Below are 115,343 nucleotides of genomic sequence, written 5' to 3'. Positions count from 1 at the left end.
CTGTTACCCCTATTTACGAAACTATGCCGGGTTGGACTGAGTCTACCGTAGGTGCCCAGACAGAAGCACAATTACCTGCTGCTGCGCTGGCCTACATTGCCCGTATTGAAGTCTTGATTGAGGCGCCAGTGGATATTATTTCCACCGGCCCAGATCGAATTGAAACAATTGTTAAACGCCATCCTTTTGGCTCCTAGGAAAAAATGACACAAATAGACGATCCACACGCTCAGCGTGAGGCGCAAAAGTACGACAACCCAATTCCCAGCCGTGAATTTATTATGGATCACTTGCGTGACCGTAGTGGCCCAGCAACGCTGAAACAGGTTAGTTTTGAACTGGCCTTGTTTGAGGCAGAAGATGTAGAAGCACTGCGTCGCCGATTACGTGCTATGGAACGTGACGGCCAGCTGATAAGTGATCGCAAAGGTGCTTATGGCGCAATCCATAAGATGGACCTTATCCATGGCCGAATTATAGGCCACCGAGATGGCTTTGGTTTTTTAAAGCCTGATGAGGGTGGTGATGATTTATTTCTTAGCCATCGTCAAATGCGTGCAGTTTTAGATGGCGACAAGGCCTTAGCTCGCATTATTGGAGTAGACCGCAAAGGCCGCAGCGAAGGTGCTATTGTTGAAGTGACTGAGCACAATACTCAGCAAGTTGTGGGGCGGTTAACAAAAGAAAATGGCATTTGTTTTGTGCGTCCAGATAATCAGCGTATTAGCCAAGATGTTCTTATTTCAAGCGACAACGTACTTCAAGCTCAGCACGGGCAGTACGTTACTGTGCGTATTACTCACCAGCCAAACAAGCGCAATCAGGCCGTTGGTGAAATTGCTGAAATTTTGGGTGAGCACATGGCTCCAGGAATGGAGATTGATGTGGCTATTAGAACCCACGAAATACCCCATGAATGGCCATTAGAGGCCAGCCTTGAAGCTGCTCAACTTGCTCCACAAGTCACAGAAGCTGACAAGCATGATCGCATTGATCTTCGTGAAATGCCTTTTGTAACTATCGATGGTGAGGATGCCCGGGACTTTGATGATGCAGTTTATTGCCGTAAGCGAACTTTAGGTGGCTGGCGGTTATACGTTGCTATTGCTGACGTAAGCCATTATGTTCGCATTGGCACAGCTTTAGATACAGAAGCCCATAGGCGTGCAACCTCAGTGTATTTTCCTGAGCGAGTCATCCCTATGTTGCCAGAAGCTATCTCCAACGGTTTATGCTCTCTTAACCCCCATGTTGATCGGTTGGTCATGGTGTGTGAAATGACCATTAGCAGTAAGGGTAAGTTGAGTGGCTATGAGTTTTATGAGGGTCTCATTCACTCTCACGCCCGTTTAACTTACACCAAAGTGGGTGCAATGTTGGATTCAGGTGATGAGCAATGCCTGCCGTTGCGCCAAGAATATAGCCATGTAGTGAAACCTGTAGACCAATTGCATAAGCTTTATGCTGCCTTACGCTCTGCCCGTGACGCACGCGGTGCCATTGATTTTGAAACCCAAGAAACACGTATTATTTTTGGTGAAGACCGCAAAATAACTGACATAGTGCCAGTGCATCGCAACGATGCTCATAAGCTGATTGAAGAGTGCATGTTAGCGGCTAACGTAAGCACGGCTAAGTTTCTAGCAAAGCATAAATTAGATGGTTTGTTCCGCGTGCATAAAGGGCCTAAGCCTAGCAAGTTAGAAAACTTGCGTGGATTTTTAGGTGAAATGAGCCTGTCATTACCAGGTGGCGAAGAGCCAAAACCAAAACATTATCAGGCGCTATTGAGCTCTATTAAGGGCCGTCCTGACGCTCACTTAGTGCAAACGGTGATGTTACGATCGTTAAGTCAGGCTGTTTATACGCCAGAAAACGAAGGCCATTTTGGTTTGGGTTATGACGCATACGCGCATTTTACATCGCCCATTCGTCGCTATCCAGACTTGCTAGTTCACAGAGCCATACGCAGTGTCATTCAAAGTAAGCAGTTGAGCCGGTATGTAAAGCGAATTAAAGCCACGGAAAAGCAACCAGATTCGCCTTGGTATCCTTATTCCACTGCAGACGTAGTGGTCTTAGGTGAACATTGCTCAATGGCTGAGCGTCGTGCAGATGCTGCGGTGTGGGATGTAGAAGGTTGGCTTAAGTGTGAATATATGCAAGGCCACATTGGTGACTACTTCCACGGTACCATTAATGCGGTGACTAGTTTTGGTTTGTTTGTAGAGTTAGCTGACGTTTATGTTGAAGGGCTCGTACACATTAGTGCGTTACCAGGTGATTATTATCACTTTGATGCGGCTAAGCATCGTCTCGATGGAGAGCGCAGTGGTAAAAGTTTCCGCTTAGGTGACAGCATTGAAGTGCAAGTGGTTCGGGTAGACCTAGACGAAAAGAAAATTGATTTTGAGTTGGCTGATGCACCACCAAAAACTAAGCCAAAGTCTAAGTCTAAGCCAAAGCCTAAGCCTAAGCCTAAGCCAAAAAATTCTGATGCAAAAATAGAGACCCCTTTGTTCGATCAAAAGGGTAAGCCCTCCGGCGTTGCAAGAAAGCCTCGCCGTAAAAAGACTACGCCGTAAAAAAGATATCTGAGACTCGTTAATTATGGCCAACATTGAATACGTCTTTGGCATTCACGCTGTGCAAACTAAATTGCAACGCAACCCGGAGCGAGTGCAAGAAATTTGGTTTCAAGAAGGTCGTGAGGACCAGCGCTTAAACCAAGTTAAAGCGCTGGCAGACGAGCAGGGTATTGAGTGTCAAATTATGCCTCGCCGTGAGTTAGATAATAAGGTGAAGGGTCGGCATCAGGGCGTGGTTGCTGGGTGTACTCCAAACCCTGCTAAAGATGAGCACTTTCTTACGCAGTTATTAGGAGAGCTTAACGAACCAGCATTTTTGCTGATCTTAGATGGCGTAACAGATCCTCACAATTTAGGTGCTTGCTTGCGTACCGCGGATGCCGCTGGCGTGCATGCAGTCATTGCGCCCAAAGATAAGTCAGCATCGCTTAATAGCACCGTAAGCAAAGTGGCCTGTGGTGCAGCAGAGAGCATACCTTTTGTTCAAGTAACCAACTTAGCGCGCTGCCTCAAAAGTTTGCAGGATGCTGGTGTCTGGATTACAGGGACTGCTGGCGAAGCTACCCAACACATTTATCAGACCGACCTTACGGGTAATATGGCTTTAGTGATGGGGGCGGAAGGTGAAGGTATGCGTCGCCTTACCCGCGAAGGATGTGACCAGTTGGTTAAAATTCCCATGGCAGGTGAAGTGAGTAGCCTTAATGTTTCTGTGGCTGCTGGTGTATGTTTATTTGAAGCAGTACGCCAGCGCAGTTAGGCTATTCACTTACTTAGTGTCTTGCTGGATGTGAGACTAATCCTTAAGTAACACGTCTTTAGCTTGGTTGATTTGGCTAGCTAGATAGGTGCTCCCCCCTTTGTCAGGATGGTTCTTGGCCATTAAACGTTTGTGGGCAGATATTATGTCTTCATGGCTGGCACCTGCTTCAACATCTAAAACTTGCCTAGCTTGTTGCTTATCCATAATGGTTGCACTGGGTGGGTTGCTCTTAGCGCTGGTTTGGTTAAAACGTTTTATTGTCTGCCACAGACCAAACGCCTGAAGAACGGGCCGTCCATAGACGGCCAGGCCACCTATAAGGCTTATCGCTACAGGCCATAAACCGCTCAAAGCTAACCCAATAGCCACTATTGCAATAATGACCACTGCGGTACGTAATAGAAATGGTTTGCCATTGGTTGGTGCTCTATTGAGTAATAAACGGATCAGCAAAGCAACAATCACAATACCTAAAACCCATAATATTAAAATCATTTTAATCTCCAAATTTTCTAGGTTAGGTTAGTTCGGTGGTCTTAGACGTTAGGATAAGACGTTTTAGGTTGCCGCGTTCACGCAAAGCAAAATAAATAACGACAGCAAAAGCAATCACATCTGCAATAGGGAATGAATACCAAATACCATTGATGCCATATATCTTGGGTAGTATCAGCAGAGCAGGGATAAGGATAAGATATATTCTTAAGGACGACAAGAAAATAGCTTGGCGTGCCTTCCCAAGAGCCTGAAACAAAGAGCTGATTACGCTGTGGGCATTAGACAATGGGAACAACAAGAACGACCAAAAAGCGATGCCTGCTGTGGTGGTTAACAACGCTTGATCTTGGGTAAAAATGCCAATAATTTGGTTAGGTACCAAAAGCATTAAGCCACTTACACCTAAGCCATAACATAGGCTTGCTGTAACGCCTACTTTGATCGTAGACAATACTCGATCATAGTTTTTGGCGCCATAGTTGTAGCCTGCAATAGTTTGAAAAGAAATAGTCATTGCAATGGCTGGCAATATAAAAAAGATCATTAGGCGGCCAATAAGCCCATATGAGCTCACATACAGATCGCTGTCAACTTCAGTAAACTGGGTTACTGTGTAGTTAGTTAGAGCGATAAACACAGATACCCCTGCATGGGAAATTAGAATGGGTATGCCCAGTAAAGTAACACCCTTAAGAATCCCCCAGTTCATCTGATAAGCAAACGGGCGTAATTTTAAGTGGGTTTTACCGCCTAAAATGAAATAAAGCATTAAGGCTGCAGCAAATATTTGAGACAAGATAGTAGCGTAAGCTACACCTTCCACGCCCATGTCCAAGACGAAGATAAACACGGCATCTAGCACAATATTTAGTAGCGCAGATGAAACCATGCTAGCCATCATCAGCATGGCTTTGCCCTCGGCTCTGAGTAAATCACTCGGAATACTGCTCATAAACACAATAGGGAAGCTTAGTAATACCAAAGGCACAAGATAACCATACGCGTATGGCCACAGTGCTTCTGACACCCCAAGAAATGTGAGCAGGCTATCTATATTCCAATAGGTAGCCAGGGTGATGACTAGAGCCATGGTTAAGGCTAAACGGAAGGCAATGTCGATTGTGGTATTCGCTTCAGTTACCTGTTTTGCGCCGAGTTGTCGAGCTACAATTGAAGCCATGCCACTGCCCACTAAAGTAGCCAAAGCAAAGATAAACATTTGAATTGGAAATACAATGGAAATGCCGCCCATGGCATTCACACCAATTGCGCGGGTAACAAAAATTGCATCAACAACATTGTAAAGGCCGTTCACCATCATGCCCACAGCGATTGGAGCAGCCATACCAAAGAATAACCCCATAATAGGTTTAGTGCCGAGGTGGCTGGTGTGCTGGCTCATTGGTGATTCCTTTTTCCAAGGTGAGTTCTTTTAGTACCAAGGCTTGTGGCCAATGGCAATTAATGGGTTGAGAAATAAGCCCGATTCACCGTGTTGGTATTAGCTAAACAGAGTGCTCGCAGTTATTGGGTGACGTGTTGGAGGGTAGCGATGACTTGGTCGACATCTGCAGCCCAAGCCATAGCAGCGGCGTCGACCTCTTTTAACGGATGAACAATGTCTTCACTATGCAAGGTAATGTAGGGTGTGCCCATAGCAGCGCAGTATCCAGCATCAAAAGCGGCATTCCATTGTTTGTATTTATCACCAAATCTAATAATAGCGATGTCGGCTTGGGCTATAAGGTTTTTAGTGCGAATGGCATTGACCTTCGCCGATTGGTTGTCACGCCAAAAGCTAGTGGCCGTATCTGCCAAGTGATCACCTGCTGCATCGCTAGCTTCGTGATCAGTGCATGCAGAAGAGAAATTCACAGGAAGTTTAAGTTCTGTGCAACGGTTGATTATTTGTTCGCGCCAGTCGGTATGTATCTCGCCAGATAAATAGATGTTCCACATAGAGTTGTCTCAATTAAGTGTTGGTTTAGTTGGCAAAGGTGCGAGGCACTTATGCTGTCGATTACATCGTAAATACCGTGTCCAGTTAACGTAATAGGCCCCTAGTTTTGCTGGTCTGCTTATTGCAAAGGTGAGCCAGACCAAAGCCAATGTAATATAGCAGCCGCTACGGTTCTAGTCTCGAAAAATACCTGACTAATGATGAATGTTTTTCATTTTAATGGCACAGGTACGCACTGTGTTAATGCTAAGTTAAATAGAACAACCTAGTCTGCCTTCTACAATGGCTCTAGCGTGTGCCTTGCTAAAATTTTACGTCTAATATGCCATCACAGTTTTAGGTGTAATTTATCGCCTAAAAAAATGTTACTTTCCATTTCTTCACTAATGACGCTGTGGGTGACATATATTATTCTAGGTAATGAACCAGAGTTTTCTAAATTGTGGGGGCATTCATTTTTGTTAGCGCGGCTTGCTGCAGGGGTTATTTTATTTATTAACTCACCTTTAGTACAATGCATTGCACTCAGAGTTTTAGGATAGAGCTAGAAAAGATGAGGCTCTAGCGATTTGATAGTTCTGTTATGGATAACACAATATACAAAGGCTAACGGAGTCTTCAGGATCGGGGCTCAGTGACCGTTGAATTTTTGCCATCTCACATTAGCCTTGATATCAAAAAATTACATCAACTATATGTGTTTGAGCTTTTGATCTAATTCACTTTGGGGCATGTTTGGTCTTCACGTATAGTGGTTGAGGACCGAACTCAATTTAACGGTCTGTTTCCTCAGATAACGTCAGGGCATCTTCAATCTCTATGCCTAAGTATCGAATTGTGTTGTCTACTTTTTTCTAGCCTAAAAGTAGTAGCACGGCACTTAGATGTTTAGTGAGTGTTTATATCAACTGAGCTTTGGTTCGTCTCATTGAATGCGTGCCATATAAGTTATCATCCAGCCCTAAGCTTAACGACCACGATTTGATAATCTTTGAGTAGTAAGAATAACTAATCGGTTGGCCTATTTAGTCTTTAAACGATGCATTCTTTTTTTGAGCTCTTTTTGAAGAATATTTACGCTATAAGGTGTCATTGCCTTCCACTGTTGGCATTCTTTTCTCGTTCTACCGCACCCCAAACACCAACCCTTGGCGCTTGAGAAATCACACGCATCGATACAAGGGCTTTTTTTACTTTTCATTTATTCCATCTCACCTTAATCACTCATGTTCAAACGAACACATTATCAAAGTTTAAGTAGTACTTGTTCAACGCTGGATTCCAGTACTCGAAGACGGTTAAACTCTTCGAATATGCGTTGCTCTAAGTTTTTAAAATTCAGCGGCAGTGTACGCTGACAAATACCATAGCTATTTCCCAGTGTTTTATAGCCCTTCCAGCTCTTTATGCGCTCTCCCTCTAGCTCCATAAATTGACGAATAAATTTAGACTGAGAAGGACAGTCCTCTTCAACATGCATACACACAGGGAACAACTTTTGCTTAATCTGCGGCGCTTCAATAAAGGTCTCAAAGTGAATTCCACCTTGATTTTGATTGAACCAATTCAGTTTGTAGAGCTGAAGATAGTTCCCACGATTATAAATTCCCCAACCCTCATCAAACCAATTTGCCTGTTGAAGCATTTGCTCAAGATTGCGAAACACGCATTTAATGTCTTTCATAAACTCTAATCTCATCAATTGCGTCAAAAATTTACACGAAACCCTATAGTTAAAAATCCAGACACAGAATACTGCTTTGGATAGAAATTTTCAGCTAACGGGTTTATACGTTTAAATTTAACGCTTGTTATTTAAGGTTATTTACGCCGTACATGGTACAAAACAACCAGGCCACCGAGTGCTGCAGTAACAATTCCCACGAGCAATTCTTGTGGCGCCAAAATGGTTCGGCTTACTAGGTCAACAAACAGCAGAATTACCGCTCCCCCAAGTGCTATTAAAGGGAGCGCTCGCTTATGGATTACACCAAAAAACGGACGCACAAGGTGCGGCACCATCAGTCCAATAAAACCAACAACACCTTTGCGGGGCCATCAGCGCATAGACTTTGCACCGACAATACGGGTTCATTTAACTTTTTCATTGGGGGAGTCATACATCCTACTAAGTGTTATGTTATAACATTATACTTTTGTATATGTGTTGTCAATTACAAAACTAGGTAGAAAAGACAGGATTCCTTTCAGGCCGATCCTATATGACTTGCACCGCCTAAAGTGGCAGACTGAACTAACCCCTCCTGATATAAATGTATCTTCTGACTTTACTTCGTAAATGTAATGGCTAAGTAATGCTGGCAACATTTTCGATTAATTCCTAAAAACTATCTGATATGAGAAACGGCTCCCATTTCTCACATGAAGAAATGTACAAAAAACTGATATGAACACGTTCTTAGAGAGTCGCATCTCTAAATTGATTTGGGGCAGAAATGAGTTAGCGGTAGTACTATTGTTCAGAAATAATGCGAGCATGTAAGCCACGGTTTGAAGTATAACTAAGCGCTGTCGTTCATGGTGGCAATTCGAGCGGAGCTCGTTACTGATGCGAAGTAATTTGCAACTGCAGCCAGCTGCTAAAGATCTCTTTATGATGTTAAGCGGCAACGAGATGGTTGTTTAGCAAAGCGTGGAAGATGACCATTTTTATCGAAGCAGTATTTGAGGTGGGATTTTTGGGATAGGTTTATTGTATAACATCTAAAAATTTTGGTGGTCTGCTGTTAGTAAGGCGAGCGCTTTAAAAGCCAAAGTAATATAGTAGTGGCTAAGGCTCTAGTCTCGAAAAAGACCTGACTAATGATGAATGTTTTTCATTTTAATGGCACGGGTGCGCACTGTATTAATGCTAAGTTAAATAGAACAACCTAATCTGCCTTCTACAATGTCTCTAGCTTGTACCTTGCTACAAGTTTACGTATAATACGCAATCACATTTTTAGGTGTGATTTTTTCTCCTTGCTTTAAGGTTGTCGTTCAATAACGAATGGCTAAACACTTAAGGCTATCTAACCCATAAGGAGCAGCAATGCGTCATTATGAAATTATCTTTTTGGTCCATCCAGACCAAAGCGAACAAGTACCCTCTATGATTGAGCGCTACACCGCGACTATAGAAGCCGATGGTGGTGCAATTCATCGTCTTGAAGATTGGGGCCGTCGTCACTTGGCATACCCAATTAGCAAAATCCACAAAGCTCACTATGTACTAATGAATGTTGAATGTTCAAATGTTGCATTAAACGAGCTTGACAGTAACTTCCGTTATAACGATGCGGTTATCCGTAGCATGGTTGTGCGTATGAAAGCTGCTGAAACTGGCGACTCTCCTGTTAAAGCTGCTGAAAGCCGTGAAGACCGTCGTCGTCAAGAACGCGCCCCTCGTGCCGAAGCTCCTGAAGTAGAAGCTCAAGCTGAAGAAGCACCAGCCGCCGAAGCCGCAGCTGAATAATTAACTGGAGATATTGACCATGGCACGTTTTTTCCGTCGTCGTAAGTACTGTCGTTTCACCGCCGAAGGTGTGACTCAAATTGACTATAAAGATATTGAAGTTTTAAAAGGCTACGTATCTGAAACTGGTAAGATTGTACCTAGCCGTATTACTGGTACTAAAGCACGCTACCAGCGCCAGCTTTCTACTGCTATTAAGCGCGCTCGTTACGTTGCATTGTTGCCATACACTGACGCTCATCAGTAAGACGTATTAATACATGCGCAGACTAGCTCAATACGCCATGACTGGTAACAAACAAGCAACTATGGTTGCTGTATTGTTTGCCATTATTCCAGTGTTGTTTTGGATAAGTGCGGCACTTGTGGCTTTGGTAATCTTAAGAAAAGGCTACCAAGCCGGTGCCAGTGTTTTTATGTGGAGCCTATTACCTGCCATTGCTTGGTGGAGTAATGGTGATCCCACACCTGCTTTAACCTTAATAGGTGTGGCAGGTTTGGCCAGCGTTTTACGCTACAGTGCTAACTGGGCTTATGTATTGGTTGCCAGCCTATTGGCTGCAACTGCATCGATGCCTATTTTGGCCAGCTACTTGCAAGATGTAATGGTGGCGTTTGCCGAAGCTGGGATCCAGCTGGAAGCACAACAGGAATTGCCAGAAAATGTTGATAAAGTATTACTGCAAACCCTCATGGAGGGTGTGTTAGGTGCTGTACATATGGCTATATTATTAGCCTGTGTAGTTTTGGCACGTTGGTGGCAGGCGGCATTGTATAACCCAGGTGGGTTTCAAACCGAATTTCACCAGTTGTGTTTGCCATTATGGCTTACGGGCACTTTAGCTTTAGCCGTCTTTGGCTTGAGTAGTATTACCGACATGACGCAGTGGTTGTTTGTGTTATCAATACCATTATTATTTGCAGGATTAGCGCTAGTGCATGGGCTGGTTGAGCAATTGAAATTAGGCCGTGTTTGGCTGACTGCAATCTATATAGGGTTGTTATTGTCAAGCGCAGTGGTCTTTACGCTTCTGGCAATACTTGCCACCTTGGACAGTGTGTTCAAGTTGCGGCAACGTTTGCCTGTTAGGGTAAAAAAATAGAATTAGACTCTTCGTGTATACATGTTGAGCAAACTAAGGAATTAAACATGAATGTAATTCTTCTTGAAAAAGTTGGTAAGTTAGGCGCACTGGGCGACACTGTTTCAGTTAAAGCTGGATACGGACGTAACTTCCTAATCCCAAAAGGCAAAGCCGTACCTGCTAACAAAGCTAACGTTGAAGCCTTTGAAGCGCGTCGCTCAGAACTTGAAGCTGCTGCCGCTGAAAAGCTAGCTGCTGCTCAAGCACGTGCAGATGCGATCGGCGAGCTAACTATCTCTATTGCGGCTAACGCTGGCGAGGAAGGTAAGTTGTTTGGTTCTATCGGAACTAACGAAATTGCTGCTGCCTTACTAGAAGCTGGTCACACCGTTGACAAGACTGAAATACGTCTACCTGAAGGCACTTTGCGTGCACTAGGCGAGACAGCGGTTGCTATCCAACTTCACAGTGACGTCACTATAGAAATAACTGTAGCACTTGTTGCTGAGTAAGGCTGCGATCTGGTTATTGCTATAGGCCTTTGGCCTCATCAATAACGCTGGCAAAGCACTGTAGCGAAGCAATGTTAAAAAAGCCCCGGTAAAGGGGCTTTTTTGTGCCTGTGGTAAAGGTTATCATGGGCCAGTACTCATCTTATTAAATAGAAATTTCCATGCTACCAGCTTCACATTTATTAAAGTCTGACCCTCAACTTGATGCGCTTAAAGTGCCGCCTCAGTCGTTAGAGGCCGAGCAGTCTGTACTAGGCGGTTTGATGTTGGATGAAATGGCATGGGACCGAGTGTCTGAAGCTGTGGCAGAAGTAGATTTTTACCGACAAGATCACCGGCTTATTTTCCGCGTAATGACTAAGTTGGTGGGTGATTCTCGGCCCATAGACGTGATCACCCTCTCTGAAGAATTGAGCCGCATAGATGAGCTATCCAATGCGGGAGGTTTGAGTTATTTAGGTGACCTAGCAAAAAATACACCTAGTGCGTCAAACATCACTGCTTACGCTAATATTGTTCGTGAAAGAGCTATATTGCGCCAACTCATTGGTGTAGCTAATGATATCGCCGAGTCTGCTTTTCATACAGAAGGCCGGTCCTCTGATGATGTATTAGACGAAGCAGAGCGTAAAGTGTTTGAAATTGCAGAGGCGCGCCCAAAAGAAGGTGGGCCACAATATGTTAACCCTATCCTTAAAGGTGCAGTAGAACGCATTGATCAACTGTTCCGTTCAGATAGCGCAATTACTGGCATAAGCACAGGTTTTACAGACCTAGATAATCGTACTGCGGGCATGCAAAAATCTGACTTAATTATCGTTGCAGGTCGTCCGTCAATGGGTAAGACCACTTTTGCTATGAATATTGTCGAAAATGCTGCAGTGATTGGCGATGCGCCCATACTCGTATTTAGTATGGAGATGCCTGCTGAGCAGCTGATGATGAGAATGTTGTCGTCCCTTGGCCGTATTGATGCCACCCGGATGCGAACAGGTAAATTGGAACAAGATGATTGGCCTAAGCTGACAGGCGCAGTAAACTTACTTAAAGACAAGCCGCTCTACATTGATGACAGTGCTGGCTTAAGCCCAACCGAAATGCGCACTAGGGCCAGACGAATTGCCCGTGAACATGGCAGTGTGGGCATGATCATGATTGATTATCTCCAACTGATGCAAATTAAAGGTCATACTGAAGGCCGTACGGCAGAGATTTCTGAAATATCACGCTCCCTAAAAGCGCTAGCCAAGGAGCTTAAGTGTCCAGTTATAGCGCTGTCACAGCTTAATCGTAGCTTGGAAAACCGTCCTAATAAACGCCCAGTAAACTCAGATCTACGTGAATCTGGCGCTATTGAGCAAGACGCTGACCTGATCATGTTTATTTACCGTGACGAAGTTTATAACGAAGACAGTGAAGATAAAGGTAAAGCTGAAATCATTATTGGCAAGCAGCGTAACGGCCCGATTGGCACTTCTCGTTTAGCTTTTATTGGTAAATACACCCGTTTTGAAGACCTCGTACATAGCTATGATGGCTATGACGACATAGAGTAATCGAAGTCTAGGCATAGGCTGTGTAGGTAAGACGATGAGTGACTGGTTTGATGATCAAGAAAAAAAAGTAGATACAGGCATTAGTGCCTCTTTGCTTAATCACTTACCTATTGGCTACGAATTAATCACTACGGCGAATGATTTACGGTTGTATGGTGATCACAATATCGACTTAATGGAGTCCTTGCACTTAGCGGGTGGGCATTGGGACCCAGACCTGCTCGCCTATAGCATACCCCTAGGGCGCCATACACAGCTTGAACGTGCCCTTAAACACTATGCTCAGCAACAACAAGGTATGGCTGATACCATGAGTATTTTAGCGCGGCACATGGCGCCTGATCAGAATCAGGTGGAAGTGCATCGGCGTATGAGAGCCATAGACCAGCGTATTAAAATTATTGTTGGTCGATACCATACGGGAGACTTGCTCAAAGGCCATGAGATTCTCAGTTTAGGCAAGCATTGGCAGGAATTTCCTGGGTTAAAATGGCAAGGAGTGGATAAGGCCAAGTGTGCTACGTGTGATAAGTTTGTTCGAGTATCCAATGCCAAAAAATGTCAGCAGTGCACTGCTAATGAAACAGGCCTTAAGCCAATTACCTACTGCTACGCCTACTTTGATTAACCAACTTTTTGAGCAACTAAACTAACACGCAAAGGTTACAGCACTGCTCTTTTAGTTTGGCAAAGCTGGCACAACCTGGTGTGGGGTGGCATGAAGTAAAGCAATAAAACTTGCAGGGGCCCGCACAGGCTTTTGATGCTGATAGTCGAAAAACCCCATGTAAGTTTCCCCAACGGCAATAGTGAGGCCCGTTTTGTCATCTGTGAGTTTATAAACTAAGGTGAATCTAGCTTTGCCTAATTCCCGTGCACCTAATGTTAAGGTAATCACTTGATGCAAGCGTGCTTGTTGAAGATACTGAATATTAGCGCCTGTCATTATGAGGCCACAACCACCCACATTCTGCTCGCTGAGATTATGATGACTCAACCATAGCACTCTACCTTCATGAAAATAGCTAAGAATGCGATCATTGCCTAGGTGATTGCCATAATTCAAATCGGCTACTCTTACGTTTAAAGTGCAGCTGAACAAAACGTCAAAGCTAAGTTGAATTTTATTCTGTGGCACAGTCTTGGCCATGCGCTTCGCCAAAGTAACGTGCCAATACCCGCAACATGCCATTGCAAAGGAGCGTTAGGTCCTCTGGGCTCATTACGTAAGGAGGCATCACGTAAACCAACTTACCAAATGGCCGCACCCATATACCTTCCGCTACAAACATTTTTTGAATAATACCAAGATCTACCGCTTGGGTAACCTGTATTACTCCAATGGCTCCTAAGACCCGCACGTCTTCGACATAAACTAGCAACTTTGCGGGTTGTAGCAGGCGATTGAGGCCCTCATTTAAACCTCTGACCTGGCCCTTCCAATCACTGTGCTCCAGTAAATCCAAACTTGCGTTAGCCACAGCGCAGGCTAAAGGGTTAGCCATAAATGTGGGTCCATGCATAAAGCAGCTGGCTTCACCCCGTGAGATGCTGGTGGCAATTTCTTCGGTTGTTAAGGTGGCAGCAAAGCTCATAGTACCGCCAGTAATGGCTTTGCCCAGGCACATTATATCGGGTTGAACTTGAGCATGGTCGCAGGCAAATAGAGCACCGCTGCGACCAAACCCCGTGGCAATTTCATCGGCGATTAATAAAATATTGTATTGCTTACACAGATCTGCTGCACCTTTTAGCCATTGGGGGCTATAAAAGCGCATGCCACCAGCTCCCTGAACGATAGGCTCTAAGATTAAAGCAGCAATTTCGTTTTGGTGGTCGCGCATTTTGTCTTCAAGTTCTGTTAAATCGCCATCTTGTAATGCACGATCAAAACCCATTGGCGGTGCGTTAACAAAATAATGCTGGGGCAATACGCTGGCAAAGAGTGAGTGCATGCCGTTTATTGGGTCACACACAGCCATAGCACCGAAGGTATCACCATGGTATCCATTACGTATGGTCAGCATACGATTTTTGTTAGCCTGTGCCTTAGAATGCCAGTATTGCAACGCCATTTTTATAGCGACTTCTACCGCTACTGAACCAGAATCTGCAAAAAAAACCTTATCTAACCCTGGTGGTGTTAGGTCTACAAGGCGCTTAGCTAGGGATACTGCAGGTTGGTGAGTAATGCCACCAAACATCACATGGGACATGTCATCAATTTGTAATTTCATTGCTTGGTTGAGATAAGGATGATTATAGCCATGCACTGCACACCACCAAGAAGCCATGCCGTCAATTAACTCTTGTCCATCAGCTAAAGTGAGCCTCACACCTTGAGCGCCAATCACCGGGTAAGCTGGAGGAGGGTTGTCCATGGAGGCATAGGGATGCCAGACATACTGTTGGTCTAAGGCGATCAGTTGTTCAGGAGTCATAAGTATTAAATGTTGTTTTCTGTTGATTATATATTAGCATAGCTAAGCCATGTTATTGGCTGATTTCAACGACATCTATGTGATCTAAACCTACTTGCCAGCGTAGGTTAATATCGGCAATATGGCAGCCATAAATACGGTCAGGATTCTGTTGATATGCGGGCCTAGGGTCATGTAGTAATACTTGCTCAATCAGTTCTATAAGGTCGGGTCTGCTTGATAAAACACGCTGCGCTTGATGACTATAATAAATGGGGAGTTGCAGAATTTGGTCATCACTGGCAAAACCACTTTTGGCACTGGGTACCGATTCTACCCAAGGCAGGTAAGGTTTGATATCTAGAATTGGGGTCTGGTCTATTAAGTCTGCACCACTCACATGGAGGGTAACACCATTGCTGATGTCAATGGATTCCAGCTTTACTAATGACAAACCTAAGGGGTTGGGCCTAAAGGTAGATCGGGTGGCAAATACACCGAGCTTTTTGTTACCGCCTAGTCTTGGAGGACGTACTTTTGGCTTCCAGCCTTGTTGCGCTGTTTGATGAAACATAAAAGTTAGCCAAATATGAGAGAACGTCTCGAGCCCGGCAACGGTATCAGCCTGATTGTAAGGTGAGTGAAGTTTAATTTGTGCTAAAGCAGCTGGCACGAGGCCAGGTTGGCGAGGCGTCGCAAATTTTTCCTTAAAGCAGGAATAGATTATACCGATAGGTGTCACTTCAAACGGCTGTGAGTTTTTGGGTGTCGACATGATTAGATGATTTATTCGCAGTATTTTGGCTGACGCCAAGGATTAAGCTAGTTACAATAGCGTTAGTTTAATCGTCTCGTTTAGGAAAATATATGGCTCGCAAGCCCTACGTTAAAGCTAAAGCCATGCAAGGCCGTGGCCACCTTCAATCTGTCGCCACCGATGGACCCCATGTTGAATGGCTAGGGATGCCTGAATACTACATCCACACCTTAGTTATTGCAGAGCAAGAGTATGACTATTTCTCTGCAACTAAAGCCCTTGAATTCGAGGTGGGTGCCTATGTTTGTTTCCGCTTCCGTGAATCGAAAAAAGGCTTCTACATTGAAAAACGTTCGTTAGGTATCGCTATCGACCCAGCAGAGTATATGCGTCAACTTGAGTCTGGTAACGAATGAGTAGTAAAGTATTCTCACCACTGCCTATAAATGATCAAACCTGTGGCTGGACGCAAGCGCTGCCCTCACGCCAACCTAATGCCACCCTCCAGGGTGAGCACACAGCAGATTTTGTTATTGTGGGCGCTGGTTATACAGGTTTGTCGGCAGCTAGAAAATTTGCCCAACTTAACCCTAATGCTAAAGTCATCATTATTGATGCTCAGCGAGCTGGGGAAGGAGCAAGTGCTCGAAACTCTGGCTATCTGGTTGATTCAACCCTTAATGACGGTCATATGTCGGATACCGGTTTGCAGCAATACCGCGAAAAGTATGCCCTTAACAAAGCGGGTGTAGATTGTGTTGGCCAGTTAGTTATCGACCATAAAATTGATTGTGATTGGGATGCCTCTGGTAAATTTCATGCTACAGCAGTGCCTGCGCACGAATCAAAGTTGCAGCGTTTTAGTGAGTTATTAAAGGAGCTTGAGCTAACTCATCGCGTCATCTCAGGTACTGAGCTAAATCATCGCTTAGGGACTAGCTACTACACTCAAGCCCTTTGGACAGCTGGTGGCGTTATGCTGCAGCCTGCTAAACTTGCTCGTGCCTATATAGAGCTGTTGCCAGACAATGTGGCTCTTTATGAAAACAGCCCAGTGCTAACGTGGCGTAAACAGGGAATGGATTTTTTAGTATCAACACCAATGGGTCAAGTTAAAGCTCCCCAGTTGTTGATGGCAGTTAATGGTTTTATGGCCAGCGCTGGGCTGAAGCGTAAACGCGCATTCCCGCTCACCTTAACTGCCAGTATGACCCGTTCGCTCAATGATGCTGAGTATGCGTCTATAGGCAGCCCCAAAGCATGGGGTTTACTGTCTGCTCAGGCGATGGGGGCGACTGTTCGCTTAACTGAAGATCGGCGCATTATGGTGCGTAATACTGCTGAAGTATGGCCTTCGATGAATATGTCTACGCGTCATCTAGAGCAACGCAAGCTCATTCATTTACGAGGCCTCAAGCGCAGGTTTCCCCAATTAAGTGATGATATTTTTGATAGCTGTTGGTCTGGCATTACGTGTATTAGTGGGAATAACGGTCAAGTGTTCGATCAACTCGAGTCAAAGGTACTAATTGCTGGCTGTTACAATGGCGGTGGCATTGGCTTGGCTACGTTGTTTGGTGAACAAATGGCATACCTTGCTAGTGGCCAAACGACCGATGCGATCGCCATGATACAGGCAAGGCCCAAGCCAAATACACTGCCACCTCAGCCGCTATTAAGCTTGGGAGTGAGGTTGCGCTTGATACGTGATGGCATTATTGCTCGTAAAGAAAATTGATCTAGATAGCGCTTAACTTAGCCAGCTAATCGGCTACCGACCAGGCAAAGCGTTGGCTAACCACCTTGAGCTTACCGGCATCACTTTTTGGGGTTTGGGTGAATCTAGGATAGTTTTAATCAGCTTAGATAAGCTGGAGATGCACATGTCGTTGGGCGACACTACTGTGGCCAACTTAGAGCGCTCTAAATCTGCACCATTAGCAAATTGATCAGTAGAAAAAGGTAATATAATTTGGTGCACGCCCATACCCAGAGCCTCCTGCACGCTATTATTACCACCGTGATGAATAATCAGGTCACAGCCACGTAACAGACCCACTTGGGGTAATGTAGGTTCAATGAGCCATCCTTTGGGTATCGGCTCAAATGCAGATAATGTATTGGCACCAATGGCCATAGCTACGCGCACATCAGCCTGTTTAAGGGCGAGTGCTAGAAGGCCTAAAACATCATCTCGATATGACAAAAATGTTCCTAACGCAACATACACTTTAGGCCTGCCATCATCGGTGTTAAGCCATTTTTGGTAGGCTTGTGTCAGCACTTCTTCGCGTATCAGTGGCCCTACAAATTCATGTTTTGGCGGTAAATGCTTTAAGCGGTCTATGTCATGGTAATGTTTTGGGCTATTGTAAAGTACTTGATTACCGTGTATTCGAAAAGCGTCTTTAACGGGTGCCATAGTGGGTGAAATTTCTTGCAAAGCTGTGTTCCAGCGTTCAGTAAATTTAACAGTCACTCGGTCTGTAACGTCTTCTTGGCGCGCTAGGTCGGCAGCTTTTGGCTGCATGCATTTTGGCCAAACGGCAGGGATGCCATAGCGCTCATTGCTCACAGGTAGCTGACTTGGGTGGCCTGGAATTAGGGTCGTAAAGGATCGACCGGTGGCATATACCCCAAGGGTAGAGCCAAAAGAAATGTGATCAACCAAGATGTCATCAGGATCTAGTTGCTTACATAGCTTGGCAATATTCTTTGCCACTTCAACAGGTTGCCAAAGTAAGTCTTTCTCCCTATCTAGCGCTTGGCAGCGAATGGTAGCTATAGGGCCTTCTCGTGTAGCATTTAAAAAACGCAGTATGGCTGGATTTTGCGCTGCTATGCCACTATTAGCGCTTTGGCTTAGCTGCAGCATTTGCCATTCAAAACCTTCAGCCTTTACGTGGGGTGCCATATTAATTCCGGTGGCAACCACCACGCGTCGGCCAGCTTTTTTTGCTGCCCTAGCGACAACTGCCAAAGGGCTGTAATGAGAAATAAAATCAGGACTTATTACTAAAAGTGTCATGTTTGGTCTTTAACTGTTAAGTAAAGTGAGGTGAGTTTGTCCGCCATGGTGTCTATGGCGTAGTGCTGTTCAACCATTGAGCGGGCTCTGAGGATCCTACCTTCAAGGCTCACAAGCCCAAACCCTTGTTTAATAGAATGACCCAGATCATGATCTGGGTCCACAAGAATGCCTGTGTCACCATGGTCTACAAAGGTGGAGGGACCGCCAGTGCTTGGAGCCACAACAACTAGTCCTGTGGCCAGAGCCTCTATCAACGCTAGGCCAAACTCCTCTTTAGGAGCGCCGTCGACATAAATGCCGCCATTAGCCCAATAACCAGGTTGTCCCATCATAGCGGCCACCATTAATTGCGCAGTATCAGCTCTTGGGCGACCACCGAGCATAATTAAGCCAGCACGCAGCGGATCATTAATAGGTACTGCCGCATCGATAGCCTGTATCACAGACGTTTCTATCAATGACGGGTTGCTTAAATTACCTCCAACCAACACTAAGTTGCAGGTATTGTGTAGAGATGGATCTGCAGCCCATGCAGCGACAATGCGGGCCATGCCTTTAATGGGATGGAAGCGCCCAACGCTGAGTAATAAGGGTAAATGCCGCCTAGTCGCACAAATTTTCTTTGCGAGCTCAGAAATCACGCTATGGCCAGTAATCTGCTCTATGGGTAAATAATTTAACCTTGCTTCACTGATTAGCTTGATATCAATGCCTTCTGCAATGGTCACTGATTTTTGCGTCTGGGGACTTAAATCTTTGCGAATATCTTGTAGTAATAGAGCACATTTTGGTTGTGGAAATAGGGCAACATGGCTCGATGTGCGACCCATTTTCTCTAGCATACGAGCTCGGAACCAAAGGTTGCTTTGAGCATCAGCATCTAGAAATGCCTGTTGGGATAATTGCTGCCCAGCCTGCAGTGCCTGAACTGTATTTTGTGGGTCTGGTGCAAAGCTGAAGCACACGGGAATACCTAACTCATTGGCAACGTCAGATGCTGCGAAGGTGCCAGCATCTAGCATGCGTAAGTGAATCAGATCAACACCGCCAAAATGTCCTAAGCAGCGCTTAATGCTGCGTTTAAGTTGGGGCAGGTGTTCCCAGGCATTAGCGCTATTCATCGGGCGCAGTGAGCTTCCAGCTGTAATAATACGAAACGGCTGCGAAGTGGCGTCAGAAAGGCTAAGGTTTTTAATAGCGTCCTCAATACTGCCAAGCCCTATAGTGAGCACTTGGCTAACAGCAGGTTGGCGCGCTAGGGCATCACCAAGGGATACGAGCAGGCTAGCTACCCCTCCCGTGTCACCGCAGCCGCCATTGCTTAACCTCTTATCCACTTGGGCAAGCACCAACTGGCAAACACGTAGGCCTCCATTAGGGTGGGTACTTGGCGTATGCTGCTGCACTTGTTGATCATGAACTGCCAAAGTGGCATAAGCTCCAATCTCATTATCTTGCTTTGCCAACTGGTTTAACAACCCATTAAAAGTGCCGGCACGGCAACCCAGCGCGCTAATAGCTGCTAGGCGCACAGGCACAGATTCTGTATTATCTGCTGCTATCGTGCAAAGGGAAGCAATAATAGATCCCCCACTTAAAACTCCTAACAGGTCAACCAGCCTCGCCCGTATTAGCGGATCCTCCTGAGATAACAACGCATTAATGACACACTGGGCAATCAGCTCTGGGTGCGAATCTGACCATTTTTCCAAGGTGTGGTGGGCGTGCATCGTATCAATGCCACCAAAACTGAGTTGGTGTAATAATGGCGTTAGTGCAGATGCTACTGGGTGCCTATTAGCTAGCCTCCAGGTGGCTTGGCGGCGGACACTAGCGTAATCATGCGTCAGGCAATTAATCAGGAGCTTGGTTGCATCTTGATGATGCAATTGAGCTGCTGATTCAATTGCTACCAGATTGGCCAGAGGTCCAGCTTCAGCCATGGCTTTAAAATCTTGGAGTAGAAGATGGCTATTTGGGTTATTTTTAGCGAATCTTGCAAGGTGAGAAGAGTGGCTTAGCATCCCTTCAAAATTAACTAATTCAGTCGCTTGGTTAAGCTCTTCAATTAAAATAGTCCCCATGCTAGCCTGAGTTGGCTGCACTATCTTTAAGGCCTGATAGTCAATATTTTGTTGCTGCATAGTCTTTTTACCGCATGGGCAATGGTGTGAGCACTGCCAAGAATAGTTATACAAAAAATGATACTGTACAGCTAAATACTTGTACACCGATAATTTTTGTATAGCATTGATTTTTTGTATAGTTGTGTAAAAGTATGTATGGATTTCAATATGCTGCTTTAAATGAGCTAATAAGTAAGCTAAAAATATAAATCACCTTCGGTATAAGGTCATCTATTTAGCTGGGATATGAGCGCCATGGGTATTAGCCAGAAGTTACTAAACTATTTTAATCGTAAGAACTCGAAATCGACCCAAAAAAACCGCACACGGTTTAGAAATGATATTTGTAATCATTGGGATCTCGATTACATGTCTTCAGCCGAGCTAGAAGAGCGTCTGTTGGAAGATGTTGTTGAAACTACCATAGTTCACAAAAAAGAAGATCCGTCTTAACCTTGCCATTGGGCGGGCAATGCTTAGTGTGATGGGGTTTAACTTAGATTAAACATTGGTTCTGGTTTCATTGTCTTGCCTTAATAAATACCGTACAATATCTGCCCTGATTTAAGCATGTTTGACATGTGGTTAAATTAGCTGGGGTAATGCCCATTTCCGTGATGTCGCCACTTATGGCGCGTTGCATTGATGAATAGTAAGTGATTTCAAAACTTACACGACGTAAAGGGATCCTAACGCATGGTAACCATTCGTTTAGCTCGTGGGGGCTCTAAAAAGCGCCCTTTCTATCATTTAACTGTAGCTGATCAGCGCAATCCGCGTGACGGTCGCTTTATTGAGCGTGTGGGTTTTCATAACCCAGTTGCTCGTGGCCAAGAAGAAGTAACTCGGATTAACATGCAGCGTGTTGATTTTTGGATGGAGCAAGGTGCTCAGCCAACTGAACGTGTTGCAGGACTGATTAAAATAGCCCGCAAAGTAGCTGTATAATAGCCAACTAAGCATGTGCTTTTAACCCATTGTTGTAAGGATTGTTGAACATGGCTCAAGACCAACGCGTAAAGCTGGGTCGTATCACTACCGTTTACGGTGTGAAGGGCTGGGTAAAGGTGTTTTCTAGCACTGAACCAATGAAAAACATCTTTGACTATCAACCTTGGCAAACCTGTATTGATGGTGTTTGGCAAGAATTGAAACTCATTCAGGGTAAGACCCACGGCAAAGGATTAATAGCATTACTAGAAGGTTGTGAAGACCGTGATCAAGCCCGTAAAGTTTGCGGATTGGATATCTCGGTAGATCGAGCCATATTACCAAACCTAGAGGATGGTGATTATTATTGGCAACAACTGACTGGGTTAAATGTAGAGACTGATGCAGGGGTAAAACTCGGCAAGGTCGACCACCTGATCGCTACCGGCTCTAATGATGTGCTAGTAGTAAAAGGCAATGAAGAAAGTATTGATCGTAACGAGCGTCTGATACCTTATTTGCCAGATCAAGTGATTACAAAGATTGACCTCCTCGGAGGTGTTATTCGGGTCGATTGGGATCCGGAGTTTTAGGTGAAGATAGGTGTAGTAACGCTGTTCCCAGAAATGCTTAAATCGTTAACAGATTTTGGTGTGGTAGGAAGAGCAACGCAGCAAGGTTTGTTGCAAGTTACGGGGTATAACCCACGCGACTTTACTCAGGACAAACACCGCACAGTGGATGACCGGCCATACGGTGGCGGGCCTGGCATGTTGATGAAGGTGCAGCCTTTACGAGATGCCATCGGCCAAGCAAAGACCGAACTAGGCCAGCCTAAAGTGATTTATTTATCACCCCAAGGGCGTAGGTTAGACCAAGCAGGTGTAGTAGAACTGGCTAAGCAGGATAGCTTAGTATTGGTAGCAGGGCGTTACGAAGGAATTGATGAACGCTTAATTGGTGCCGACATAGATGAAGAGTGGTCTCTTGGAGACTTTGTTTTAAGTGGCGGTGAGCTTGCAGCCATGACTTTTATCGATGCAGTTTCACGTTTGTTACCTGGTGTATTAGGGCATGCAGAATCGGCGCAAGAAGATTCGTTTGCTCAGGGCTTGTTGGATTGCCCTCACTATACCCGCCCAGAAATGGTTGCTGGTATACCAGTGCCAAAGGTGCTGTTAAGTGGGGACCATGCCGCTATTGCCCGTTGGCGTATGCAGCAGCAGCTAGGTAGAACCTGGCAGCGGCGACCAGATTTACTAGAACAGATGACACTGACTCAGGAGCAAGAGCAGTCTTTAGCAGAATTTATTCGCTTAACGGATCAGTCTGAAAAGTGAAGAACAGGAGCGTGCCATGAGCAGCAAAAACTTGATTATTCAGCGCATTGAAGCTGAACAAATGAATAAAGAAATGCCAGAGTTTGGCCCCGGCGATACCGTTGTGGTTCAAGTTAAGGTTACAGAAGGTACCCGTGAGCGCCTACAAGCTTACGAGGGTGTGGTTATCGGTATACGTAACCGTGGCCTAAACTCTGCCTTTACAGTACGTAAAATATCCCACGGTGTGGGCGTCGAACGTACTTTCCAAACCTATAGCCACCAGGTTGACAGTATAGCTGTTAAGCGTCGTGGTGACGTGCGTCAAGCTAAGTTGTACTACTTGCGAGACTTGTCTGGTAAGGCAGCACGTATCAAAGAAAAATTGGCTAAGCGTTAAGCTTAAGCTAATAAAAAAACCCGCATTTTACTTGTTAGTGAGATGCGGGTTTTTTTTTGGGCAGCACAAAACCACTCTTGAGACTAAAATTCAATTTAGCTCTATTTTACAACTCACGTTATGTGCAACATAGTCTCATCAGCTGCGGATACAAGTTCTTCACACAACATACTATACTGTAAACTATTAAGTGCTGTTGGCACATAAGCCTAGGGGTTTTGTTTATCAATGAGTAATGGCGTCAAATTCATCGAAAAGTACACTGATTCTCTGTGGTTAGAAAAAGGGCTGAGTGACAACACGATCGTAAGTTATGCTAGAGACCTAGGTCAGCTAACTGAGTATTTATTACCACGTAACCTATCTATTACCTCTGCTCAGTCTGGCGACCTAATGAGTTTTTTGGCTGATCGATCACAGTCTGGTGTTAAAGCAAGTTCTTTAGCTCGGAGCTTATCCAGTATTAAAGGCTTTTATCAATACATGGTGCGGGAAAACTACATTGAGGTTAATCCTGCAGCCTTGATAGAATCACCTAAACAAGGGCGGCCTATCCCAAAATCTCTCACCGAAGCCGACGTAGAAGCTTTATTGGCAGCGCCCAATGTAGGCACAGACTTAGGTTTGCGAGACAGGGCCATGTTAGAGCTTTTATATGCCTGTGGGTTGCGGGTCAGCGAGCTTATTGAACTCGATATGAGTCAGCTGAACTTATCTGCTGGTGTGGTCAAAGTGTTTGGCAAAGGCTCAAAAGAACGCTTGGTACCTGTAGGAGAAGTGGCTCAAAATTGGCTACAAAAATACATCAAACAAGCGCGCCCACAGTTATTAAAAGTAGCCTCCAGTGGCGTATTGTTCCCTAGTAATAGAGGCCAGCACATGACCCGGCAAACCTTTTGGCACCGCATTAAACAGCACGGTATAACAGCTGGAATTCAAAAGCCGCTATCGCCGCATGTTATACGACATGCTTTTGCAACCCATCTACTTAACCATGGCGCGGACCTGCGTGTGATACAAATGCTCTTAGGGCATAGTGATTTATCGACCACACAGATATATACTCACGTGGCTACGCAGCGGTTACAAAATCTACATTCACAACATCACCCTAGGGGTTAACCTATATTATGCATTTAATCATCACAAGATTCGCCTCCATGTTGGCTTTGCTGCTGGTATTCTTGGCGCCCAATGTGTGGGCAGACAGATATACCCAACTAGAGTCTAGTTTGGCCAGAATTAATCCAGATATGAAGGCCTCCAGTATTGCGCCAACACCGATGGTTGGTATTTACGATGTTTTATTAAACACAGGCGACCGCCTTTACATGAGTGCAGACGGGGAGTTTTTTTTCGCTGGAACCATGTATCAAAATACCTCCGGTGCTAGCCTGGTAAATTTAACCGAACAAAGCGCCTTAGGGGCCAGGTTGTTGGCCATGCAAGGCCCAGCTGCGCAACAGTCGTGGGTGTTTCCTGCTCAGGGGGAGAAAAAAGCTACGATTACAGTATTTACTGACGTAGATTGTTTTTATTGCCAAAAGCTACATGCAGAAATGGCTGCTATGAATGCCCTTGGTATTGAAGTGAAATATTTGGCTTTTCCGCGGGCTGGCCTAGGCTCACCGAGTTACCAGGTGCTGGTAGATTCCTGGTGTGCTGAAAATGCGAATGAATTTTTAACTGAGGCTAAGTTGCGTGCGCACAATAAGCAAGCCCCTCAGACCTCACCACAACTGTGCGAAAATCCGGTAATAGCTCATTACACCTTGGGCCAAGAAATAGGTGTTAACGGCACTCCAGCTATTGTGTTAGATTCTGGTGAGCTTTGGCCTGGCTATTTGCCCGCTAATGAATTGGCTAAGCGTTTAGGCATTCTCTAACTAAGGGTCAGGTTATGGACTCGGTGTTTTTTTATGTTGCCAAATTAGCCTGGTTGTTGGTGGCTGTGGATAGTGTGCTACTCATGGGGTTGGGTCTTGGTGTTGTGTGCCTCTATGTGGGGTGGCATAAGGCCGCCCGAAGGATTTTGGTTGCCTTGGCGTTAGTGTGCCTAACCATTGCTTTGTTTCCCATTGGTGAATGGCTATTTTACCCCCTAGAGCAACAAAATCCTCCAGTTTTGCTCCCCGCCCATGTTGATGGCATTGTGGTGCTTGGCGGTGGCGAAGCGGTTAGCTTAAGTCATGCTTGGCAACAAGTTGCCCTGGGTGATGGTGCTGAGCGTTTAACCACCATGGTCATGCTGGCTAATGCTTACCCTCAAGCTCAATTAGTTTTTACTGGTGGCTCTGGCAGTATGGTTCAACAGGGCACCACAGGTGCAGAAGTTGCAAGGCAGTTTGGGCAATCTATGGGGCTGCCCCAAGGTCGCTTAATGCTAGAGTCGAAATCACGTAATACGGTGGAAAATGCTGTACTAACGAAGGCCATGATGCAACCAAAACCTGGCCAACGCTGGTTGCTGGTGACCAGTGCTTTTCATATGCCAAGATCCCTTGCAGTGTTTTGCAAAGCAGGCTGGGCAATGCAGCCCTACGCAGTAGATTATCGTGCAGAAAAGGGTAATTTATTGCGTTTTGACTGGGGCTTTGCAGAGCATTTACGCAACCTCAATCAGGCCTTTAAAGAATGGCTGGGACTGGCTGCTTATAAGCTGACAGGCAAGGCCTGTTAGGCTACAATATGCGGCTTGTTTTTATACATTAATTAGATACGCGCATTTGGCGCAATGGGGATTACCTTGAAACCGGTAAGAGTTGGTATTTGTGGATTTGGCACCGTCGGTGGTGGAACGTTTAATGTATTACAGCGCAACTGTGAAGAGATAACGCGCCGCACTGGCCGCGCTATTGTGGTTGAACACATTGCTCAACGTCGTCCTAATGTTAATTGTGATACCGGTAACACAGCCATTACCGATGATATATTTGCTGTCGCTAATAACCCTGATATTGATGTGCTCGTAGAGCTTATTGGTGGGCATGAGCCAGCAAAAGAGCTCGTCCTCACAGCCATTCGTAATGGTAAACATGTAGTGACGGCCAACAAGGCCTTAATAGCTGAACATGGTAACGAAATTTTTGAAGCAGCCCGCAAATACAACGTTGTCGTGGCCTATGAAGCCGCCATTGCTGGTGGTATTCCTATTGTTAAGGCGTTGCGTGAGGGGTTGGCGGCTAACAGTATTAATTGGCTGGCTGGTATTATTAATGGTACTGGCAATTTCATCCTTACGGAAATGCGTGATAAGGGCCGTGCCTTTGCCGACGTGTTAAAGGAGGCACAGGAGCTAGGTTATGCAGAAGCAGACCCCACCTTTGATGTAGAAGGCATCGATGCGGCGCACAAGCTAACTATCTTATCGTCAGTAGCCTTTGGTATTCCTTTACAGTTTGACCAGTGTTACACCGAAGGAATTAGTAAAGTATCAGCTGAAGACGTAGCTAATGCAGAATCCTTAGGTTACCGCATTAAGCACCTAGGCCTAACTCGCCGGACTGAAGCGGGTATAGAGTTGCGTGTGCACCCCACCTTGATTCCAGAAAAACGTTTGATTGCTAACGTTCACGGCGTAATGAACGCTGTCTTAGTTGATGGCAATGCTGTTGGTCCAACTATGTACTATGGTGCTGGAGCCGGCGCAGAACCCACAGCGTCCTCAATAGTGGCAGATCTGGTAGACGTTGTTCGTGATATGGCTGTGGATCAAAACGTGCGTATGCCATCTTTAGCCTTCCAGCAAGACGCTATGTCTGATAGCCCTATCTTGTCGATGGATAACGTAGTTACTGCATTTTACATGCGCATGGCGGTGTCTGAAAAACCAGGTGTCCTAGCCCAAATCACTCAGATCCTGGGTAATGCAGGTATAAGCATTGAAGCTATTCGTCAACAAACTCATGTGTCCTCGCAGGTGCCGGTGATTATATTGACTCGCCCTGTGCTGGAAGGCCATATGAACGATGCTATTAAGGCCATTGAAGCCTTGGCAGACGTTAGTGGTGAAGTGACGCGAATTCGTGTCGAAAACTTAGACGGTTAGGAAGAAATATGCGTTATATCAGTACTCGTGGCCAAGCCCCAAGTCTTAGTTTTGAAGATGTATTGCTTACAGGCCTGGCAAGCGATGGTGGCCTTTATGTGCCAGAAACGTTACCACAATTTAGTCATCAAGAAATAGCCTCTTGGTCTACGCTTAACTACGCTGACTTGGCACACAAAATTTTGTTGCCGTTTGTTGAGGAAGACATCAGCAGCAGTGAACTTAAAACTATGGTGGATGAGACTTATGCTAGTTTTAATCACAAGGCTGTGGCGCCATTAATTCAGTTAGGCCATAACGAATGGGTATTGGAGCTGTTCCACGGGCCTACCTTAGCGTTTAAAGATTTTGCTCTGCAGTTGCTAGGCCGTTTAATGGACAACGCACTCATTAAACGTGATAAACATTTAGTCATTATGGGGGCTACCTCTGGTGACACTGGCTCTGCTGCCATTGAAGGCTGTAAACACAGCAACCGTGTACAGATGTTCATTTTGCATCCCCATGAACGGGTATCAGAGGTACAGCGTCGTCAGATGACTACCTTGTTGGGGGACAATGTTCACAACATCGCTGTGCGTGGCAATTTTGATGATTGTCAGCAAATGGTTAAGCAAAGTTTTTCAGATCAATCCTTTCTAAAAGGTGGTCAGTTAGGTGCAGTTAATTCGATTAATTGGGCCCGGATCATGGCTCAGGTGGTTTACTATTTTTATGCAGCTGTTGCATTAGGAGTCCCCCACCGCCCAGTGTCGTTTAGTGTACCTACGGGTAACTTTGGTGATATTTATGCGGGTTATCTAGCTAAAAAAATGGGCTTGCCCATCCAGCAGCTCGTTGTTGCAACTAACCAAAATGATATTTTGCACCGCTGCATCAGTGCTAACCAATACCAAAAACACGGCTTAGTTCAAACCTTGTCTCCAAGTATGGATATTATGGTGTCGAGTAATTTTGAGCGCCTTTTGTTTGACCTATATGATCGTGATGGAGCGGCACTCAGTGAATTGTTAACAGGCCTTAATAACGGCACTGTAAGTAGTCTAGAACCAAAGCGATGGGAAAAAGCACGTGAGTTGTTTAGTAGTCATTGTGTTGATGATGAAACAACGTGTAGAGTGATTAGCCAAATTGCTCAACAACATAATTACTTGCTTGATCCTCATAGTGCCATAGGCGTTGAAGCTGGGCGGGTATGTAACCAACACCCAGAAGTGCCAATGGTCACCTTGGCCACGGCTCACCCTGTTAAATTCTCAGAAGCCATTGTTAAGGCCGGTCAAGTGGTGCCGCCACTTCCGAGCCACTTAACAGACTTGTTAGATCGTCCGGAACGTTGTGAAGTGTTAGATAACAACCTTTCTAAGGTGCAAGATTATATGATGAGCCAGCTCTAAGAGCGCCGCGCATATATGTCAGTTCGCTTGCGTGTAGGCAGCTCCAATGCTGCCCTAGATGTTGCTTTTGATCCTCTCGTGGCCCGTGTATTTGCCCACCGTGGTATCAGTGACCCTGTGCAAGTGGATTATCAACTCAAGAACCTCCTGCCCTACCATCAGCTTAAAGGCATAGAGTCAGCGGTGGCCCTGCTAGTGCATGCGCTTGAAGCTCAACAACATATTGTTATTGTTGGTGATTTCGACTGTGATGGTGCAACCAGTACCAGCCTTGCTATGTTGGCATTGGGCGCCATGGGAGCCAAAAATGTAAGCTACTTAGTGCCTAACCGGTTTGATTTTGGCTATGGTTTAAGTACTGCTCTGGTTGATTACGCACAAACCATTCAGCCAGATTTAATTGTCACTGTAGACAACGGTATTGCCAGCCATGAGGGCGTTAAGCGGGCCCATGAGTTGGGAATAAAAGTAGTGGTGACAGATCATCACCTAGCAGCTGACACCTTGCCCGAAGCCGATGCTATTGTTAACCCCAACCAACCTGGGTGTGAGTTCCCATTTAAGTCTACGGCTGGAGTTGGTGTCATTTTCTACGTTATGTCAGCCTTACGCCGCCAGTTACAAACGCAGGGATGGTTTGCTCAGCAACAGATTGCGCCGCCTAACATGGCCCAATACCTAGACTTAGTTGCCCTAGGCACCGTAGCAGACCTCGTGCCGATGGAGCATAACAACCGTATTCTTGTAGCCCAGGGGTTAGCGCGCATCCGTGCAGGTAAAGTGAGGCCTGGTTTATTAGCCTTGTTAAACGTAGCAAAACGCCAGCATCATAATCTACAAGCTTCTGATTTAGGCTTTAGTGTGGGCCCACGGCTTAATGCTGCGGGTAGGCTAGATGACATGAGCTTGGGCATTGAGTGTTTGTTGAGTGACAACGAACAGATTGCCAACCAGCTGGCTCAAGAGTTAGATGATCTCAATGCTCAAAGGCGCAATATAGAAGCGGATATGCAGCAGCAGGCTAGCAATATTTTAACGCGCCTAGAAGCTAGCCAAGATAAAGTAATGCCCAAATGTGTGTGCTTGTACCACCCTGATTGGCACCAAGGAGTGGTAGGCATCGTCGCTTCTCGAATCAAAGAGAAGTGGCATCGGCCAGCGTTAGTATTTGCTCAAGGGGATGCAGACACACTTAAGGGATCATGTCGCAGTATTGCAGGGTTCCATTTACGCGATGCCTTGGCAGCAGTAGATGCTCGTAACCCTGGGCTAATCATCAAGTTTGGTGGCCATGCCATGGCAGCTGGCTTGAGCATTAAGGCTGATCACTTTGGTGACTTTGAAGACGCATTAAATACCTACGCCCAAGAACACCTAGCAGACAGCTTATTGGCTCAAGAGTGGCGTTCTGATGGTGAATTAAGTACTCAGGAGTTACAGCTTAACCAAGCTTTTCTTTTGCAACAAGCAGGACCCTGGGGGCAGGGCTTTGAAGAGCCAACGTTCCATGGCCGCTTTATGGTGGTGCAACAACGTATTGTGGGAGAAAAGCATCTCAAGTTAGTATTGGCAGATCTTCAAACAGGAGAGCTAGTGGATGCTATCTATTTCAATATAGATTTAGCCGTTTGGCCCAACACTTGTGAACAGGCAGATCTTGTCTATCGTTTGGATATTAATGAGTTTCGTGGGCGCCAAAGTTTACAATTGATGGTTCAGTACATGAGCCCTGTGGTTTAAGCAGTATCAAGGTTTCAGCTACAGTAAATCTGTCTGAGGGGACAGGGGTTCAGTAAAATTGAGCTCTAGATTAACGTCACCTTTACCCTTAGCGCGCCGGCGCTCCATCATTCGCTGATAACGGCGAGCACACAACTTCATTACTTGAAGCTGCTCACCAGTGCTCATATCATGCCACCCAAAACGCTCATCCCGCGAGCGCATACAACCTTTGCAAAAACCCTTAGGGCTATTTTCGCATACGCCGATACAGGGGCTAGGGGCTTCAAATAATTCAGACTGTTCCATGGCGCGCAATATACCAGTTTATGCCGATAAAGTCCCTTTTCCCACCCCCAACACTGGGTATAAGCGTAGTTAACTAACTTATGGCAATTTAATGGTGGCAATCATGGGCAAGTGATCTGATATATGCCAGGTGTCTTGCTGCAGTACTTCAGCCTTGTTAACCCGCATGTTGTTGCTATACACAAAGTAATCTAAGGTGCGATCTGGTGCAGTCACTTCTGAGCGGTTAGGGAAATAAGTAAACCATTCTTTGGCATCAGCTCCATTAGCCTGATCGATACTGGGGATAACATTAAACTGATTATAAATTCGGGTAAATTCACTATCAGGTTGGTAAAAGCTGCGGCCAGTGGCATCCATGTTTTCATATTGGCCTGGGGGCAGTAAATTAAAGTCGCCAGCAATTATCCAAGACTCATTATTGTCATTTTTATCAGTCAATAACCGCTGTAAGTAAGACACTTGCTGCTGCATAGTATCTGAACCTTGAGCAAAAGCGTCAAAGTGAGTATTCATAACAGTTAGCTTCTCACCTCCAAAGATAGGTAGGCTGACTTCTTGGATCGCCCGGCGGAAGTTAAATTGATCAGTCAATAGGTCATTTTTTATAGTGGCTAACTGGTGGCTAACTGGTGGCGCAATGCATCACCCAACTTATATTTCGAGATCACTGCTAGTTTCATCCCTACCGAGCCCATAATTTGTGGTAGAGGTACAAAGTTTGCTTGCCAATAAAATGCTTCACTATAGTTGCCGTATTTAGCGGGAAGCATAGTGAGAAGGCGCTGGAGCTGGTCTTCATAATCGGTGCGTTTGGCATTATCATGCAGTTCTTGTAGCAAGATAACGTCTGGGTTTTGCTCAATAATAAGCTGTGCAACGTGCTTAAAGGTTTGGTCAATGTCAGCTTTGCTGGCCCTAATGTCTGGTCCATCGCCATCCAAACGGTCATACCAAAATTCGTAATTCTTGCCAGACATATACTGTAAATTCCAGCTGAGTATCTTTACCTCTTGGCCGGGTTCTAATATGGGTGCCTCGGTTTGGTTGATCACCACTTCTGGCTGCAAGGCGGGTGGGTGAAAAGTAATGCTCCAAATCAATAAAGCGAGAGCAATCATTAAAGCCACCAAACTGATGGTTATCCATTTAATACTTTTCATTAAAACGATGAACATTTGTTATTCTCGAATAGTGATATTACTCTTCAGTAAGTAGCAGTGTACCCGCGAGTAGGACTGCTCGTCCAGCTTGCTTCCGTTGACATTGCAAGACATTCAGGTAGACTCTTTATCGAACAACCATTCAATAAAAAATCCATTAACCCTTTTTGAATTAATCTTATGCAACACACGCAGCTCTATATTAACGGTGCTCATACGAGCGCAACGTCTAATGAAACATTTACTAGTATTAATCCGGCCACTGGCCAGCCCCTAGGTACCATAGACCAAGCTAGTCAGGGAGACGTGGATGCTGCTGTTGTGTCGGCCCAAGCTGGGTTTGCCATTTGGTCTGCAATGATGCCTGTTGAGCGTGCACGTATCCTGCAAAAAGCAGCAAGAATATTACGTGAACGCAACGATGAGTTGGCGCAGCTAGAAGTATTAGACACAGGTAAACCTCTGCAAGAAGCTAATTGTGTGGATATAGTCTCCGGTGCTGACGTGATCGAGTACTATGCTGGGCTCATTTGTGGCATGCAAGGCACGCAGCAAGACTTAGGTAAAGATGCTTTTTTCATGTCACGTCGTGAACCTTTAGGGGTGTGTGCTGGTATTGGAGCCTGGAATTATCCCATTCAAATTGCCTGTTGGAAGTCTGGGCCTTGCTTGGCTGCAGGTAATACTATGGTGTTTAAGCCTTCTGAAGAAACCCCATTAAGCGTCATGAAGTTGGCAGAAATTTATACTGAAGCGGGCGTGCCGGACGGCGTATTTAACGTAGTGCAAGGTGATTTTCGTGTGGGTCAAATGCTTACTGCCCATAAAGATGTCGCTAAAGTCTCCTTTACTGGGGAATCTGGTACTGGCAAAAAAATCATGTCTGACTCTGCTTCCAACCTTAAACAAGTGACCATGGAGTTGGGTGGCAAGTCACCTATGCTAGTGTTTGATGATGCCAAGTTGGATAATGCTGTGGCAGGGGCAATGTTGGCTAATTTTTACACCCAAGGTGAAGTGTGCACTAATGGCACTCGGGTGTTTGTGCAGGCTGGAGTATATGATGAATTTGTGGCCAAAGCGGTTGAATGTGCCAATAGAATTAAACTTGGTGATCCGCTTGATTTAGACACTCAAATGGGTGCCTTGATTAGTATAGAACATTTAGAAAAAGTAATGGGCTTTATTGAAGGGGCCAAACTCACCAGTGCGCGCTTAGTGTGTGGTGGACACCGGCATCAGTCTGAGGCGACCCAGCACGGGTACTTTGTTGAACCCACCATATTTGCTGATTGCACGGACGACATGGTGCACGTAAAAGAAGAAATATTTGGCCCAGTGATGTCTATTTTAAAGTTTACTGATGAAGATGAGGTAATTGCTCGTGCAAATGATACAGACTATGGTTTGGCGGCGGGTGTATTTAGCCAAGATATTAGCAGGGCCCACCGGGTGATTAATCAGATCCAAGCTGGCATATGTTGGATCAATAGCTGGGGTGATTCACCTGCAGAGATGCCAGTAGGTGGCTACAAACAATCTGGTGTTGGCAGGGAGAATGGCCCAGAAACCTTGCACCACTACACGCAGGTGAAAAGCGTCTTTGTTCGCTTAGACGATTTAGAATCCCCCTATTAAGGAATACTTCAGCATGACTAAGACATATGATTACATTATTGTTGGAGCAGGTTCTGCTGGCTGCGTATTGGCGAACAGACTTAGCCAAAGTGGCGAGCATCGAGTGCTCTTATTAGAAACTGGAGGCACTGATAAAAGTATTTTCATTCAAATGCCCACGGCTCTGTCTTACCCCATGAATACAGAAAAATACGCCTGGCAATTCCACAGCCAAGCCGAAGCAGGGCTCGATGGCCGTGAAATGCATTGTCCCCGCGGTAAAGTTTTGGGGGGCTCATCTTCTATTAATGGCATGGTTTATGTACGTGGCCATGCAATGGATTATGAACAGTGGCAAGAGCAAGGTGCAATGGGTTGGAATTATGCAGACTGCTTGCCGTATTTTAAACAGGCCGAAACATGGCAAGGTGGTGAAGACGAATATCGCGGTGGTAGTGGCCCAGTAGGCACCTGCGGTGGCAATAACATGCGCCTCAACCCTCTCTATCAAGCCTTCATTGATGCTGGCCAAGAAGCTGGGTATCCATACACTAAAGACTTTAATGGAGAGCAACAAGAAGGTTTTGGTGCGATGCACATGACCGTTAAAAGCGGTGTGCGTTCCAGCACCAGTAATGCACATTTACGCAGAGCCCTTAAGCGTCCTAACCTTACCTTAATAAAAAAGGTGACGGCTCAAAAGGTGTTGTTTGATGGCCTACAAGCTACGGGGGTGGAATACCTTCAAGGTAGCCAGCTGAAGCAGGTCTATGCTAGTAAAGAAGTGATATTAAGTGCAGGTTCTGTGGGCTCTCCACAATTACTGCAGCTGTCTGGCGTAGGGCCTGCCCAAGTGTTAGCTGACGCCCATGTACCCTTGGTGCATGATTTACCGGGTGTTGGTGAAAACCTGCAAGATCATCTTGAAGTATACTTTCAATACCGGTGTAACCAACCTATCAGCCTTAATAGCAAGCTTGATTACTTTAATATGGGTTTAATAGGTGCTCGTTGGCTGCTTACAAAAACTGGATTAGGTGCAACTAACCATTTTGAATCTTGTGGTTTTATTCGCTCACGTGCGGGCCTTAAATGGCCAAACATCCAATACCATTTTTTACCAGCAGCCATGCGCTACGATGGTAATGCAGCCTTTGATGGGCACGGGTATCAGGTTCATGTAGGCCCTAATAAGCCAAGTAGTCGTGGGCATATTCGTATTGTGTCTAACAAAGCAAGTGATGCGCCAGAAATAGTGTTTAACTACATTGGCACAGAACAAGATAAGCAAGACTGGCGCGACTGTATTCGCCTTACCCGAGAACTGCTTAATCAACCCGCTCTAGACCCATTTAAAGGTGAAGAAATTCAGCCTGGACAAAACGTACAAACTGATGATGAAATTGATGCCTGGGTGAAAGAGAATGTTGAAAGTGCCTACCATCCGTCCTGTACTTGCAAGATGGGAGCAGATGAAGATGTTATGGCAGTGCTTGATAGCCAATGCAAAGTGCGTGGTTTAAAAGGGTTAAGAGTAGTCGATTCCTCTATCTTTCCAGTAATTACGAATGGCAACTTAAACGCGCCAACTATCATGGTAGCAGAGAAAGCAGCGGACTTAATCCTAGGTAAAAAGCCGTTGTCACCTGCAGATGCTAATGTGTGGATCGCAGACCAATGGCAACATTTACAGCGCACGGGTACCCCGGTGCGCACTTTTGAATTAATGGGTGATTAACGCACTTAAGGTGCTGTGATGCGCTTTAAAATTCACGACAGCGTGCAGTGGTTGTATTACAATAATTCTTTGAGTTTGTTCTAAGAGACAGCTGCCAATCTATGGTTAATCGAGATTTATCCATTATTATTCCCGCCAAAGCCAGTGGTGGGTTTATTCTGCACAAGGTAGAAGTGTTGCTAGACTATTTGCAGCAGCACTGGAACGCTAAGTTTGAAGTAGTGGTGTGTGTTAATGGTGAACTAACTGAGGTTCAAAAATCCCACGCTACGTTAACAGCGCAGTTTGCTGATGACCCCCGCGTTGTATTACATCAACACTTGTCGCCAGCAGGCAAGGGGGCAGCTCTCCAATCAGCTTTTCTAAAAACGCAGTACAACTTGATTAGCTTTATTGATGCAGATCTTCCGTTTGATTTAGCTTTTTTAAAACAAGCTGAAGAAGCTATTAAAAGTGGCTCTAGCTTAGCAGTAGGAAACCGCCGCTTGGTGAAAAGTAGGGTCCACTTGCCCACTGCATTGTTACCCTCGTTATTTAAACGGCATATGTTTGGCTTACTCTATAACAGAGCAGTGAGGCTGCTATTTGGTATTCAACAGTCTGACACACAGTGTGGCATAAAACTCATGACGAGAGATTTTGCCACCACTCTTTTTTGTCACCTAACCTGCCATGGCTTCTCGTACGATGTGGAAATGTTTTTATTGGCACAAGGCCATGGTGACAAGGTGACTTCTATTCCAGTCACGTTGATTCACGACCATGGCCAATCTACCCTGAGCCTGGGTAGTGAACTGATTCGCTCCACTAGGTCCTTAATACATCTCAAATACAAAAAAATTCGTGGTGAATACCTACCACGATTAGCGCTGAGTAAAACCCAGAATGAATTGCTACAAATCACCTCTGACGACTGGGGTATTTCTCCTGCGGTTAACGAAGGTATGCTTAAGCTGGCGCAGTTAGGGGTTATTAAACGTGTTTCAATTATGGCCAATAGCTTGCATAAAAAATATTTGCTTGATGAGTTAAAAGCCGTTCCTGGCATTCAGCTAGGCTTGCACTTTAACTTGACTAATGGCGTACTTTTAGGTCAAAAATCTGGATGTCATCAGGGTGATGGCCTTGCAAAAACGCCACCCTTGATGCATTTAATTAAACAAAGTTGGTTTGGCTGCCGTACTTTATCAGGAGCATTGCTGAAAGATATAGAGCAAGAGTTCACTCTGCAAGTAAAGGGGTTGCAAGAACACGGTGTGGTATTAAGTTATTTCGATTCACACCACCATGTCCATTTGTTGCCGGGGGTTATTGAGTGTATTGCGCCTCACGCAAAAATGTTAGGTCTAGGCCACACTAGGCTGGTACTGGACTGGGGTTTATTCGGTAAACCCCAATTTTTACTGTGTTGGTTTTCTCTTACCGCAAAGCGTGCTGCAGATCGCACCGGTTTATCTTACCTGCCGTTTAAATACCCTGGCCGTAAGCAGTTTGTCTTACGCAATCAGTGGCAAGGTCAGTTAGATAAGGTCACTGAGCCTACAGAAATCATTTGTCACCCAGCAACCCACGGCGACTTGCAGCTATTGCCAGAAGAATACTCTGACCATTATGATGGTGCACGGGTTGATGAATTTTGGGCCTTGTATAATTTAAGTCGCTAACTGGAACATTGACCTTTAGCAACATTTTGGATGAATGCTAATGTATGAGGTGCTTATTGTCGGTGCTGGAATAAGTGGTATGCGCTTGGCCCAGCTGCTGCAACAGCGAGGCACTCACTATTGCTTAATTGATGCACGGTTCAGGCTGGGAGGCCGTATTGTGTCCCAATCAATGGCCGAAGGGGTTCAGCCCGAATCTGGTCATCATCGCTATGATCTAGGGCCTTCATGGGTGTGGCCAAACCAACCGAGAATAAACCAGCTTGCTAGGCAGCTTGGTATCAAGCTTTACCCCCAGTATGACCAAGGCACTCTAGTGTACCAGGATCAATTTGGATCCATCGATACAACCATTAATGCTGCACCGATGTCTGGGTCCTTGAGAGTTCAGGGAGGCCAACAAAGCATTATAGATCGCCTGTCCACTAAGTTAGAGGCTGAACGAGTTTGGTTAAACCATACAGTGCGCAGCATTACTCAAGCTGAGGCAGGGGTGAGTGTCAAGTGCGCAACCTCTTGTGGTACTAAAACCATACTCGCTCAGCGAATTGTGCTGGCAGTGCCACCTCGGTTAGTCGCCAAGTCTATTAGCTTCTTCCCAAAGTTGAAGCCTGAACAAACTCAAGTGATGGGTGATATCCCTACATGGATGGCAGGTCAAAGTAAGTTTACAGCAGTCTACTCCAAGCCGTTTTGGCGTGACCATGGGTTGTCTGGAGACGGTGTGAGTCGTATTGGCCCATTATCAGAAATTCACGACGCCTCCCCTGAAAATGAATCTAGAGGAGCCCTTTTTGGTTTTTTTGGCTGGCCGGTGCAACAAAGACAAGTACCTGAAAAGAAGTTAATAGAACAAGCGATCACCCAGTTAAGGCAAATGTTTGGTCCCGAAGCTGCTCACCCCCTGCAGGTTTCATTGCAAGACTGGGCTGCTGACCCACTGACAGCGACAGCGGCTGATGTTGAGCAAAAAGTGCAGCCCCAGTGTGGTTCGTTAACAGAGCTGGACCACTTATGGCAAGGCCGCATTATGTTCTCATCTGCTGAAACAGCAAAGGGATTTAGTGGCTTAGTTGAAGGGGCGTTAGAAGCAGCAGAAAAAGTGTTTAATGACCTGATAGTATATGGTGTTAATCATTAAGACTCTGTCTTTAGGTACAACGACAAATAGTCTGTAATGACTTGGCGGGCTAAACTTGAGTCAATGCCTTGGGGATTAAGAGCACCTCGTAACCAAATCCCATCAATAAGTGCAGCTATGCTTGTTGCCACCATTTGCGCCTGCTGATGAGGCATGCAGCGCTTTAACTCAAACCTTAAGTAAGACAGTAGGCGTTTTTCATTCACTCGCTGTAAGCGGTTTAACGCAGGGTCATGCATAGCTTGAGCCCAAAAAGCGAGCCAAGTTTTTACCACCGCTTCATCTTGTTGGTGGGTGCTAAAATTTTCTCCTACAATGGCTTCTATACGCCCCACCATATCGTCTTTAGGTACGTTAGCTAGGCGCATGTTAATGCCGGTGGCAAGGTCTTTTAAAATACTTCGCATAGTGGCCTCTACAAGGCCGCTTTTGCCATCAAAATAATGATTAATAATGCTTGGGGAAATACTAGCTTGTTGACCAATTTTAGCCACCGAAGCATTAAGAAACCCTACTTGCTTAATAACTTCCATAGTGGCGCGTATCAGTTGAGGGCGCCTAATTTCTGGCATGCCTATTTTGGGCATAAGGAAGTCCTATTACGGGTTAATTTAGTGAGCAACGGCCCTAGAAAAAATTTGCATAATAATGACACCAGAAAGAATAAAACTGATGCCGATGATCGCTGGGGTATCAAGTCGCTCATTAAAGAACCAATGACCAATGACTGAAATAAGCACAATACCCATGCCTGACCACACCGCATAGACCACGCCAATAGGGAGAACTTTTAGGGAAAAAGTTAATAGGTAAAACGACACCACAAAACAGACAGCAACCGCTAAAGAAGGAAAGAACTTGGTAAACCCAGCAGACTGTTTGATGGCTGAAGTGCCTACCACCTCAAACACTACAGCTAAAAATAGTAAAAACCAACTTTTCATTTAAGTTCCTTAATTAGATCAACCGCCTAAGCGTAAACAATACCTTAATAACAGGAGTGTGGCGAGAAAATAAATGGGTCTTAAACGCTGCAGGTTAGCTTATGTGAGTGACTATATGGGTAGATTAATTTTCTGGTATACAGACCCATTGGATACTTAAAAAAAGGAGGGAGGTACTATGCCTAAAAAGTGTTAACGAGTGTGCAACTCCATGCACAAGAATAGGGTTTAAATTACAACCCACATGGTTAGGCTTAAAATTGGATGCTTTAGGTCATTCCCGATGGCTATAATAAAGCTGACCAGAGTTTCCGTGTTATCTGGCCAAAGAGTAGTTTTATAATTCTGCCTTACTTCGATTAGTAATCTCTAGTGTGTTGAGGCCCATTCATTAGACCTTTATTGGTGACCGCATCCGGAATATATGCTTTTGCACACTAGCATGACGTACCTTATCGATCACTTCTTTAGTCCCAAGCTGCTCCCGATCAATTGATATAAAGCCATCTGCGCGGAAAAGTTGAACACCCACAGAAAAACCTGAATTTATAAAGGCTTGAGCGATCTGGGAGAGTGTGTGATTGTGCATTGGCATTGGGCTATAGGCATTGATTCTAGCTTGCATCGATTCCAGTTCATCTCCAAGTTGGTATTCAGAATGAGTGACATAATAGACGCCACCAGGTTTTAACATAGTTTTGATAATCTTAGCGTGATTATTGAGGTCCTCAATCAAATAAATTACGGCATTACTAAATGCCACATCAAACTTATTTGTGTGATGTTCTGGTGTAGTTGTGACTTCATAGGAGAGGGGTAAATTACCTTTTCGAGATTCACCTACGGCAACTGACTGTTCGACTATATCTACACCCACGCCTGCTAAGAATGGCTTTCGAGCATAAAGAGCCCTTAGAAATCCACCCTGATTACAACCAAAATCCAACACAGTGAGACCGTTCAGAATAGGTTCCTCAATAAGATCGATCAAATGTTGCCAATGCCTTTGATGACGAACTTCCATATCCTGGTCATCTTCAGACCACGTTTTAAAAATACTGTTGCTCATTACTAAATTTACTCCAAAACTATTATTGTTTAGCCAATTCGGTGTGTGACTTCCTTGTCTGATTTAGCTAAACCTACCTGTATTATTATGCGCTAACATAGTTACAACTTAATGCCACGCTAGATGTCAAATGTGCATCTACATACAAGGCGCCACGGGTGGTTCGCTCAACTCCAGCAGAAACCCCGTAGGTTTCTCCAAGTTCTGGCATTTTTAGGATTAGCTCTGGCGTTCCATCAGCGATAATGCGCCCATCATTTAATAAGATTAAACGATCGCAGAACTTAGCTGCCAAATTAAGATCATGAAGTGCTGCCATGACAATCGGTTTACGCCGCTTCGTCTCTATGTGAATCGCATTCATTATTGATAACTGATGATGCAAATCTAGGGCGCTAGTTGGCTCGTCTAACAAAATAACGGCAGGCGCACGAACTAGGGTTTGTGCTACCGCCACCATTTGCGCTTGCCCACCACTGAGGTCTGCGATCCCTCGGTTTGCTAAATGCGCTAGCTCCAGCGTATCTAGTACTTGAGACACTTGGTGCAAGTCTGCTTTACCTACTCGCCAACCTGTGGTTTGTTTTAATGCTAAAAGTACACTTTCAAACACAGTAAGTATGGCATTACAACCGACAGCCTGAGGCATATAGGCTACTAGCCGCGCCTGATTCCGCCTATGCAACTGAGTTAATTCGACACTGCCTAGGTCAATGCTTCCTGACAAGGGTTTGATTAGACCTGCAATAGACTTGAAAAGCGTTGATTTACCCGATGCGTTCGGGCCGATCAACCCCACTAGCTCACCACCCTCCAAGTTTGAAATTGATATATCCTTAAGCACTTTCTTACCAGGATATCCGGCATAGATATGGTTTATAGATAACATTATGATAATTTCTCCCGACGCGTACTTAAAATAATGGAGACAAACACGGGCACACCAATTAGAGAGGTTATTATGCCAATGGGATAAATAATCCCCGGTGTAATTGATTTAGATATCAGTGAGGTGAGGGACAGCACAAGCGCGCCAATAATGGCAGCCAGAGGCACGAAGAAACGTTGATCTTCACCTACTAGTAAGCGGGCAATATGTGGCCCGACTAGCCCAACAAACCCGACCGTGCCCACAAATGATACAGCTGTTGCAGCTAACAACGAAATGCAAATTAGCATCTCGACTCTTAGTCGAGGCACGTCAACACCCATACTGTTTGCAGTCACTTCCCCCATTCTTAGGGCGGTCATGGGCCAGGTTCTCAGCAAACTAAACGGAATAGCTATGGCCAGAAGAATTCCGCCCAAAGCGATTTTATCCCAGCTTGCGCGACTCAAAGAGCCCATCATCCAAAACACAATACGGGCAATCTGATCTTCAGATGCCATGTACTGCATTAGGGCAAGTAGGGCTGAAAAAGTGAAAAATATAGCTATACCAAAAAGAATCATGGTTTCAGAGCCCACACCTTTTAGGCGAGTTGCAAACAAAATAAACCCACAAGTCATAAGTGAAAATACAAACGCATTTGCAGTAACAAGCAATCCCCCCACACCAGGGACAACGCTAAACCCAAGTACAATGGCCAAGGATGCACCAAAACTGGCAGCAGCAGAGACGCCAAGAGTAAATGGCTCTGCCAACGGGTTATTGAGGATGGTTTGCATCTGGGCCCCTGCTAATCCTAAAAGAGCACCCACTAATACAGCAGTGACAGCAATAGGAAGACGATAATCCCACATGATAACTTGTAGCCTAATACCATGGGATTCAGGTTCAGAAAACACCCCCAACACAGTGGAAAGTGGATAGTTGCCGGGACCAGTAGATACGTCGATAAAAAAACTTATTATTAAAAGGCTAATAATGATCGCCATAATCCAGTATTTCCGCCCGATCTGAGCAGCATAAGCATGTTGCATTTCAACTTTTTGTGTATTGGTGTTCATAACCCCTTCTAACCTCCTAAAGTTGGTCCCTTAACTCAAGGGACCTTTTTACTTAATAATTAGTTATTGATTAGAACTTGCTGCCAAGCTACCCCAGAATACGCCAGAGTAGTCAATAGGAAGAAATCTGTCATGAAGTTCTTCCATCGTTGACGTTGGATCAATATCGTCAAATAATTCTGGGTGTAGCCACTTAGCAAAAGCCTGCATAGCAACAAAGTGGTAAGGGCTGTTGTAGAATTGGTGATAGATGGAGTGGAAGCGACCATTTTTCACTGCTGACAATTCAGGCCAACCAGACCTGTTTGCCAAAGCTCCTAAGCGTTCCTGTACCATCTTCTCATCGGCTTCATACCCAAACAGCACTGCCACAGTGGCTGGATTGGCTTCAGCCCAGTTAGCGCCTGTACCTATGATGATTTCTGGATCATCAGCAAATATGGCTTCCAAGCTAACTTTTGCAGAAAACCCAGGTGTTTTAGAAGAACCCCAGTTGCGACCACCAGCTAAATCAACTAAACGGCCTAAATTGGTCGCGCCAAAGGTGCTGCAGCACTTATCTGGGTTATATCCAGCTGCACGCTCGATAAACACTACTGGCCTTTCATCCAAAGGAATGCGGTCTACACGCGAATAAATAGATTTCATTTGTGCAACATAAAAATCAGAAAACGAATCAGCTTCATCACGCTTGTCAAAAATACGCCCTAATAACTGTATACTTGGAAGAGTGTTTTGCGTTGGGTCCTGGCGGAAGTCAACAAATATAGTGGCAACACCAGCTTTCTCAAGCTTTTCTATAATGCCACTCTCTTGAGCTTTCAATAAGTTTCCAAGATTCATCAAGACTACTTCTGTACCCAAAGCGATGACCGCTTCAATGTTCCACTCGTCAGAGTATGGGCTGCCAAAACTAGGAATTTTTTTGGCATGAGGGAATACATCTAAATATTTACGATAAGCATCTGGGTCAAACTTGACCATATCGTCTTTCCATCCAGCAATACGCTTAAATGGATCATCTTTGTCAAGCAGTGCAATTGAGTAAATCATTCGGCCTTCACCGATAACTACCTTTTGTGGGTCTTTTTTGACCATAACTGTGCGACCAGCCATATCGGTCACTTCAATAGTTTCAGCCTGAGCTGCAGGGGCTATAGCAACCATTAGAGTCAGCACTGTTAAAGTAGAGAAAAATTTCCTCAACTGTGTACTAATTTGCATTGTAATCTCCGTTAATGTGTAAACTTAAAGTCATGCAGATACTACATAACGATGAGAATAATAACACGAACGATTCTCATTTACAAAATAATTTGGCCTGTCGAGGTCGGTACACTTCGTTCTCTCAATATTTTTTAATTCGTCAAACATAACATGGCAGCGTTTACTACCTAACTTCAAACGAGTGGTATTTTGGGTTAGTAGTAGCCAATTAGCCGACATAAAGTCGCATGAAGCACACCAATGAATAGCAAAAAATTACAGGCGATATGCTAATGCTGGACAGTGTTCAGGTGCATATCATATTAGATAAGTGCATCCGCGTGTGGGGCATGGAAGTGAGCGAAACCACATTATCTAAGGTAGGTGAATAGCATTTGCTTAACGCAACTTCCTTATCAAATGAATGAGTTTGTTTAATAATGGCCACAGGCAAAAGTTAGCTATTGTCAGATGATTTTTCTAACGCTAAATAGTTATTTATACCCACAATGCGGTCTTGTGCATGATGATTAACGTAAATAACAGAAGTTTCCCTTGCTGCACAAATTTTCTCAATCAAGGCTAACACTAGCTGACGATTGATATCGTCTAGGCCCAAGCAAGGTTCGTCTAGAATTAGAAGTGGAGGGTGCTTAACCATAGCTCTAGCGATGAGTAGTAAGCGCTGGTCACCATAAGATAGCTTATTAAATGGCTGGTCGCCTCGGTTGCCCATGCCCAATAAAGCTAACCATTCATCTGCAATTTCCTTTTGTCGGTCACTGCTTCGGCTATACAAGCCAATTGAATCATAAAAGCCAGAAATGATAACATTTCGTAAGCTGGTGCCTACGCGGTATTCCCATTGCAAAGCCGTGGAGACGTAACCGATGTATTGTTTAATCTGCCAAATGCTTTCGCCATTTCCTCTTTGGTAACCAAACACATAAATATCGTTGGTGTAACACTGGGGATGATCACCAGTAATAAGCGACAAAAGCGCTGTTTTACCACTGCCATTAGGGCCACTAAGTTGCCAATTTTCATTGGGCTGTATGCACCAATCAAGGTCCTTAATCAACACCATGTCGGTGTGCTTAATAGAAATATTATTGAGTTTTACCAGGGGTTTTTTTGGGTCTAGGGCGGGTATTGAATTCTCAGTATCTGCAGTAGGAACCTGTAAGTCTGTAGTTTTAAGGTGCAACAACTGATAGAGCTCATCGTAAGCCTTGGTGTCTTGGCGTTTCACCTGATGGCGAAGTTCACCGTGCTCAACATAAGCGATGTGACTAATAAAACCTGGTATTTCATCAAAACGATTGAGCACCATAACCACAGGAGTGTGCTTTACCACGTCGATAAGGTGGCCTTGAAGCATGGTGTGAGCTGCGCTATCTAGGCCATCAAAGGGCTCATCTAAAATGAGTAGATCTGCGTGACAAGACAAGGCTCGTATCAGCATAACTTTGCGGGATTCACCTGTTGATAACTTTCGAAAAGCGCGTTCAAGAAGGTAATTTAACTCAAACTTGTGAATTAAATCTTGGGCTATTACTGGGTCCACTTCATTGGTAAAGATGATTTCACGCACAGGAGTGCCGAGGCTTATGACGTCTAAAATGTCAGCATCATCTTTTTTGAGTTCGGCTTGAATGAGTTCGGCTTGGGCCTCAAAAGATACCCAGCCAATATTAGAAGGAATGCCACTAGTGCTGCCAGCTAGAATTTCTCCATAGCCAGCCAGCACTGCGGCGAGGGCAGATTTACCAGCACCATTTGCGCCAGTAATTAACCAGTGTTGATGCTGCTCGACTTGCCAATTAATGTGTTTAAGCTGAAAACCCTCATCAAACTCTACGGACAAATCGTGCAGCTGCATCATTAACAACTTACCTTAAACAATCTTCTTCATGTCTGCCATATGGCCACGCAACGTAGCGCCAATAGCTTCCACTGGGTGGCTACGTAAGGCCTCATTTACTTCGATTAAGCGGGCGTTATCTACGCCGTTGTCGTCTGAAGAAAGGCCACGCCCGATGACGTCTGTATCGATGTCTTTCATAAAGTCACCCAACAAAGGTAAGCAGGCATGGTTGTACAAGTAACAGCCATATTCTGCGGTATCAGAGATAGTCGCGTTCATTTCGTATAACTTTTTACGAGCAATAGTGTTAGCAATCAATGGTGTTTCATGCAACGATTCATAGTAAGCAGAATCTGCAATAATGCCTGCTGCAGTCATAGTTTCAAAAGCGAGCTCTACACCAGCTTTAACCATCGCTACCATTAAAATGCCGTGGTCAAAGTACTCTTGCTCAGAGATCTCCATGTCACCCGCGGTGGTCTTTTCAAAAGCAGTTTCGCCTGTTTCGGCACGCCAGCCTAAAAGGTTAACGTCATCGTTAGCCCAGTCTGCCATCATGGTGCGAGAGAAGGTGCCATTAATAATGTCATCTTGATGCTTATTGTACAAAGGACGCATGATCACTTTCAATTCTTCAGAAAGGTCAAAAGCCTTAATTTTAGCGGGGTTAGAAAGGCGATCTAACATGTTAGTTACACCCCCATACTTCAGTGCTTCAGTAACAGTTTCCCAACCGTACTGGATTAGCTTAGAGGCATAACCTGCATCAACACCCTTATCGATCATCTTGTCAAAGCACAACAAAGAACCCGTTTGTAGCATGCCACAAAGGATTGTTTGCTCACCCATAAGGTCAGACTTTACTTCAGCAATAAAAGATGACATCAACACACCAGCCTTGTGGCCGCCGGTTCCTACGGCGTAAGCTTTAGCTAGTGCTAGGCCGTGGCCTTGTGGGTCGTTATCTTCGTGCACTGCGATAAGCGTAGGTACGCCAAATCCACGTACATATTCTGCTCGTACTTCAGAACCTGGGCATTTAGGAGCAACCATGATTACCGTTAGGTCATCACGAATCTTCATGCCTTCTTCAACAATGTTAAAACCATGAGAGTAGGACAAGCATGCCCCTTGCTTCATTAATGGCATAACAGCTTCTACTACTGGCGAGTGCTGCTTGTCTGGAGTTAGGTTAAGCACGATGTCCGCAGTAGGGATGAGTTCTTCGTAGGTGCCTACGGTAAAACCATTCTCAGATGCATTTTTGAACGATTGACGTTTTTCGTCAATTGCAGACTGGCGTAAGGTATAGGAAACGTCTAGGCCGCTGTCACGTAGATTTAAGCCTTGGTTGAGGCCTTGAGCGCCACATCCAATAATGACCATCTTCTTACCTTTAAGGGCATCTACACCTTCGGTAAATTCATCCATGTGCATAAAACGGCACTTGGCTAGTTGTTCAAGCTGCTCTCGCAAAGGCAAGGTATTAAAATAGTTATTAGACATAGGAAGGCCCTGTGGTTTAAGAAATAGCATATAGCTGTTCACGTATGGTAATGATACGCTCTGTTAATGTTTTCGTAAATTGATATATATGCCACATAGTGAGCCATATAATGCAACACTAATCTAAAATTGTGCTAAAATTTGTGTTGTGGACATAAAACATCTCAAACATTTTTTAACCTTAGCCGAGAGCTTACATTTTGGCAAAGCGAGTGCTGCGTGCCACATTAGTTTGTCTGCACTGTCTCGCAACATAAGGCAATTAGAAGAAGAACTAGGTGCACCATTGTTCAATCGCGACAACCGCAGCGTGCAACTTACATCTGAAGGTCAAGCTTTTGTGAGCTACGCTCGTTCTGCATTAGGTGAATGGATTGCTATCCGCAATCAAGTGCAAAATGCCCATGATCAATTGCAAGGTGAGGTGAGTTTATATTGCTCTGTCACAGCTGTTTATAGTTTATTATTTGACTTGTTTCAGCGCTTCCGTCAGGATCATCCAAATATAGAAATTAAACTTCACACGGGTGATCCAGACCAAGGTATTGCGCATGTAATTTCTGGGGAAGAAGACCTTGCCATTGCTGCGAGGCCAAAAAATTTGCCGAGGGAACTTGCCTTTAAACCGATTACTATATCCCCATTGGTCTTTATAGCAGCCAAAGACCAAACCAGCCTAGAACAGCCATTAATTACCCCAACTAGCCCTAAAGAATGGGCTAAAGTACCTATGATCTTGGCAGAAGATGGCTTATCTCGTCAGCGAACAGATGCGTGGTTTAGGGCGATGGACGTAACGCCAAAAGTGTATGCACAGGTGGCTGGTAATGAGGCTATCGTCATTATGGTTAGCCTTGGTTTAGGCATCGGTGTAGTACCAAAGATTGTGTTGGATAACAGCCCGACTATTGACCGCATTCAAATATTAGATGTAAAACCACAACTTGAGGCTTATGATGTGGGTTTATTTGCCCTTAAAAAGAACCTTAAAAAACCCTTAGTGAGTGCCTTATGGCAGTTAGTGTCACAAGGATAAAATTGATGGAGATGAACAATGTCTGCCCATGAAGATCGGGGAATGATTAATAAAGTATTTTCTAGTGATAATACTGCAGGTGCAGCACATAGTGTATTGCAGGCTATTATGGATGCGGGCATGGCTATCCAGCAGCCCTATGGTAACGACGAACATAGTCAGCAGGTAGAACAGCTCCTAGCAGAAATTTTTGAGTGTCCAGTAAGTGTGTTTTTAGTAGCCACAGGCACCGCGGCTAATGCCTTGGCTTTAAGTGTGCTGACACCACCGTGGGGGTCTGTACTTTGCCACCCGCAAAGCCATATTAATATTGATGAGTGCGGTGCCCCAGAATTCTTTACGCATGGCGCCAAACTGGCTTTTGTGGATGGTGAGCACAGTAAGCTTTGCCCCAAAGAATTAGCCGCTAAGGCTGTGCCAAATACGGGTGACGTGCACACAGTGCAAACTGCTGTAGTCAGTGTGAGTCAAATCACTGAGACGGGCAGCGTGTATAGTTTACAAGAGTTGTCTGAAATTGGCCGAATATGCAAACAAAATAAGCTAAAGTTCCATATGGATGGTGCTCGATTTACTAATGCATTAGTGTCTTTGGGCTGCTCTCCTGCAGCTATGACATGGCAAGCTGGTGTTGATGTATTGTCATTTGGGGCAACCAAGAACGGCACTTTAGCGGTAGAAGCCATCGTGTTATTTGACCCAACCTTGGCAAAAGAAATGGCATGGAGACGCAAGAGGTCTGGCCATTTAATGTCTAAAATGAGCTTAATGTCTGCACAGTTAGTAGCGTATTTAAAGCAAGACCTGTGGCTTAATAATGCCCGCCAAGCTAATGCTATGGCTCTGCGGTTAGACCAAGGGTTACGCTCGATTAATGGGATCGACATGCAAGGGGAAACGGTTTCAAACATGTTCTTTTGTAAGATGCCAAAAGCCATGATTGATAGTTTACTTAACCAAGGCTTTTATTTTTACAGTAATCGATGGGGTGAGAATGTTGTTCGCTTGGTCACTAATTTCACGACTAAGGAAGCTGATGTAGATGGCTTCATAAAGGCCGCTAAGCAGTGGGACTTGGACCAATAGGGCCACTTATAGGGGTGCTAAAAGGTGTAAAAGGCTTGTTTAAGGGCAAGCACCAAATGGCAAATAAAGGTGTGTTGACAGATTTCATGCCATGCATCAAATCACTAGAATTATACACTAGGCTACCCAAGCCCGGTGTATGCCAATCACCATTGCCTTGGCGCCACCTACCATCACTGAGCACAAGGTATAGCTCTTCTGGCTCGTGATGGTGGTCTGGATAGTCTATATTGGGGCGCATTAAAGTAACGCCGACAATTAAATCTTGCCGCACTTCCAACCCCTCGGGGCCAATAATTTGGGCATTCACATGACTCGCCATAAAGCTTTGGTTATTAACTACAGGCCTTTGATACCAGGGCAGGTCATCAGCAAGGTCTATGACCTTATTGACCATGTTTTGGCACATCAACGGCAAGGTTGCATTAGCTTTTTTTATTTGTGGTAACAAATCAGCCAAAGGATTAGCCTGGTAGTCTTGAAGCTTAACGTCTCCAGGTGTGCTAAGCCGTTTAATCACTGACTGCAAGGTCGTTGAGCCACGCGAATTTAAAGCGTTAGTTTGCTGCAGCAGTAATACTAAATGTTGGCGCAGGTTAGCGAGCTTTTGCTGGATATGTTTTTGCTGGGGCATATTGGTCTGCAGTATATTCACTTTTAAGCCATCATAACCTTTTTAAAGCCTGATATAAAAGTGGCTTTATTAGCCCAATAAAATGCTGAGAAACATTAATTAGTAATGTACCTTTTATAGCTTAACTCTTGGCAGCTAACCAAGCTGAAGAAATTGCCATACACCCACCTACCACCCAAAACGCTGTGCTTAAGTCTTGTGTCCAAAACGCGGCAAGGCCTAATATTAAGGCACCAATTGCATACCCTAAGTCACGCCAAAATCGATAAACCCCAATGGCGGTAGCACGCCACTGGGGTTGAGAATAGTCCGCTACGGCGGCGGCTAAGTTTGGGTATAGTAAGGCCATTCCTAAACCTGTGAGGGCAGCGCTGCAGCTCCACCATAAGACTGTTTCGTTGAGGGGCATGATGAGCACACCCATAGTCGTTATCGCCATGCCAGTGACATTTAACCTCTTGCGTCCATACTTATCAGACCAGTGTCCAGTGAGTAACTGGCTAGCACCCCAAACTAAACCATATATTGAAATGATCCAGCCCGTTAATGGCAAATCTTGTGTCTTTTGGTACAGGTAAATGGGATAGACAATCCACACTAACGCGTCAACAAATTTTTCTACACAGCCTGCTTGGGTGATAGCGAGTAGCTGTGAATTGCTCCAACTCATGCGTTTAAACACTGACCAGGTAGAAATAGTGTCTGGGGAGCCTGTGAATGAGGGCTTTTGCGTTTGATACAAAGCCCATGGACGAGTCTCAACAATGTTAATCAATGTGAGGATGAAAGCAAGGCTAATAATAACCAGGCCAATGACTAACAACCCAGTTTTGAGCCCAAGCCACTGGCTAATGTAAGCACTTGCTAAACCGCCCAAAGCAACACCTGTGTATCCTGCAAACTCATTTAAACCGATAGTCAACCCGCGCTCATGGGCTGCGGTAATGTCTAATTTAGCAGTTTGACTCATAGACCAGGTGAGGCCTTGGTTGATACCCAAAAGAATAGTTGCAAAGACTACCCAGGCCCACGATTGGGCAAAATAAAATAATACTGGAATAGGTAAAGCAATAAGCCAGCCCAAAAGGTGAACAGGTTTTCGGCCTATTTTTTCGGCCCAGTACCCCGCGACAAAATTCATACACCCTTTAACCACTCCAAAGGCTATAACAAAGGTGCTCAGTAGTAATAGAGAGTCTTTAGCCAAGCCAAATTCCTGTTCCGCTAGCGGCGTAATAACTATACGAGTTGTCCCTAGCATTAGCCCTACAAAAAACACTTGTAATAGCCATTGGAAAAGCTGATGAGAATTATTTTTTAGCCCATAGGCTAGAGGCTCATTATGGTGAGTGGCCATGGTGTGCTACCTCCTGCACAAGCGCTCGATGTATCGGCAATTTATGATGCATTAGACTATTCTAAATAAAACAGTAAGCCAATACTAGGCTAGCATGGTGTTGATCTTGATTACCCTATAAAGTCACTTGTGTGTCACATATCAAACTGCTAGGGTTACTGCCCTTTTCACTGTTGCCTCAAACTTGTATGAACCCTAAAAACGACGCGCTAGATTCCACCACGCCAGCAACAATGAAGGGTGTACACTTGGTTGGCCATGGAGGCCTAGACCAATTGGTGTATTGTGAAGACATTCCCACACCCAAGCCTAAAAAGGGTGAAGTATTACTTAAAGTATTGGCGGCAGGCGTGAATAATACTGACATTAACACCCGCATAGGCTGGTACTCTAAACAAGTCACAGGTGACACCAGCACTGGTGCCAACCAAGGTTATGATGAGCTGGATGCGGCGACTGCCACATGGTCAGGAAGTGCATTACAATTGCCTCGTATCCAAGGGGCAGACGTGTGTGGTGAAGTGGTTTCTGTAGGTGCAGGTGTGAGCAGTAAACGTATAGGTGAACGCGTTATTGTACGTACTATGCAGCAAGATCCATATACTAAAAAGCGCTTTGATTGTGTCACTTTTGGGTCTGAATATGATGGTGGTTTCGCGCAATATACTTGTGCCCTGAGTGATGAGGCATATGTGGTAAATACTCCTTGGAGTGATGTTGAACTGGCCTCTATTCCTTGTGCATATTCCACAGCGGAAAACATGCTTCATAGGGCTGATTTAAAGTCTGGCGAGCGGGTATTAATTATGGGTGCGTCTGGCGGCGTGGGCTCTGCTGCAGTGCAGTTAGCAAAACGCCGTGGCGCTTATGTGATTGCTGTTGCAGGCATTACCAAGCACGATGATGTTAGAGCGTTAGGCGCCGATCAGCTGGTAGCTCGGGGTGATAATCTTATCACTGCCATTGGCGCTGATAACGTAGATTTAGTTATCGATTTGGTGGCTGGGCCAGACTGGCCGCAGCTGCTGGACGTACTGTGCAGAGGTGGCCGCTACGCAGTTTCTGGCGCCATTGCTGGGCCTATGGTAGAGCTGGATATTCGCACGCTATATTTAAAAGACCTGACTTTCTTTGGCTGTACGTTTCAAGACCCTATTGTATTTAGCAACCTAGTGAGCTACATCGAAGCAGAAGACATTCGCCCAGTGGTGGCTCGCAGCTACCCACTCACACAAATACACAAAGCCCAGACAGATTTCTTGAATAAAGGTTTTACAGGAAAGTTAGTACTCGTTCCTGAAATTTAAATTAGTTTGCAGAGCGACTGCACCATAAAAAGCTAAGCCCATAAAAACAAACCCAGTTGATATACCTAAAGGAATAATTCTTTCAGCTGGCCTGAGGCAGTGCGATGTGATGCTGTAAAGTATCTTCTCTTTAACGCGGTAAGCTGTGGGCGCTTAGGCAAAGTTAACATTGAAAAATAGTTTAAAAAGCTGAATCTTAGATAAAAAAAGACTGCCAGTATTGAACGAGCAGCCTTTAGGGGGGAGTGACGTTAATTTGTTACCTAACTCTTTGGTAGCAACACAGTATCAATCACATGTATCACACCATTTTTCTGTGGTACGTCTGCAATCGTTACAGTCGCTACATTGCCATTCTCATCTGTAAAAGTAACTTGTTCGTTACTATACTTTGCAGTTAGCATGCACCCACCTACAGTACCTACTTTAGCCATACCACCATTATCAGTGGCCATTTTAATGACATCTGCAGCCATCGCTTTTGCTGCAACTACGTGGCAAGTGAGTATGGTTCTAAGCGTCCCGATATTCTCAGGTTTTAGCAACGTATCCACTGTGCCGGCAGGCAACTTAGCAAAGGCTGCATTAGTGGGTGCTAAAACGGTAAACGGGCCATCACCCTGTAAAGTGTCTACCAAACCAGCAGCTGTTACTGCAGCCACCAAAACAGCAAGTTCGTCTGACGCAGATGCGTTCTCAACGATGGTTTTAGATGCCACCATTTCTGCACTGCCAACCATTACCCCATGAGCGCCAGCAAAAGCAGGCACTGCTGCTAACGTAATTAAGGACATGAGCGCAACATTAACAATCGATTTTTTTAAATTCATTAGTTTTCTCTTTGTTTAACTGCAGCACAACTATAGTTGCCTATTAACGCTATAACAGGTCAATCATTATGCCGCATTTGTTATCTACGTTGATGCTCTTCTTCCCTATAGAGCTTCCCCTAAATGAGGTATTTTAAGTATAGGCATTCAAGTGTAAGGGTGGGTGGAGATACTGCAAAGGAGTGCAAAGATAATGCGGGTTTGTGAAAAGATCACCAACCCAGGCTATCTATTAAAGGTTGCGGTGACTCGCATTACAATAGTGAGAGCCTAACCAAAGGCAATGCAAAAGCCGGCGTTTGGTATAGAGTTGTCCAGTACCTAGGTGTCAATGACTCACATGGTTGACAGAGGCTTCAGGGTTTGGCGTCAAGTCGCCATACGAGAGTTAGCTGAGCCAGTAATAACTTATTTTTTATCAGCTAAAACCTACTTTTTCTGAGCCTTATTGCCCCTGCGACTCAATACAATACCGCCTAGGATAAGCAACAATCCACCCACCATCGCTGTGGTTAAAGTTTCACCTAACAACACTACACCGAACAAGACGCTAAATATGGGGACTAGATACCCCACTTGGGCAACAAAGGTGTAACCGTACATGCGGATCAAGTAAAAGCGTACAAAAAAAGCAGCGCCTGTAGGTATTAGCCCTAAATACACTAGCGCAATAATTGCTGAGTTAGGCATGCTTTCAGAATGGGCTAGGGGGTTTTCAAAAAACAGGCTAGCAGGCAAGGTGATAAGACAGCCCCCCAAAAGAACGCCTGCCGACAGCATCGCACTGCTCACGCCTTTAACTTGTTTAACCATGGCGCCTGAAATAACGTAGGATGCTGCGGCAACAATAATTGCTAACTGAGGTAATACGTCGCCCATACCTGTGCTAAATGTGTCTAACCCAATAACATACAACACGCCAATAAACCCAAGTATAAAGCCTGCCGCTTTATACCCAGTGATGTGTTCGTTGGCACTGGTAAAGTGGGCCAAAAGGATGGCTATTAAGGGGCCTGTAGCCATAAAAATTGCTGCTCTACCAGAATCCAATGATTGCTCACCCCAAGGAATTAGAAAAAATGGTAGGGCACAGTTGAAGAAACCAATGAGCAAAAAACTCATCCAAATAGACGCAGAGCGAGGTAGGCGGTCCCCTTGCATTAAGGCATACACTAGCAGCACGAATGCAGCAATAAATATGCGCCCAGCAGCAATGCTAATGGGCCCAAACCCTTCTAAGGCATATTTAATAGCCTGAAAAGATGAACCCCATACAGCCCCTTGCACAGCAAGTAATGTATAGGCTTGAAGACCAGGGGTTTTGATCATCGATATGACTCAGTTGTAGTGATGCTTGGCATCACCAATAATAGATTCCACTGTGCAGCTCCAGTGCATAAGCTGTTGGTCTTGTCCGTGCCCCATCATTATTTGTAAGCCTAATGGCATATCATAATCGTCCAATCCGCAGGGCAGTGTGGCGGCACAAAGATGTTGTAAATTGGCCACTTGGGTATTGCGCAAAGCTTGGATATTACGCTCTTTATAATGCTCCATACTCGCTTCAACATAGGCCAGAGTTGGCGCGCTGATAGGGCAGGTTGGGCAAACAGCAAAATCAACGCGCTTTAGAAGTGTTTCTGCAGCTTGGTTGAACGTGTTTATAAGTGCACTTTTTTCGGCAACTCGTGCTGGCGCGTCGGCTATGTCAGCATCTGTAAGGTGGGCAAAACGCATTTTAGTGCTTGGGGCCAATTGTTCAAACCAAGGCGTTCTCGCTTCAGTTTTGATAAATGCTGGGAACTCTAGTGCTGAAAAGCCACCTTCTAAAAACAGTTGATAAGTCTCTTCAAGATAAGGCCAATCTAACTCTACTAAAACTGCTCCCGCAGCTTCTAGTTTTGCTAACGCGTTTAATACTTGTTTATCTATGCCGCCCTCACAACCTTCAAATAGTGCCGTAATGACCCCTATACGAGCGCCTTGAATAGATTTTTTTGTCAGTGTGCTTTGATCAATAAACGCCTTTGGGTTATTGCTGGTGGCTGGGTCTAGCACGGCAAAACCCCACAGAGCATCAGCAGCACTTAAGGCTAAAAGGCCCGCGGTATCAACACTGGGGGCTAGGGGTACAATACCATCTTTCTCCCACCGTCCAACGCTTGTTTTAAGGCCAAATGTGCCACAAAATGCCGCTGGAACACGCACTGAGCCGGCAGTGTCTGAGCCTAAAGCCAATTGGCAAGCCCCCATCCACAAGGACACAGGTGCCCCAGAACTAGAGCCGCCAGGAACCCGATGTTGTTGAGTATCGAATGGGTTAACTGGCACTGGCCAATGCGGGTTAGTGCCCAGGCCACCGAACGCAAATTCAACAGTATGAGTTTTACCACACACATGCGCGCCTGCACTTGTTAGGCGTTTCACCAAGGTGCCAGAGCTGTTAAATTCCAGCAAGGCTAAAGGTGAGCCGGCATAGGTATCAAACCCAGTTACAGCGTACAGGTCTTTAACCGATACAGTGACGCCTGCCAATAACCCTTTAGGGGAGGCGGATGGTACTTCTCCAATAGATCTAAATGCTTGAAGTTGTGGTTGATGTTGGTTCAGCTTGCTGTATGCGTCACCAATTAAAGTGAGGGGGGGTATTTTCTTATCAGACACTAAGCGATGAATTTGCTTGATATTCAAAGTTGGTTTAAGGATCATGAATAAGCAACCTGCATCTGCTCAAATACCCGCTCTCGATGTTCTAAAGTTTTAATTGCATGAGGGCCTAAACGGCGCGCGTAGGCAGTAAGAATAGCTTCGATGAGTACCACCCATGCGGCTGTACTATTGCTAAAAAAACTACCATTGGTGGGTATGGTAAACAGGCAGTTAGCGTCGCTACTCATGGGTGCTCCATGAGTATCTGTAAATACAATAGTGGGTATTTCCATGGCTGTTGCTTGGCGGCAACAATCAACAGCAATGCGGCTATATGGGTGACTTCCAAAGACAATGAGTAAATCTTGATGGTTCAATTGCGCCAGGCCATGGGGAACACCATGGCCTGAATCACCTAATACGCCAACACCATCACGCAACAGCCCTAAGCAATATGAGAAAAACGTTGCAGTGGAATAAAACTGACGTTGTGCAAAAGTGCGCACGTGGCGTGCATTTTGCAAAAGTTCTAAGGCCTGCTGCCACTGATCTGTAGAAACCTGTGACATCATTTGTTGAATATTAGCTATTTCTTCTTGCGCAACCTGAACCAGTAGGTCTGATTCCTGATCCTGAGATTGATGGGCTCGTTCGCTGTAGAAGTGAGGTTCTGCTAAATGTTGGCGGAAAATGTTTTGTAGGGCGTTAAAGCCACTATAACCAAGGCGTGTGGCGAGGCGGGTTAGGGTGGATGCACTCACTCCAAATTTTTTGGCTAGTTGATTAATAGAACTGTGGGCGGCGGTATCAGGGCTGTTGGCTAGATCTATTAATACACCATAGGAACGCTGCCCCAACTTAATGGAACTTCGTTTAGTGGCAATGGCAGCAATCACTCTTCTAAGTTCTGGAAGATCTGCTGCTGGCAGTACGGGTATTTGATTCATGCCTTAAAACCCTCCTAGTAAAACGCTGACATGATTATCGCTCAATCTAGCCTAATAAAAAAGCAAATATAATTCCTTTTTTGTTGATTAATGCAAAAAAAGTTGCATAATAGTGGTTCGCAACACCTATTGGCATAAGCTTGTGGGTGCGAGTGAATTATTTGCACAAGGAAAATATAATGAAAACAATAAAAAAAGTCACTATGGGTGCCGTACTTGGCACAGCCCTTTCCGTAATCAGTTTAACCTCCCCCTTATCTCAAGCAGCTAATACCTTTATTTCTATCGGCACAGGCGGCCCCACAGGCGTTTATTTTGTGGTAGGCAACTCAATTTGCCGCATGGTCCATAAAGAAGCGGCAGAAGGGCGCAAGAGTGGCCGCAAACATGGTATTCGCTGTGCCGCCCCATCTACCGGTGGTTCAAACTATAATATTGGCCAAATTGGTGAAGGTGAATTAGACTTTGGTGTTGCTCAATCAGATTGGCAGTTCCACGCATCAAATGGCAGCAGTAAGTGGGAAGGTAAAAAGCAAACGGACTTAAGGGCAGTGTTTTCAGTTCACCCTGAGCCATTCCATATTATTGTGGGTAAGGACTCAGGCATTAATAGCTGGGGAGATTTAGCTGGAAAACGCGTTAATATCGGTAATCCAGGCTCAGGCCAACGAGGCACTATGGAAGTATTGATGGCTGCTCATGGCGTGACTAGCAGCGATTTCAAAATTGCTACAGAATTAACTTCTTCAGAGCAGTCGTCAGCGCTATGTGATGGCAAAATTGATGCATACGGCTATACCGTTGGTGTACCTAATGCAGGTGTTTCTATTGCAACTGATGGTTGTGATGCGCGGATTATCAACTTGAATAGTGATGTTGAAAAAGGATTAGTTAATAATAATCCTTATTATGCATTTGCCACTATTCCAGCGGGTACCTATAAAACAAGTAGCCAAGACATCACTACCTTTGGTGTAAAAGCGACTTTTGTTAGTTCTGCTAAAGTGTCTGCTGATACAGTGTATGAGTTAGTGCGAGCGGTGTTCGAGAATATAGAAGACTTCCGTAAACTGCATCCTGCATTTGCTAACCTTAGCCACGAGCAGATGATCAGTGATGGCCTAAGTGCACCTTTGCACGAAGGTGCAGTGCGTTATTACAAAGAACAGGGTTGGATGTAACTAACCCACTCCTAGGCTGTGGGCTAAGGCCTTCAGCCTAAGGTTTTAATTATTACACTTGAGCCCTCATCATGACTCCAGATCCTCAGTTATTGGCTGAAGAGATTGAGTTTAAGTCCAAACCCCTGCAAGGGTCATGGGCCATACTTGTCTCTATAGTTGCTTTGTCTTGGTGCTTATTCCAATTATGGATAGCGTCGCCTTTACCCTTTAGTTTAGGTTGGGGCATTTTAATTGATGTGCCGAAGCGCGCCATTCATCTAGCCTTTGCTATGTCTTTGTGTTTTTTGCTTTATGGCGCTAGAGAAAGTCATCGCAGGCGCCACTATGTTGGCAAATGGGACTTGCTATTGGCGCTTCTAGCCGTAGTGGTAACTTTGTATGTGCCCTTAGCTTACACAGATATTGTGGAACGCCATGGCATGTTGCTCAACATAAACGGGTTTGGCATTAACTGGCCGCTGGAAATGATCATTGGTTTGTTGGGGGTGGCCTTGTTACTTGAAGCAACTCGAAGAGCCTTGGGTTTGCCCTTAGTCATTGTAAGTTTAGTGTTTTTAATTTATTCAGTTTTCGGTCAATCCATGCCCGAATTGATCTCTCACAAAGGTGTTTCCTTAGAACGGCTTGTGGGTTACCACTGGTTGGGCGGCGAGGCTATTTTTGGCATCCCCCTTGATGTGTCAGTTAGCTTTGTATTCTTATTCGTGCTGTTTGGGGCTCTACTAGAAAAAGCTGGTGCAGGTAAGTATTTTTTAGATTTAGCTTTCGCTATGGTGGGTCGCTATCGCGGTGGGCCCGCTAAAGCAGCAATACTAGCCTCGGGTATGACGGGCACTATTTCTGGCTCATCGATCGCTAATGTAGTGACTACGGGTACTTTTACTATTCCAGTAATGCGCAAAATGGGTATGCCTGCTATCAAAGCGGGCGCCATTGAAGTCGCTGCCTCTACTAATGGTCAACTAATGCCGCCTATTATGGGTGCCGCAGCCTTTATTATGGCAGAGTATATTGGTATCAGTTATATGGAAGTAGTGAAAGCCGCCATTATTCCTGCACTGATTAGCTACATGGCACTACTCTACATTTCTCACCTGGAAGCTTTAAAACTTAATTTAAAAGGCATGCCTAAGGCAGATATTCCACACCTGTGGAATACCTTTGTGAGTGGTTTACATTATTTATTACCCATCATAGTGTTGGTTTACCTGCTGATGATAAAACGCTGGACTCCAGGCAGTGCGGTGTTTTATTCCATTTTGTTGCTGATGGCTATCATCCTATTGCAACATTTTTGGCGACCCAACAAGGCTGATGATTCTGTTTTTGTGCGCTTTAGATCAGGTGTTATCGATGTGATACAGGGCATGATATCTGGCACACGTAATATGATCACTATAGGTGTTGCTGTAGCAACGGCAGGCATTATCGTTGGTGCTGTGTCATCTACAGGCCTAAATAATGCGATGGTAGGTTTGGTAGAAGCGATCGCTGGAAATAACATATATCTGCTGCTAGGGCTCACCGCAGTCTTGTGTTTGGTGCTTGGTATTGGTTTGCCAACTACTGCCAATTATTTAGTGGTGGCTTCATTAATGGCCGGGGTTCTAGTGGAGCTTGGCAGTGCTGCAGGCCTAACCTTACCCATTATTGCTGTGCATTTATTTGTATTTTATTTTGGTCTACTTGCCGATGATACTCCCCCCGTTTGTTTAGCCGCCTATGCGGCCTCTGCTATTTCTAGAGCTGACCCCATTAAAACTGGGATACAGGCGTTTGCCTACGATATTCGTACCGCAATTTTACCCTTTGTATTTATCTTTAATCCACAGTTACTGCTAATAGGGGTGACTAGCTGGTGGCATGGTATCAGTGTGTTTTTGGTGGCCTTGGTTGCTATTTTAAGTTTTAGCTCGGCCACTCAAGGCTGGTTACTCATTCGCAATCGCTGGTATGAAAGTGCTGCCTTACTCTTTGCCACCTGGGTGCTATTTTTACCTAACGCTGCTATGAGCCATATTTGGCCTGAATATGCAGCTGTTAAGTTTGACACCTTTACTCGAGGCCAGCTGATGTTGGATCAAGGGCAAAAAGTGCGCCTGCATGTGACACGCCATACTAACTATGGTGATCGATTTAAGTTATTTGCATTTCCAGCCAATTCTGCTGGCGCTTTTTCTGCTGAAAGCTTGGGTATGACCCTAGCTTATGAAGAGCAAGAAGGTTGGGTTGTGCAAAATCTAAGCTATTTGAGCCCCGCTGAGGCAGTAGGCATAGATTACTACGACGAAGTAACCGCGGTCGATGTGCAGACCTCAAACCGGCCACCGCGGGAATGGGCCTTTGTGCCTGCCTTTTTGCTAATTGCCTTGGTGTGGTTAAACCAGCGCCGCAGGCGTACCAATTTAAGTAGAGGTGATTTACGTGCTTAAATCAACATCAAGTCAGGTTTTTCATCGGCACTGCCATGCGCACAACCCCACAGCTGTGAGCGGTCAAGGCTGTTACATTACAGACCATCAGGGCAAACAGTATTTAGATGGTTCGGGTGGCGCTGCAGTATCGTGTTTGGGTCATGGCGACTTGGACGTTAACCATGCAATGAAAGCCCAAATAGATCAGATGGCTTTTGCCCACACTGGTTTTTTTACCTCAGAACCTGCGGAGCAACTGGCGCAACTATTAATACAGCATGCTCCAGCTGGTTTGGAACGAGTGTATCTTGTCTCGGGCGGGTCAGAGGCGGTGGAATCTGCTTTAAAACTTGCTCGGCAATACTTTTTAGAGGTTGGCCAGCCTAAGCGTAGCCGAGTGATTGCTAGGCGACAGAGTTACCATGGTAATACCTTGGGTGCTCTGGCCGTGGGTGGTAATCAATGGCGCAGGCAACCCTTTATCCCTTTGTTAGTGGAAGTAAGCCACATTGCTCCCTGCTATGCTTATCGTGATCAGCAGCAGGGTGAAACAGAGCTTGAATATGGCTTGCGAGTTGCCAACGAGTTAGAGCAAGAAATTTTAACCATTGGGGCCGGGAACGTCATGGCCTTTGTAGCAGAGCCTGTTGTGGGAGCCACTATGGGTGCGGTGCCTGCCGTAGCGGGTTATTTTACCCGCATCCGAGAAATATGTGATCAATATGGTGTGCTATTGATCTTAGACGAGGTTATGTGTGGCATGGGCCGTATCGGTAAGTTATTTGCCTGTGAGCATGATGGTGTAGTCCCAGATCTCTTGTGTTTGGCCAAGGGTTTAGGTGCTGGGTATCAGCCTATTGGGGCCATGCTCGCTAGTGATAAAATATATCAAGCTGTAGCCCAAGGCAGTGGTTTATTCCAACATGGTTATACCTACATGGGTCACCCCATCGCCTGTGCAGCAGCATTGGCCGTGACCCACAAAATACTGAATGAGGGTCTACTAGATCAAGTAGTAAGGCGTGGAGAGTATTTGCATGGTGCATTAGGTGATATGTTTGAAGGGCATCCTAATGTGGGTGATATTCGCGGCCTTGGTTTATTTCAGGGCATAGAATTGGTTTCAGATCGTTCTACTAAAGCGCCTCTGCTGCCAAGCCTAGGTACTGCGGGGAAAATCAAAAAGGCCGCTTTTGAGGCTGGATTAGTTTGTTACCCTATGGCGGGCACGATTGATGGTGTGCAAGGCGACCATATTCTTTTGGCCCCACCTTTTATTATTAGTGAACCCCAAATAGACGAACTAGTAGCCAAGCTAGGGCAGTCAATTAACGAGGTATTAGCCAATTGAGTAAGCAATTGCCCTTGATGGTTATGGTGGCACCCAATGGCGCAAGACGCAATAACCGGGATCACCCTCATTTACCATTGACTATTGAGCAAACGGTCAATGCAGCATTAGCTTGCCAGCAAGTAGGAGCGTGTATATTGCATGCCCATATTCGTGATAAGCAAGGAAAACACAGCTTAGATGTGGGCATTTACCAAGAATTGTTAGCTGAAATGGCACACCAAGTGCCAGATATGCTAGTACAAATTACTACTGAAGCGGTGGGGCAATACAGTACTCAGCAACAAATAGACCTAGTGACCAAACTGCGGCCTAAAATGGCCAGTGTTGCGTTGCGTGAGTTGGTTCCAACCTTTGCCAGTGAGACTGTGGCGAAACACTTTTTTAGCTGGGCTGAGGAGGCTCAGGTGCAGTTGCAGATTATTCTTTACGATGCTGCAGACTTAAACCATTTAAATGAACTACAACATGCAGGTGTATTGCCTGAAAAAACAGCTTGTGTCCTCTACGTACTTGGCCGTTACCGAGAAAACTTACAGGCCCAGCCTTCAGACTTAAATGAGTTCATGGAAGCTGAAAAACGTCGTACGTGGTTTGCTTGCGCTTTTGGTCAAAACGAACATTCCTGCATTACCAACGCGATCGATTTTGGTGGCCATGCTAGGGTTGGATTCGAAAATAATTTGTGGCTACCTTCAGGTGAACTTGCTGCCAATAACCATACCTTAGTGGCTCAAGTGGTTAGCTACGCCCAAAGTCAGGGCCGGCCCTTAGCCAGTGCACATGAAGCTAAGCTAATCCTAGGGGTGAGGAACTAATTAAGTGCAACTATAGTTTAGTAAAGCTTACAATTTTTTTGATACGTTTTCCTTAATCGATCCTAACACCACGATCACGCCAGAAACGACTACCAGAGCCATACCGAACATCGCCTCAAAAGTAATCAGCTCATCCCATAAAAGCCAACCTAGTAAACCAGCAAAAATTACAGAACCATAGGTAAAGCTTCCCAGTTCTCCTGCAGCTGCGTATCGGTAACCCTTGCTCAAAAGTAGCTGTGCCAGAGTAGCAAAACCTGCCATTAATACCATACCCATTAATAACCAAAGGCTAGGGGTGTCCCAAGCCAATAAAGCAGGTATTAAGGAAAATAAGGTATTAAATAAGGAAAGATAAAACACAATTAAGATGCTGCTTTGGGTTAGTGTTAGTTTGCGTACCACTACTTTAGCGGTGGCTCCTAATGAGGCGCCAAAAATAGCTAGTAAAGCTACCCAGGGTACTTGAGTATGACCTTCGGGGTTAAGAACGACCCAAATGCCAATAAAACCCACTAAAATAGCCATCACTGTCCAACCAGTAATACGTTCTTTAAGCCAAATAAACCCCACAATAGGAATAAATAAAGGCGCTGTTTGTTTAAGCAGGGCTGCTTGGGCTAGGGGTAAATGTGCCCAAGAATAAAACAGGCAGTACATGGCTGCGATTCCAACAAGGGACCGCACTAAGTGCAGTGGCAACTGCGTCGTGGCTATGGAACGCCTCCCATTGCGCAATAACCAAGGTACAAAGAATGATAAACCTATGGCGTTGCGAGCCAACACCAGTACTTCTATGGGTACCTGTTTAGCAAGTTCGTGAATCATCACCCCTGTTAGTACTAATGCCAGCTCAGACAAGAGAATGAGCAGGGCGCCTTTGTGAAGGTCTGACACTAGTGTGCGGTGGTAGTGCATTGCTATAGGTAAGCCCTATTTTGGCTGGTGGCCTTATATTACAATCTTTTTAACTCGTTTGCTGCGATCGCGTTAGTGTGGGTTTTTAGGGTTTTAGATAGTTAAAAACGATGAATTTTGGCGTCACAATATAATTAACTACCCTTGTCTTCTATGGAGTTGTTCTCTAAACAAAACATAAAGCCCTGCGGTAACCACAATGGCTGAACCCAAAAGCATATATTGGTCTACTTTTTCATTAAGAATAAATACGCCTACCATCATGCCAAATAATAATCGCGTGTAACGTAATGGACTAATAATTGAGATTTCTCCAGAGCGCATCGCTTTAGTGGCGTAATAGCTGCCACTGGAAGCAAATAAAATCATACCTATCAGATAACCACTAGCCTCTATCGAAGGTGCTTTCACTCCTCCAAACCACATCATAACTAAGCCAATAAGCACAAACGTCATAGAGCCATAGAGTGCCAGCATAGAAGCAGAAATAGTGACTGGCGATAAGCGTGAACCTACATCGCGCATAGCCATACCGATGACTGCCAGTACTGCGTAAAGGGAAAATACATCAAAGCTGTCTGCACCAGGCCGAATGATAAGTAATACCCCAGTAAACCCAATGATCACCGCTAAAAGGCGATGTATACCCACTTTTTCGCCTAAAAATACAAATGAAATTAAAGTCATTAATAACGGCAGGGTTTGTAAAATAGCAGCTACGGAAGTAAACGCCGAGTGGATGAGAGCTAGAAAAATGAATATCACCGCAACGCCTTCACCCACTGTTCTCAGTAACACCGCGGGCATAAAAAATTGACGAGTTAACACCTTTTCGTGCTTCCGTTTTGCGATAGACCAAAACAGACCACAGCAACCCAAGCCCAAAATAAACATGACCTGCCCCGTAGGAAGGATTTCACAAGCCCATTTTAAGGTTAGGTCGGCTAGAGTGAATGACGCCATGGATAGGGTCATGAATAACATGCCGGTGATATTTTCTGACTTGCTAGGCATATGACAAACTATGGTGAAAAAATGATCGCTCACTATAGCTAGTTTTTTCACTGATATCACTAGTTAAAGTGAGTCTCCATAAGTTTGTAACCACTGCATTGGAAAATGTACCTGTGGGTGAGATGAGTGTGGGGTAATAATATACCCATAGCCAAATAACTGGTGATTACTTATGGGGACCAGGCTGTGATTGTTGATCTCAGTTTGCATTAAAGCAGCTGACACTATTATGCCCGATGTGGTTAATGCGCCATGGCACCAAGGCACCTTAGGCCTTATTATGACAGTTAAGGTAGGCCAACCTACGCCTCAGCCCTGTGGTTAACGCTAACATTATGTTATGTGTCATCTGCTTGTCACATTCTGCTTCTAGAATAGCCCCTAATTCGAACTGTATTTAAATCTTAGGAGTAAACTATGAAAGCCAAGAAGTTTTTAACTGCCCTAACGTTAGTTGCTAGCACCCTTTCAGTTACCGCGCTTGCATCTGACTTGTTAGATCCCAACCTGCCAACTTATAAAAGAGTTAGCGGAGTATCAGGGAACTTATCTTCCGTGGGTTCTGACACCCTTGCCAACCTAATGACTCTTTGGGCGGAAGAGTTTAAGCGTAACTACCCTAATGTTAATATCCAGATTCAGGCCGCTGGCTCCTCTACTGCGCCTCCAGGGTTAACTGAAGGCACCTCTAATTTGGGGCCTATGAGCCGCAAGATGAAGGATAATGAGCTACAGGCCTTTGAGGCCAAGTATGGTTATAAACCTACAGCTATTCCGGTTGCTATAGATGCTTTAGCTGTGTTTGTTAACAAAGATAACCCGGTTCAAGGGATGCAGATTGCCGATGTTGATGCTATTTTTTCTGCAACCCGAAAATGTGGTGGCGAAGCAGACATCGTAAAATGGAAACAGGTGGGTGTTATGGGTGCTCTAGGTAACCAAGACATTCAAATTTATGGACGCAATTCTGTATCTGGCACCTATGGTTACTTTAAGAAAAAAGCACTTTGCAAAGGGGACTACAAAAGTTCTGTGAACGAACAGCCAGGTTCGGCTTCAGTCGTTCAGTCAGTGGCAACATCATTAAATGGCATAGGCTATTCTGGTATAGGCTATAAAACCTCATCTGTTCGTGCCATCCCTATATCTAAAAAGGGCCCTGATTATGTTGCAGCGACGCCTGCTAACGCAGTGAATGGCACTTACCCACTATCTCGCTTTCTATACGTATATGTTAATAAAGCACCTAACTATGGCCTATCTCCGCTAGAACGCGAGTTTGTTAAGCTTGTCATGTCTAAGGCTGGCCAAGAGGTTGTGGTGAAAGATGGTTATATCCCACTACCCCTTAAGGTGGTAGAAAAGTACCTTAATGAGCTTGGATTAAACTAACCTCAACGTTAGGTTGTTATATAAGTGAGAGCCACAAGGGCCTGCTCAGCAAAGAGCAGGCCCTTTTTAATGCCTGTTAAAAAATAGATTTACGCTAATATGACAAGCTTGTCATATTGCTGTCATATAGGCCCATTAGACTAGCCAGCATGAATGAAAAGACATCTATAATTGCTCCAAAACTAGACTTTAACACCCCAGCCTTACGACGATACCGTAAGCTAAGGGCTATGAAAGACCGCCTTACTACTATGTTTGTTGGCATAGGGGGTATGAGCGTCATCGTGGCTATTCTGCTCATTTTTGTGTACCTGACTTATGAGGTAGTCCCCTTATTTAAGGGGGCTAGCATTAGCCCATGGAACGAGCAGTACAGCACCTATAGCGTGGGCCCAAGCTTACCTAGCTTGCATTTAGGTGTTGAGGAGCAAAATGAGGTGGGCTTTAAACTATCTAGTGACGCTGGTGTCTATTTTTTTGCCACTGAAGATGGGCGCATAAAGGCTACTGATAAACTAGCCTTTAGTGAGCCGGGCACAATTAGTGCGTTTGCGTTAAATAGCAATGTTAGTCGATTATTTGTGGTAGCCAGCAAACAGGGCGAAATTCTAGTGGCAAAGCCAGACTACGACATCACATATCCTAATGATGAACGCCTAATCACCCCAAGTTTGCTTTATCCCTATGGCAAAAAAGCCATTGATCTGCCTGCAGGCTTTGGTGAACCTATGGTGTTGGCAATTAGGGATGCAGAAGAGGCTCTCATCATTGTGGCAGCAAATGCTAATCGCCAACTGTCATTGATTAAATTAAGCAAAGAGCAAAACTTTATTACCGAAATTCTGGAAGTGAGTGAGGAAGTATATGAGTTACCTGCTTTGAGCTCTATGCCATTTAAGCTACTACTTTCCCCTGATCAACGTTGGTTAATGGCCATTGATCAGGATGCTAACTTAACGATTTTGGATCTGCGTAACCTAGAAAAACCACGTTTACATGCGGTGCATAAACTGTCTAATTATGCGCTAAGTGATGCTCAGTTACTGCTAGGTGGGTCAACCCTAACTGTGGCTGATGTAAGTGGCGCCATTAGCCAATGGTTTATGGTGCGAGATGAAGAAAACCAATGGACTTTGAGGCATATACGCGATTTTGCACAACAACAAGGTGCTCAGATATTGGCTATGGAACACCGCCGCCGCAGTTTTACTTCTGCAGATATCAATGGAAATGTGGCATTGTTTAGTGCCTCTGCGGGAGTTCAGGTACATAGGGAAAAGCTCACGCAAGAGCCCATTCATTTTATGGCTATGTCGCCTCGCGCGAATGCCATGTTGGTAGAGAATGACTCAGGGCAGTTGAGTTTTTGGAAAGTAGAAAACAAGCATCCAGATACATCTTGGAAAGCGTTGTGGCACAAAATTTGGTACGAAGGTTATGAAAACCCTAAGTACATTTGGCAGTCCTCAGCCGCATCTAACGACTTTGAGCCAAAATACAGTCTTATGCCATTGGCTTTTGGCACCTTAAAATCGGCTTTTTACGCCATGCTGATGGCAACCCCTTTGGCGATTTGTGGTGCGATCTATACGGCTTATTTTATGGCTCCTGCAATGCGTCGTAAAGTGAAACCATTAATTGAGTTAATGGAAGCATTACCCACAGTTATTCTGGGTTTTTTGGCTGGCCTGTGGTTAGCCCCTTTTGTAGAAACAAATTTGGCGAGCGTGTTTACCTTACTAGTAGTGGTGCCTTTGGGCACCTTAGTTTTTGCATACCTATGGGCGCAGGTGCCTAAAGAAGCTTGGTGCCAGCTTCCTGAAGGTTGGGATGTGTTGCTTATTATTCCTATAGTGCTTGGTTTGGCTTGGCTGTCTATGCCTATTAGTGATGGCCTAGAGGCGAGTTTATTTGGTGGTAATATGCGCCAATGGGTGAGCGAAGATTTAGGGATTAATTACGATCAACGCAACGCTCTGGTGGTAGGCATTGCTATGGGATTTGCTGTCATTCCTACTATTTTTTCTATTACTGAAGATGCTATTTTTAGTGTGCCAAAACATCTAAGCCAGGGTAGTTTGGCCCTTGGAGCAACATCTTGGCAGACCCTCACTCGCGTAGTGATACCCACAGCAAGTCCGGGTATTTTTTCAGCGGTAATGATTGGTATGGGGCGTGCAGTTGGAGAAACCATGATCGTTTTAATGGCCACAGGTAACACCCCTATTATGGACATGAATATTTTTGAGGGTATGCGTACCTTGGCGGCTAACATTGCGGTTGAAATGCCAGAATCAGAAGTGGGTGGGTCTCACTTTAGAATATTATTTTTAGCTGCTTTAGTTTTGTTTGCCTTTACCTTTATTGTTAATACGTTAGCCGAAGTTGTGCGCCAACGGTTGCGACAAAAATACGGTTCACTGTAAGAGTTACGAATAATGAGAATTGGTATAAAACAATGGTTCGCTAGCGGTTTGCCTTGGATTTGGCTTAACGGCGCAGCTGTATCTATTAATGTCATCATGGTAGTGGGTGTGCTGGCGCTAATTGCCGTGCGTGGCTTAGGACATTTCTGGCCTGCGCCAATATTACAGGCGCAAGTGCAGGGGCAGGAGCAAAGCACGAGTTTAATTGGCAGTATTGTTGATGACGAACTGGTTAGCGCGGAACAGCTGCGTGGCTCAGGTGTTGTGCTTCCAGCAAGTCAGGAAAGTGCTAAACGCTTGCTCATAAAAACAGGTAATAGAGATGTTACCAGGGCGGACTTTGTTTGGGTGCTAGAACAAAGCTTACGCCAGATCACCTACCCACAAGAGATAATGGCTCTTGAACGGCGCGAATGGGGTAACTTTTATGGTCGACTAGTGGCTATAAAACAGGCTGGAACAGTGGTCGCAGAACAAGGTAAGCAAGCTGATCAGGAAATGTGGCAGCTGATGCAAGAGCGTGTGAAGCGTAGCTTAAATATTTATGACGACATTCAAGCGATTGAAAAAGGAGCCATAGGAGAAATTAACCATGGCATGGAGCGCTTGCGGCTAAAAAATCGTAGCCTTGAATTAGAAAACCAATTAACCCCTTTACTGCAGGCAGAACTTGAGGCTGAACGAAGGCAGTTAGATAGACGATATACAGGCTTGCAGCAACAACTGATAGACCTCTATGCAGCGTTTGAGCGAGATAGCATGATTGCAGAAACTATGTCTGGCACACAAATAGAAATTAATTTATCAAAAGTAGTGCGTGCATACCGTCCAAACGGTATGACTAACATGGCAAAAGTTAACTTTTATATGTCAAAAATATGGGAATTTGTAAGCACAGAACCACGCGAAGCCAATACCGAAGGGGGTGTTTTTCCAGCTATTTTTGGCACTGTACTCATGGTGCTGCTGATGTCAGTTATGGTGACACCGATTGGTGTGGTGGCAGCAGTGTATTTACGTGAGTATGCCAAGCAAGGCTTAATTACACGAATTATTCGCATAGCCGTTAACAACCTGGCAGGCGTACCTTCTATTGTTTATGGGGTATTTGGCTTGGGTTTCTTTATCTATTTTTTGGGTGGCAATATAGATGAATTATTTTTTGCTGCTGCAGCCCCGGCGCCTACTTTTGGTACCCCAGGTTTACTGTGGGCATCGCTAACCTTGGCCCTATTAACTGTTCCTGTAGTTATTGTTGCTACAGAAGAGGGCTTGTCGCGTATTCCACGTGCGGTGCGTGAAGGTAGCCTAGCTTTAGGTGCCACCAAGTCTGAAACGCTATGGCGAATAGTGTTGCCAATGGCGAGTCCGGCAATAATGACAGGTGTTATTTTAGCTGTGGCACGTGCCGCAGGAGAGGTTGCGCCCTTGATGCTTGTAGGCGTTGTTAAATTAGCCCCTTCTTTGCCGTTGGACGGCAACTACCCCTACTTGCACTTGGACCAAAAGTTTATGCATCTGGGGTTTCATATTTATGACGTGGGTTTTCAAAGCCCAAATGTAGAAGCAGCAAGACCCTTGGTCTATGCAACTGCCTTTTTGCTGGTGTTGGTTATTGCCCTATTAAATTTGTCTGCAGTGGCTCTTCGTAACCGTCTACGAGAAAAATATAAGGCTTTGGAGAGTTAATTAATGAGAGTAAATATGATGCATGCTGAGCACAAGACCAACTTTAGTTTAGCCATTAATGCCCCCCAGGGATTACGCATGGAGCAAGAGCGCATTGCTGTAGAGGTGAATGGGTTGAATTTGTACTATGGTGGTAAGAGGGCTTTAAATAGTGTCAATATGCAGATCCCCCGTAATCGAGTGACTGCCTTTATTGGCCCCAGTGGCTGTGGTAAATCAACTTTGCTGCGGTGCTTTAATCGTATGAATGACTTAGTCGATTCATGCAGCATTGATGGTCAAATAACCCTTGATAAAGAAAATATATACGCAAAGGGTGTAGATGTAGCTGAGCTTCGACGAAGGGTAGGCATGGTTTTTCAAAAACCTAACCCGTTCCCCAAGAGTATTTTTGAAAATGTGGCTTATGGCCTGCGTATTCAGGGCATTAAAAAGAAGCGCTTAATAAGCGAAACTGTGGAGTGGGCACTAAAATCAGCCGCCCTATGGGATGAAGTTAAAGACCGTCTTCACGAAAGCGCCTTAGGCATGTCTGGTGGCCAGCAACAAAGGCTGGTCATCGCTCGGACTATTGCTGTGAAGCCAGAAATTCTATTATTAGACGAACCTGCATCGTCCTTAGACCCTATTTCAACGTTAAAAATTGAAGAGCTGATACATGAGCTAAAGAAGGATTTCACGATCGTTATAGTGACTCATAATATGCAACAGGCAGCTCGCGTTTCAGACTATACCGCTTTTATGTATATGGGTGACTTGATCGAATTTGGCACCACTGACCAATTATTTACTAACCCAGTACAAAAGCAAACAGAAGATTATATTACTGGCCGCTACGGTTAGGGCTGTTAAGGAATTTAATATGAATATTACTAATAAAGATGGGCATGCTGGCCATATATCGCAGCAGTTTAATACTGAATTGGATGAAATTCTTACGCATTTAATGACGATGGGTGGGCTCATAGAGCAACAGCTAAAAGATGCCATTGAGGGTCTAAAAGTGGGTGACACAGAACTGCTGCAAAACGCCATTAAAGCAGATGACAAAATTAACATTATGGAAATGCGCTTGGATGAACAGTGCACGCATATTATTGCTCGGCGCCAGCCCGCAGCCAGCGATTTACGTTTGGTAATAGCCATCAGTAAAGCTGTAGCAGATTTAGAGCGCATGGGTGATGAAATTTGTCGAATTGCCAATAGTTCTAAGAAGTTAACTCAAGGATTTCCAGGCGAAGGCTATGCACAGGTTAGACATATCAGTGATTTGGTTGCTACCATGGTGAGCGATGCACTGACTGCCTTTGCTCGTTATGATGCAGACTTAGCCTACCAAGTAGCCAAACGTGATGACGCTGTTGATCAAGAATACAAGTTTGCAATGCGCGCCTTAGTGACACATATGATGGAAGAGCCACAAACGATTAAACAAAGCATGCACATTATTTGGATTTTGCGCAGCCTAGAGCGAGTAGGGGATCATGCGCAAAATGTAGCCCAGCACCTAATTTATCTGGTAAAAGGTATTAATGTGAGTCACAGTTCGGTGGCGCAGATGCACGCCACTCTTGATATGCATAAGCATGAATAATTTAGTAACTCAATGACTTGAAATTATTTGACACATTAACCTTTCCCTAGTGAATCATAGAAGACGCTCATGGCTCAAAAAAAAATACTGATTGTTGAAGATGAAGAAGATATCCGCGAGATACTGCGGTTGGTATTAGAGAAGGCTGGTTTCATATGCATTGAAGCTGAAAACATAAAACATGCCTACGTTAAAATTATCGATCTAAAGCCCGATTTAGTCTTATTAGATTGGATGTTACCCATGGGCAGTGGCATTGAGCTTGCTCGGCGTTTAAAGCGTGATGAATTGACTGCTAAGTTACCCATCATTATGCTCACAGCACGCGAAGAAGAAGCAGATAAAGTGCTTGGCTTAGATTCAGGAGCTGATGATTTCATTACTAAGCCTTTTTCTCCACGTGAGCTAGTAGCGAGGGTTAAATCAGTGATGCGCCGCACAGGTGTGGAGTTAGAGCACAACCAATTGCAAGTGGAAGATTTAAGCCTAGATACTGCTTCACAGCGAGTCATGATTAAACAACAGCCCATCACTATTGGCCCAGCAGAAACACGCTTATTAACTTTTTTTATGAACCACCCAGAGCGGGTGTATAGCAGAGGCCAGCTACTGGATAATGTCTGGGGCAGGAATGTATACATAGACGAACGCACTGTAGACGTCCATATTCGCCGATTACGCAATGCTTTGGGCAAGCAGCACGCGCTATTTGTACAAACTGTACGGGGTTCTGGCTATCGTTTTTCTGCAAAAATTAATGAACAAGGCTAGTGTGGTTTGGGTTTACATTGCCATCGCTTCAAGTGCTACTTTGGCAGCAACCTTATGGTCAACGGGTTGGGCTTTTGCGGGTGGTCTGTGCGCTATTTGGTTTTACCAAACCCATAAACTAAAGCAACTCACTGAGTGGCTAAATAGTTATGACAAGCAAGCAGAGTTGCCTGATGCCCAGGGAGTGTGGGGGAGGGTATTTGACCAAATTACTGAGTTACAGATTAAACACTTTAAATCTCAGCAAGAATTAACCACAGCCATTTTGCGCATACAAAAAACGGCTAACGCACTGGGTGAGGGCGTGGTAACCGTTGATGCCAGTGGTGCACTAGAATGGTGGAATGTTGCAGCACGAAAAATGCTAGGCCTAAAAAATAAACAGGACCGAGGTGCGCCTCTGCTGCATTTCTTGCGCAAGCCAGACTTTTTTAGCTATTACCAGAAAGCGGATTTTACTCACCCAATATGTGTTCAATCACCAGTGCATGCTGAGCAAACATTAGAGATAGCTGTGACTGAATTTGCTAAGGGTGATCGCCTTTTGATCATGCGAGATATTACTGATAGCCAAAAACTTGAACGTATGCGGCAAGATTTTATTGGTAATGTGTCCCATGAACTTCGCACACCTTTAACTGTCATTCACGGTTACTTGGAAACCTTTCAGCTGCACCACCCAGAATTAGATGCCACTATACAAAAGGCACATATGCGTATGTTAGTCCAAACCCAGCGCATGACTAATTTGGTGCAAGACCTCTTGCTTCTATCCCGTTTGGAAGGCAGTGACAGTCAGCCTGAGGTGGTCCATAACGATATGGCAGTGCTGCTCAAGCAGGCTTGTGATGAAGCTCAAGCATCGGCTGCAAAATTAAACAAGCAACTGACTATAAATCGACACCTTGAAACTCACAAACATGTGATGGGAGCCGAGCAAGAGATATACAGTGTGTTGATCAACTTAGTGTTAAATGCTGTTAAATATACTCAAAATGGAGGGAATATAGACATTACTTGGCACGAAACTGACGACGGGCTGTGTTTGACAGTACTCGATGATGGTATTGGTATTTGCCAGGAGCACTTATCGCGATTAACAGAGCGTTTTTATCGTGTTGACCACAGCCGTGCTTCTGCAAGTGGTGGAACAGGCTTGGGTTTGGCCATTGCGAAGCGCATTATGCTGCGTCATAAAGGGAGCTTAAATATTACCTCACAAGAAGGCCGAGGAAGTTGTTTCACCTGTATATTCCCTAGCCCAGATAAGGATTTGCATTAACCCACTTATTGATTATCCTGACTATAGGAGCGGGTGCCAGCCTATGGGTGCATCAATCGGTTAATAGTTCATAATTACTCATGCGCAGCCTAATAAGCCGATCGCCCTTTCCACCAGCAAACAGTGACAGATAAACTACGGCTTTTTTAGACCCTATAACCTTGTCAGTTCCGCGACAAGCATGTATCTTAATCTCCTAGATTAACCTAGCAGCAGGGCTGTTTTCTTTACATGAATACTCTTTCTACCTATACCCTTCCGTCTGAGCCATCGAGTCGCTTTAAAGCGGGATCTATTGGCGAAAAAAATCAACAAAAAGTACTTGAAGCGGCGTTAACAGTTTTTTCACGCAAAGGGTTTTCAGGTGCTCGAATTGATGAGATTGCAAAAGCAGCAGGCATGTCAAAAACTAACATGCTGTATTACTTCAAAACAAAGAAAGAGTTGTATCAATTTGTTATCGTTAGAGTTTTAAGGCGTTGGTTGGGTTCGCTTGGTGATTTACATAGCCAGGATCAACCCATTGATGTCATTACTGAATATATTACAAACAAGATGCAGCTGTCACAACAATACCCAGAGGCATCACGCCTCATTGCTATGGAAATTATGGCAGGCGCTCCAGTCATCGGAAACTTCTTGCAGACTGAGTTACATACTTGGGTTAAGCAAAAAGGCCATGTTTTTTTACAGTGGCAACGTGAAGGGCTTATGGCTCAGATAGAACCTGCGCATGTGTTTTTTATGATTTGGGCTTTGACACAGACCTATGCTGACTTTGAGTCACAAATCTCTGCTGTGGTTAAACCTAACGACTACGATAGCGAAATATATCCCCCAGCAACCCACTATGCCATTGAAGTTCTTGTGCGTGGGCTGAACCTAAAATCTCGCTTATAGCCAACCTAATAATGGGAGTTTATGCCCTCTAATGCTTCACTAAAGCTAAGGCTAAAACAATGGCTTAGCTGGATCCACAAGCGCAGGACGGCCTGGCAATTGAAGCTTGGTATGGCTAGCAGGGGTTTGAGCAACCAACTTTCCTTGACGAAAAACCATCAGACGTGTGGCTTTTAAACGGATGGCTTCAATTGGATCATTGGCCTGTAACAGCACCATATTGGCCTGTCCTCCTTCAACAATACCATAGCCTTGTAATCCCATAATGGCTGCAGAGTTATAACTAACAGCGTCAAAACACCATGCCATGTCTGTTCGGCTAGATAGCTGGCCGACATGCAATCCCATACTTGCGACATCCAGCATGTCTGCTCTACCCATGGAATACCATGGGTCCATCATACAGTCAGAACCAAAACCAACATTCACGCCAGCAGCCTTAAGTTCTGGCACACGGGTTTGACCACGGCGTTTGGGGTAGCTGTCATGGCGACCTTGCAACATGATGTTAACCAGTGGATTAGGAATGACGTGTAATTCGGCTTCGGCTAACAATGGCAGCAGCTTGGAAACATAATAGTTGTCCATGGAGTGCATTGACGTAAGATGAGAGCCGGCTACTCGCCCTTGCAAACCCAAGCGGAGGGTTTCACTAGCTAGGGTTTCTACATGGCGACTGTGGGGATCGTCTGACTCATCACAGTGCATATCTACCCGCAACCCGCGTTCAGCTGCCAGCTCGCATAGGATCTTTATGGATAATGTGCCCTCTTGGGCAGTGCGTTCAAAATGGGGGATTCCACCGACAACATCTATGCCCAAGTCCAGTGCTCGAATAAGATTTTCATGGGCATTCTTATCACGTAATAAACCATCTTGTGGGAAAGCAACTAGTTGAAGATCTAAATAAGGGGCTACTAAGCGACGTACTTCAAGCATCGCTGTAACACTTTTCAATTCGTTATCACACACATCTACATGGCTGCGAATAGCACCAATGCCCATTGCTACGGCAAGGTCACAATAGTGTATGGCGCGGTTAATGATATCATCCACACTTTGCTTTGGTTTTAACTCCCCCCACAATGCAATACCCTCTAACAGTGTGCCCGACATGTTCATGCGTGGTTGCCCTAGGGATAAGGTTGAATCCATATGGAAATGAGGGTCCACAAACGGCGGGCTTAAAAGCTGATCTTTGGCATCGACCACCAAGGTGGCGGAGGCTTCAATGTTAGGCTTAACAGCAACTATAATACCGTTGGAGCAAGCCACATCAATATTGCGGCGCCCATCCTGTAAACATGCATTTTTAATAACAAGGTCAAAATTCATTAGCGTTGTCCTTTGAACCACGGTGTTAGAAGAGCGCGGGGATATTCTGCACGGCGTGCAACGATCACCAAGGCAAGTATCGAAAGTATATAAGGCGCCATTAAGAAGACTTGGGAGGGCACAAACGCTCCTACCTCAGTTTGTAAGCGTACTTGAAATGCATCAAAAGCGCCAAACAAGAGAGCCCCTAATAAAGCTTTTCCTGGACGCCAACTGGCAAATATAACAAGAGCTATACAGATCCAACCACGGCCGTTGACCATGCCGAAGAAAAAAGCATCAAAAGCTGACATGGTAAGGAAGGCTCCACCTAGAGCCATGCATGCAGAACCCGCTACAATGGCCCCCATGCGCAGGCCATAGACTGACAACCCTTGTGCATCAACAGCGTTGGGGTTGTCGCCTACGGCACGTAAAGCTTGGCCTAAGGGTGTGCGGTTGTATACCCACCATACTAAAGCCACCAAAAATAGCGCCAACCAAGTCATTGCTGTTTGTTGAAATAATACCGGCCCTAAGAAAGGGATATCTGAGAGTATTGGAATATCAAGGGGTTGGAATGGTTCAATACGGGGTGGGCTGCTCACCTGGGGCAGGGCAGTGCGGTAGGTAAAATAACTCACCGAAGTAGCAAACATGGTGATGCCTAAACCTGACACGTGCTGTGACAGCCCTAATGGCACGGTTAAAATGGCGTGAATGAGGCCAAAAAAAGCCCCCGTTAAAGCGGCACAAAGTAACCCAGTCCACAAGCCCGCGCCCAGCCAAACAGCCATCCATCCCGCCATAGCGCCAGCAGCAAAAATGCCTTCAATGCCTAAGTTTAAAACACCTGATTTTTCACAAATAAGAGCGCCTAAAACGCCAAAAATTAATGGTGTTGCGATACGCAAAGCAGCGGCCCAAAAATTTTCACTGAGCAAGATTTCTAATATTTCCATTACGCAGCTCCAGAGTCTGTGGCGGATGCTTTTTTATTTGACGGCGTCATCTTAATTGTGAAACGGGCAATAAAACCACCAATTAAGACACAGATTAGCGACATGGACACCACTAAGTCAGCTAAATAGCTAGACACTCCCATGGCACGACTCATGGTATCGGCTCCCACAAATACTGAGGCTATAAATAGCGCAGCAATCACCACACCCAGAGGAGACAATCCAGCAAGCATGGCTACCACAATGCCAGTGTAGCCATATCCAGGAGATAAGTCGGTGGTTAGGTAACCGCGCAAGCCTGCTACTTCACTCACACCAGCTAACCCTGCTAGCGCGCCAGAAATAAGCGCTGCACTCATCAAAGTCCGTTTTACGCCAATGCCTGCGTGCAAAGCGGCGGCGGCATTTTCACCCACTGCTCTAAGTTTCAGCCCCCATACGCTTTTAGATAGCATTATGTGGGCTATTACAGCGGCCACCAGAGCAATGACTAAGCCATAGTGCAGGCGCATACGCGGCAGTATCTGGGGCAACAAAGCATTGTCTACCACTGGGCTAGACTGTGGCCACCCCATACCCATAGGGTCTTTTAGAGGGCCCTCGAGCATCATCTGGATAAATATTAAGATAATAAAGTTAAGTAATAGTGTGGTCACTACCTCATCTGCACCAAAACGGGTTTTTAAATAAGCTGGGCCAGCCATGCCAAGCGCTCCAGCCAACGCACCGGCAATTAAAATCATCGGAATTAAAAGCATGGGAGGGCCGTCAACCCAGCCCGTTCCTACAATTACAGCGGCCATGGCGCCTAAGTAAAGCTGCCCCTCAGCACCGATATTCCAAAGTTTAGCCCGAAATGCCAAAGTGGCAGCTAAACCAGTAAATATAAGAGGGGTTGCGCGGGTAAGCATTTCTGTAAAGGCGAACATTGAGCCAAAGATACCTTTAGCCATTTCTTGGTAAGCTTCGACTATATTGGCACCTGCAAAGGTCAAAGGTATGGCTGCAAGCAACAGCGCAAGTAGCGCAGAGGCAACTGGGACGCCAATGGTTAGGCGGCGCGAGGGAGCTTCCCTAGGTTCTATGCGAATCATGAGACTTCTCCCGCCATGAGTAATCCTATTTGTGCTCGGTTATTGCTTGGGGCCGCGTGCAACTCACCGTCATGCATGATGATAATTCGATCTGACAAAGCCAGTAACTCGTCTAGGTCTTCTGAAATTAATAATACGCCAGCACCTCGTTTACGTGCCTGTAACAGTCGTTTTCCTACTTCGCTAGCAGCTCCCATATCTAGACCTCTAGTGGGTTGATTAGCCAAAATAAGTTTTGGAGATGCTTCAAAAACCCTTGCCAGTATGAGTTTTTGGATATTTCCACCTGACAGCAAGCGTGTTTGAGCTTCAATACCGGGCCCACGAATATCATATTTTTGGCTTAAGTTTTGAGCATTTAATTTGAGTTCTTGATCACGTAAAAAGCCAAACTGCTGAATGTCACTGCTGTCCAGACGTTCAATTGCTAAGTTTTCAGCCACGCTCATCGCGCCTATAATACCATCATGATGACGGTCTTCAGGTATTCTGCCTACCCCAGATTTTAGCAGGCTAGTAGGCGTAAATTTATGTATCGGTTGGTTATCAATTGCAAGTTCACCTGAAGTGGGCTTGGTTAAACCAGAAATCACCTTGGCTAGAGTAGACTGTCCATTACCAGAAATGCCAGCAATGCCTACTATTTCGCTGGCAGACACAGTCAAATTTATACCTTCTAGGCTACTGCGAGCACTAGTACCTGCTGCACAGAGGTGAGTTAACTGAAGCACTGGTGCGCCAATCGTTAGAGGTTCGCGTGGGGTTGCTGGTGTATCAGCACCTACCATTAATTGAGAAATTATTTTCTCGTCTGCATCTTTAGTAGCAATTTCGCCTACTTTTTTTCCATGCCTTAACACTGCGATACGATGGGAAAAAGCCAGCACTTCACGTAATTTATGAGATATGAATATTACTGACAATCCATCTTTAGCCATGATGTCTATATTGGCAAACAGTGTGTCGGCTTCTTGTGGTGTTAAAACAGCTGTGGGTTCATCTAAGACTAATATGCGCGCATCACGATACAGTGCTTTGAGGATTTCTACCCGCTGACGCTCACCCACAGAGAGCTTACCTACGATAGTATCAAGGGGGGCATTTAAGCCTGTGCGATGCATGATATCTTTGATTTTTTGGCGTGCAGTGCCCATGGAACGGCGCCAGGCAAATAAATTTTCAGAGCCGAGTAAAATATTATCTATAGCAGATAAGTTTTCCGCAAGGGTAAAGTGTTGATGGACCATGCCAATACCGGCATCTAGTGCGGCTTGAGGGTGGCCTAAGGTCAAAGGCTTAAGTTGGCCTTGTGTGTTAGCGACTTGGATACTGCCAGAATCTGGCATGTAGTGGCCAAAAAGCATATTCATTAACGTGGTTTTTCCAGCACCATTTTCTCCTAGCAACGACAGAATCTCTCCACGTTTTAAGTTGATAGTGACCGACTCATTGGCCACCACTGTGCCAAATCGCTTGCTCAGTTTATTGAGAGAAAGCACCGTGTCATTGATCATAGGGAACATCCACTAGCAAGAAGGAGGGATAAAAAATCCCATTAGGTGAAACGAATCACCCAACAGGATTTTGATACACAAAACAGCCCAATATCAATTATCTGATACAGGAGTCTCATCATTGATAGTAACAACAAAGCTGCCATTGCGAATAGCAGCTTCTTTAGCTGCTATAGCAGCAACGATATTGGCAGGCACTAACGTTTTATCAATAGTAAGGGAACCACCATTATGTGCCATATAGCTATATTGGCTGTAGTCATCAGCAGTGTATGAGCCATCTGCTACTGCACTAACGGCAGTATCAATAGTAGCTTCCATATGCCAAAGGGCTGAAGCTAAAATAGTTCCAGGGTAATCGCTGGCGGTATCAATAACGTTGCCTATGGCTTTTTTACCACGTTCAACAGCTGCATCAGCTACACCAAAGCGTTCGGCATACATTACATCAGCCCCGGCATCTATCATTGCAAACGCACTTTCTTTAGCCTTTGGGGGGTCGTACCAACTATCAAGAAAGTTCACTAGAAAAGTGACATCAGAATTGACTTCACGGGCACCTGCCATAAACGCATGCATTAGCCGATTAACTTCAGGAATAGCATAGCCACCCACCATGCCAATTATATTTGACTCACTAACTGCGCCAGCAGCCATGCCTGATAAGTAGGCAGGTTCGTGGATGAAGTTATCAAATACAGAAAAGTTTGGCGCCTGTGGTGCAAAAGAAGAACCCATCAAATAGGCTGTCTCAGGATAGTCGGCAGCGACTTTACGAGCTGCGCGCTCAAGACCAAAAACTTCACCAACGATAAGGTCTACTCCTTGCTCAGCATACTCTCGCATCACGCGCTCGTAGTCTGTATTGGAGACATTTTCAGAATATACATACTCAATTTCACCACGTTTTTCAGCTGCACTAAGGGCAATATGGATGCGACTTATCCATTGTTGTTCAACCGGTAGGGTGAAAATTCCAGCCACTTTAATAGTGCCAGCAACGACTACGGCTGGTGATAATATCAAACCAAAAGCAACTGCAGCTATTAGCATGCGTGCCTTTGACACTAAATACATTAACTTCATAATACAACCCTCACATTAATTTATTTTTATTGAATGATTACTTAAGCATAAACTGACCAAGCGGTCAACTTTTCACAAAATTCTTGGGCGCTTTAGCACTATCAGCAGTGGGGGTTTCATTATTCAGTGGTGCCACTATTTTGCCTTTCTAGGTGATGAATTACATCTTCAATTTGTTCCCCCTGAAGCCGAACATGATCACGCATTAGCTGGTAAGCAGCGTCCCCTTGGGAGTTTGATATTGCTTTGAGTAGAGCATCATGTTCATCAACTGATTGAGCCATGTAGCCAGGCAAGCTGGACACATAATGCCGATATGGGAAAGTAATTATACGAGCTGTGCTGAGCTGGCTCTGCAACATTGCATTGTGTGAACCCTCAATAATCAAGTTATGAAAAACCATATTCATAGCATTGAACGTTTCTGTATCCTTTACTGCAGCGGCCTTTTGGCAAAGGGCATTGGCATCGAAGGCTTTAATAATTTGTTCATGGCGCATTCTCTTTGCTGCTTGTCTGGCAGCAAGGCCTTCAAGTTCTGCAACAACCAAAAAGGCATCAAGTAATTCAGAAATGCTCAAGGACGCCACGAGCGCTCCACGCCGGCCATTATCAGTGACTAATCGAGTTTCAACAAGTTGCCTGATTGCTTCACGCACTGGGGTTCGTGAAACACCAAATTCTTCAGCAAGTAACCTTTCAGGAAGCCGGTCTCCAGGCTTTAATTCACGTTTTATTATTCGTGCTTCAATCGCAGTTGCAATAAGCTTTGCCTTGCGCTTTTCTGTGCCGCTCATGGTGCTGTATCACCCATACCTTTGTCCATCCTTAAACCAGTCATCGTAGCCCTCTTGAGTACGGATTACGATAGATTTTTTTGTCAGATAGGCGCGCAGAGCGTCCCAACCATTTTCTTTACCGAAGCCACTATCTCTGACTCCGCCCCATACAGACCTAGGGTCATTACGATGGTGGTCATTGAGCCAGATGACGCCACCTCTGATTTTTTTTGATAATCTATGAGCCCGGCCAATATCTCGGGACCAAATGGAAACGCCAAGGCCAAAATCACCTGCATTGGCACAATTAATGGCCTCTTCATCATTGCTGACCTTAGTAAGTGATATAACGGGGCCAAAAACCTCGTCAAGAAACAAAGTGTGGTCTGCTTTAACGTCAGCAAATACCGTAGGGCGTATATAAAACCCATTAATTAACTCGCCATCAAGCTCTAAAAGATCTAGCCCAGAAATTTGTCTGGCGCCTTGGGCTTTTGCTGTCTTAATAAACGCTTTGCATCGATCAAGTGATTTGCGACAGATCACGGGACCCATTTGTGTGCTTTCGTCCATGGGGTCGCCCAGCCGTATTTGATCTGCTCTTTGAGCCAGTCTTTTGGCAAACTCATCGTAAATAGACTCGTGCACAATAATGCGAGACCCAGCAACACAGGTTTGACCAGATGCAACGAAGGCAGAAAACAAAACACCAGCAACAGCTGCATCAATATCTGCATCTTCGCAAACGACAACAGGCGTTTTGCCTCCCAGTTCCATTGTTGTCCTGATTAACCTTTTGCCCGCCACGCTTGCAACCTTTCTGCCAGTTGAAGTGCCCCCAGTAAGGTCAATGAAGTGAATGTCGTCAGCCATACAAAGAGCCTCACCTGTTGTGGCATCTCCAGTGACCACATTAACTACGCCATCTGGTAATCCAGCTTCAGTAGCAAGAGCGGCGATGACTAGCGCCGAGACAGGGGCTAGCTCGGAGGGTTTAATTACGCAGGTATTTCCTGCTGCCAGCGCAGCAGACAGCTTTTTGACCAGAATAAGTACAGGGTGGTTCCAGGGTGTCAGCAAGGCTGTTGGTCCCAATGGCTCGTATTGAGTCAAAGTGACATAATCTCCCTTGACATAGTTTGCCTCTCCCTCCAAACCTGGAGCTATACCGGCGTAATACTCTAACCATTCGGGTATACGCGACATTTGTGCATTCATTTCACGCAATGCCCGCCCTGTTATTTTGGATTCCAGCACTGCTAGCAATGAAATATTTTGCCTAATAATCTCGGCAAACGCTCTAAGGTATCTGCCCCGGTCTAGGGCATCTAATCCCGCCCAAGCGGGAAATGCAGCGCTTGCGGCAGATACGGCAGCTCGAATGTCTTCAGCATTGCCATTAGGTACGGTCGTAAATGGTATTCCCCTAGCGGGATCCAAAACGGTTATTTCAGACCCTGATGTTGAGGCGCGAAATTGGCCACCATAAAACAGGCCTTTGTTTGTTCCGGGTATCAAAAACTCTTTTACGATGCTCGACATTATCTTTCCTTCTGGTTAATAAAGTAACAACCGCTTGGTTAATACGCTATGGAGAGATTTAAATAAAAGTACCAATTTCTAAATAGTGTATACCAAATATAATATTACAGATATAAATTGGCACCTATGGATAAAATATTAAACTACTAGGCAGTATTTTAGATAATATGCTAGTGTAATATACCAAATATGTATTATTGGTATACCAAATAATAAAAGGAGAAGCGTGATGCCTGCAGATAAAACCATGAGAGCCGCGTTGTTGACCGAATATGGCGCGCCACTTGAAGTAAAAACTGTTGCGCGCCCAAGCCCCAGAGCAGGGGAAATATTGGTCAAAATTGAAGCTAGTGGAGTCTGTTTTACAGATGTGCACATTCATAGGGGGGATCACGCCTCACCCAATCCACTGCCTTTAATTATGGGGCACGAAGGGGTTGGTCAAGTGGTAGAAGTAGGCACACCTAACGGTCGGTTTAACATTGGTGACCGTGTTGGTATTGGATACGTATACAGTGCTTGTGGTCACTGTAGGGAGTGCCACACAGGGGGTGAGAACTATTGCGCTGACTTTGATGCCACGGGCTACTCAGTGAGTGGGTGCTTTGCTGAGTATGTATGCCTTCGCCAAGATTGGGCCACTGCTATTCCCAACAATGTATCTGCTATTGAAGCTGCACCTTTAATGTGTGCAGGTTCTGCAGCCTACGCTTCGTTAAAGAAATCAGGCCTTAAAGCAGGTGATACTGTGGCAATATTTGGCCTTGGTGGTTTGGGTCAATACGCAATTCAAATTGCTAAACAATCTGGCATGAGGGTCATTGCGGTCGATGTTGACCAGAATAAATTAGAGATGGCTAAAAAGCTGGGTGCTGATGAGGTAGTGGTTGCCAATATCGATTCAATTGCATTGATTAAAGCTCTTGGCGGTGCGGATGGCTGTGTTAACTTTGCGCCAGTTGGGGCTACTTGGCCTTTAATGCTGGCTGTTTGTAAACCACGAGCAAAGATTGTTTTGACAGCCGTTCCAGCCGATCAACTTGCTTTTTACGCCCACGAACTTATCGAGCGTGGACTGCAAGTGATTGGTAGCTCTGCGTCAAACCGGCAGGAAATGAGTGAACTCTTGCAACTTGCAGCAAATGGAAAAATTAAAGGCGTGATCAGTACTAGATCGCTAGATGAGGTCAATATTGCCCTTGCCGACCTGCAAGCAGGCAAGGCCGCAGGGCGAACAGTATTAGACTTCCATTAAATAAGACTACTGAAAGGCTTTATTATGGACTTAAAACTTACAGGAAAAACAGCGCTAATTACTGGCGCTTCCATGGGAATAGGAGAGCATTTAGCTAATGTGTTTGCATCTGAAGGAGTGAACTTGCACCTCACTGCAAGAAGTGCTGATAAGCTTAAACAACTCCAAACTCATATTCAAGATACCCATGGAGTTACCGTAAACTGCCATCCCTCCGACCTAACTCTCAGTGGTGCTTGTGAAGCACTGTCGGAAAGTGTAGGTAAAGTCGACATTCTTGTTAATAATGCTGGGGCTATTCCAAGTGGCACTCTTTGGGACGTGGATGAAGCCGCTTGGCGTAAAGGCTGGGATCTTAAAGTGATGGGATACATCAACTTGTGCCGGTTGTTTTATAAAAAAATGCAGGCAGCTGGAGAGGGGGTAATTATCAACAATATTGGCAATGGTGGTGAGGTATATGATCCAAAATACATCGCGGGCACCACTGGTAATGCTAGTTTGATGGCGTTTACCCGGGCTCTTGGTGGGCACAGCTTAGACGATAATATTCGTGTTGTGGGCGTCAACCCTGGCCCAGTAAATACTGATCGTATTTACAATATGCTTAAAAAACGTGCAGCAAACGACCTAGGTGATGCCAGTAAATTTACTCAGTTAGAAGCAAACTACCCACTCGGCCGCCCAGCTCATAAGCATGAAGTGTCAGATCTGATTGTTTTCTTATCATCTTTTCGGTCTGGTTATACCTCAGGGTCCATTTTTACTGTTGACGGCGGCATCGCTTCGCGTCGGTCTATCATTTGACCTATTCAAGCCTCAATCATCGTTACGACACTATAAAGCGCGTTGGTATTTTGATTCCATCCTCAAACACTGTGCTTGAGCCCTTGTCCGCGCGTCTGTTTTCCAACAACCAATCCACGGCGCATTTCTCTCGGCTTAGGGTCATTGATGTGACCCTTAACCAGCAGTCGTTCGATCAGTTCAGTATGGAGAAACAAATTGATGCGGCACAATTACTCTGTGATGCAGGTGTTGACAGTATTGTCTGGGGTGGCACGTCAGCCAGCTGGCTTGGTGCGGATCATGATGCAAGGTTGTGTGATTTGCTTGAAAACGCTACAGGCATTCCTTCAGGCAGCTGCACCCTTGAAATGAATCAACTTTTTAACGCCTGCAATGCAAAAACCTTTGGGCTGGTCACTCCCTACACCTTTGATGTTCAGCAACGCATTATGAAAAATTACGCTTCTATGGGGTTTACCTGCTTAGCTCAGAGGCATTATGGGGGTTCGATCAGTAGTGATTTTGCCGCTATTGAGGAGTATGTAATTACACAAATGGTTAGAGATGTCGCTAAAAAACGGCCTGATATTATTTTCATCATGTGCACTAATATGCGTGGGGCGAGGGTGTCTGAAAAACTCAGTGATGAGCTTGGAATTCCAGTATTTGATAGCGCAATAGTTACCTTAGAAGCGGGTCTGCGTCTAGCCGAAGCTCGTGTTTGAAATCGATTGAATAGTGGTCGCTTCTGCCCTATAGATAACGGGCTATAGTGGTGCAAAATACAGCATAAGGCCATTACATGTGCTCTATAAATGGTGCGTTTAGATTTTTCCTGAGGTCATCAAAGCTACATATAGTTCTGTTTTATAAAAGTTTTTAATTTGGCACGATAATAGCATTAGTCAATGCAGACTTCACAGAAATGATACGAAGTAAGTTTCTAAAAACACGTTATATGAAAGGCTAGCTTTCTTAAAAGATTCCAGTTTATAAGACTCAATGATTCATTGGTTTTTTTGAAGTTGGGCCATAATTCTATTGACCAACTGGTCAATTTTTGTTAAAAAGTTAGAGTAGTGTGATCCATTTATTTTCAATGCAAGTTGCACTTTAGTTGATTCTTATCACTATTTAATGATCCTAACCTAATAGGTGATGTACATGACAATAATAAAATCTGGCCTAATTCAAATGGGCCTTAAAGGTGACACTAGCATGTCACCTGAAAAAATCCGGGACCTAATGTTAGAGGCCCACGCTCCATTAATTGACAAAGCGGGTGAGGCAGGCGTACAGATACTTTGTTTTCAGGAAGTCTTTACTCAGCCCTACTTTTGCCCTAGCCAGGATAAGCGCTGGTATAGCGCGGCTGAGGCTATTCCTAACGGCCACACTACCAATTTAATGTGCGAATATGCCAAGAAGTATCAGATGGTTATTATCGTACCAATATACGAAGAAGCAATGCCTGGGGTTTACTACAATACTGCTGCAGTAATCGACGCTGACGGCACCTACCTTGGTAAGTATCGCAAAACTCATATCCCTCATGTGGGTGGTTTTTGGGAAAAATTCTTTTTTAAACCGGGCGCTTCAAATTGGCCAGTGTTCGACACAGCCTATGGCAAAGTCGGTGTTTATATTTGTTATGACAGACACTTCCCTGAGGGTTGGCGGGCATTAGCACTTAAAGGCGCGGAAATTATTTACAATCCTTCTGCCACTGTTGAAGGGATCTCCAAATACTTATGGGAACTGGAACAACCTGCATCAGCAGCTGCTAATGGTGTTTATATTGCGGCTATTAACCGAGTTGGCACAGAAGCGCCATGGAATATTGGCGAGTTTTATGGTTCCAGCTATTTCGTAAACCCTCGTGGTCAAATAGAAGCTCAAGCCAGCGCCACAGAAGATGAATTATTGATTCATGATATTGATATGGATATGGTGAGAGAAGTGCGTGATGGGTGGCAGTTCTTTCGAGACCGCCGCCCAGAAACCTATACCCCACTTACTGATTTAAATTAATGAGTGACCTGTACCAAATATAATTATAACAAGGAGCTTTTACATTGAATTTAGCCAGCACAAACACAGCGACAAATAATGTGGTCGAGGTTAAAGAGGTTTGTTTAGACTTCCACACAAAAGATGGGGTTGTTAAAGCGTTGTCTAACGTGGATTTAAGCATCAATGCTGGTGAGTTTGTTTCCTTTATTGGTCCATCTGGGTGCGGCAAGACAACCTTAATGAGGGTGTTAGCTGACCTAGAGAAACCGACCAGCGGATCAGTACTAGTCAATGGTATGTCGCCTGCTGAGGCGCGTAAACAAAGAGCTTATGGCTATGTATTCCAAGCCCCTGCACTACTGCCGTGGCGCACGGTGCAAGACAATGTGCTACTGCCGTTAGAAATTATGGGTTACAACAAGGATCAGCGGCAAAAATTGGCACAGGAATATTTACAGTTGGTAAGTTTGTCTGGCTTTGAAGCTAAATACCCTTGGCAACTTTCTGGAGGCATGCAGCAGCGTGTTTCTATTGCCCGTGCGCTGAGTGTGGAGCCTCAACTGTTGTTTATGGATGAGCCCTTTGGCGCTCTAGATGAGATCACTCGAGACCATCTAAACGACCAGTTACTGCGTTTATGGCAGCAAACTAAAAAAACTGTCGTATTTGTCACTCACTCAATACCTGAAGCTGTATTCTTATCCAGCCGCATTGTGGTGATGTCTCCAAGGCCTGGCCGTATTATCGACATTATTGATTGTAATTTACCTGCAGATAGAACCTTAGATATTCGAGAGTCGCCAGAATTTTTAGCTATTGCCCAGCGAGTGCGTGCTGGATTAGCAGCAGGGCACAATTATGACGACTAGCATCGGGCGTAAGCCTAGCTCTACCATTCCAGTAGTTACTGTGATCTTAGCTATTATCATGATTTGGTATGCGGGTGCTATAAACCTTAATAGCCCTCAAATTATTGATCGTTATGAAAAAAAGGGTATAGATTGGAGTTTTACCCAATTAGCAACCGATAGCTGGAACATGAAGCGAGCTGTATTGCCATCGCCTCACCAAATTTTAGCAGAATTAAAAACTACTATTATTGACAAAAATGTCACCTCTAAACGAAGCTTAGTGTTTCATGCAGGTATTACCTTGTCCTCCACTCTTTTGGGGTTTGTATTGGGCGCAGGCTTGGGCATTAGTTTAGCGGTGGGTATCGTTTATGTTGAGACCTTAGATAAAAGCTTGATGCCGTGGATCATCACCTCCCAAACGATACCTATACTGGCCCTGGCGCCTATGGTTATTGTGGTTTTTGGTGCCATGGGCATTAGTGGGTTGCTCCCCAAAGCACTCATATCTATGTACCTATGCTTTTTTCCTGTCGCTGTGGGTATGGTAAAGGGCTTACGCTCACCACAGCCGATGTTAGTGGATTTATTAAACACCTACAGTGCCAGTAAATGGCAGGTGTTTTGGCGTTTACGGCTGCCATCGGCAGTGCCGTTTCTGTTTGCTAGCCTTAAAGTGGCTATTGCCCTAAGTTTAGTAGGGGCTATAGTGGCCGAATTGCCCACGGGAGGGCAGGCTGGTTTGGGTGCGCGTTTACTGTCTGGTTCTTATTATGGCCAAACAAACCTCATCTGGGCGTCTTTAATTGTTGCTGCAGTAATGTCTGCCAGTTTGGTTTCTATACTGGGCATAATTGAGCGCAAAGTATGCTACCGACTCGCTGGTGGACAGGAGATTAGTAATGAACTCTAGCTCTATGTTGCATCGTTTAAGCTCGTCCTGTGGCTTAGCATTACTGCTTTCGTTGTTGGCACTTACGTTACCTTGGGCAGCCAGTTCAGCTGAAACCATGGGTGTGAATGCTTGGCAGCATTTAGATTGGTTGATCTTGTTGTTGACAGTGGCGCTATGTGCTCTGGCAGGCCTTACATTAGTCAATCAACTATTACCTAGGGCGTTTCTGGTTACTGCATTAACGCTGATAGCGCTATGGCAAGTCACCAGTGTGGTTAAACACGCCGAACTTGCAGGGCAGACACAATTTGGCTTTTGGTCGCTGGTTATTGCCATAGGCCTGTGTGTTTGGGCTAGTATGAAATTTTTAGCAACAATAAGACTTTTTGGTAATAAGGCACAAGGGTTCATTAACTTAATGATTCCAGCCTTATTAGGTGCATGGTTTATCAGTTTATGGGAGCTTGCAGCCATAGGCTTTGCTATCCCTCATGTACTGTTACCCGCTCCAAGTGTGGTGGGAGAAGCCATTGTTTCATCTATTCCTACTTTGGCTGCAGACTTCAACCAAACAGTCATTAAAGCAGTTATTCCAGGCTTTTTATTAGGTAACTTTGTTGGCTTTAGCGTTGCTGTGGTGGCTGATAAAATACCTTTTCTGCGGCGTGGTTTATTGCCCGTGGGTAACCTCGTTAGTGCTATTCCAATAGTAGGTATTGCACCCATTATGGTGATGTGGTTTGGTTTTGACTGGCAATCTAAAGTGGCTGTTGTGGTTATTATGACTTTTTTCCCTATGCTGGTGAATACCATTGCTGGGCTGGGTGAATCCGATGCTATGGAAAAAGATCTACTGCGCTCCTATGGAGCGACCTACTGGCAAAGCTTCTTTAAGCTGCGATTACCTAACGCACTTCCGTTTGTTTTTAACGCATTAAAAATAAACTCAACACTAGCCTTAATTGGCGCCATTGTAGCTGAGTTTTTTGGTACCCCTATTGTGGGAATGGGGTTCCGTATATCTACCGAAGTAGGACGTATGAATATTGAAATGGTGTGGGCATCTATTGCCGTTGCAGCTTTGGCTGGGTCAACATTTTATGGTGTTTTAGCTTTGTTAGAAAGGCGGGTCACCTTTTGGCACGCATCTTTCAGGAAGGCCCATCATTAATTAAAAAGTAGTTTTTATTAAGTAGGATGATGATTGAATATGCTCTTTTAGAGTAACGTTTATAAACCGTTGGAGGTAAAGTAATGAAAAATAAGTACAAGATAAGCAGTTTAATAGCTGGGCTAACCCTCGCTGCATCAAGCAGCTTAGTGCACGCGGCAGATGATGTAACCCTGCAGCTTAAGTGGGTAACACAAGCCCAGTTCGCCGGCTACTTTGTAGCCCAGGATCAAGGTTTTTATGATGCAGAAGACCTTAACGTAACGATTAAGCCAGGTGGGCCAGATGTGGCTCCCCCACAGGTGATTGCCGGTGGTGGTGCAGACGTAGTGGTAGACTGGATGCCTTCGGCCCTAGCGTCCAGGGAAAAAGGTTTAGCGCTAGTTAATATTGCGCAGCCATTTAAAAACTCAGGCATGATGCTCACGTGTCGTAAAGACAGTGGCATCACCTCGCCAGCCGACCTAAAAGATAAAACATTAGGGGTTTGGTTTTATGGTAACGAGTATCCATTCTTAAGCTGGATGGGTAAGTTGGGTTTAGCTATTGATGGCAGCGCCGGCGGTGTTAGTGTACTAAAACAAGGCTTCAACGTAGATCCTATTTTGCAAAAACAAGCAGAATGTGTGTCTACTATGACTTATAACGAGTACTGGCAAATTATTGATGCCGGGTTGGATGCCGATGAATTGGTAAACTTCAAGTATGAAGACCAAGGCGTAGCAACTTTAGAAGATGGTTTGTATGTGCTTGAAAAGAACCTAGCAGATGCTGCCTTCGTTGATAAGATGGCTCGTTTTGTTCGTGCCTCCATGAAAGGCTGGGAATGGGCTAGAGCTAATCCTGATGCCGCTGCTGATATCGTTTTAGAAAACGATGAAACGGGTGCGCAAACAGAAGAGCATCAGCGTCGTATGATGGCTGAGGTTAATAAGCTCACTATGAATGGTGGTAAGTTATCGACAGCTGACTATCAGCGCACTGTTGAGACCTTAATGAATGGGGGTTCTGACCCAGTAATATCCTCTATGCCAAAAGGTGCTTGGACTCACCAAGTTTGGGATGCTGCTTTTTAAGCGATTAGCTTAACTTGCAAACCAATGAGGGGGTTGTTTTAGATATTCCTATAATAGCCTCCTCAGTATTAATTTGTTAATAAAATTTTACCAAAGGGTCAATTAGTTCTTGACCATTTGGTAAAACATTGTTAAAAATGAAGTAAGAACCGTTATTCTAATTACTTGTTAGTGAGTATCGCTTAAATAACAACAACAACTAACTTAGTGAAGGGCCTATTTAATGTCCACCATTAAGTGTTAAAGATTAAGGAGTTTTACTATGTCTTTATTAATTAAAGGTGGCACAGTTGTTACTGCTGACCAAAGCTTTATGGCCGATGTTTACTGTGTTGATGGCAAAATAGCCAAAGTTGGTGCAGATCTTACTGTTCCTGGGGGTACTGAAGTTATTGATGCAGCAGGCCAATATGTGATGCCAGGTGGTATTGACCCACACACTCATATGCAACTGCCGTTTATGGGCACTGTAGCTAGTGAAGACTTCTACTCAGGCACTGCCGCCGGGCTTGCTGGTGGCACCACCTGTATTATCGATTTTGTTATCCCAGCCCCAGGGACTTCGCTCATGTCAGCGTTTCATCAATGGCGCGAATGGGCTGAAAAATCGGTATCTGATTATGCGTTTCATGTGGCTGTCACATGGTGGGACGAAAGTGTTGCGCAAGACATGGAAACCTTAGTAAAAGAGCATGGTGTTAATAGTTTTAAGCATTTTATGGCCTACAAAGGCGCCATCATGGCTGATGATGAGATTTTGGTTAACAGTTTCAGCAAAGCGTGGGATTTAGGTGCGTTGCCTACAGTGCATGCTGAAAATGGAGAGCTGGTGTATCAGCTACAGAAAAAGCTGTTGGCTATGGGTATTACCGGCCCAGAAGGCCATCCACAGTCTAGGCCTCCAGAAGTAGAGGGAGAAGCGGCTAATCGAGCAATCCGTATTGCCCAAGCCTTAAAGACACCTGTGTACCTGGTCCATGTATCCACAGAAGAGGCCCTAGATTCGGTCACTCGAGCACGAAGCGAAGGTCAGCGAGTGTTTGGTGAAGTACTAGCTGGCCACCTTTTGATTGATGACTCGGTATACAAAAATAAAGACTTTGACGTGGCTGCTGCCCATGTCATGAGCCCTCCTTTTAGGCCTAAAAAAGCCCAAGATGCCCTATGGAAAGGGCTTCAATCGGGTAATTTGCAAACCACTGCCACAGATCACTGCTGTTTCTGTGCAGACCAAAAGGCGGCGGGTAAAGATGATTTCACTAAAATTCCTAATGGCACTGGTGGCGTAGAAAATCGCATGGAGGTGTTGTGGAATGCTGGGGTTAATACAGGGCGTTTAACCATGAATGAGTTTGTTAAAGTAACCTCCACTAATGCAGCACAAATTTTTAATATGTACCCACGCAAGGGTGCTATTGCTGAGGGTTCTGACGCAGACATTGTTGTGTGGGACCCTAAGGGCAAGAAAACCATTTCAGCTAAAACTCACCATCAAAATGTGGATTACAACATTTTTGAAGGCATGGAAGTGACGGGCATTCCTTCCCACACTATTAGTCAGGGTAAGCTTGTGTATTGCAACGGCAAGCTCAACGTAGTGCGTGGGGCAGGTAATTACATCAAACGACCGCCTTTTGCGCCTTATTTTGACGCTATTGGAAAAATGCGAGATATGGATCCGCCATTCTCCGTCGACCGAGATAGCTAAACCAAAATTGTAGAACGGATTACTTTCTGGGCTCCCATATGGCAGCCCATTAGCAATGCTTTGGCTTAATTTTGCCAAGTGTTACCAATAATAAAATTGAGGATCACTACTGTGACTGCACTTACTTCCAACAGCGCTGGCCAATCTGTGCCTGCAGGGCACCGCCTAAGCGAAGCAGATTACCAGACTAACTTTTCTGATATACATACCCCCCTTGATGCTCGAAGCGCTATAGTTGAAGCTGACAGATGCTATTACTGCTACGGTGCGCCGTGCCAGACTGCATGCCCAACAGATATTGATGTGCCTAGTTTTATTCGCATGATTAGTGAAAAGAATGAAGTAGGAGCGGCTGGGAAAATTTTGTCAGAAAATATCATGGGTGGCACATGTGCTAGAGCCTGTCCCGTGGAAACCTTATGTGAAGACGCTTGTGTTAGAAATACTGAAGATGATCGACCGATTCAAATTGGCTTGTTACAACGATTTGCTACTGATCGGGCTAGTGAATTAGGTGCTAAATTTTTTACGCGTAAGGCTGCAACTGGTTATTCAGTAGCCGTTGTGGGTGCCGGGCCAGCAGGGCTTTCTTGTGCCCACCGCTTAGCTACTTTAGGCCATGACGTGGTTATTTACGAAGCTCAGGAGAAATCTGGGGGACTTAATGAATATGGCCTTGCCGCCTATAAAATGGCTGGGGATTATGCTCAAAAAGAAGTTGAAAATATTCTCTCCATTGGTGGAATTAGCATAAAGCATGGCATTAAAGTAGGTAAAGACGTTAGTGTTGCAGAACTCCAAACTAACCATGATGCTGTGTTTATGGGTGTAGGTTTAGGCACTAGTAAAGACATACAGTTAGATGGAGAAGACGCATCTGGGGTGCTTAATGCGGTAGATTATATTCATCAACTCAGACAGGCCAAAGATTTAGGGCAACTGCCCGTCGGTCAGGATGTAGTCGTTATTGGCGGTGGTATGACAGCCATCGACATCGCCATACAAATTAAACGCCTTGGTGCAGCTAATGTCACTATGGCCTACCGCCGAGGTAAGGAACATATGAACGCCAGTATTGAGGAGCAAGAATTTGCCCTTAACGAAGGTGTTCATATTGCTCACTGGGCTAAACCTGTTAGCTTGCAAATAGAGCAGGGAACAATCACTGGTGTTGAGTTTAAAAAGGCTAATGTTGAGGGAAATGAAACCTATATCACACCAACAGACATGTTGTTTAAAGCCATTGGGCAGAGCTTAACTCCCATTAATATGGGCACCACTGAATTTGTCAAAACCAGTGGCAAATATGATGTAGACAACGAATTGCGCACCTCTCAACTAGGCATCTGGGCAGGTGGCGATTGTGTCGCTGGCAGTGATGACTTAGCTGTAAGTGCCGTGCAAGACGGTAAACTTGCTGCCCTATCTATTGATAAAACATTAACGCAAAGCCAAGCATAAAGGAGACTATCATGATTGACTTAAAATCCAATTTTATTGGTATTGAAACGCCTAATCCTTTTTGGCTGGCTTCAGCGCCGCCAACCGACAAAGCCTATAACGTAAACCGAGCTTTTGAAGCGGGCTGGGGTGGTGTTATGTGGAAAACCTTAGGCGAAGCAGGCCTTCCATTAGTTAATGTGAGTGGCCCGCGCTATGGTGCATGGCACGGCAAAGACCGTACACTGATGGGCTTAAATAACATTGAGCTCATTACTGACCGTGACCTAGAAATCAACTTAGCTGAAATCATTCAAGTCAAGAAAGACTGGCCCGATCGTGGGGTTGTGGTCTCACTCATGGTGCCCTGTGAGGAGCAAGCTTGGATAGATATTTTGCGGCGAGTTGAGGATACTGGGGCTGATGGTATCGAACTCAATTTTGGCTGCCCTCATGGCATGTCAGAACGTGGTATGGGCGCTGCTGTTGGCCAAGTGCCTGAATATGTCGAAATGGTAGCCGCTTGGTGTAAACAATATTCTGATTTGCCAACCATAGTAAAGCTAACCCCTAATATTACGGATATTCGCACCTCTGCACGAGGCGCAGTGCGTGGTGGTGCTGATGCAGTATCACTGATCAACACCATTAATTCAGTTATGGGTGTAGATCTCAATCAGCTAAAAATGTCCCCATCTGTGGGCCAGCAAGGCTCTCATGGAGGCTATTGTGGCCCAGCAGTAAAACCTATTGCCTTACACATGCTAAGCGAGATAGCACGGGATACAGAGTGCAATAATATTCCAATTTCTGGCATTGGCGGTATTACTGATTGGCGCGATGCGGCGGAATTTATGGCTTTAGGGGCGAGTAATGTGCAGGTATGTACAGCCGTAATGACCTATGGCTTCCGTATTGTTGAGGATATGATTGATGGTTTAAGTCGTTACCTAGCTGAGCAAGGAATGACCAGTGTAGATCAATTAATTGGTGCTGCAGTTCCCACGGTAACTTCTTGGAATAAGTTGGATCTAAATTACGTGGTAAAGGCGCAAATAGATCAGGATTCCTGTATTAAATGTGGCCGTTGCCATATTGCTTGTGAAGACACCTCCCATCAGGCAATTAGCACTGAAATTAATGGAGAACGTGGTTTCCAAGTCAAGGATGAAGACTGTGTAGGATGTAATCTATGTGTTGTTGTTTGCCCTGTTGAAAATTGCATTACTTTACGTGAGCTTGATACCGGAGAAGTGGATGCCCGTACCGGTGAGCTAGTCAGTGCCCATTATCAAAATTGGACTCAACACCCAAATAACCCCGTGGGTTAGGTGAGACCAACGGTAGGCGCAGCAACCAATAACTATAGGAAAGGTAAAATGTCTAATATCAATACAAACGGACAAAGGTTATGGGACAGTCTCATGGAAATGGCCAAAATTGGAGCAACTGAAAAGGGCGGGTGTTGCCGCCTAGCGTTGACCGATTTAGACAAACAATCCCGTGATTTGTTTGTCAGCTGGTGCGAAGCCGCTGGCTGCACCATTAAAATTGACCAGATGGGGAACATATTTGCTCGCCGTGAAGGAAGTGATCCCACTATGGCTCCTGTGGTTATGGGCAGTCACTTAGACACCCAGCCCACAGGTGGTAAGTTTGACGGTGTCTATGGTGTACTGGCTGGGTTAGAGGTTATCCGCAGCCTTAACGATCAAAATATCACCACCAGAGCGCCTGTTGAAGCCAGTGTTTGGACCAACGAAGAAGGTTCTCGCTTTGCTCCAGCTATGGTTGCTTCTGGCGTTTTTGCGGGTGTATTTGATTTAGAATACGGCCTTAGTCGCGCTGATCTAGATGGGTTAACCATGGGTGAAGAACTAAAGCGAATTGGTTATGATGGCAAAGAACCTATGGGTGAGCGCCCAATTAAAGCCTTTTTTGAAGCCCACATAGAGCAAGGCCCAATACTTGAACATGAAGACCTCACCATAGGTGTAGTGACAGATGCTCAAGGCCAACGGTGGTATGAAGTTACGTTAACTGGCCAAGAGTCTCATGCTGGACCAACACCAATGAAAACCCGCAAAGACGCATTAGTGGGTGCCGCAAAAGTGATCACCTTGGTGAACGAAATAGGCTTAAAGTATGCACCTTTGGCTTGCTCTACTGTGGGCTTGATTCAATCCTTTCCCAATTCACGCAATGTCATTCCAGGAGAAGTATTTTTTACCGTAGATATCCGCCACCCTGACGATGCTACTTTGTCGGCAATGAATGAGGAGCTAAGGGCAGGCTGCGACGCCATTATTAAAAGCCAGGGCTTGACCATGGCATTTGAACAAATCTGGTACTCTCCACCGGTTCCATTTAATCCCTCGTGTGTGGCGTCAGTGCGCCAAGCTGCGGTCGATTTAGGTTATAGTCACTGTGACATCGTCAGTGGCGCTGGCCATGACGCGTGTTATATCTCCCGTGTTGCACCTACAGCAATGGTATTTGTGCCTTGCAAGGATGGCATCAGCCATAACGAGCTTGAAGATGCCAAGCAAGAACACCTTGCCGCAGGGTGTAATGTATTGTTTCAGGCCGTGCTAAATCAAGCCATGTAGCTAGGAATATGACCAAGGTAGTTACAAGTCTAAGCCGGTATGTAGCATGGCTTAGCTGTAGAATTTGTAACTACTTTGGCCGTCAGATAAAAACTAATGCATTAGTTTAAACTCTCCCTTATCTATTGGATATGCCTATACTTATAAAAATTTATTGTATATATTCAGTATGCAATTTGTTTGCAGTATTTTTATTGCGTTTAATCGGCGTTGTTGATACACCTATATCAGCCCAGTTTTTTAACTAGGTTGTAATAAAACACACGAATCCTTTAGCTAGATTTTTTTCTACCCACGCACAGGTAATTCCATGCTTATCGGTATACCCAAAGAGCCTATGGCGGGCGAAACTCGAGTCGCTGCCACTCCCAAAACAGTAGAGCAATTAATAAAACTTGGCTTTGATGTTTGTATTGAATCAAACGCAGGCCATGCAGCTAACTTTGACGATGCATCATACGAAGCTGCTGGAGCGTCTATTAACGCCAACACCAAAGTAGTTTACCAAAGTGATTTGGTGCTTAAGGTAAACCCTCTTTTAGAGCACCCTGGCCAAGCTTGCCATGAGTTAGACTTGCTCAAAAATGGTGGTCATTTAATCAGCTTTATGGCGCCTGCCCAGAACGAAGAACAGCTTAAGCAGCTTGCGCAGCGAAATATTACTGCCATGTCTATGGAGTCTGTGCCGCGTATATCCCGTTCACAGTCAATGGATGCCTTAAGTTCCATGGCTAATATTGGTGGTTATCGCGCAGTGATTGAAGCCGCCCATCATTTTGGCCGTTTTTTCACTGGTCAAATCACTGCTGCAGGTAAGGTGCCTCCTGCTAAAGTGTTGATTATAGGCGCAGGTGTTGCAGGTCTAGCAGCATTGGGTGCAGCCGGTAGCTTAGGCGCCATAGTGCGAGCCTTCGATACCCGTCCCGAAGTAAAAGAACAAATTAACTCTATGGGTGCTGAATTCCTAGAAGTAGAATTAGAGGAAGAAAGTGGCTCTGGTGATGGTTATGCGAAGGTGATGAGTAAAGCCTTTATTGAAGCTGAAATGGCCTTATTTGCTGAGCAAGCCAAAGAAGTGGATATTATTATTACCACGGCTATGATTCCTGGTAGAGCTGCACCTAAGCTAATTACTGCTGAAATGGTGTCTACTATGACCCCAGGTAGCGTGATTGTAGATTTGGCTGCCGGTGGTGGTGGCAACTGTGACCTTACCGAGCCTGGCAAAGTGATCACTAGTGCTAACGGAGTGAAAGTGATTGGCTACACAGACATGCCCGCTCGTCTGCCTAGCCAAGCCTCCCAGCTCTACGGCACCAACCTAGTAAATTTGCTAAAGCTGCTTTGCCCTGAAAAAGATGGTCAGTTGGTGATCGATTTTGAAGACCCCATCATGCGTGGTGTGACCATTAGTAAGGATGGTGAAGTCACTTGGCCAGCACCCCCTATTCAAGTGGCTGCAGTACCCCCAAAGAAAGTGCAAGATAGTGCGCCGATAGAACCTTCTAAGCAGGAAATGTCGGCGGCAGTGAAATATGGTTTAGGCCTAGCAATTGCTGTACTGATAGGTTGGATAGCGCTGAACGCACCTGTGGCCTTCCTAGGCCACTTCACAGTGTTTGTGTTGTCTTGCATTATTGGTTATTACGTGGTTTGGAACGTCAAACATGCCTTGCACACGCCATTGATGGCCATCACCAATGCGGTGTCTGGCATTATTGTTGTGGGAGCTGTGCTTCAGGTAGGTGACGAGCTCAATCTTGTCACCATTCTTGCTTTGATCTCTGTGCTCATCGCGTCCATTAACATCGTTGGCGGCTTTTATGTCACCAAACGCATGTTAAAAATGTTCCAGAAATAGGAGACGACCAATGCAAGCAGGTATGGTTATCACAGCTTACGTTATCGCCGCTGTATTATTTATTATGGCCCTTGGTGGGCTATCCCAACAAGAGTCGGCCAAACGCGGCATTTGGCTTGGCATCATAGGCATGGCGTTAGCGTTATTGGCTACTTTGTTAAGCCCAAAAGTTATGGCACTCACCACAGGCCTTAGCTACATTCTTATTGCCATGCTCATTGGCTCTGCCATTGGTGTTTACATGGCTAAACGAGTGGCTATGACGGAAATGCCCGAACTAGTAGCAATACTCCATAGTTTTGTGGGTTTGGCCGCTGTATTTGTGGGTGTGAATAGTTATCTAGACCATTCTCAAGTGCTTACACCAGTAATGCAAAACATTCACTTGGTAGAAGTATTTTTGGGAGTGTTTATTGGTGCAGTCACCTTTACCGGCTCTGTGGTAGCCTTTGGTAAGCTAAGGGGTATTATGTCATCCAAAGCCCTTAACCTGCCACAGCGCCACAAGCTAAATTTACTGGCTTTGCTGGTCAGTGCGGTGATGCTGGTGCAATTTGTTAACCAAGGTGGCAACGACACCTACCTAGTTATTATGGCTCTTATAGCCTTAGTGTTTGGTTGGCATTTAGTGGCATCAATTGGTGGAGCAGACATGCCTGTCGTCGTGTCTATGCTTAACTCATACTCTGGTTGGGCAGCAGCAGCAGCAGGGTTCTTATTAGGTAATAACTTGTTGATTGTCACAGGTGCCTTGGTAGGCTCTTCTGGTGCAATTTTGAGCTACATAATGTGTAGGGCTATGAACCGTTCATTTATCTCTGTAATAGCGGGTGGTTTTGGTAACGACCCTATTGCAAGCGATGACGAAGAAGAAGGCGAAGTACAGCCTACTACTGCCGAAGAAGTGGCCAGTATGTTAACCACTGCTCGGTCTGTGGTTATTACCCCAGGCTACGGCATGGCGGTAGCGCAAGCGCAATACCAAGTGCAAGACATTACCCAAAAACTACGTGCTCAAGGCGTAGAAGTACGCTTTGGTATTCACCCTGTTGCTGGGCGTTTACCAGGCCATATGAATGTATTGTTGGCAGAAGCTAAAGTGCCTTACGACATCGTTTTAGAGATGGATGAAATCAATGAAGACTTTGCAAACACCGATGTAGTGCTTGTAATAGGTGCCAACGACACGGTTAACCCCGCCGCGAAAAAACCTGGCAGTCCCATAGCAGGTATGCCAGTGCTGGAAGTGTGGCACGCTAAAAACGTGATTGTATTTAAGCGTGGTATGGCATCAGGTTATGCGGGAGTGCAAAACCCTTTGTTCTTTATGGACAATAGTAAAATGTTATTTGGCGATGCCAAAGCATCGTGTGATCAAATAGCCAGTAATCTTTGATGACATAGTTGTTTTTAAAAAGCCCATAGGCCATTGAAGTAATGGCCTATGGGCTTTTTTGTGCCTTATGAAAAAGCTAGCGCTGTAACGCTAAAATTACTTACCCTTCTATGATGCCACCTGCACATTTGACACATGAATTTTGTTGCAGTTATGCAGCTCTAAATATTGCTCAAAATGAGGGTCTGTGGGCGTTAGGTGCAAGTGATTTAATAGCACATTAAGTGCCACTTCTGCTGCGCGACTAGTGCCATCCAAGGCTTTTAATGCAATACCCAAGCCAAGGCTCGGTATCGCTGCACCAAACACGCCCTCAGCCCCAGTTTTACAAGCCACTTGAGTACCATAGGCTTGCATAACATAAGTGCAGTGACGTTTACTACCCGCCACATAAAAGGGTTCATTGACCATAGCCTGGTATAGGCTGTGGCAAGCTTTCTGCCAGTCGTCTGGTAGTTGTTCACCAGTACCAAAGCGAGCAAACGCCATGGCCAAACTAGGTAAGGGCAGGGCATAGGTAGGAATAGAGCAGCCATCAATACCCATAGGGTAGTCTGCTACTTTAAGGTCCATCATGCGCCCCATCGCATCGTTCACTGCTAGTTGAACAGGGTGTTGGTGGTTAATATAACCCTTTGGATCGATGCCTTGATGATGAGCAAAGCTCAAAAAACCACAGTGCTTACCCGAACAGTTGTTGTGTACTGCGCAGGCCTGCACGCCAGATTGGGCTAAGGCCACAGTAGCAGGCTGATATAAAGGCCAATGGCTACCACATTCTAAATGTTCAGAACTCATGCCCAATTGGTCAAGCCATTGGGTTACTAGATTGCTGTGCTGAGGTTCGCCATTGTGGCTAGAGCACGCCATCGCCACTTGTTGCTGGCTTAGGTTAAGGTCCTGCACAGCACCACTGAGCATGAGTGGTAGCGCTTGCAGTGGTTTAGCGGTAGAGCGGGGGAACACCTGCTGATCTGCATCACCCCATTGGCTATGGCGCTTGCCTTTGGCATCACTAATAACAGCAATAACTTGATGGCGACTTTCAATAAATCCACCACGGGTGACATCAATGACTAGTGCTCGGTTATTCATCTGCTACTCCAGATAACGCTGACAACTTAACTATTAAACCCAACTTTAACATCACAGTTAAAGTCAGTCCAAGTGCGCTTTGTTTAATAAACGTGCCAGACTAAAAAGTTGTGCTCTAGTGGACCTGCATAAAAGGGGTGGTCATAGAATTGGGTGGGTCGCTAACTAATTTGACGCATCTTTCGGCTCGCGCTTATCGTGTAACACTGTGACCCGTTGCATGTGCCTTACGTTAGGCAAGTAGTCAGAGATTGCATAGTGATGGGTGATACGGTTATCCCACATGGCAACAGTATTGTTACGCCAGCGTAAACGCACCTGAAACTCAGGCTTGGCCATATGTTGGTATAGGTATTGCAGTATTCGATCACTCTCACCTTGAACTTCTCCAATAATATGACGGGTAAACGATTGATTCACATTGAGGTATTTGAGCCCACTCACAGGGTGAGTATCAACAACCTTATGCACTGCAGATCCAGTGCGCTTAAGGCCATCGTTCACGGCTTCAATGCCACCTTTAAAATACAGGTCATTTCTAAAGGTGCCTATGTCGTGTATCGCTTCCATGCCGGCTAAATAATTTTGCCACATTAATGGCAGCGCAGTGAATGCCGCGTTGGTGTTAGACCACATGGTATCGCCGCCCACATCAGGTACTCGAATGGCATGTAATATACTGGTGAAGGGTGGGTTAGCTTTAAACGTCATGTCCTTGTGCCAATCATTGGTGTCTGGTTTGCTGCCAGCACCACTTTTTAGTAAGACAATATTTTCATAACCTTCAATGCTTGGATAAATTGGGTGAGGGGGCTCTGGCTCACCAAAGCTTTTGGCAAAGGCTAAGTGTGCTTTTGGTGTTAGATCTTGGTCACGAAAAAAAATTACTTTATGCTCAATTAGCGCCCCATAAATATCGTCTAACTCTTTTGAGCTAAGATGGTTGAGATCAATGTCTGATATTTCAGCACCAATAGCAGGTGTCACTTGTTCAATTTTCATCTTAGTTAATACTCAAGCACTGTTGTTGGGTCTGAATGTAACCGGGCGAGCAAAGCGCCATTGGGTTCGCCATGAAAATTAATATAGTGTTCTGTTTGGACATGGGCCTTGCTCCATATGTTTTTTGCCAGGTCCCAGTAAAGTTGGAAGACCCGAGAATCGGCTATTTTAACAGTCAAAATAAATGTGTAAACTAGGTCAAAGTTAATGAATCCATAAGGTGAGCTAATGTTATTAAAGAAGTTTATGCCTTCGGCTCAAAGTTTATTAATCTTTGAGGTAGCCGCACGTCATTTAAATTTTACTGCCGCTGCCAAAGAACTGGGTTCAACCCAATCGGCAGTAAGCCAACAAATACGTGGTCTAGAGCAACAACTGGAACTACAATTATTTAAGCGTATCTACCGAGGGGTGGTTCTAACCGATACCGGTGAGCAACTATATGAAGCTGTTGAATCTGGCTTTGGACAGATGACAAGCTGCTTAGAAAGACTGCAAAAAACTCGTTCACGACAGTGCATTAATGTTGCAACTGATTTCGCGTTTGCAGCATTTTGGTTGTTGCCTAGGCTACCTCGATTTCGTGAGTTGCACCCTGAAGTAGAGGTGCGAATTGTCACCTCGCAAGACCAGCTAGACTTCACTGCACAAGACACTGACATCTCCATTGTGTTTGCCAAAGGCAAGCCCAGCAATTACAGATCACATCTTCTGTCTATAGGGACTGTTTTTCCAGTCTGTAGCCCGTCATTATTAGCTCAATATGGCCCCATAGAAAGTCACAAAAAACTGGCCACTTTGCCGCTATTAAAACTAGGCGATGATGGGGGTCATGGCTGGTTAAATTGGCGTGGATTTTTCAACCAGCGACGCAGTCAAGTAATCCCTAGCGAACCCGTACTGACCTTCAACAACTATACCCTTTTGGTTCAGGCCGCGATTGCAGGCCAAGGGGTAGGCATAGGTTGGGGTGCTCTGGTAGGCGATCTAGTGGAGAGTGGTATGCTCACGGCTTTGAGCGCCTTTAGCCTAACCTCCGATTGGGACTATTACCTAGTAGAGGCCAACGCTCAAGATATGTTGCCAGCAAAGAGACATTTTGTAGACTGGCTGCTCACTGAATAACCCGCTCTACAACCATTAGTAGAACTAACAGCATTCGGGTGATGAAATGGTGTGTTACCTTTAACCTGCCAGATCCCGAGTTTTACCAAGCACAAGAAATACGCCTAATGCCATAACCGCCAGCCCAGCAATACGCCGTGTATCTATGCTGTAGGTCTGAGAACCGAATAAACCAAAGTGATCAATAGCACTCATGGCAATTAATTGCCCAAGAAGAACAAAGGACACTGCATTTGAAACCCCAAATTTTGGTGCAACCCAGGTGATTGTCATAATGTAAAACATAACAAAAAAGCCACCAAAGTAATAATACCAGGGGGTACCACTACCAAATATCTTAGTGGGCACACCTGCTGATGACAGTAAATATAAAGTGGCAATAACAAACCCAACCAAGAGTAAAATTGAAGACGCTAATGCCGGGCTTTGTAGCCTAGTTCCTAAACCTCCATTTAACGCAGCCATTACGGGAATACCTAAACCTGCAATCAGCATCAATGATGCATAGAATAAAACATTGTTCATAAAAGGTTTCTCTTAAAAGGCTGCTCTTGTAAGCAACCTCAAACTTAAAAGCTTAGCTGTTGTTAGGGCTGAGTATTAAAGCAACAGCACTCAACAATAGCACCTTGGTCTAAACTTGTATTCAACACCGGTGCTTAATGCTTTATAGAGGTCTTTAGCAGAGGTTTTAAATGCACTTTGCAGGGCATTCGGACGGCGGCAACTTCCAACTCATAGTCTCCGGCCTCAATGTAATCCTTATCGACACCCTTTGGATCGCGGACATAACCATATCCAATGGACTGTTTTACCGTGTAGCCAAAGCCTCCAGAGGATAACCAGCCCACGCGTATGCCATTACGGTATATGGTTTCCCGGCCCAAAAGAACAACATCTGGATCATTAACTGTAAAACCTGCCAACATTTTCTTAACCCCGTTCTGTTTTTGCAACGCCATAGCCTGACGACCTTTGAAGGGCTGATTTGTCGCCATTTTTACCGCCCAACCAAGCCCAGCCTCGTATGGTGTGTGATCTGGACCTAGGTCTGAACCCCAGGCGCGATACCCCATTTCTAGCCTGCAGCTTTCGATGGCGCGGTAACCTGCATTGATGAGCCCGTGATGTTTCCCTGCTATCATAACTACTTGGTATACGGCTGTGGCGTATTCTACGGGAAGGTGCAGTTCCCAGCCCAATTCACCAACGTAAGTTACACGCATGGCCTGTACTGGACAGCCCGCAATGCTAATTGTTTTCACAGTACCAAATTTGAAACGGGTATTAGAAACATCGTCGTTCGTTGCCAGTTGCAAAATGTCACGTGCGGTAGGCCCCATTAACGACAGCACTGCGTTTGAGGAGGTGATATCAAACAACTGACAGTTAAGGCCAGCAGGAATATTTCGGGTAATCCAATCAAAATCGTGGGTTGCGAAACCCGTTCCAGTGACGATGTAATATTCATTATTGGCTACACGTGCAACGGTAAGATCGCATTCAATGCCGCCACGATCATTAAGCATTTGAGTGTAAATAAGTGATCCAACAGGTTTGGCAACATTGTTGGCAGCGATCCAGCTAAGTGCTTCCAAGGCATCAGGGCCTTTAAGGGAAAACTTAGCAAACGAGCTTTGATCAAACAACACAGCAGTCTTACGAACAGCGTTATGTTCCCTGCCTACCGCGTTAAACCAGTTCTGTCGGTCAAAGCTGTAAACATCCTGCGCAGTTTCACCATACACTGCATCAGCAAACCAGTTGGGCCGCTCCCAACCTAGCTTCTCTCCAAAACAGGCCCCCTGATCTTTTAGGGTTTCATAAAGTGGGGATTGGCGACAGGGACGCCCAGACTGATTTTCCTCGTGTGGCCAATCCATTGTGTAGTGTTTACTGTAAGCCTCTACTGTGCGCGTGCGCACCCAGTCCGTATCAAAGTGCGGGCGTCCAAAACGGCGAATATCGGCAGACCAAAGATCATAGGGAGGTTCACCTGCATGCACCCATTCTGCCAGTGCCATGCCAGCGCCACCCCCTGCGGCGATGCCAAAAGCATTAAAGCCCGCACCCACGAAGAAGTTTGATAATTCTGGCGCCTCACCGATAATAAAATTGCCATCTGGCGTAAAGCTTTCAGGCCCGTTAGTCAGGGTTTTGATGCCCACACGTTCAAGAGCTGGAACACGACCCAAGGATAATGCCATCAACTGTTCAAAGTGATCGTAATTGCTATCCAACAAAGAGTAGTGAAAACCCTTAGGAATTCCTGTAGTTGCCCAGGGGATAGGGTTTGATTCATAGCCTCCCATTACCAGCCCACCAACCTCTTCCTTGTAATAGGTTAGACGATCTGGGTCTCGAAGGGTTGGCAGGTTCTTAGGCATACCCTCAATTTCTGCGGTCACCATATACTGGTGTTCCATTGACACTAACGGCACATTTACACCAAACCGTTTGGCGAATTCCCGAGTCCATTGCCCAGCACACACCACCACTTTTTCACATTCAATGCGGCCATGTTCTGTGATGACAGCTTTAATTTTGCCATTGTCTATTTCCAGATCCAAAACCTTAGTGTCTTCAAATATCTTGGCGCCAGCCATACGTGCCCCTTTGGCTAGGGCTTGAGTAATATCTGAAGGATTAGCTTGGCCATCAGTAGGCATGAATGCGGCACCTATCACGTCATCAATATTCATCAATGGCCACAGGTCAAGTGCTTCTTTGGGCGTTAGTAGGTCCATCTCCAACCCAAATGAGTGGGCTGTGGTTGCTTGACGTTTTACTTCAGTCCAGCGTTCTTTGGTACAGGCCAAGCGTAAACCACCGTTCATCTTCCAGCCAGTACTAAGCCCAGTTTCTTGCTCTATCTTGTTATAAAGTTCTACCGAATAGCCCAAAAGCTGTGTGATGTTAGCGTTAGAGCGCAATTGCCCAACCAGACCAGCAGCATGAAATGTGGTCCCAGAGGTGAGTTTTTTACGCTCAAGCAGAACGGTTTCTACGCCGATTTTGGCCAAATGGTATGCGGTTGAGCAACCAATAATACCCCCACCTATAATGATAGTTTTGGAAGAGCTAGGTAGATTATGCATAGTGGGTCTCATGTTTGATTGTAGTTGTTATAAGCAGTACGAAACCGCATAAGATTGTCGCTGGTGTAACTTGTGTAATCAAAGGCAATGTCAGAACTCATTTCAGACACCATGCTCCACATGGTTTCACGCAGCAAAGATGCGCACTTCATGGCGGTGTAGCGGTGCAGTAGCTGCGATGAAATAGGTGTTTCAAAATAGTTTTCCAGCAACCATATTTCTTGAGATTCATTAAGTTCGTTATTAGAGGCCAGCCCACCAAGGTCAAAAAGTGGTGAATTAAATCCGGCATAATCCCAGTCGATCAACCATAAACGCTCTCCATCATCCAGAAAGTTGGCAGCCAACAAGTCATTGTGGCCAAAAACCATATCAAATGGGCCAGCATTAGTTTCTAGCAGGTTACCCATTTTAATCAGTTCAGGTAGCAATGTTTGGTAGGAACTTTTGGCATCTTTTAGGCTCGCTGCATAATCCCTAATAACATGAAATACCCAAAAAATAAGTGCAGGGCCACGCAGGTGTTTTGGCACCTCTAAATGACACGTCTTAATTAACGGCAGTATTCGTTTCAGGTTTTCAGGTTTACGAACATCTTCTGGAGAATAGGTTGCACACTCAATAAACTCTAGAACAGTAATGCCGGGTTCGGTATAAATAACAGCGGGCGATAAGCCTGCTGTATGAGCTGCGCGGCTAGCAGATAGTTCGTTAAAACGCATGACGTGATGCTGAGGGATGTCTTCGCCCAAACGCGCCACGTATTTTTTACCTCCGTTGGTCACAAGGTAATTTACATTAGTGATCCCGCCAGCCAAAGGAGTTGCAGAAATTTCCCCTTGCCAAAGTGGTATTGCTTTAATCCTATTCAAAGGCGTATTAGTGGCCATGTGTCGTCTCCAGTCCATAACGAATACGGGCATTTTTAGCAGATGCTGATATAACCCTGTCAGCAATAATCGCAATGAAGGCAATCGAAAGTCCAGCGATAATACCGTGTCCTGTGTCGGCTCTAGTCAGAGCGATATAAACCTCTTGGCCAAGGTCACGGGTGCCAACGAGCGCCGTAATTACCAACATTGAAAGCGCTAGCATTATAGTCTGGTTGATTCCTAAAAGAATATTAGGCAGGGCTAGCGGAAGGCGAATTTGAGTCAAAATTTGTGTTGGGGTGCAGCCAGACACAATTCCAGCTTCAATTAGCTCGGAACTAACTGAGCGAATACCATGGGCTGCATAACGTACGGCTGGAGCCAGAGCATAAAGGACAATGGCAATCATTGCGGTAAAGTCTCCAATACGAAACAACATGACTACAGGAATTAAATAAACAAAGCTTGGAAGTGTTTGCAACGTATCAATCACAGCACCAATGATTTTTCCAGCTCGCTTATTAACAGCTGCCAAAATGCCCAACGGAATACCGATAACTGAGGCAATTACAACAGATACTCCACAAAGATAGACGGTGATCATTGCTTTGGCCCACATGCCATTTGTAACAATAAATAATGTCATCAGCCCATTCATCAACGCAAGTTTCCAACCACCAAACGTCCATCCAATAAAAACCAAAAGACACGTCATCCATGGCCATGGAATACCAATAAAAAAGCGTTTTGTAGGTAACATAAAACTTTTAAGGAAAAATATTTTCACCGCTTCAAACTGATCGAAATAGTTGATATTCAAATATTTAATTGAATCATCCCAGAATGCACCAGTAGTGATAGTATGGCTCTCAGGGTAATGTTGGTACATAGGGATAAAGAAACCAACTACCATTGAGAAAATCAGCACTGTGAGAACGATCATACTGCGGGGATGGCGGTGGTATATCCTATTCCTAATTTTGGGGTGCACGTAGCTAGTGCTGCGCTCAGCGAAGGCCTGGCTCAGGCGATCTATTGCTATAGCCATAATAACAATGGCGATGCCGGCCTCAAATCCGCCACCAATATCCAGTCGGCGCAGTGAGGCCAATACATCAAATCCAAGTCCTCCAGCCCCAATCATCGACGCTATAATCACCATGTTCAACGACAGCATTATTACCTGATTGACACCAACCATGAGGCTTCCAAGGGCCGATGGTATAAGAATACGCCAAGTCATCTGAGATTGTGTGCAGCCACATATTAATCCGAAATCTGTAATTTCTGGGTCAACAGACTGCAGTGCCATTGTGGTAATACGCACCATAGGTGGCATTGCATAAATAACTGTTGCAACAAGGGCGGATACTGGGCCAAAGCCAAACATAAATAGGATTGGAACAAGATAAGCAAATATTGGAATAGTTTGCATTAGATCTAAAGCAGGCTTTAATAGGCGACCAAACCAATGGTGGCGATAGGCCAGAATACCAAACAACAGCCCGCCTCCCACCCCAATTGGCACGGCGATCACGACAGACGCAAGTGTTATCATTGCGCTGTCCCACTGACCAAAAATCGCCAAATAACCAAAGCACGCACCAACAATTGCAGCCAGTGTCCAATCTTTTGCATAGTGGCCAAGGGCAATCACAGCAGATAGTACCGTTAACCAGCTAAGGGGTGGCAACACTTGTACCGCACTTTTCCCTAAGCCCCGTTCAAAGCCTTCGGATAGAAGGGCACGTACAAAGTTATAGGGCTGCTCAATTACCCAAGATAGTCCACGGGTTGCTTCAGTAAAAGTGAATAGTCCAAAAGTGGCGTCTTCAACGAGCCACTGCATGGCTAACGAAACGTAGTCTTTGAGAGGGAATACCCATACCTTGGGGTATTTAACTAGCCAGTTCATGCTAATAGCATCGGCTACTAATTTCCCATAGTTGGCCAAAATAAGGGTTATGAAAAATAGGCTAATCCAGATAAAGGCTGACCTTGGAATCCGCATTACACCCATACCCATATCCTAATCCTCAAACCAAAAAAGAGCTGAAATTCCTTTCTTTTTAAATATGTTTCCAGTGATCTTGCTACTTTTGTTCACCACACCCAGAGTTAAGCCTGACTTAAAAACTGCAATTTTAGTACTGTTTGAGATTATTTCACCGAACACACCGTTGCCTTTAGCCATAATACAGCTAAAAGTTGTGATTACATTTAAGGTTAGGGGTGAGTTTTTTTCCAGAAAACTTTCAGTACTTTGACCGTAAAGTTTCCACATATTATGAGAGGAAAATTTGGCTTGGCCGGTCATGTGAAAAACCTGTGTTTAGGGTTATTGATACCGCACTATTAATATGGCTCAAAAGCTGCGTGTATCTTATTGATAAAAAACGATTTATAGGGGGATGGTAGATACCGCAGGACCAGACACCAGCCCTGAGGTATTTCAGTTGTTGCCTATTTTATTTAGCGATCCAGCCACTCCACCGGTTCTTGTTACTAGCCATCCAGTTGGCGACTACAGAATCAATGTCTTGGCCATTAAGGTCCACATCGCCAACCATAGCACTCATTTCTTCATTGGTCAGGGTGTAAGCTTGAACAGCAGCAAAAGCGTCTGGCCACTTATCTTCCATTCCCGCCCATGCTGCTTTCCATATGGGGCCACGTGGCTTACCACAGTCGTAAGCTGCATCAGGGTTAACTCCTACTGAAGGGTCTGAGTAACATTCAGCAGAAAACGGTGGAAACTCAACAAACTCGCCATCGTATTTGGCTGGGGCCCAATGTGGCACATAAACCCACAAAATGATTGGGGCCTTACGTTGGTAAGCAGACTCAAGTTCGGCAAACAGGGCAGCATCTGTACCCGCGTGGACTACTTCGAAGTCTAAGTTAAGTGCCTCAACTCGTTCGTCATCAAAGCCACCCCAAGTTACAGGCCCACCAACATAGCGTCCACTTGGCGCAGTTTCAGCTGTGGAGAATACTTCAGAACAGCCTTGCAACGCCTTCCAATCTGGTAGGCCTGGACAAAGCTCTTTCATATAAAGTGGATACCACCATTCCTCTATAGCCTGCAGTCCAGTCTCGCCCGCGTTGACTACTTTGCCTGTTGCAGTGGCTTCATCTAGAGCTTCCTGGCCCGTTGTGGCCCAAATTTCCATCGCTAATGTTAAATCGCCAGTCTTCAGACCTGCAAACTGGGCAATATAATCAGCCTGAACGTATTCAACGTTGTATCCGGCCTCTTCTAAAATTGAACCCATAATTTTAGTGTTTATCAACTGGCCAGACCAATCATGTAGGGTTAGATTTATTGGATCTGAAGATCCAATGTCAGCTAAAGTGGCACCTGACAGGAGTGTTCCAGCCAAAGCTCCAATCAATGTACTCTTAATAATATGCCTCATATAAGGCTCCTCTTATGTTATTGTTATTCTATTGAGCGAGACTTGCTCATTGATTTTAGTTTCACTTCAAAAACCACACTTGTCAACAAATTATATAATATAGTGTGGTTTTGATATTATAATGTTGTTAAGCGAGGGTATTTAGTTTGCTGAATACACCCGCTTTATCCATTTATGAGAAGAATATGCAAACAATTCCTACTACTTCAAACCAGCGAGAACAAGAAATTCTGCGAGAATTACGTTTGGCGGGAGGCCTAAGTCGCGTTAGTTTTCTTGCCGACCGACTGGGTGTTTCTGATGAGACAATCCGCCGAAACATTAAGTCGCTAGCTGCCCGGTCTCTTGTTAGAAAAGTGCATGGAGGAGTGCTGTTAGCTCAGAGCCTTACAGTAACTGAACAACCCTTTCAGTTACGCATGGATCAAAATGCTGCAATTAAACAGCGGTTGGCTCAAAAAGTTGCTGAAATGATTGTTGACGGTGATTCTTTATTTTTGGACATTGGTTCCACCACCGCCTATGTTGCTATGGCCCTGCGTAATCACCAGAACCTCTATATTGTCACTAATTCTCTTGCCGTTTCCCATGCATTGGCCACCCGCAACAATAACCGAATATTTTTTGCTGGAGGTGAGTTGCGGCCTCATGATGGCGGTGCATTTGGCGCAAATGCTATTAATTTCATTCGCCGTTTTAATGTACGCTATGCGATTTTTTCGATCGGCGCTATAAACGCAGATGTTGGCTTTATGCTGCACGATATTCAGGAAGCTGACCTTTCCAGCGAAGCTGCAGCCCGGGCGCAAACACGAATTATTATCGCTGACAGCAGTAAGTTTGGACAGCGCGCACCTATTGCTGTGGAGGATCCAAGCCAGTTTGATCTTCTGATAACAGACCAAGCACCAGGTGATGATATTTCAGCGATGCTGACTGAAAACTCAATTTCTACTGTATTACCAGAACCCTAGTCTTTACTAAACTAATTGTCCCCTCCCATGAGTTTTTAACTGTAGTTTACGACACGCAGCTGCTGGTTAAGTCGTGATATAAGACTTTAAGAAACTAAGCACTCAACATTTATTAAGCATTATTGTTATATTAATTGTGGTATTTTTTAGATTGGTTGGTTATTAAATTTTCATTAACTTCTCTTTATGTAGCCACAAGAGGTGGTCTCTAGCATGAACAAGCAATTTACTATCGCTCAAAAAATCGGCCTGATGTTTCGGTATGATGAGAATGTGCCGCAAGATATGGAAGGGTGGATTGAGCAGCAGCTTCGAGCGCCATCGCCTGCGTTGGGCATCGCTAACACCAGTGCCAAAGTGACGCAATGGCCAGATGAGTTGCAGCCAAATTTATCCAAACGTGCGGGTATGTGGCGTCGTTACAGGGCCTTAAAAAAACAGCAACGAGAGGGTAAAAATGGGCAAGACACAGAGGCTGCACGCCAAGCCAATAGACACGAAAATTTAATGCAAGAAAAAGATGAACATAGGTTTGTTCAGCGCAATGTCTATGGTGCAGATCAAGTTAAGCTGCGGTTAACGTCTTTTTGGGCTAATCACTTCACCATTGGTAATACTTTTGATACGGGTCAATTAATTGGCCATGCCATTGACGAAGGTATCCTTGCTAAGCTCAATGGCAGCTTTGCTGATATGCTGTATGGCATGACTACTCACCCAGGTATGCTGACCTATTTGGATAATGTGTGGAGTGCGGGCGAGCGTTCAGTACAAGCCAAACACTGTCGTCGCAAACCAGATTGCCAAGCAGGTTTAAATGATAATCTAGGGCGCGAGTTGTTAGAGCTACACACCGTTTCTGTTGCGGCGGGTTATTCTGAAGACGATATTCGTGCAGCTGCTCAAGTATTAGCTGGTTGGGGTATCGACTTTGGGGAAGAATTGTCCGCTATGCGTGAAAAAACGGGTAGCAATAATCATTGGAACGCTTACAAAAAACGTTGGGCAGAACCTGGTCCCAAAAAAGTGATGGGCCAAACCATTTATGCTGGCCGCAGTGGTCTGCGTCAGCTAACAGATTTTCTTGCTAGTCATGATCACACCATTAACTATATTTCTACTAAATTGTGTCACCACTTTATCAGTGATAGCCCCACTAAAGCTCACATTGAGTCTGTTAAATCAGTGTGGCACCAGAGTAACGGTGATCTAAACACCATTCACACTCAAGTGCTTAAACTTGCCATTAATTCACCTGATGCAAAATTTCTGTGGCCAATGACCTGGCTGTTCCAGGTTGTTCGTTTGTCTGGAGCGACTTACTTTAAAGGGTGGGAAAATACACATCATTATGATGACAAACTGATGCATACTAAAAAAGTTTTTGAAGAATTAGGCCAATCTTTTTGGAGCCTGCGGCAGCCTGATGGCTACCCTAATGATAAGGCAGAATGGATGTCTGCAGAAATGTTTGAGCGCCGGGTTCGTTTTGCTGACGCTATCTATAAAAATGGTAGAACACGTCCCTCCGTCAATAAGATAATGGATCGTATTGGCGCCGCAGAGCAAACGAGAGCTTTGGTTGCCAGTGTGGGCCCTTCGCCTAAGGATCAATTCATTACCCTTATGTGTAGTCCTGAGTTAATGGGGTTGGAATATGTCTAAATTAATACCTGGCCGTCGTAACCTACTCAAGGCCGGTGCGGCATCACTATTTTTAGCTGGTGTACCTATCGCAGGGCTCGCCAAAGGAAAGCCACCAGGCAGTATCTCGGTGATTATTTTAGAAGGTGGAATGGATGGCCTAGCCACGATCCCACCGATTGGTGACCCAGATCTAATGCGCATGCGCAAGGCCATTTCACCAGAAGGCTACTTGCCATTAAACGACTTTTTTGGCTTACATCCATCGCTTAAGTTTTATGCCCAGCTAATGGCCAGAGGCCATGCCTCTGCTGTGCACGCTACGGCATTTCCGTATACCAAGCGGTCTCATTTTGAAGGCCAAAATATGATTGAAGGTGGTGGCTTGTCACCATTTAGTGAAAAAACAGGTTGGTTAGGGCGGGCTTTAGATCTGGCAGATGTTGCGGGGCGCTCTTTGTCTTTAGATATGCCACTAATTTTGCGTGGCCATCATGAAAATGATAATTTTTATCCTGCCAGTATCCGAGGGTCAAGTCGGCCAAAAGCTGATTTGGTCAACATGATTGCAATGGGGCATAAACTGGATGCAGCGCAAATATTTACTAAGGTAGCGCGCAAAAGCGAAGACAATGTGCAAGTGCCAAGGGATCCAGCCAGCTTAGCCACATATGCTGGCCGAGCTATGGCTCAAGCTGACGGCCCTGTAGCCTCAGTCATTCGTGTTGATAATTTTGATACTCATGCAAACCAAGTTGAAGAAGGGGATACAGATGCAGGGCGGTTAGCACGCCAGTTAGTTGTGGTCGACGATGTGATTGCGGGCTATCGCCGTGGGTTAGGCAAAGCTTGGGATGATGCAATTATTCTAACCCTAACCGAGTTTGGCCGCACTGTAGCGGTTAACGGGACCCGAGGAACAGATCATGGTTATGGGAGTGTTGGTTTGCTAGCGGGGGGTGCATTGTCTGGTAGTGGTGTTATTGCTGACTGGCCAGGGTTAAGTAAACAAGATCAATTTGAAAAAAGAGACCTGATGGCCACCATCGACTATCGATCTGTTTGTGCGGCCTGCCTTGAAAAGGCGTTAGGCATTGACCATGATGTGATTGCAAGTCAAGTATTCCTGCAACCAGACCTTCCCCGTGTGTTTGACCACTTATTTGCTTAGATTGTTGGTTTAAAAGGAGTTAGCCGTGGCCCAAATGTTGTTCATTTATCACCATTGCCGAATACCAGTTGTATTATTAGTGAGCGCTATTGTAGCTGCACTGACGCTGCCAGTTTTAGCAGCAGACATGTCAGGTTGGAGTGATAAATCTGTCTGTCGTTTAGTGACGACAACGGTCGATAATGTGGTGTATTTGGCAGAAGCCCAGCGGCGACAATTAAACTGTGGCGCAGGTGCTAAAGTTAGCAGTAGTAAGCAGCAGCCTGGGCAAAAATTGCTACCAAAAAACCAAGGTATTGTTTTCTATCCATTGAAACTAGACGATAAAGTTAAGCAGCAACTATTGGCTAACCCTATCGATAAAACAGCGTTTGATTTTAGCCCATATCAACTTGCTACATTGGCTCATCCCATTCAATGTCAATTTAAGCTGCGTAGGGTGAGCTATGACAATCATGCTGATGGGAGGGTTGAAAATTGGAATATGGCTTTGGGCAGCATGTTTTTAAGCAATAATGGGGTAAAATTAAAAGGCCGCTGGCGCATGGGAGGCCTATCCAAGGATTCAAGCTACTTAAAGCATGAAGTTAACCTTAAACTAACCACAGCAGGTCACTTGATTGGAAAGATGGCTTACTTTCATTTGAATATATCTAACGGCGAAGCACTGAAAAAACCCTTGTATATTGAACTAAAGCCTCACAAACGCAGTAAGCCACTCAATATCAACAACCCCAAAGATGCGGAACTATGGACTGATGTTGAAGACTGGGCGGGGGGTGTTTGGAAATTAACGAGGTGTAAAGAATATCCCCTTAGCTAACAAATAATGAAGGGGGTGTATGGTTTTAGATTATTTGGCACATTATTACTCAATTATAGGTAAACTTTTGAAAACTCAATTTTAATTTAGAGTTGGTCAAGTAGAAACCAAGCTCAATAATTGGTCTACCCACTAAGGTAAAACACATAATTTAAAATGAGAGTAGGATAGTCACTCAGATTAAGAAAAATCGAGGTAACAACGATGCCTAATCGATACAGCTCTTTGCTGCTAATTATAAGCCTAATGGCTGGCCCAAATGTTAGTCAAGCGGCCCAAGTGATCACCCCAGAGTACGAAGAGCCAAAAGTCGTATTCGATTTCTTTTTTGAAGACCCACAGCACATTGCATCAGCACTCTACTGGGTGCGTTCAACGATTAGTCCGCTTTATGATGAACCTTATAAC

At 45.1% G+C, this 115,343-nt stretch carries 107 protein-coding genes and 1 pseudogene (2 of these 108 running past the window's edge); 63 read left to right on the top strand and 45 right to left on the bottom strand.

Annotated features, from left to right (window positions below; translation table 11 throughout):
• The 3 genes in view from ABXT60_RS11355 to rlmB are tightly spaced (at most 25 nt apart) and all read left to right on the top strand, a layout consistent with a single transcriptional unit that may run on beyond the window.
• Nucleotides 1-197, top strand: the end of a protein-coding gene (locus ABXT60_RS11355) for an adenylosuccinate synthase (RefSeq protein ID WP_443630255.1). It extends 1,099 nt beyond the left edge of the window; the window shows 197 of its 1,296 coding nt (coding positions 1,100-1,296); its start codon lies off the left edge, out of view; its stop codon occupies nucleotides 195-197.
• Between the two features lie 6 nt (nucleotides 198-203).
• On the top strand, nucleotides 204-2,585 hold the full coding sequence (rnr, locus tag ABXT60_RS11350; protein ID WP_443630254.1) for a ribonuclease R: 2,382 nt from the start codon (nucleotides 204-206) through the stop codon (nucleotides 2,583-2,585).
• 25 nt (nucleotides 2,586-2,610) lie between these two features.
• Nucleotides 2,611-3,348 carry a 23S rRNA (guanosine(2251)-2'-O)-methyltransferase RlmB gene (gene rlmB, locus ABXT60_RS11345; protein WP_443630253.1) on the top strand — a complete coding sequence of 246 codons (738 nt, stop codon included), beginning with the start codon at nucleotides 2,611-2,613 and terminating at the stop codon, nucleotides 3,346-3,348.
• A 36-nt stretch (nucleotides 3,349-3,384) separates the two neighbouring features.
• Here the strand turns inward: rlmB and ABXT60_RS11340 are convergent, their stop codons facing one another.
• From ABXT60_RS11340 to ABXT60_RS11330, 3 genes are all read right to left on the bottom strand, one after another.
• On the bottom strand, nucleotides 3,385-3,846 hold the full coding sequence (locus ABXT60_RS11340) for a hypothetical protein (RefSeq protein WP_443630252.1): 462 nt from the start codon (nucleotides 3,844-3,846) through the stop codon (nucleotides 3,385-3,387).
• 22 nt (nucleotides 3,847-3,868) lie between these two features.
• Nucleotides 3,869-5,251, bottom strand: a complete 1,383-nt coding sequence (locus tag ABXT60_RS11335) for an MATE family efflux transporter (RefSeq protein WP_443630251.1) — start codon at nucleotides 5,249-5,251, stop codon at nucleotides 3,869-3,871.
• A gap of 122 nt (nucleotides 5,252-5,373) precedes the next feature.
• Complete coding sequence (locus ABXT60_RS11330; protein ID WP_443630250.1) at nucleotides 5,374-5,808, bottom strand: YtoQ family protein; 435 nt, start codon at nucleotides 5,806-5,808, stop codon at nucleotides 5,374-5,376.
• Between the two features lie 363 nt (nucleotides 5,809-6,171).
• Between ABXT60_RS11330 and ABXT60_RS11325 the strand changes: the two genes are divergently transcribed.
• Nucleotides 6,172-6,351, top strand: a complete 180-nt coding sequence (locus tag ABXT60_RS11325; protein ID WP_443630249.1) for a DUF2798 domain-containing protein — start codon at nucleotides 6,172-6,174, stop codon at nucleotides 6,349-6,351.
• A 479-nt stretch (nucleotides 6,352-6,830) separates the two neighbouring features.
• Here ABXT60_RS11325 and ABXT60_RS11320 read toward each other — a convergent pair whose 3' ends face one another.
• From ABXT60_RS11320 to ABXT60_RS11310, 3 genes and pseudogenes are all read right to left on the bottom strand, one after another.
• Entirely contained in the window at nucleotides 6,831-7,010 is a 180-nt protein-coding gene (locus tag ABXT60_RS11320; RefSeq protein WP_443630248.1) for a DUF1289 domain-containing protein, read from the bottom strand.
• Nucleotides 7,011-7,055: 45 nt separating this feature from the next.
• Nucleotides 7,056-7,493 carry a hypothetical protein gene (locus ABXT60_RS11315; RefSeq protein WP_443630247.1) on the bottom strand — a complete coding sequence of 146 codons (438 nt, stop codon included), beginning with the start codon at nucleotides 7,491-7,493 and terminating at the stop codon, nucleotides 7,056-7,058.
• Between the two features lie 137 nt (nucleotides 7,494-7,630).
• Nucleotides 7,631-7,843 (bottom strand): annotated as a pseudogene (locus ABXT60_RS11310) (iron chelate uptake ABC transporter family permease subunit); the annotation flags it as partial.
• 1,018 nt (nucleotides 7,844-8,861) lie between these two features.
• On the opposite strand from ABXT60_RS11310, the gene rpsF reads away from it, so the two are divergent.
• The 6 genes from rpsF to ABXT60_RS11280 all read left to right on the top strand — a co-directional run bounded on the left by rpsF (nucleotide 8,862) and on the right by ABXT60_RS11280 (nucleotide 13,065).
• Entirely contained in the window at nucleotides 8,862-9,284 is a 423-nt protein-coding gene (gene rpsF / locus ABXT60_RS11305) for a 30S ribosomal protein S6 (protein WP_443630246.1), read from the top strand.
• Nucleotides 9,285-9,303: 19 nt separating this feature from the next.
• Nucleotides 9,304-9,531, top strand: a complete 228-nt coding sequence (rpsR, locus tag ABXT60_RS11300) for a 30S ribosomal protein S18 (RefSeq protein WP_046482048.1) — start codon at nucleotides 9,304-9,306, stop codon at nucleotides 9,529-9,531.
• A gap of 13 nt (nucleotides 9,532-9,544) precedes the next feature.
• Nucleotides 9,545-10,387: a hypothetical protein gene (locus ABXT60_RS11295; RefSeq protein WP_443630245.1), complete on the top strand. Its 843-nt coding sequence runs from the start codon at nucleotides 9,545-9,547 to the stop codon at nucleotides 10,385-10,387.
• Nucleotides 10,388-10,434: 47 nt separating this feature from the next.
• Nucleotides 10,435-10,881 carry a 50S ribosomal protein L9 gene (gene rplI / locus ABXT60_RS11290; RefSeq protein ID WP_046482045.1) on the top strand — a complete coding sequence of 149 codons (447 nt, stop codon included), beginning with the start codon at nucleotides 10,435-10,437 and terminating at the stop codon, nucleotides 10,879-10,881.
• A 161-nt stretch (nucleotides 10,882-11,042) separates the two neighbouring features.
• A complete protein-coding gene (gene dnaB, locus ABXT60_RS11285) occupies nucleotides 11,043-12,437 on the top strand; it encodes a replicative DNA helicase (protein WP_443630244.1) in 1,395 nt (464 codons plus the stop codon).
• A gap of 34 nt (nucleotides 12,438-12,471) precedes the next feature.
• Nucleotides 12,472-13,065, top strand: coding sequence for a hypothetical protein (locus tag ABXT60_RS11280; RefSeq protein WP_443630243.1), 594 nt, complete (start codon nucleotides 12,472-12,474; stop codon nucleotides 13,063-13,065).
• A gap of 51 nt (nucleotides 13,066-13,116) precedes the next feature.
• Here the strand turns inward: ABXT60_RS11280 and ABXT60_RS11275 are convergent, their stop codons facing one another.
• Genes ABXT60_RS11275 through tsaA form a run of 3 tightly spaced genes read right to left on the bottom strand, consistent with a single transcriptional unit; the run spans nucleotide 13,117 to nucleotide 15,632 of the window.
• A complete protein-coding gene (locus ABXT60_RS11275; RefSeq protein WP_443630242.1) occupies nucleotides 13,117-13,587 on the bottom strand; it encodes an acyl-CoA thioesterase in 471 nt (156 codons plus the stop codon).
• Complete coding sequence (gene bioA, locus ABXT60_RS11270; RefSeq protein WP_443630241.1) at nucleotides 13,562-14,878, bottom strand: adenosylmethionine--8-amino-7-oxononanoate transaminase; 1,317 nt, start codon at nucleotides 14,876-14,878, stop codon at nucleotides 13,562-13,564. The genes ABXT60_RS11275 and bioA overlap by 26 nt, the downstream gene beginning before the upstream one ends.
• A 52-nt stretch (nucleotides 14,879-14,930) precedes the next feature.
• Nucleotides 14,931-15,632 (bottom strand): tRNA (N6-threonylcarbamoyladenosine(37)-N6)-methyltransferase TrmO, encoded by a 702-nt coding sequence (gene tsaA, locus ABXT60_RS11265; RefSeq protein ID WP_443630240.1) that lies wholly within the window; start codon nucleotides 15,630-15,632, stop codon nucleotides 14,931-14,933.
• Between the two features lie 92 nt (nucleotides 15,633-15,724).
• Here tsaA and ABXT60_RS11260 point away from each other — a divergent pair, with 92 nt between their 5' ends.
• Nucleotides 15,725-16,030 carry a hypothetical protein gene (locus ABXT60_RS11260; protein WP_046482036.1) on the top strand — a complete coding sequence of 102 codons (306 nt, stop codon included), beginning with the start codon at nucleotides 15,725-15,727 and terminating at the stop codon, nucleotides 16,028-16,030.
• Nucleotides 16,027-17,352, top strand: a complete 1,326-nt coding sequence (locus tag ABXT60_RS11255) for an NAD(P)/FAD-dependent oxidoreductase (RefSeq protein WP_443630239.1) — start codon at nucleotides 16,027-16,029, stop codon at nucleotides 17,350-17,352. Before ABXT60_RS11260 ends, ABXT60_RS11255 begins: the two co-directional genes overlap by 4 nt.
• Before the next feature lie 33 nt (nucleotides 17,353-17,385).
• Here ABXT60_RS11255 and ABXT60_RS11250 read toward each other — a convergent pair whose 3' ends face one another.
• Complete coding sequence (locus ABXT60_RS11250; protein ID WP_443630238.1) at nucleotides 17,386-18,642, bottom strand: nucleotide disphospho-sugar-binding domain-containing protein; 1,257 nt, start codon at nucleotides 18,640-18,642, stop codon at nucleotides 17,386-17,388.
• Nucleotides 18,639-20,789, bottom strand: coding sequence for a glycosyltransferase (locus ABXT60_RS11245; RefSeq protein WP_443630237.1), 2,151 nt, complete (start codon nucleotides 20,787-20,789; stop codon nucleotides 18,639-18,641). Before ABXT60_RS11245 ends, ABXT60_RS11250 begins: the two co-directional genes overlap by 4 nt.
• Nucleotides 20,790-21,017: 228 nt before the next feature.
• Here ABXT60_RS11245 and ABXT60_RS11240 point away from each other — a divergent pair, with 228 nt between their 5' ends.
• The 11 genes from ABXT60_RS11240 (at nucleotide 21,018) to recJ (ending at nucleotide 30,605) form a co-directional block, all read left to right on the top strand.
• Entirely contained in the window at nucleotides 21,018-21,224 is a 207-nt protein-coding gene (locus ABXT60_RS11240; protein ID WP_443630236.1) for a hypothetical protein, read from the top strand.
• Nucleotides 21,225-21,467: 243 nt separating this feature from the next.
• A complete protein-coding gene (gene rpsP, locus ABXT60_RS11235) occupies nucleotides 21,468-21,719 on the top strand; it encodes a 30S ribosomal protein S16 (RefSeq protein ID WP_046482031.1) in 252 nt (83 codons plus the stop codon).
• A gap of 50 nt (nucleotides 21,720-21,769) precedes the next feature.
• A complete protein-coding gene (rimM, locus tag ABXT60_RS11230) occupies nucleotides 21,770-22,294 on the top strand; it encodes a ribosome maturation factor RimM (RefSeq protein WP_443630235.1) in 525 nt (174 codons plus the stop codon).
• Nucleotides 22,295-23,041, top strand: coding sequence for a tRNA (guanosine(37)-N1)-methyltransferase TrmD (gene trmD / locus ABXT60_RS11225; protein ID WP_046482028.1), 747 nt, complete (start codon nucleotides 22,295-22,297; stop codon nucleotides 23,039-23,041). It begins immediately after the preceding gene.
• A 16-nt stretch (nucleotides 23,042-23,057) separates the two neighbouring features.
• Nucleotides 23,058-23,420 (top strand): 50S ribosomal protein L19, encoded by a 363-nt coding sequence (rplS, locus tag ABXT60_RS11220; protein ID WP_046482027.1) that lies wholly within the window; start codon nucleotides 23,058-23,060, stop codon nucleotides 23,418-23,420.
• Between the two features lie 228 nt (nucleotides 23,421-23,648).
• Nucleotides 23,649-24,542 (top strand): site-specific tyrosine recombinase XerD, encoded by an 894-nt coding sequence (gene xerD, locus ABXT60_RS11215; RefSeq protein ID WP_443630234.1) that lies wholly within the window; start codon nucleotides 23,649-23,651, stop codon nucleotides 24,540-24,542.
• An 8-nt stretch (nucleotides 24,543-24,550) separates the two neighbouring features.
• Nucleotides 24,551-25,306, top strand: coding sequence for a thioredoxin fold domain-containing protein (locus tag ABXT60_RS11210; RefSeq protein WP_443630233.1), 756 nt, complete (start codon nucleotides 24,551-24,553; stop codon nucleotides 25,304-25,306).
• Nucleotides 25,307-25,320: 14 nt separating this feature from the next.
• A complete protein-coding gene (locus ABXT60_RS11205; protein ID WP_443630232.1) occupies nucleotides 25,321-26,100 on the top strand; it encodes a YdcF family protein in 780 nt (259 codons plus the stop codon).
• Between the two features lie 66 nt (nucleotides 26,101-26,166).
• Nucleotides 26,167-27,468, top strand: coding sequence for a homoserine dehydrogenase (locus tag ABXT60_RS11200; protein WP_443630231.1), 1,302 nt, complete (start codon nucleotides 26,167-26,169; stop codon nucleotides 27,466-27,468).
• 8 nt (nucleotides 27,469-27,476) lie between these two features.
• Nucleotides 27,477-28,865: a threonine synthase gene (gene thrC / locus ABXT60_RS11195; protein WP_443630230.1), complete on the top strand. Its 1,389-nt coding sequence runs from the start codon at nucleotides 27,477-27,479 to the stop codon at nucleotides 28,863-28,865.
• A 15-nt stretch (nucleotides 28,866-28,880) separates the two neighbouring features.
• On the top strand, nucleotides 28,881-30,605 hold the full coding sequence (gene recJ / locus ABXT60_RS11190; RefSeq protein WP_443630229.1) for a single-stranded-DNA-specific exonuclease RecJ: 1,725 nt from the start codon (nucleotides 28,881-28,883) through the stop codon (nucleotides 30,603-30,605).
• 18 nt (nucleotides 30,606-30,623) lie between these two features.
• Here the strand turns inward: recJ and ABXT60_RS11185 are convergent, their stop codons facing one another.
• The 3 genes from ABXT60_RS11185 to ABXT60_RS11175 all read right to left on the bottom strand — a co-directional run bounded on the left by ABXT60_RS11185 (nucleotide 30,624) and on the right by ABXT60_RS11175 (nucleotide 32,014).
• Nucleotides 30,624-30,893, bottom strand: a complete 270-nt coding sequence (locus tag ABXT60_RS11185; protein ID WP_443630228.1) for a DUF1289 domain-containing protein — start codon at nucleotides 30,891-30,893, stop codon at nucleotides 30,624-30,626.
• Between the two features lie 78 nt (nucleotides 30,894-30,971).
• The gene (locus ABXT60_RS11180) at nucleotides 30,972-31,487 is read right to left on the bottom strand and encodes an endonuclease/exonuclease/phosphatase family protein (protein ID WP_443630227.1); all 516 of its coding nucleotides are present in this window, start codon (nucleotides 31,485-31,487) and stop codon (nucleotides 30,972-30,974) included.
• 20 nt (nucleotides 31,488-31,507) lie between these two features.
• Nucleotides 31,508-32,014 carry an endonuclease/exonuclease/phosphatase family protein gene (locus ABXT60_RS11175; RefSeq protein WP_443630226.1) on the bottom strand — a complete coding sequence of 169 codons (507 nt, stop codon included), beginning with the start codon at nucleotides 32,012-32,014 and terminating at the stop codon, nucleotides 31,508-31,510.
• 222 nt (nucleotides 32,015-32,236) lie between these two features.
• Here ABXT60_RS11175 and betB point away from each other — a divergent pair, with 222 nt between their 5' ends.
• The 4 genes from betB (at nucleotide 32,237) to ABXT60_RS11155 (ending at nucleotide 38,216) form a co-directional block, all read left to right on the top strand.
• Nucleotides 32,237-33,694: a betaine-aldehyde dehydrogenase gene (gene betB / locus ABXT60_RS11170; RefSeq protein ID WP_443630225.1), complete on the top strand. Its 1,458-nt coding sequence runs from the start codon at nucleotides 32,237-32,239 to the stop codon at nucleotides 33,692-33,694.
• Nucleotides 33,695-33,707: 13 nt separating this feature from the next.
• On the top strand, nucleotides 33,708-35,411 hold the full coding sequence (gene betA, locus ABXT60_RS11165; RefSeq protein WP_443630224.1) for a choline dehydrogenase: 1,704 nt from the start codon (nucleotides 33,708-33,710) through the stop codon (nucleotides 35,409-35,411).
• A gap of 101 nt (nucleotides 35,412-35,512) precedes the next feature.
• A complete protein-coding gene (locus tag ABXT60_RS11160) occupies nucleotides 35,513-37,075 on the top strand; it encodes a ChbG/HpnK family deacetylase (protein WP_443630223.1) in 1,563 nt (520 codons plus the stop codon).
• Between the two features lie 40 nt (nucleotides 37,076-37,115).
• Nucleotides 37,116-38,216 (top strand): flavin monoamine oxidase family protein, encoded by a 1,101-nt coding sequence (locus ABXT60_RS11155; protein ID WP_443630222.1) that lies wholly within the window; start codon nucleotides 37,116-37,118, stop codon nucleotides 38,214-38,216.
• Here ABXT60_RS11155 and betI read toward each other — a convergent pair.
• The 8 genes from betI to ilvC form a co-directional block, all read right to left on the bottom strand.
• Nucleotides 38,213-38,803 (bottom strand): transcriptional regulator BetI, encoded by a 591-nt coding sequence (gene betI, locus ABXT60_RS11150; protein ID WP_443630221.1) that lies wholly within the window; start codon nucleotides 38,801-38,803, stop codon nucleotides 38,213-38,215. The two genes, ABXT60_RS11155 and betI, sit on opposite strands and share 4 nt — an antisense overlap.
• Before the next feature lie 24 nt (nucleotides 38,804-38,827).
• On the bottom strand, nucleotides 38,828-39,160 hold the full coding sequence (locus ABXT60_RS11145) for a DMT family transporter (RefSeq protein ID WP_443630220.1): 333 nt from the start codon (nucleotides 39,158-39,160) through the stop codon (nucleotides 38,828-38,830).
• 391 nt (nucleotides 39,161-39,551) lie between these two features.
• Entirely contained in the window at nucleotides 39,552-40,229 is a 678-nt protein-coding gene (locus ABXT60_RS11140; RefSeq protein WP_443630219.1) for a class I SAM-dependent methyltransferase, read from the bottom strand.
• A gap of 85 nt (nucleotides 40,230-40,314) precedes the next feature.
• A complete protein-coding gene (locus tag ABXT60_RS11135; protein ID WP_443630218.1) occupies nucleotides 40,315-41,118 on the bottom strand; it encodes an ABC transporter ATP-binding protein in 804 nt (267 codons plus the stop codon).
• The gene (locus tag ABXT60_RS11130; RefSeq protein WP_443630217.1) at nucleotides 41,118-42,179 is read right to left on the bottom strand and encodes a FecCD family ABC transporter permease; all 1,062 of its coding nucleotides are present in this window, start codon (nucleotides 42,177-42,179) and stop codon (nucleotides 41,118-41,120) included. The genes ABXT60_RS11135 and ABXT60_RS11130 overlap by 1 nt, the downstream gene beginning before the upstream one ends.
• A 63-nt stretch (nucleotides 42,180-42,242) precedes the next feature.
• Nucleotides 42,243-43,403 carry an ABC transporter substrate-binding protein gene (locus ABXT60_RS11125; protein WP_443630216.1) on the bottom strand — a complete coding sequence of 387 codons (1,161 nt, stop codon included), beginning with the start codon at nucleotides 43,401-43,403 and terminating at the stop codon, nucleotides 42,243-42,245.
• Between the two features lie 439 nt (nucleotides 43,404-43,842).
• On the bottom strand, nucleotides 43,843-45,270 hold the full coding sequence (modF, locus tag ABXT60_RS11120) for a molybdate ABC transporter ATP-binding protein ModF (RefSeq protein WP_443630215.1): 1,428 nt from the start codon (nucleotides 45,268-45,270) through the stop codon (nucleotides 43,843-43,845).
• A 12-nt stretch (nucleotides 45,271-45,282) separates the two neighbouring features.
• Nucleotides 45,283-46,758: a ketol-acid reductoisomerase gene (ilvC, locus tag ABXT60_RS11115; RefSeq protein ID WP_443630214.1), complete on the bottom strand. Its 1,476-nt coding sequence runs from the start codon at nucleotides 46,756-46,758 to the stop codon at nucleotides 45,283-45,285.
• A gap of 148 nt (nucleotides 46,759-46,906) precedes the next feature.
• Between ilvC and ilvY the strand changes: the two genes are divergently transcribed.
• The gene (gene ilvY, locus ABXT60_RS11110) at nucleotides 46,907-47,794 is read left to right on the top strand and encodes an HTH-type transcriptional activator IlvY (RefSeq protein ID WP_443630213.1); all 888 of its coding nucleotides are present in this window, start codon (nucleotides 46,907-46,909) and stop codon (nucleotides 47,792-47,794) included.
• Nucleotides 47,795-47,812: 18 nt separating this feature from the next.
• A complete protein-coding gene (locus ABXT60_RS11105; RefSeq protein ID WP_443630212.1) occupies nucleotides 47,813-48,880 on the top strand; it encodes a threonine aldolase family protein in 1,068 nt (355 codons plus the stop codon).
• On the opposite strand, the gene ABXT60_RS11100 is transcribed toward ABXT60_RS11105, so the two are convergent.
• Together ABXT60_RS11100 and ABXT60_RS11095 are read right to left on the bottom strand one after the other, a co-directional pair.
• Nucleotides 48,855-49,514, bottom strand: a complete 660-nt coding sequence (locus ABXT60_RS11100; protein WP_443630211.1) for a dimethylsulfonioproprionate lyase family protein — start codon at nucleotides 49,512-49,514, stop codon at nucleotides 48,855-48,857. The genes ABXT60_RS11105 and ABXT60_RS11100 overlap by 26 nt on opposite strands.
• A 121-nt stretch (nucleotides 49,515-49,635) precedes the next feature.
• On the bottom strand, nucleotides 49,636-50,871 hold the full coding sequence (locus tag ABXT60_RS11095) for an MFS transporter (RefSeq protein ID WP_443630210.1): 1,236 nt from the start codon (nucleotides 50,869-50,871) through the stop codon (nucleotides 49,636-49,638).
• A 131-nt stretch (nucleotides 50,872-51,002) separates the two neighbouring features.
• Between ABXT60_RS11095 and ABXT60_RS11090 the strand changes: the two genes are divergently transcribed.
• The gene (locus ABXT60_RS11090; protein WP_443630209.1) at nucleotides 51,003-52,178 is read left to right on the top strand and encodes an alcohol dehydrogenase family protein; all 1,176 of its coding nucleotides are present in this window, start codon (nucleotides 51,003-51,005) and stop codon (nucleotides 52,176-52,178) included.
• Nucleotides 52,179-52,441: 263 nt separating this feature from the next.
• On the opposite strand, the gene ABXT60_RS11085 is transcribed toward ABXT60_RS11090, so the two are convergent.
• The 4 genes from ABXT60_RS11085 to ABXT60_RS11070 all read right to left on the bottom strand — a co-directional run bounded on the left by ABXT60_RS11085 (nucleotide 52,442) and on the right by ABXT60_RS11070 (nucleotide 56,604).
• Complete coding sequence (locus ABXT60_RS11085; RefSeq protein ID WP_443630208.1) at nucleotides 52,442-53,008, bottom strand: fasciclin domain-containing protein; 567 nt, start codon at nucleotides 53,006-53,008, stop codon at nucleotides 52,442-52,444.
• Between the two features lie 429 nt (nucleotides 53,009-53,437).
• A complete protein-coding gene (locus tag ABXT60_RS11080) occupies nucleotides 53,438-54,337 on the bottom strand; it encodes a DMT family transporter (RefSeq protein WP_443630207.1) in 900 nt (299 codons plus the stop codon).
• A gap of 9 nt (nucleotides 54,338-54,346) precedes the next feature.
• On the bottom strand, nucleotides 54,347-55,717 hold the full coding sequence (locus ABXT60_RS11075; protein WP_443630206.1) for an amidase: 1,371 nt from the start codon (nucleotides 55,715-55,717) through the stop codon (nucleotides 54,347-54,349).
• The gene (locus tag ABXT60_RS11070) at nucleotides 55,714-56,604 is read right to left on the bottom strand and encodes a MurR/RpiR family transcriptional regulator (protein WP_443630205.1); all 891 of its coding nucleotides are present in this window, start codon (nucleotides 56,602-56,604) and stop codon (nucleotides 55,714-55,716) included. The genes ABXT60_RS11075 and ABXT60_RS11070 overlap by 4 nt, the downstream gene beginning before the upstream one ends.
• A gap of 179 nt (nucleotides 56,605-56,783) precedes the next feature.
• Here ABXT60_RS11070 and ABXT60_RS11065 point away from each other — a divergent pair, with 179 nt between their 5' ends.
• The 4 genes from ABXT60_RS11065 to ABXT60_RS11050 all read left to right on the top strand — a co-directional run bounded on the left by ABXT60_RS11065 (nucleotide 56,784) and on the right by ABXT60_RS11050 (nucleotide 62,371).
• Nucleotides 56,784-57,785, top strand: coding sequence for a TAXI family TRAP transporter solute-binding subunit (locus ABXT60_RS11065; RefSeq protein ID WP_443630204.1), 1,002 nt, complete (start codon nucleotides 56,784-56,786; stop codon nucleotides 57,783-57,785).
• A 71-nt stretch (nucleotides 57,786-57,856) separates the two neighbouring features.
• Nucleotides 57,857-60,220, top strand: coding sequence for a TRAP transporter permease (locus ABXT60_RS11060; protein ID WP_443630203.1), 2,364 nt, complete (start codon nucleotides 57,857-57,859; stop codon nucleotides 60,218-60,220).
• A complete protein-coding gene (locus ABXT60_RS11055; RefSeq protein ID WP_443630202.1) occupies nucleotides 60,213-61,553 on the top strand; it encodes an aspartate aminotransferase family protein in 1,341 nt (446 codons plus the stop codon). The genes ABXT60_RS11060 and ABXT60_RS11055 overlap by 8 nt, the downstream gene beginning before the upstream one ends.
• A complete protein-coding gene (locus tag ABXT60_RS11050; RefSeq protein ID WP_443630201.1) occupies nucleotides 61,550-62,371 on the top strand; it encodes a 3-keto-5-aminohexanoate cleavage protein in 822 nt (273 codons plus the stop codon). The genes ABXT60_RS11055 and ABXT60_RS11050 overlap by 4 nt, the downstream gene beginning before the upstream one ends.
• 27 nt (nucleotides 62,372-62,398) lie before the next feature.
• Here the strand turns inward: ABXT60_RS11050 and ABXT60_RS11045 are convergent, their stop codons facing one another.
• Both ABXT60_RS11045 and ABXT60_RS11040 read right to left on the bottom strand, forming a co-directional pair.
• Nucleotides 62,399-63,289, bottom strand: coding sequence for a DMT family transporter (locus tag ABXT60_RS11045; RefSeq protein ID WP_443630200.1), 891 nt, complete (start codon nucleotides 63,287-63,289; stop codon nucleotides 62,399-62,401).
• A 138-nt stretch (nucleotides 63,290-63,427) separates the two neighbouring features.
• On the bottom strand, nucleotides 63,428-64,303 hold the full coding sequence (locus tag ABXT60_RS11040; protein WP_443630199.1) for a DMT family transporter: 876 nt from the start codon (nucleotides 64,301-64,303) through the stop codon (nucleotides 63,428-63,430).
• Nucleotides 64,304-64,493: 190 nt separating this feature from the next.
• Between ABXT60_RS11040 and ABXT60_RS11035 the strand changes: the two genes are divergently transcribed.
• The 9 genes from ABXT60_RS11035 (at nucleotide 64,494) to ABXT60_RS10995 (ending at nucleotide 74,357) form a co-directional block, all read left to right on the top strand.
• Nucleotides 64,494-64,628 (top strand): hypothetical protein, encoded by a 135-nt coding sequence (locus ABXT60_RS11035; protein ID WP_443630198.1) that lies wholly within the window; start codon nucleotides 64,494-64,496, stop codon nucleotides 64,626-64,628.
• A 92-nt stretch (nucleotides 64,629-64,720) separates the two neighbouring features.
• Nucleotides 64,721-65,695 (top strand): PstS family phosphate ABC transporter substrate-binding protein, encoded by a 975-nt coding sequence (locus tag ABXT60_RS11030; protein ID WP_443630197.1) that lies wholly within the window; start codon nucleotides 64,721-64,723, stop codon nucleotides 65,693-65,695.
• A 149-nt stretch (nucleotides 65,696-65,844) separates the two neighbouring features.
• A complete protein-coding gene (locus tag ABXT60_RS11025; protein ID WP_443630196.1) occupies nucleotides 65,845-68,121 on the top strand; it encodes an ABC transporter permease subunit in 2,277 nt (758 codons plus the stop codon).
• Nucleotides 68,122-68,133: 12 nt separating this feature from the next.
• A complete protein-coding gene (gene pstA / locus ABXT60_RS11020; protein WP_443630195.1) occupies nucleotides 68,134-69,810 on the top strand; it encodes a phosphate ABC transporter permease PstA in 1,677 nt (558 codons plus the stop codon).
• A 78-nt stretch (nucleotides 69,811-69,888) separates the two neighbouring features.
• On the top strand, nucleotides 69,889-70,653 hold the full coding sequence (pstB, locus tag ABXT60_RS11015) for a phosphate ABC transporter ATP-binding protein PstB (protein WP_443632102.1): 765 nt from the start codon (nucleotides 69,889-69,891) through the stop codon (nucleotides 70,651-70,653).
• Nucleotides 70,654-70,672: 19 nt separating this feature from the next.
• Complete coding sequence (gene phoU / locus ABXT60_RS11010; RefSeq protein ID WP_443630194.1) at nucleotides 70,673-71,404, top strand: phosphate signaling complex protein PhoU; 732 nt, start codon at nucleotides 70,673-70,675, stop codon at nucleotides 71,402-71,404.
• Nucleotides 71,405-71,473: 69 nt separating this feature from the next.
• Nucleotides 71,474-72,175 (top strand): phosphate regulon transcriptional regulator PhoB, encoded by a 702-nt coding sequence (gene phoB / locus ABXT60_RS11005; protein ID WP_443630193.1) that lies wholly within the window; start codon nucleotides 71,474-71,476, stop codon nucleotides 72,173-72,175.
• Nucleotides 72,162-73,457, top strand: coding sequence for a phosphate regulon sensor histidine kinase PhoR (gene phoR, locus ABXT60_RS11000; RefSeq protein ID WP_443630192.1), 1,296 nt, complete (start codon nucleotides 72,162-72,164; stop codon nucleotides 73,455-73,457). Before phoB ends, phoR begins: the two co-directional genes overlap by 14 nt.
• A gap of 231 nt (nucleotides 73,458-73,688) precedes the next feature.
• The gene (locus tag ABXT60_RS10995) at nucleotides 73,689-74,357 is read left to right on the top strand and encodes a TetR family transcriptional regulator C-terminal domain-containing protein (RefSeq protein ID WP_443630191.1); all 669 of its coding nucleotides are present in this window, start codon (nucleotides 73,689-73,691) and stop codon (nucleotides 74,355-74,357) included.
• Between the two features lie 51 nt (nucleotides 74,358-74,408).
• Here the strand turns inward: ABXT60_RS10995 and ABXT60_RS10990 are convergent, their stop codons facing one another.
• The 7 genes from ABXT60_RS10990 to ABXT60_RS10960 form a co-directional block, all read right to left on the bottom strand.
• The gene (locus ABXT60_RS10990) at nucleotides 74,409-75,692 is read right to left on the bottom strand and encodes an amidohydrolase family protein (protein ID WP_443630190.1); all 1,284 of its coding nucleotides are present in this window, start codon (nucleotides 75,690-75,692) and stop codon (nucleotides 74,409-74,411) included.
• Entirely contained in the window at nucleotides 75,692-76,633 is a 942-nt protein-coding gene (locus ABXT60_RS10985) for an ABC transporter permease (protein ID WP_443630189.1), read from the bottom strand. The genes ABXT60_RS10990 and ABXT60_RS10985 overlap by 1 nt, the downstream gene beginning before the upstream one ends.
• Nucleotides 76,633-77,727, bottom strand: coding sequence for an ABC transporter permease (locus tag ABXT60_RS10980; RefSeq protein WP_443630188.1), 1,095 nt, complete (start codon nucleotides 77,725-77,727; stop codon nucleotides 76,633-76,635). The genes ABXT60_RS10985 and ABXT60_RS10980 overlap by 1 nt, the downstream gene beginning before the upstream one ends.
• A complete protein-coding gene (locus ABXT60_RS10975) occupies nucleotides 77,724-79,241 on the bottom strand; it encodes an ABC transporter ATP-binding protein (RefSeq protein WP_443630187.1) in 1,518 nt (505 codons plus the stop codon). The genes ABXT60_RS10980 and ABXT60_RS10975 overlap by 4 nt, the downstream gene beginning before the upstream one ends.
• Nucleotides 79,242-79,334: 93 nt before the next feature.
• The gene (locus ABXT60_RS10970) at nucleotides 79,335-80,327 is read right to left on the bottom strand and encodes a BMP family protein (RefSeq protein WP_443630186.1); all 993 of its coding nucleotides are present in this window, start codon (nucleotides 80,325-80,327) and stop codon (nucleotides 79,335-79,337) included.
• Between the two features lie 119 nt (nucleotides 80,328-80,446).
• Nucleotides 80,447-81,124: a GntR family transcriptional regulator gene (locus ABXT60_RS10965; protein ID WP_443630185.1), complete on the bottom strand. Its 678-nt coding sequence runs from the start codon at nucleotides 81,122-81,124 to the stop codon at nucleotides 80,447-80,449.
• Nucleotides 81,125-81,133: 9 nt separating this feature from the next.
• Nucleotides 81,134-82,648 carry an aldehyde dehydrogenase family protein gene (locus tag ABXT60_RS10960; RefSeq protein WP_443630184.1) on the bottom strand — a complete coding sequence of 505 codons (1,515 nt, stop codon included), beginning with the start codon at nucleotides 82,646-82,648 and terminating at the stop codon, nucleotides 81,134-81,136.
• Nucleotides 82,649-82,877: 229 nt separating this feature from the next.
• Here ABXT60_RS10960 and ABXT60_RS10955 point away from each other — a divergent pair, with 229 nt between their 5' ends.
• The 14 genes from ABXT60_RS10955 to pntB all read left to right on the top strand — a co-directional run bounded on the left by ABXT60_RS10955 (nucleotide 82,878) and on the right by pntB (nucleotide 99,712).
• Nucleotides 82,878-83,903 (top strand): alcohol dehydrogenase catalytic domain-containing protein, encoded by a 1,026-nt coding sequence (locus ABXT60_RS10955; protein WP_443630183.1) that lies wholly within the window; start codon nucleotides 82,878-82,880, stop codon nucleotides 83,901-83,903.
• 24 nt (nucleotides 83,904-83,927) lie between these two features.
• Nucleotides 83,928-84,710 carry an SDR family oxidoreductase gene (locus ABXT60_RS10950; protein ID WP_443630182.1) on the top strand — a complete coding sequence of 261 codons (783 nt, stop codon included), beginning with the start codon at nucleotides 83,928-83,930 and terminating at the stop codon, nucleotides 84,708-84,710.
• Nucleotides 84,707-85,417 (top strand): maleate cis-trans isomerase family protein, encoded by a 711-nt coding sequence (locus ABXT60_RS10945; RefSeq protein ID WP_443630181.1) that lies wholly within the window; start codon nucleotides 84,707-84,709, stop codon nucleotides 85,415-85,417. Before ABXT60_RS10950 ends, ABXT60_RS10945 begins: the two co-directional genes overlap by 4 nt.
• Before the next feature lie 439 nt (nucleotides 85,418-85,856).
• A complete protein-coding gene (locus ABXT60_RS10940; RefSeq protein WP_443630180.1) occupies nucleotides 85,857-86,723 on the top strand; it encodes a nitrilase-related carbon-nitrogen hydrolase in 867 nt (288 codons plus the stop codon).
• A 44-nt stretch (nucleotides 86,724-86,767) separates the two neighbouring features.
• A complete protein-coding gene (locus ABXT60_RS10935) occupies nucleotides 86,768-87,574 on the top strand; it encodes an ABC transporter ATP-binding protein (RefSeq protein ID WP_443630179.1) in 807 nt (268 codons plus the stop codon).
• Nucleotides 87,564-88,469 carry an ABC transporter permease gene (locus tag ABXT60_RS10930; protein ID WP_443630178.1) on the top strand — a complete coding sequence of 302 codons (906 nt, stop codon included), beginning with the start codon at nucleotides 87,564-87,566 and terminating at the stop codon, nucleotides 88,467-88,469. Before ABXT60_RS10935 ends, ABXT60_RS10930 begins: the two co-directional genes overlap by 11 nt.
• A complete protein-coding gene (locus ABXT60_RS10925) occupies nucleotides 88,459-89,622 on the top strand; it encodes an ABC transporter permease (protein WP_443630177.1) in 1,164 nt (387 codons plus the stop codon). Before ABXT60_RS10930 ends, ABXT60_RS10925 begins: the two co-directional genes overlap by 11 nt.
• Before the next feature lie 83 nt (nucleotides 89,623-89,705).
• A complete protein-coding gene (locus tag ABXT60_RS10920; protein ID WP_046481958.1) occupies nucleotides 89,706-90,698 on the top strand; it encodes an ABC transporter substrate-binding protein in 993 nt (330 codons plus the stop codon).
• 262 nt (nucleotides 90,699-90,960) lie between these two features.
• The gene (hydA, locus tag ABXT60_RS10915; protein WP_443630176.1) at nucleotides 90,961-92,406 is read left to right on the top strand and encodes a dihydropyrimidinase; all 1,446 of its coding nucleotides are present in this window, start codon (nucleotides 90,961-90,963) and stop codon (nucleotides 92,404-92,406) included.
• A gap of 111 nt (nucleotides 92,407-92,517) precedes the next feature.
• Nucleotides 92,518-93,867, top strand: coding sequence for an NAD(P)-dependent oxidoreductase (locus tag ABXT60_RS10910; RefSeq protein ID WP_443630175.1), 1,350 nt, complete (start codon nucleotides 92,518-92,520; stop codon nucleotides 93,865-93,867).
• Between the two features lie 11 nt (nucleotides 93,868-93,878).
• Nucleotides 93,879-95,177: an NAD-dependent dihydropyrimidine dehydrogenase subunit PreA gene (gene preA / locus ABXT60_RS10905; RefSeq protein ID WP_443630174.1), complete on the top strand. Its 1,299-nt coding sequence runs from the start codon at nucleotides 93,879-93,881 to the stop codon at nucleotides 95,175-95,177.
• A gap of 48 nt (nucleotides 95,178-95,225) precedes the next feature.
• Complete coding sequence (locus ABXT60_RS10900) at nucleotides 95,226-96,455, top strand: Zn-dependent hydrolase (RefSeq protein ID WP_443630173.1); 1,230 nt, start codon at nucleotides 95,226-95,228, stop codon at nucleotides 96,453-96,455.
• Between the two features lie 310 nt (nucleotides 96,456-96,765).
• Nucleotides 96,766-98,316 (top strand): Re/Si-specific NAD(P)(+) transhydrogenase subunit alpha, encoded by a 1,551-nt coding sequence (locus tag ABXT60_RS10895; protein WP_443630172.1) that lies wholly within the window; start codon nucleotides 96,766-96,768, stop codon nucleotides 98,314-98,316.
• 10 nt (nucleotides 98,317-98,326) lie between these two features.
• Nucleotides 98,327-99,712: a Re/Si-specific NAD(P)(+) transhydrogenase subunit beta gene (gene pntB, locus ABXT60_RS10890; RefSeq protein ID WP_443630171.1), complete on the top strand. Its 1,386-nt coding sequence runs from the start codon at nucleotides 98,327-98,329 to the stop codon at nucleotides 99,710-99,712.
• 108 nt (nucleotides 99,713-99,820) lie between these two features.
• Here the strand turns inward: pntB and ABXT60_RS10885 are convergent, their stop codons facing one another.
• Together ABXT60_RS10885 and ABXT60_RS10880 are read right to left on the bottom strand one after the other, a co-directional pair.
• The gene (locus ABXT60_RS10885) at nucleotides 99,821-100,807 is read right to left on the bottom strand and encodes an asparaginase (RefSeq protein WP_443630170.1); all 987 of its coding nucleotides are present in this window, start codon (nucleotides 100,805-100,807) and stop codon (nucleotides 99,821-99,823) included.
• 165 nt (nucleotides 100,808-100,972) lie between these two features.
• Nucleotides 100,973-101,809 (bottom strand): TauD/TfdA dioxygenase family protein, encoded by an 837-nt coding sequence (locus tag ABXT60_RS10880; protein WP_443630169.1) that lies wholly within the window; start codon nucleotides 101,807-101,809, stop codon nucleotides 100,973-100,975.
• 228 nt (nucleotides 101,810-102,037) lie between these two features.
• Between ABXT60_RS10880 and ABXT60_RS10875 the strand changes: the two genes are divergently transcribed.
• A complete protein-coding gene (locus ABXT60_RS10875) occupies nucleotides 102,038-102,934 on the top strand; it encodes a LysR substrate-binding domain-containing protein (RefSeq protein ID WP_443630168.1) in 897 nt (298 codons plus the stop codon).
• A gap of 60 nt (nucleotides 102,935-102,994) precedes the next feature.
• On the opposite strand, the gene ABXT60_RS10870 is transcribed toward ABXT60_RS10875, so the two are convergent.
• The 6 genes from ABXT60_RS10870 to ABXT60_RS10845 form a co-directional block, all read right to left on the bottom strand.
• Nucleotides 102,995-103,459 (bottom strand): DMT family transporter, encoded by a 465-nt coding sequence (locus tag ABXT60_RS10870; protein ID WP_443630167.1) that lies wholly within the window; start codon nucleotides 103,457-103,459, stop codon nucleotides 102,995-102,997.
• 134 nt (nucleotides 103,460-103,593) lie between these two features.
• The gene (locus tag ABXT60_RS10865; protein WP_443630166.1) at nucleotides 103,594-106,032 is read right to left on the bottom strand and encodes a GcvT family protein; all 2,439 of its coding nucleotides are present in this window, start codon (nucleotides 106,030-106,032) and stop codon (nucleotides 103,594-103,596) included.
• Between the two features lie 8 nt (nucleotides 106,033-106,040).
• Entirely contained in the window at nucleotides 106,041-106,922 is an 882-nt protein-coding gene (locus ABXT60_RS10860; RefSeq protein WP_443630165.1) for a phosphotransferase, read from the bottom strand.
• Nucleotides 106,912-108,930, bottom strand: a complete 2,019-nt coding sequence (locus ABXT60_RS10855; protein ID WP_443630164.1) for an ABC transporter permease — start codon at nucleotides 108,928-108,930, stop codon at nucleotides 106,912-106,914. Before ABXT60_RS10855 ends, ABXT60_RS10860 begins: the two co-directional genes overlap by 11 nt.
• A gap of 3 nt (nucleotides 108,931-108,933) precedes the next feature.
• Nucleotides 108,934-109,221 carry a hypothetical protein gene (locus tag ABXT60_RS10850; RefSeq protein ID WP_443630163.1) on the bottom strand — a complete coding sequence of 96 codons (288 nt, stop codon included), beginning with the start codon at nucleotides 109,219-109,221 and terminating at the stop codon, nucleotides 108,934-108,936.
• A 151-nt stretch (nucleotides 109,222-109,372) separates the two neighbouring features.
• Entirely contained in the window at nucleotides 109,373-110,323 is a 951-nt protein-coding gene (locus tag ABXT60_RS10845; protein ID WP_443630162.1) for an ABC transporter substrate-binding protein, read from the bottom strand.
• Between the two features lie 185 nt (nucleotides 110,324-110,508).
• On the opposite strand from ABXT60_RS10845, the gene ABXT60_RS10840 reads away from it, so the two are divergent.
• From ABXT60_RS10840 to ABXT60_RS10820, 5 genes are all read left to right on the top strand, one after another.
• Nucleotides 110,509-111,297: a DeoR/GlpR family DNA-binding transcription regulator gene (locus ABXT60_RS10840; RefSeq protein ID WP_443630161.1), complete on the top strand. Its 789-nt coding sequence runs from the start codon at nucleotides 110,509-110,511 to the stop codon at nucleotides 111,295-111,297.
• Between the two features lie 213 nt (nucleotides 111,298-111,510).
• Complete coding sequence (locus ABXT60_RS10835) at nucleotides 111,511-112,962, top strand: DUF1800 family protein (RefSeq protein ID WP_443630160.1); 1,452 nt, start codon at nucleotides 111,511-111,513, stop codon at nucleotides 112,960-112,962.
• Nucleotides 112,955-114,112 carry a DUF1501 domain-containing protein gene (locus ABXT60_RS10830; protein WP_443630159.1) on the top strand — a complete coding sequence of 386 codons (1,158 nt, stop codon included), beginning with the start codon at nucleotides 112,955-112,957 and terminating at the stop codon, nucleotides 114,110-114,112. Before ABXT60_RS10835 ends, ABXT60_RS10830 begins: the two co-directional genes overlap by 8 nt.
• Before the next feature lie 25 nt (nucleotides 114,113-114,137).
• Nucleotides 114,138-114,935, top strand: a complete 798-nt coding sequence (locus ABXT60_RS10825) for a hypothetical protein (protein WP_443630158.1) — start codon at nucleotides 114,138-114,140, stop codon at nucleotides 114,933-114,935.
• Nucleotides 114,936-115,139: 204 nt separating this feature from the next.
• Nucleotides 115,140-115,343, top strand: partial view of a DsrE family protein gene (locus ABXT60_RS10820; protein ID WP_443630157.1) — the 5' portion only. 309 nt of this gene lie beyond the right edge of the window; 204 of the gene's 513 nt are visible here — the first part of the coding sequence; it begins with the start codon at nucleotides 115,140-115,142; the stop codon falls past the right edge of the window.

It is taken from the genome of Candidatus Njordibacter sp. Uisw_056 (assembly GCF_047730085.1).
Lineage (GTDB): Bacteria > Pseudomonadota > Gammaproteobacteria > Pseudomonadales > Balneatricaceae > Njordibacter.
The sequence above is the reverse complement of the archived record's forward strand: the minus strand, read 5'-3'. Positions and strand labels throughout refer to the sequence as shown.

Coding starts and splice junctions, on each gene's coding strand:
- rnr (WP_443630254.1), top strand. CDS start 204: ATGACACAAATAGACGATCCACACGCTCAGCGTGAGGCGCAAAAGTAC.
- rlmB (WP_443630253.1), top strand. CDS start 2,611: ATGGCCAACATTGAATACGTCTTTGGCATTCACGCTGTGCAAACTAAA.
- ABXT60_RS11340 (WP_443630252.1), bottom strand. CDS start 3,846: ATGATTTTAATATTATGGGTTTTAGGTATTGTGATTGTTGCTTTGCTG.
- ABXT60_RS11335 (WP_443630251.1), bottom strand. CDS start 5,251: ATGAGCCAGCACACCAGCCACCTCGGCACTAAACCTATTATGGGGTTA.
- ABXT60_RS11330 (WP_443630250.1), bottom strand. CDS start 5,808: ATGTGGAACATCTATTTATCTGGCGAGATACATACCGACTGGCGCGAA.
- ABXT60_RS11325 (WP_443630249.1), top strand. CDS start 6,172: ATGTTACTTTCCATTTCTTCACTAATGACGCTGTGGGTGACATATATT.
- ABXT60_RS11320 (WP_443630248.1), bottom strand. CDS start 7,010: ATGAAAAGTAAAAAAAGCCCTTGTATCGATGCGTGTGATTTCTCAAGC.
- ABXT60_RS11315 (WP_443630247.1), bottom strand. CDS start 7,493: ATGAAAGACATTAAATGCGTGTTTCGCAATCTTGAGCAAATGCTTCAA.
- rpsF (WP_443630246.1), top strand. CDS start 8,862: ATGCGTCATTATGAAATTATCTTTTTGGTCCATCCAGACCAAAGCGAA.
- rpsR (WP_046482048.1), top strand. CDS start 9,304: ATGGCACGTTTTTTCCGTCGTCGTAAGTACTGTCGTTTCACCGCCGAA.
- ABXT60_RS11295 (WP_443630245.1), top strand. CDS start 9,545: ATGCGCAGACTAGCTCAATACGCCATGACTGGTAACAAACAAGCAACT.
- rplI (WP_046482045.1), top strand. CDS start 10,435: ATGAATGTAATTCTTCTTGAAAAAGTTGGTAAGTTAGGCGCACTGGGC.
- dnaB (WP_443630244.1), top strand. CDS start 11,043: ATGCTACCAGCTTCACATTTATTAAAGTCTGACCCTCAACTTGATGCG.
- ABXT60_RS11280 (WP_443630243.1), top strand. CDS start 12,472: ATGAGTGACTGGTTTGATGATCAAGAAAAAAAAGTAGATACAGGCATT.
- ABXT60_RS11275 (WP_443630242.1), bottom strand. CDS start 13,587: ATGGCCAAGACTGTGCCACAGAATAAAATTCAACTTAGCTTTGACGTT.
- bioA (WP_443630241.1), bottom strand. CDS start 14,878: ATGACTCCTGAACAACTGATCGCCTTAGACCAACAGTATGTCTGGCAT.
- tsaA (WP_443630240.1), bottom strand. CDS start 15,632: ATGTCGACACCCAAAAACTCACAGCCGTTTGAAGTGACACCTATCGGT.
- ABXT60_RS11260 (WP_046482036.1), top strand. CDS start 15,725: ATGGCTCGCAAGCCCTACGTTAAAGCTAAAGCCATGCAAGGCCGTGGC.
- ABXT60_RS11255 (WP_443630239.1), top strand. CDS start 16,027: ATGAGTAGTAAAGTATTCTCACCACTGCCTATAAATGATCAAACCTGT.
- ABXT60_RS11250 (WP_443630238.1), bottom strand. CDS start 18,642: ATGACACTTTTAGTAATAAGTCCTGATTTTATTTCTCATTACAGCCCT.
- ABXT60_RS11245 (WP_443630237.1), bottom strand. CDS start 20,789: ATGCAGCAACAAAATATTGACTATCAGGCCTTAAAGATAGTGCAGCCA.
- ABXT60_RS11240 (WP_443630236.1), top strand. CDS start 21,018: ATGAGCGCCATGGGTATTAGCCAGAAGTTACTAAACTATTTTAATCGT.
- rpsP (WP_046482031.1), top strand. CDS start 21,468: ATGGTAACCATTCGTTTAGCTCGTGGGGGCTCTAAAAAGCGCCCTTTC.
- rimM (WP_443630235.1), top strand. CDS start 21,770: ATGGCTCAAGACCAACGCGTAAAGCTGGGTCGTATCACTACCGTTTAC.
- rplS (WP_046482027.1), top strand. CDS start 23,058: ATGAGCAGCAAAAACTTGATTATTCAGCGCATTGAAGCTGAACAAATG.
- xerD (WP_443630234.1), top strand. CDS start 23,649: ATGAGTAATGGCGTCAAATTCATCGAAAAGTACACTGATTCTCTGTGG.
- ABXT60_RS11210 (WP_443630233.1), top strand. CDS start 24,551: ATGCATTTAATCATCACAAGATTCGCCTCCATGTTGGCTTTGCTGCTG.
- ABXT60_RS11205 (WP_443630232.1), top strand. CDS start 25,321: ATGGACTCGGTGTTTTTTTATGTTGCCAAATTAGCCTGGTTGTTGGTG.
- thrC (WP_443630230.1), top strand. CDS start 27,477: ATGCGTTATATCAGTACTCGTGGCCAAGCCCCAAGTCTTAGTTTTGAA.
- recJ (WP_443630229.1), top strand. CDS start 28,881: ATGTCAGTTCGCTTGCGTGTAGGCAGCTCCAATGCTGCCCTAGATGTT.
- ABXT60_RS11185 (WP_443630228.1), bottom strand. CDS start 30,893: ATGGAACAGTCTGAATTATTTGAAGCCCCTAGCCCCTGTATCGGCGTA.
- ABXT60_RS11175 (WP_443630226.1), bottom strand. CDS start 32,014: ATGATTGCTCTCGCTTTATTGATTTGGAGCATTACTTTTCACCCACCC.
- betB (WP_443630225.1), top strand. CDS start 32,237: ATGCAACACACGCAGCTCTATATTAACGGTGCTCATACGAGCGCAACG.
- betA (WP_443630224.1), top strand. CDS start 33,708: ATGACTAAGACATATGATTACATTATTGTTGGAGCAGGTTCTGCTGGC.
- ABXT60_RS11160 (WP_443630223.1), top strand. CDS start 35,513: ATGGTTAATCGAGATTTATCCATTATTATTCCCGCCAAAGCCAGTGGT.
- ABXT60_RS11155 (WP_443630222.1), top strand. CDS start 37,116: ATGTATGAGGTGCTTATTGTCGGTGCTGGAATAAGTGGTATGCGCTTG.
- betI (WP_443630221.1), bottom strand. CDS start 38,803: ATGCCCAAAATAGGCATGCCAGAAATTAGGCGCCCTCAACTGATACGC.
- ABXT60_RS11145 (WP_443630220.1), bottom strand. CDS start 39,160: ATGAAAAGTTGGTTTTTACTATTTTTAGCTGTAGTGTTTGAGGTGGTA.
- ABXT60_RS11140 (WP_443630219.1), bottom strand. CDS start 40,229: ATGAGCAACAGTATTTTTAAAACGTGGTCTGAAGATGACCAGGATATG.
- ABXT60_RS11135 (WP_443630218.1), bottom strand. CDS start 41,118: ATGTTATCTATAAACCATATCTATGCCGGATATCCTGGTAAGAAAGTG.
- ABXT60_RS11130 (WP_443630217.1), bottom strand. CDS start 42,179: ATGAACACCAATACACAAAAAGTTGAAATGCAACATGCTTATGCTGCT.
- ABXT60_RS11125 (WP_443630216.1), bottom strand. CDS start 43,403: ATGCAAATTAGTACACAGTTGAGGAAATTTTTCTCTACTTTAACAGTG.
- modF (WP_443630215.1), bottom strand. CDS start 45,270: ATGATGCAGCTGCACGATTTGTCCGTAGAGTTTGATGAGGGTTTTCAG.
- ilvC (WP_443630214.1), bottom strand. CDS start 46,758: ATGTCTAATAACTATTTTAATACCTTGCCTTTGCGAGAGCAGCTTGAA.
- ABXT60_RS11105 (WP_443630212.1), top strand. CDS start 47,813: ATGTCTGCCCATGAAGATCGGGGAATGATTAATAAAGTATTTTCTAGT.
- ABXT60_RS11100 (WP_443630211.1), bottom strand. CDS start 49,514: ATGCCCCAGCAAAAACATATCCAGCAAAAGCTCGCTAACCTGCGCCAA.
- ABXT60_RS11095 (WP_443630210.1), bottom strand. CDS start 50,871: ATGGCCACTCACCATAATGAGCCTCTAGCCTATGGGCTAAAAAATAAT.
- ABXT60_RS11085 (WP_443630208.1), bottom strand. CDS start 53,008: ATGAATTTAAAAAAATCGATTGTTAATGTTGCGCTCATGTCCTTAATT.
- ABXT60_RS11080 (WP_443630207.1), bottom strand. CDS start 54,337: ATGATCAAAACCCCTGGTCTTCAAGCCTATACATTACTTGCTGTGCAA.
- ABXT60_RS11075 (WP_443630206.1), bottom strand. CDS start 55,717: ATGATCCTTAAACCAACTTTGAATATCAAGCAAATTCATCGCTTAGTG.
- ABXT60_RS11070 (WP_443630205.1), bottom strand. CDS start 56,604: ATGAATCAAATACCCGTACTGCCAGCAGCAGATCTTCCAGAACTTAGA.
- ABXT60_RS11065 (WP_443630204.1), top strand. CDS start 56,784: ATGAAAACAATAAAAAAAGTCACTATGGGTGCCGTACTTGGCACAGCC.
- ABXT60_RS11060 (WP_443630203.1), top strand. CDS start 57,857: ATGACTCCAGATCCTCAGTTATTGGCTGAAGAGATTGAGTTTAAGTCC.
- ABXT60_RS11045 (WP_443630200.1), bottom strand. CDS start 63,289: ATGCACTACCACCGCACACTAGTGTCAGACCTTCACAAAGGCGCCCTG.
- ABXT60_RS11040 (WP_443630199.1), bottom strand. CDS start 64,303: ATGCCTAGCAAGTCAGAAAATATCACCGGCATGTTATTCATGACCCTA.
- ABXT60_RS11030 (WP_443630197.1), top strand. CDS start 64,721: ATGAAAGCCAAGAAGTTTTTAACTGCCCTAACGTTAGTTGCTAGCACC.
- ABXT60_RS11025 (WP_443630196.1), top strand. CDS start 65,845: ATGAATGAAAAGACATCTATAATTGCTCCAAAACTAGACTTTAACACC.
- pstA (WP_443630195.1), top strand. CDS start 68,134: ATGAGAATTGGTATAAAACAATGGTTCGCTAGCGGTTTGCCTTGGATT.
- pstB (WP_443632102.1), top strand. CDS start 69,889: ATGGAGCAAGAGCGCATTGCTGTAGAGGTGAATGGGTTGAATTTGTAC.
- phoU (WP_443630194.1), top strand. CDS start 70,673: ATGAATATTACTAATAAAGATGGGCATGCTGGCCATATATCGCAGCAG.
- phoB (WP_443630193.1), top strand. CDS start 71,474: ATGGCTCAAAAAAAAATACTGATTGTTGAAGATGAAGAAGATATCCGC.
- phoR (WP_443630192.1), top strand. CDS start 72,162: ATGAACAAGGCTAGTGTGGTTTGGGTTTACATTGCCATCGCTTCAAGT.
- ABXT60_RS10995 (WP_443630191.1), top strand. CDS start 73,689: ATGAATACTCTTTCTACCTATACCCTTCCGTCTGAGCCATCGAGTCGC.
- ABXT60_RS10990 (WP_443630190.1), bottom strand. CDS start 75,692: ATGAATTTTGACCTTGTTATTAAAAATGCATGTTTACAGGATGGGCGC.
- ABXT60_RS10985 (WP_443630189.1), bottom strand. CDS start 76,633: ATGGAAATATTAGAAATCTTGCTCAGTGAAAATTTTTGGGCCGCTGCT.
- ABXT60_RS10980 (WP_443630188.1), bottom strand. CDS start 77,727: ATGATTCGCATAGAACCTAGGGAAGCTCCCTCGCGCCGCCTAACCATT.
- ABXT60_RS10975 (WP_443630187.1), bottom strand. CDS start 79,241: ATGATCAATGACACGGTGCTTTCTCTCAATAAACTGAGCAAGCGATTT.
- ABXT60_RS10970 (WP_443630186.1), bottom strand. CDS start 80,327: ATGAAGTTAATGTATTTAGTGTCAAAGGCACGCATGCTAATAGCTGCA.
- ABXT60_RS10965 (WP_443630185.1), bottom strand. CDS start 81,124: ATGAGCGGCACAGAAAAGCGCAAGGCAAAGCTTATTGCAACTGCGATT.
- ABXT60_RS10960 (WP_443630184.1), bottom strand. CDS start 82,648: ATGTCGAGCATCGTAAAAGAGTTTTTGATACCCGGAACAAACAAAGGC.
- ABXT60_RS10955 (WP_443630183.1), top strand. CDS start 82,878: ATGCCTGCAGATAAAACCATGAGAGCCGCGTTGTTGACCGAATATGGC.
- ABXT60_RS10950 (WP_443630182.1), top strand. CDS start 83,928: ATGGACTTAAAACTTACAGGAAAAACAGCGCTAATTACTGGCGCTTCC.
- ABXT60_RS10940 (WP_443630180.1), top strand. CDS start 85,857: ATGACAATAATAAAATCTGGCCTAATTCAAATGGGCCTTAAAGGTGAC.
- ABXT60_RS10930 (WP_443630178.1), top strand. CDS start 87,564: ATGACGACTAGCATCGGGCGTAAGCCTAGCTCTACCATTCCAGTAGTT.
- ABXT60_RS10925 (WP_443630177.1), top strand. CDS start 88,459: ATGAACTCTAGCTCTATGTTGCATCGTTTAAGCTCGTCCTGTGGCTTA.
- ABXT60_RS10920 (WP_046481958.1), top strand. CDS start 89,706: ATGAAAAATAAGTACAAGATAAGCAGTTTAATAGCTGGGCTAACCCTC.
- hydA (WP_443630176.1), top strand. CDS start 90,961: ATGTCTTTATTAATTAAAGGTGGCACAGTTGTTACTGCTGACCAAAGC.
- preA (WP_443630174.1), top strand. CDS start 93,879: ATGATTGACTTAAAATCCAATTTTATTGGTATTGAAACGCCTAATCCT.
- ABXT60_RS10900 (WP_443630173.1), top strand. CDS start 95,226: ATGTCTAATATCAATACAAACGGACAAAGGTTATGGGACAGTCTCATG.
- ABXT60_RS10895 (WP_443630172.1), top strand. CDS start 96,766: ATGCTTATCGGTATACCCAAAGAGCCTATGGCGGGCGAAACTCGAGTC.
- pntB (WP_443630171.1), top strand. CDS start 98,327: ATGCAAGCAGGTATGGTTATCACAGCTTACGTTATCGCCGCTGTATTA.
- ABXT60_RS10885 (WP_443630170.1), bottom strand. CDS start 100,807: ATGAATAACCGAGCACTAGTCATTGATGTCACCCGTGGTGGATTTATT.
- ABXT60_RS10880 (WP_443630169.1), bottom strand. CDS start 101,809: ATGAAAATTGAACAAGTGACACCTGCTATTGGTGCTGAAATATCAGAC.
- ABXT60_RS10875 (WP_443630168.1), top strand. CDS start 102,038: ATGTTATTAAAGAAGTTTATGCCTTCGGCTCAAAGTTTATTAATCTTT.
- ABXT60_RS10870 (WP_443630167.1), bottom strand. CDS start 103,459: ATGAACAATGTTTTATTCTATGCATCATTGATGCTGATTGCAGGTTTA.
- ABXT60_RS10865 (WP_443630166.1), bottom strand. CDS start 106,032: ATGCATAATCTACCTAGCTCTTCCAAAACTATCATTATAGGTGGGGGT.
- ABXT60_RS10860 (WP_443630165.1), bottom strand. CDS start 106,922: ATGGCCACTAATACGCCTTTGAATAGGATTAAAGCAATACCACTTTGG.
- ABXT60_RS10855 (WP_443630164.1), bottom strand. CDS start 108,930: ATGGGTATGGGTGTAATGCGGATTCCAAGGTCAGCCTTTATCTGGATT.
- ABXT60_RS10850 (WP_443630163.1), bottom strand. CDS start 109,221: ATGACCGGCCAAGCCAAATTTTCCTCTCATAATATGTGGAAACTTTAC.
- ABXT60_RS10845 (WP_443630162.1), bottom strand. CDS start 110,323: ATGAGGCATATTATTAAGAGTACATTGATTGGAGCTTTGGCTGGAACA.
- ABXT60_RS10840 (WP_443630161.1), top strand. CDS start 110,509: ATGCAAACAATTCCTACTACTTCAAACCAGCGAGAACAAGAAATTCTG.
- ABXT60_RS10835 (WP_443630160.1), top strand. CDS start 111,511: ATGAACAAGCAATTTACTATCGCTCAAAAAATCGGCCTGATGTTTCGG.
- ABXT60_RS10830 (WP_443630159.1), top strand. CDS start 112,955: ATGTCTAAATTAATACCTGGCCGTCGTAACCTACTCAAGGCCGGTGCG.